Raw genomic sequence first — 115,343 nt, forward strand, 5'->3', positions numbered from 1 at the left:
GCTTCATCCGTTACGGTGATTGTAACAACCGTGCCCTCTGGCTCACCGGTTGCTGTGCCTGAAATAGTCGGTGTGGTGTCATTAGTATCACTCACCGGATCAATTATTACTGTGGGCGCTGCGGTATCAACCTCACCGGTGGTGGTGGCTGTGGTTTCATTGCCTGCAGAGTCAGTAACCGATACCTCAACGGTAAATTCACCTTCACTTAACTCATTAGGCACATCTACACTAAAGGTGCCATCGGCTTGCACTTCGGTCGTAATGGTTTGTGGGTTACCCGCTTCATCCGTTACGGTGATTGTAACAACCGTGCCCTCTGGCTCGCCTGTTGCTGTGCCTGAAATAGTCGGTGTGGTGTCATTAGTGTCACCCACTGGGTTTACCGATAAGGTTGGTGCCGTGGTATCTATAACGCCAGTGGTTGTAGCTGAGGCTTCATTACCCGCTGCATCTATGGCTGTTGCCGTTATTGTGAACTCTCCCTCAGCTACAGGGGCTGTAGCTCCTACTTGCCAAGATCCATCCTCTACAACGACTGCTATCAGGGTTTGCGAGTCACCATTTGAGTCTGTTACTAATACAGTGATCGAGCTACCAGGCTCAACATCCGTTGTGGTACCACTAAATACAGGGGTTGAATCGCTAGAGTCAGTAAAATCATTTACACTGATAGTAGGTGCAGTTAAATCTATAGTGCCCGTTTGTGAGTCTTGCGCACTATTACCTGCACTATCACTTACATTTGCCACCACACTAAACTCACCCTCAGCTAATGCTTGTGGGACATCTATACTCCATGTGCCATCACCATTTATAGCCGTTATAAATTGCTGCTCAGCCCCTGCACTATCTGTAACAATCACAGTAACCACACTACCCGCTGCTAAACCTTGTGTGGAGCCGCTTATAGTAGGCGTTGTATCGTTTGTATCATCAATATTAGCTATAGTTACGGTAGGTGCGGTTAGATCTATGGTGCCAGTAACCGTTGCTGTACTGCTATTACCAGCTTCGTCACTTACACTAGCAGTAACTGTAAAGTCACCTTCGCTAAGCTCATTAAGTATATCGGCGCTATAGCTTCCATCCGCATTAGTTACTGCAGTAATCGTTTGCTGATTTCCGTCACTATCGGTTATTAATAAAGTGACCTCAGTACCTTGAGGAACATCTACTACGCTACCTGTAACACTCGGTGTTGTATCATTGGTGTCTGCAATTGGGTTAATAGTAATTGCCGGATCAGTTAAATCAATTTCACCTACTTCAGTAGCTGAGGCTGTGTTGCCAGCTGCATCGGTTACTGTTGCAACCACCGTAAATTGACCTTCTACCAACTCATCGGTTGCTTCGATTGACCATGTACCATCAGCATTTGTTGTAACTTGCACCGTTTCTGTTGCGCCGTCACTGCCTGTAAAGGTCACTGTAACCACCGCCCCTGCATCAACATCTTGCGTAGTACCGCTAATTGTTGGCGTAGTATCATTTGTATCAATAATAAAATTAATACTTACGGTCAAATCTACATTACCAACCGTACTTGCTTGTGCCTCATTGCCCGCATCGTCTATAACAGCTGCAACGACAGTAAAATCCCCTTCAGGCAGAGGTTCAGTAACTTGAGCGCTCCAAGAACCATCCTCTTGAGTGACGGCTAAAAGGTTAAACGTACTGCCATCACTTGCAGTAATAGTTAGGGTTATAGTGGTACCAGCAGGCACGTTACCAGTATTACCACTTAAAAATGGCGTGGTATCGTTTGTATCGGCAATAGAATCAATTTGAATAGAAATAGGGGCAAATGTAACTTCACCACTTGTTTGTGCTGATGCTTCATTACCTGCAGGGTCACTCACTGTTGCGGTAACATTAAAATCTCCGCCAGGAATAGCGTTAGGCGATTCAACACTCCACGTGCCATCAGCCTCAAGCGTGGTTGTTAAGGTTTGTACATTACCATCGCTATCGGTTACTAAAACCGTAATTACAGAGCCCTCTGGTGCTCCTTCAACACGTCCTACAAAAGTAGGCGTTGTATCATTAGTGTCTGCAATAGCTGTAACTGTTATCTCAGGGCTAGTTAAGTCAACTAGCCCTTGCTCTACAGCTTGTGCTTCATTACCCGCAGTGTCAGTTACGGTTGCATTAACTTCAAACTCACCTTGCGCTAAAGGGGTAGAAACACTTACAGACCAGCTGCCGTCATCGTTTGTTTGCGTTAACAGCGTTTGAGTTTGGCCATTAATATCGGTAATAACTACGCTAATCACAGAGCCTGCCGGCACATCCTGCGCAGAACCTGTAATAACAGGGGTTGTGTCTTGTGTATCGGCAATTGCGTCAATTTCCACGATGGGCGCTGTTAAGTCTATAGTACCGGCATCACTAGCAAGTGCTTGGTTACCAACGCTATCACTCACTTGCGCATCAACAGTAAAGTTACCCTCAGGTAATGCCACACCGACATCTACAGACCAGCTACCATCTTCATTGGTAATAGCTGTTAAAAGCTGTACTTCACCTGTACTATCGGTCACTGTTATTGTTACTTCAGTTCCCTGCGGTACACCCGTTGTAGTACCCGTTAATGGCGGAGTCGCATTATTAGTTTCGTCCGCTACTGTAACTGTAATTTCTGGCGCAGTTAAATCTACACTCGCAACGGCTTGATCAATTGCCTGGTTTCCAGCAGCATCAACAGCCACAGCGTTAACATTAAACTCCCCTTCCGCTAAAGGCGATGTAGTTGTAATACTCCAGTTACCTTGTGCATCAATTTGAGTAACAATCGTTTGTTGTGTCCCAGTGCTATCAGTAAGAGTTACCGAAACGTTATCGCCGGTATTCAGACCCGCTACTGACCCCGTAACCGTCACAGTTTGAGATGCAGAGTCTGCAACAGGATCAATATTAATGACTGGGGCGGTGGTATCTATTTCAATAGAAATAGCATCGTTAAACGCATTACCATCAGGGTCTGTTGCCTCTACAACAACGCTAACAGGCCCATCAGCTATAGGGTTAGGTAATGTAATTTCAAACGTGCCGTCAGGGCCAATAACTGCGCTTACTACTTGGGAGTTACCATTTTCATCTGTCACAGTAATGTTGACAGTTTCACCCACTAAATTTTCACTAGTACCGCTAATGGTCGGCTGAGAAGAGTTTGTTAACCCCACCTCATTTAATGATATTGATGCAGTATCATCAGGTACAACCCCATCAGTGGTATCTCTGATATTTACCGCCTCTGTAGAATTAGGATCAAAGCTTGAATCAAACGCGACACTGTTAGGATTAACTCCCTCAGAAATACGCGTCAGCTGAACAAATGAGCTTCCTCCACCCGAGCCCGCGCCACCAGCACCACCTGCGGCCGTTGCTTCTAAATTATCGAGAATATCGCCATCACCCTCTAACGCATCTAAAAAATCAGTCACATCAGAGTTAGCCGCCGTTTGCCCCTCGTTATTATCATTTTGTTCTAAGCTTGCAATAGCCGCATCTAAGCTTTCGTCAAACACGGTAGTTTCGCTGCTATCGCGGGTTTCTTGGGCTAATAAATCAGGGGTAATTTTTACGTTTTGATTAGCAGGAATGGACAGGGTTTCTCCTTGCACATCAATGGTTAGCGATGAATTATCGGCGGTAACCACCAAATCACCAACAGTAATAGTATCGCCCACTTCAAGTGGCTTAATTGTGCCATCTTCTAAAACAACACCAGCAGACCCTTTTAAGTCTATTACTAATAATTGATTAGATTCCATTTCACTTACCTCAAACATAAGAATTAAAAACTATTAATTAAAATGTAGAACAGCAAAACGTATTAGGTACTGTACTCAAGTACAGTTTTTAAAAAATATTAAAAATAAAAAAGTGGTAGATAATAATTTTTATGCTAGCCGAAACGATTATTTGCGAAATATGCATTTATTGACTAAACCATAGGGTAGGTATTGATGGCCTAAGTAACCCCTAAGAGGAAGAAATGATTACAAAAAATACTTTACTAAAGCAAAAAGGAAAGCTGCTTATAGGCTTAACGCTAAGTGCGCTTGGCGCAACGAATATAGTGCACGCCGATGACAGCTCCGTAGCACCCCTTACATACGTTACCAGTAAAGCAATTGAAAATAATCCAGAGGTACAGCAAGCGTGGCACACATTTAAGTCATCAATTTATGGCGTAGATGCAGCACGCTCGGGCTACTTGCCCAGCGTTGACGTTTCTGCCAGCGCAGGCTATGAACGCCGAAACTACGGTACTGAAGACGAATACAACCGCAACACAGCAGAACTAAGCGTTACTCAAATGCTTTACGACGGATTTAGAACATCTAACACCGTTGAAAGGTTTGAGCGTATTCAGCTCATTCGGTATTTTGAATTACTCTCACAAACAGAGCAAACAGCGTTAGATGCATCTATTGCATTTTTAGACGTACAAAAATTTAAAGAGCTTGTGACGCTCGCTGAAGAAAATCTGCAAGAACACGAGTCTGTATACCAACAAATTGAACAAAGTGTAGGAGCTGGTGTTGCCCGAGCAGCTGATTTAGAGCAAATTAGTGGGCGCTTATCGCTAGCACAATCTAATGTATTAACCGAGTACGCTAACCTGCACGATGTAACAGCACGTTATTTAAGAGTGGTTGGCGAGCTGCCCGTAAACGATATAAAACAAGCTAAGTTAGATGAGCAAAATGTGCCCATCTCTATTAATCAGGCACTTGATATAGCCTACAAAAATAGCCCTGCCTTTTACGTATCGCTTTATAATATAGAGGCACAAGAAGCCAATGCCCGAGCACAAAAGGCAGCCTTTCATCCAAACGTAGACCTATCAGCCCGTTACGGTACACAAGACAGGGATGAGCTAGGCCTAAACGAGACCAGAACCGAAGCCCGTGTTGGTATAGACATAACCTATAACTTGTATAACGGTGGCCTAGATAGCGCCAACCTTGAACAAGCATACCAAGATGTAAATATTGCCAAGTATCAACGCGATCAAGCTTGTGTTGATATTCGTCAAAGCCTACAAATTGCCTATCATAATGTGAGCAATATAGAGCAAAAGCTACCTACACTAGAAAGCTATAAAAATTCTTCAAACAGAGTAAAAATAGCTTATCGAGACCAATTTGATATTGGCCAGCGCACCTTACTTGACGTACTTGACGCAGAAAATGAAGCGTTTCAATCTAACCGCTCTTATATCGTTGCTCAATACGATAGACAAACAGCCATTTTAACTATGCTTAACGAGATGGGTAAACTACTACCTGCGCTAAATGTCATGTCTGACAAATACCCAACATTAACAGAGTTAACAGACGATCCAATTGTGCATAACGCACAAAATATATGCCCTAGTTACGATGTAGCTGCTACGTTTAAACGCAAAGCTTTTTTACAAAAGAAAGCCGAGCAGGATAACGCCTACATGAGCGTTACAGCGATGCCTAGATATTTAGAGATACCCGCAGAAACCCCTAGTTTTGCAGATGACGATAATGATGGCGTTCCTAATGAGCAAGACACTTGTCCAAGCACACCAGCGGGAACAAATGTAGATTTATCTGGGTGTACTTTATATGACCAAACAACTGATTCTGTCGAAATAGGTATTCCCTTTTCAGCTGACTCTAGCCAAGTGCGCTCAGAGTACATGCAGGAAGTAGAAAAGCTTGCTGAGTTTTTAAAAAACAACCCAGATAAAAAAGTAGAAATCCAAGGCCATGCCTCATTAGACGGTGATAAAAAATACAACCGTAAACTTTCTGAGCAACGCGCATTTGCCGTTGCACAATTACTTATTGAGCAATTTGGTATAGCACCTAATCGTGTTAAATCGTTTGGTTATGGTATTGACCAGCCTCGCATTAATGAAATTTCAGTGCGTGCTAATGCGGCAAACCGCCGTATCGAGGCGGTGATTACCGATAGTTAAGGGGTACCAAAAAACAAATTTAAAATGTTTTACATAACATTGGATGGTATATGGAATTAAATGATGTACTTGATCATGGTGGCGCACTCGTTGATTGCCTAGCAGTATTGTGCCGCTTTCATGATAAAGATTTTTCGAGGGAGGCCCTATTAAACGGCCTCCCATTAACAGATGGAAATTTAACACCTTCAGGGTTTGCTCGCGCAGCAAAACGCGTGGGCTTTAAATCAAAAGTAGTAAACAAACCTCTCAACCAGATTAATACAGCTTTACTACCTGCCATTATTATTTTAAATAATAATCAAGCCTGTGTAGTAACCGCTATTGATCACAAAAACAATACAGCGCAGGTTATTTATCCTGAGCTAACTGAGTCTGTTGTAGAAGAAAGCCTTGATCAGTTAATTGAAAAATCAACAGGTTTAATTATTTATACTCACCCAGAGTTTATGTTTGATGAACGCTCGCCAGTGCTCGAAAAGCTCTCTAAAGACGGGTGGTTTTGGGGCGTCATAAAAGAATGCCGTTCATTGTACAAAGACGTCATTATATCGGCGATTGCATTAGGCGTCCTCTCTGTTGCCATGCCCTTATTCGTAATGAATGTATATGACCGGGTAGTCCCTAATCACGCTACCGAAACCCTTTGGGTTTTAGCCATAGGTATTTTAATAGCGCTGACCGCCGACTTTGTATTGCGCTTAGTGCGTAGCTACTTTGTTGAGCTTGCGGCAAGTCGTATTGATGTAAAAGTGTCGGCAGTTATTATGGAGCGTGTACTAGGTATGAAGCTTAAAAATAGGCCTTCATCAGCTGGGTCATTTGCTAGTAACATACAATCGTTTGAAGCCGTACGTAACTTTTTTAGCTCAATAACCTTGGTTGCGCTGGTTGATTTACCCTTTGTTGCAATATACCTCATTGTTATTGCAATAATAGGTGTACCACTAAGCTTACCCATTATTGCAGGTGCCCTAATACTTTTAAGTTATGGTATAGCGGCACATAGAAAACTAGAAGCGCTTTCAGAGCAAACCATGAAAGCAAGCTCAATGCGCAACTCTATACTTGTAGAAAGCTTAACCAATATTGAAGATGTAAAAAGTTTTCACAGTGAATGTAAAACCCAATCGACATGGGAAAAGTCGACTATTTATATTGCTCAGGTTAATGCACAAAGTCGCTTAATCTCAAGTTCAATCTCCAATAGTGCAGCATGGATACAGCAATGCGTTGGCGTGATCATTATGATCATAGGTGTTCATCTCGTTATAGAGGGCGAGCTCACTCAAGGGGGGTTAATCGCCGCTTACTTACTTTCATCGCGGGCAATGGGGCCACTTGGTCAATGTGCCGCCGTACTTGCGCAATATCATCATGCCGCCATCGCTATGCAATCACTTAACGAAATAATGGAAAAAGACGTTGAGCGCCCGCCAAATAAACATTGGTTAAGCCATCCTGTATTAAACGGAGACATAGAATTTAAAAACGTATGTTTTAAATATGAAGACGACGCAGGCGAAGCACTTAGTAATATTAGTTTTAAAATTAAAGCAGGCGAAAAAGTCGCTATTTTGGGGCGCAATGGCTCGGGTAAAAGCACCCTCGAAAAACTTATTCTAGGCCTTTACGACCCAACCGCAGGCTCCGTAATGGTTGATAACAATAATATACAACAAATAGACCCCGCAGAACTTCGCCATAACATAGGGTATGTGCCACAAAATATAGCGCTGTTTTTTGGTAGCTTAAAAGACAACCTCACTATTAGTGCGTGGCACGCTAAAGATGAACAAATTATTAGTGCATGCGAAAAAAGCCAGTTATTCGAGTTAATAAACTCTCACCCAGATGGGTTTGACCTGCAAGTTGGTGAGCAAGGTCGCCTGCTATCTGGCGGCCAAAAACAAGCTATAGGTATAGCGCGTGCTCTAATAAATGACCCGCCTATAATGCTGTTAGATGAGCCTACCTCATCGCTTGATCACAATAGTGAAAATAAAATTATTCAAAACTTAAAAACCGCCACTCAAGATAAAACTTTAATTGTAGTCACTCACCGATCATCTTTACTTACACTAGCTGATCGCATCATCGTACTCGATAACGGAAAAATAGTTGCCGATGGACCTAAACAAACAGTCATCGCGGCACTAAATAATCAAACCGTGGAGCAAGCATCATGAGTGACAATAAAAAGCCACTAGAGCAGCGCTCTTTTGAATCGGTAAGTAAAGCCATAGAAGCCCGTAAAAAAGGTAAGCCATCAATCTTCAATCGCTTATTTAAAGGTTGGCTTTCGCCTCCTGAATCGCAAGATTGGGTGGTCGATGCACAATGGGAAAAAATGCAGCAAGAGCCTGCCAGCGCACGTTTTTTATTATATCTCATTTGCATTGCATTTATTTTGCTTACAGTTTGGGCAGGCTTTGCACCCCTTGATGAGGTAGCCCGTGGTGAAGGCCGCGTTATCCCATCAAATAAATTACAGCTAGTGCAATCTTACGATGGCGGCATGGTAGAAAAAATAAATATTAGAGAAGGACAAATTGTTGAAGAAGGTGACGTATTAATAAAAATTGACCCCACGCGGTTTATTTCAAGCTTTAGAGAAAACCAATCTAAAGTGCAATCACTCACCGCTAAAGTAGCCAGATTACAGGCACTTACCAGAAAAGAAGAGCTTGTTTTTCCTGATGAGCTGGTTAAGCAGGTTCCCGAGGCGGTCGCGCATGAGCGCTCAATATATTTAAGCAACCGCCAAGAACTAGAGCAACAAGTGGCAATTCATAAACGCCAGCTTGAACAACGCAGACAAGATCATATTGAGGCAAAAGCTGCTTTGCAACAGCATACAAGCGCTTTAAGGCTAACTAACAGAGAGCTGCAAGTGACCCGTCCATTGCTAAAAACAGGCGCAGTGTCTGATATAGACATCATTAGGTTAGAGCGTGAAATAGTTGATTTAAATGGCGAAATTAACCGCACTAAAGCCGTTATCAACCGCAGCTTATCGGCTATCAACGAAGCTAAAAACAAAGTTACCGAAGTTGAGCTGGCAATGATCAACCGCTGGAACAACGAGCTTTCAGAGGCACTGCTGCGTTTAGAGTCAATAAAAGAAACCGAATCAGGGCTTGCCGACAAAGTAGCTCAAACTGAAATTAAATCGCCTGTTAAAGGCACGGTACAACGTTTATTGGTTAATACCGTAGGGGGCATTTTACAACCCGGCAGCGACGTTTTAGAAATAGTTCCTTTGGATGATCAACTTATTGTTGAGGCAAAAATACCGCCAAAAGATATAGCCTTTTTACGCCCAGGGCAGCCCGCTATGATTAAATTTAGCGCCTACGATTTCGCAGTATATGGCGGACTAGAAGCCGAGGTTCTGCATATAAGTGCAGATACAATTACCGACGATAGAGAAAATACGTTTTATTTAGTGCAATTAAAAACCACTAAAAATAACTTTTCAGAAGAGTTGACTATAATTCCAGGTATGACCACACAAGTGGATATTATCACTGGTAAAAAAACCGTCTTGGAATATTTACTTAAGCCCGTACTCAGAGCTACATCGCAAGCAATGACAGAACGCTAAACTGAATTTATTGGAGTAAATGAATGCGTCAAAGTATATTTATTACACAACCAGAACTAGAATCAAGCCACTGGCGAAGTGCGTTTGCAGGTTGTGTAATATGCACCAAAGAACCAAAGCAAATTAATACCTCGAGTATTATATGGATCTTGGCGGGCACTTCGGGATGGCTTGAACTAGTAAAAAAATACGCACAAAAACGCTTACCGGTTATTGTAATGACCACAAACTTAGAAATAGAGGAGCTTAGAGCAGCCCTGCAAGCCGGAGCAAGAGGCTATGTAGAAGCACTTGCATCTAAAGTAATATTGCAACAAGTGCTTGAAACTATATGCTCAGGCGGCCTGTGGTTACCTGGGCAACTGCTGTCTAATATTGTTGGGGCACTAAGCCAGCAGCAAATAAATTACACCCATGCGTGCGATATCCAAAGCTTAACTAAACGCGAGCGCCAAGTGGTTGATATAGTTATAACAGGGGCCACCAATAAACAAGCCGCTGAGGCACTTAATATTACAGAGCGCACAATTAAAGAACATATGAGTTCAATTTTCACTAAGCTAAAAGTACGCGACCGAATACAGCTTATGTTAGCGGTAAAAGGTAACTGATCACGGCAGATAGGTTAATATTTTTAGTATTTAACTATTTGTTGCCAATATTCACCGCTCTTTTATGATTAAAGAGTCGCTTTACGACTCTTTAATCACACCATCAAAACCCAGGTTCACTAAGGTATCAATATCGTCTTGGCTTGTTACGCCCTGCGCTATGACCTTAATACCAATTGAGTGAGCCAACGTACACACACCACGTAAGAAGGTTTGGTTGTCTTGGCTGTAACTAATGTTATGCGCGTAAATGCTGTCTATTTTAAGCATTTCTAAACCAAACTCTTGAATGTTCTTAATCTTAGTAAACTCAGGCCCCACACGTTTTAGCGCTACTTTGGCGCCCATACAGCGCACCTGCTCGCAAAATTCCTTAAATATATCTTTTTCGTTTACGACAATGTTTTCGCGTATATCAAAACATATATTTTTTGCCAAATCAGGAAAGGCAGACACATAGGTTAATACCGAAGCAAGCGCGGTATCATCCATTAATGTTTGCGCCGAAAGTTCTACAGCAATTAATTCATTAGGCGGCGCTTCACCATACTGTTTAACAATTTGCTTAATTAAGCTCCAATCCAAACGCGCTAATAGGTTTAAGCGGTTAGCCCATTGATAGTAATAGCTAGATTTATAATGTTGGCCGCCAAACTCTAAACTTAAGCTAAGTTGATGCTGCAACAAAGTGTCATTAAAGCCCATAATTTCTAAACAATTTAACTGAATAGTTTTTTGCTCAAGTGCGTCTTCAATAGCCTTTTTCCAGCCAGTAGAATCATCAAAAATTTCACTCTTTTGTTTATTATCAATGACTTTTGCTTGCACCCCAGGTTTGTTACCTGCTGTTTTTAATAAACCATCTACGCGGCGTAATAAATCAAAGCGTGTGTCGTTTTTTTCTATGTAGGTACAGCTATGTACAATAGCCAAATCAATGTTTTTGTATTCATCAACAATCGATTTATGTAGTACGGTTATTTGCTCGCTAAGCGCCTGTATATCGTCAGTATCACTAAACAACACGGTAAAATCGGTATGCGATATACGGGCAATATAGTTCTCTGAAAAGTGTGCTTGATTAGATTCTAAAAACTGCGTAAGCACCTGAGAAAAACGGCGTAAAAAGTTAACCATTTCTACACGGCTCACCGATTCACTTATTTTATCTAGATTAACGACCCTAAATAAAAACAAAGCACCATGGGCATGATCTTTCACTTTTTGTAAATGGGCTTCTAATGTGGCACTAAAATATTCTCGGTTGGCAAGCCCTGTAAGCTCATCGTGCTGCGCTTTAAATCGCAGTTCTTCTAAGCGTTTATTGTCTTCTTTTATTATGCGGCTAAAGCGGGTAGATAATAAATTCATCGACTGCACAAGGCGTGCAAATTCAAAGGTTTTTGGCACTTTTGATTTAATAAAGCGCTTATCGCCAAAGGCATTAGCTTGATACACCACATCATCAAGTGGCGTTAAAATTTTACGTAGTAAATACGCACTTATTGCACAGGCAAAAAAAGCAACCACTAAAAAACTAAAAAACAATTTAAGCGCGCTTTCCCACAGTGCTTGCTCAGCATATTGGCTGTGGCTTTCAACAAACAAAGTACCAAATTGCTGCCAACCGTTATTAACTTGCCCAACACCAGGTTGTACATTAAGACCATATATCGCCCTAAACCAAGCCGGTGCAGTATTTTCCAACGTATCAGTAAATACGCGCTTTACAATAACCTCACCATTAGGGTCTTGCAGCTCTATACGTTTGTAGTGGCCGGTATCAAACGTGGCTGACACTAAAAGTTCAAGCTCTACAGGGTCTTTTTCAAGCTGGCTGATCATCAGCGCTAAGGAGCTAGCATTATCAACATTTTTTAAATACAGTTGGGTAGAGAAGTAGTTTTTAGCTGAGTTAGTACTTATTAACACACTACTTATAAATCCCACAAAAATCACCACTAGCAAGGCGATCCACAGCTCTTGCCTAAGAGTGATTTTTCTTTTTTTGAAAAACTTAAATAAAGAAAATGACGCCATTACCACATAACCCCTTCTTGTGATGTCTGCTCCAAAATTTTACGCCAGCGCGATAGCCTTGCTGTTGGGCTGGCTACACTTTTCGTCGAGTTATTTGCCCATAAACCTTGGCTGTTAAAACTAAATACAGGGCTTAAATCAACACGCTTTGCAGCAGGTAGCACTTTTGTTATTAAACTATCTAAAATAAGCGGCTGAGCATTAGGCGTAGCAAAGTAACCTAACACCATGTGTGCTTGTGTTTTGTTTGTACCGGCAAGCTTCGCTTTTACGTATATAAGCCTAAGTTTGTCGTCGCTCACACCTAAGGCACGTAAGCTAATATATTTTGCAATGGCATAATCTTCGCAATCGCCTAAGCCACGCCCAAGCGTTTCTAATGGCGTAGCCCAATAGTCATTTTGCTTCCAAAGTTGTATATCGGTTTGGTAACGCAGATTACGAGCAAAAAAGTTGTTTACTATAAGTATTTGCTGTTGTTCTGGTTTATTTTGTGTTTGTACCAACATTCTTTGCCAATTGCGTGCAACAGTCACTCGTGCAGGGCCATACTTTTGCCCCATTAATTCTATAAAGGTATTAAATTGAATAGTTAAACGACTCGCAAACACGCCGCTTGAGAGTAAAAAAAATAGCAGTAGATAGCGCAAATTGCTCTTGCACCAAAAAAATAATTTATTGCAGGAAAAAGTGGGCCTAAGTGTCATTCACAACCCAGCAAAAGAAAAATTAAAAACATACACCAAACGCTACACTACTTGTTCAAATATTATTCGTAACAACAGCATAGCACTCAATATAAAAGGATGAGATATTTTGTATGTGTTTTTTTATGAGATTTAAATTTTAGCGAGACAATATAAGTTTTGCTCAATACATTAACTCACGTAATTATTCGTCGTAGCGTTTATAGTTGATTTATTAAATCAAAGATTTACAAAAAAACGCGTTAAACTTTCCCGCAAATAGTAAAGTTATGCGTATATTCCACACGGTTAACGCTAAGCCAGCTACTGAGTTAGCAACTTGGTATCGCTTTATAACTTAAAGTAGTGGTCAATTACCTAATAGTAGGTCACTTTTTTAACTTCACGCGGCTTAATTTCGCCTATGTATAAGTCATGCACGCGCTTCATGTTTAGCTCAAGCTCCGTCACGTACACATCGTCAACTGAGTAGGTTTTAATTATTTGTGCCCCTTTAATTATGCCCTGTACTTTACTTTCCATGTAATCGTTTTGAGCAATTGCACCTGCTACAGACGTGCCCGCTGTGATTTTTTGCCCATAAACTTGTTCAGTCAGTTCGCGGTATGCCTCAAGCTTAGAGGCTTTAATTGCCATTAATTGCTTTTGTGATTTATTAGCGCCTTGCTGCAAGCTAATAGGTGCATAACCCACCGCTTTAAGAATGGGATAATTATTTGGCTCTACATATGTGTACTCAACATGTTTATCAAACACATTGCTACAGCCGGCAAGGCCAAGGCTTGCTAAAGTAAGTAATATAATTGCACGCATTTATTTGCACCCTTTAAACTAATTACAAAAATAAATGCAGGTTTAATGCCATTAATTGCCTACAAGCTAACATAGAGTATTAATATTGGTGCACTCCTTGCTTAGTTAAAGCGTAATTAACTAATTTGATGTGGAGTACCAGTATGAACACGTTTTTATCGTCACTATTTGCAGGTGTCACTAGCGCTGCTTTATTAACGTTTTCTGCCAGTACTTACGCACAATGGTTTGAATCTACCGGCCATGCACAAATACAAAATGGCGACATTAGCAGCGCTAAATCAGCCGCGATAAAAGATGCAATTACACAGGCATTAGTATTTTCTGGCGCACGGGTTAGCTCAGTGCAAACCTTGGTAGACGGCGTATTGACGCAAGATCAACTTAAAATTAGTAGCCACGGCGAAATCCAAAAAATAGAGCTGGTGAGCGAGCAACGCCAAAACGAGCAGTTTGCCATTACCCTTAGGCTTGATGTATTTGCTCAAACAGAGCAATGCCCACAAAGTAACTTTAATAAATTTGTTGCTGTAACCCAAAGCCAGCTTGTTCATCGAGAGCACGCCTTAATGGGTCAAATATTTGACGTAAATAAAGCCATTAGTAAAAAGTTATTTAGTGCTTTGCAAAGCACAAAAATGAGCGCCCTACCCGTTGCTTACTACAACAAAGCCATTAATGTAGATAATTACTTTAATCAGCAACACGACTATTCAAATGCACAGCTAGAAGAGCTTTCAGCCAGAAGCAACGCGCAATATGTTTTATTAAGCCAAATAACCAATTTAGCGCCAAGCGATAAACTCAATAACGACTACGCCTTTTGGCAAGACGAAACCTACCAGCGCAGCTATGCTATTGAGTTTATGTTGTTTGATGGCACTACGTACGAGCAATTATGGCAAAACAGCTATCATACCCAAGCGGTATGGCCATTCGAAAAAACAGCCATAGTTGATGTAAATAGTGATAGGTTTTGGCAATCACCTTTTGGGCAAAGTATTAATGATATAAATCAAACGGCCAGTTACGATATACAAGCAGCTATGGCGTGTTTTCCTACTAAGGGAAAAATAATGCACATGGAAAACAATAAATTGGTGATAAACCTAGGCAAAGATCATGGCCTTAAAAAAGGCCAACTATTAACCATAGCGCACCATAACTACTTAACTGATGCACAAGGCAATACTATGCCGCATACCATTACCACACTTAACACCCTTGTGGTTGAGCAGCTGTATAAACAAAGCGCAATTGCTGTAAGCCTTAACGATAATCCTTTGCCTGGGGTACAAATAAACGATGTGGTAGAAATTGTAAGCCAAGACGGTAAATAGGGCGTGTAAACCTTTGGTGATTGAATTTGCAGCCGTGTGTTTGGTTTTTAGGCAAGGCAGAGCCTATGAAGTGTGGTTATTCCCCATAAATAGGCGATAACGTAGCATAAAGACCAAACATGCGCTGCCCAACGGGTTCTTTTTAGGGACGATTAACTCCTTGTTGTTCGCTTTTTACTTAGCCCACTAGGTTACAAACCTCACGCCGCGATTTAATCGCCCCTAGATTGAACAAATTTCAATCCACAAAGGTCAACACGCCCTGAGCGCTCGCTTTAAATTTGGGTGCTCTGCCAACCATTGCGCTAATTGCTCAACGCCTGCTAAATGCGGATAATGTTTTCTGCAAGCAAATACCACATTACGTTGTTGATTAGGAAAAATAGGTAAATAACTAACCCCAACACGTTGTGTACATGCAAGCCTAGGTACAAATGTCACCCCATCATTTATAGCCACCAGCGCCAGTAAGGTTTCTAAACTATTGCCCTGATATTGGTTTGACACATCCACCCCCGCAGAAAAACAAAACTTTTGGGCTTGATCTTTAAAGCAATGGCCATCACTTAACATTAATAGGTTGCAACTTTGCAGGTCGCTCAGTGCTACTTTTTCACGGTTAGATAACGGGTTATCGGTTGAAACAGCAACCACAAAATCTTCTTTGTATACGTTAACTGTATGGTAGTTTTTAAGCTCTGGAACGTCAGCTAGAATTGCAAAGTCGAGCTCGCCGTTGTCAAGCGCCTCTAACATAGTTGCTGTTTGCATTTCTATAAACGAAAAGTGGCTATCGCTAAACGCCGCTTTCATAGAGGTTAGTAAAGCGCTAAGTAAATACGGTGCAATAGTAGGAATAATGCCAATTCTTAGCTTACCTTGCAGCGGCCCGTTTGAAGTAGCTGCCAGCTCTTTTAAGATTTCTGTTTGTTCTAAAATAACGTTTATTTGTGTCAACAAACGTTCACCTTGCGCTGTTAATGTAACTTGCTTCGTTGAGCGGTCAAATAAAACAACACCAAGCTCTTGCTCAAGCTTTTTTACTTGCCCACTTAATGTAGGCTGGCTAACAAAGCACGCATCGGCCGCTTTGCGAAAATGCTTATGGTGCGCTATTGCTTTTACATACTCTAAATCTTTTAAGTTCAAATTCATCTCCACCTGATAGGCTACACCTATTAGTTTAATACAAATAAACGATTGGAACTATATTTAAATTCTCGCCATAATGGCTCCAACAAATCAAGAGGAACAAACTATGTTAAAGAATATTGAAGGTCAAACAATCCCAAGCGTTACATTTGCAACACGTCAAAACGACGAATGGAAATCAGTAACCACAGATGAAATTTTTACAGGCAGAACCGTTGTTGTGTTTTCACTACCGGGCGCGTTTACCCCAACCTGTTCATCAACTCACTTACCACGCTACAACGAGTTAGCTGGTGTTCTTAAGCAAAATGGCGTTGATGAAATTGTATGTGTATCAGTAAACGATACATTTGTAATGAACGCATGGGCAGAGCATCAAGAAGCGCAAAACATCACATTATTACCTGATGGCAACGGCGAATTTACTGACGGTATGGGCATGTTAGTCGATAAAAACGACTTAGGCTTTGGTAAGCGCAGCTGGAGATACTCTATGCTAGTGAAAGATGGCGTTATCGACAAAATGTTCATTGAGCCAGATTTACCAGGCGACCCGTTTGAAGTTTCTGATGCAGACACAATGCTTGACTACATCAACCCAAAACAAACCAAGCCAGAGCCAGTTACCGTATTTTCTAAGCCTGGTTGCCCTTTCTGTAAAAAAGCAAAAGAGCTACTAACAGAAAAAGGCTACGCATTTGAAGAAGTAGTTATGGGTGCAGGTGCAACATTAACAAGCCTTAAAGCAATTTCTGGCCGTGATACCGTTCCACAAATATTTATTGGTGGACAACACATTGGCGGCTCAGACGAGTTAGAAAAATACTTTGCTTAATCAAGTAAAAAATAGCAGGGGCGTAAAAGCCCCTCTATATCAATCTCATCGCTCAGATTGAAAATAATAAAGGATACCACTATGAAAGAATTGCAAACCGATGTTGTTGTTATAGGTGCAGGTACTGCAGGCTTAAGCGCATACCGTAACGCAAAACAATTCACCCCTAACGTTTTAATGATTGAATCAGGCCCCTACGGTACTACCTGTGCACGCGTTGGTTGTATGCCAAGTAAATTACTGATTGCCGCAGCCGAAGCCGCGCATTCAATTGAAATGGCACCTGCATTTGGTGTACATAGCTCAAAGCCACGAATAGACGGCAAAGCAGTTATGGCACGTGTTAAAAGCGAACGAGACCGCTTTGCAGGATTCGTAGTAGAAGCCGTAGATGACATACCTGATGAAGATAAAATTCGGGGTTACGCTAAATTTTTAGACGCCAACCGCGTACAAATTGACGATGACATCATTATAACCGCTAAACGTTTTGTTATTGCTACGGGTTCGCGCCCATCATACCCTGGCGTGTTTAATAACTTTGGCGACAAACTAATTATTAACGATGATGTATTTGACTGGGATGACCTACCAGAATCAGTAGCCGTATTTGGCCCAGGTGTAATAGGCCTAGAAATTGGCCAAGCACTGAGCCGCTTAGGCGTAAACGTAAAATTATTTGGTGTTGGCGGCGCGATTGGTCCACTTACCGACCCAGTAGTAAAAGACTATGCAAACACTGTTTTTGCTGAAGAATTTTTTGTAGATACCGACTCAAACGTATCTGACATGATGCAAGTTGGCGATAAAGCCCAGCTTACTTACACCGATAAAGACGGTGCTAAACACACCGAGCAATTTGACTACGTACTTGCAGCCACAGGTCGAGTACCCAACGTAGACAAACTAGGGTTAGAGAATACCGGCATAGAGCTTGATGAGCGCGGTGTACCACACGCAGACCCGCATACAATGCAATGTGGTAACTCAAATATATTTATAGCAGGCGATGCCAGTAATATGATCCCTCTGCTACACGAGGCATCTGATCAAGGCACTATTGCCGGCCAAAATGCTGGGCGCTTCCCCGATGTACGCATTGGCCTTCGCCGCGCTAAAATTGCCGCCGTATTTAGTGACCCGCAAATAGCAATGGTTGGCGAAAGTTATTCGCAAATTACAGAGCGCTTAGGTGAATGTGGTTGCTTTGAAGTAGGCGAAGTGAGTTTTGAAAACCAAGGCCGCAGCCGAGTAATGCTTAAAAATAAAGGCCACATGCGCGTTTACGCAGAGCAAGGCACAGGCTTATTTTTAGGTGCAGAATTTATTGGCCCACAAGCCGAACACCTTGCTCATTTATTAGCTTGGGCTGTGCAAAACAAAATGACCGTACCAGAAATGCTGGACATGCCATTTTACCACCCAGTAATTGAAGAAGGTTTACGTACTGCCCTTCGCGATTTAAATGCCAGACTTAAATTTGGTCCAGATATTATTAACAGCTGTATGGAATGTGGACCAGGCGCTTAAGTCCTATACAGCAACAAAACAAATACATACTTGCTAACAAAAAGCCAAAACAGTCGTTTTGGCTTTTTTATGTGCTTTTTTAACCCTCATACCAACTGTATTAAATTATGCGTTACTTGTAGCCACAGATAAATAAAGTAATAACAACGCATTAATTTTGATATGTACCTGTTCTACTTAAAAATTTACAACGCCGCTTACGCTTTATTTAGCACGCTAGAATGACTAAATATTTAATTAGATTGCTATAACCTCTCAAAAATCATTTTAGCTGTTACACTTATTTGATAACTCAATCACAACAAGATGGAAAAGCTATGCCCAATAACAAATTTAGACTAGTCACCCGCAGCGATTTTGACGGCTTGGTATGTGCCGTACTGCTAAAAGACTTAGACCTAATTGATGACATTTTATTTGTACACCCAAAAGACATGCAAGATGGCAAAATAGACATAACTGCAAACGACATTACCACTAACCTACCCTACGTTGCAGGGTGCCACATTGCATTTGACCATCACTTAAGCGAAACCGTACGTAACGCTAGCGATATTAAAAACCACGTAATTGACCCTAAAGCCCCTTCTGCTGCACGCGTTGTTTATGATTATTATGGCGGCGCAGAAAAATTTCCAAATATCAGCACAGACATGATGGACGCGGTAGATAAAGGCGATGCCGCGCAGTTCTCAAAAGACGAAATACTCAACCCAACAGACTGGGTATTAATGAACTTTATCATGGATGCACGCACAGGCCTTGGCCGCTTCCGCGAGTTTAAAATTTCAAACTACCAATTAATGATGAAACTCATCGATGCCTGTAAAGATCAAAGCATCGAAGAGATTTTAAAAATGGAAGATGTAGCTGAACGCGTTGCGCTATATAACGAGCATAACGAAAAGGCCAAAGCGCAAATAGCACAATGTGCAACCGTGCATAAAAACCTCGTGGTACTAGATTTAACCCAAGAAGAAACCATTTACGCCACCAATCGCTTTGTTATTTACGCCCTATACCCCGACTGCAATATATCAATTCACAAAATGTGGGGCCTTAAAAAACAAAACGTAGTGTTTGCCATAGGTAAATCAATCACCAACCGCAGCTCAAACACCAATGTGGGCGAGTTATGCCTTAAATACGGCGGTGGCGGCCACTTAAACGCCGGCACCTGCCAAGTAGAAACCAGCAAAGCCGAAGCGGTACTGGGTGAGCTGATTGATAAGATTACCAGTGATGGTTAATTTTAGCTTTTAGCTTTTAGCTTTTAGCTTTTAGCTTTTAGCTTTTAGCTTTTAGCTTTTAGCTTTTAGCTTTTAGCTGTCAAAATTGTAAAGCGAGTAGATTTATATTTACTCGCTTTTTTGTTTTTAGTTAAAAAATACTTAGGCATTAAAATTACTTTTTCGCTAACGTTTTAACTCAGTATTTATTGGTATCTTAGGTTTTTAAGGGCGGCTTTGAGCGAATAGCTAACGGTCGTCCTAACTCATTTTTGGACAAAAACAATTTAGAGCCTAAGGACCGCTCAGTTGAATTAGTTGCTTTTAAATTATGTTAATGCTGTTTCTTCTTCAGTCTCTTGTTTTAGAAAATCTTGTTTAGTTTTTCTAATTCGATCAATTTCATTTAACTTCTCGAAACACAGACCATCCTCTTCTAATCTAATAATTTTATTGACGAAAGCTGTCACTGTGTCTTGATCCCAGTTTTCAAAATCTATTTGTTGTAGATCAAACCACGTTGCTATTTGTTGGTTAGTTACGATATTTTCAAACAAGGCTAAGATAACTTCACTGGTCAGCGATTTTTGCAGTGCTACGTAAGTATCACAGTTTGCTACGATACATTCTGCCTCTTTAAATGAAGTACTGGGCATACCAATTAACTTATTTAATACCCTAGACAAAACAGAAGTCGATGCCTTAGGCATTATAGAAATTAAAGTATTTACCCAAGTTTTATTAGAAAAGCTCTCCATATCGTTATTAGACAACTCAGAAAAAAACTGTTTAAGCGAATCGTTTAATGTCGCACATTTAATAAATGATTTATTATTTTTAGAGTACCATTCCTCTACTATTAATCTAATTGTATTACTTGGTTCTTGAATTTGTTTCATCCACCAATCAACATCTGCTTTTCCGCCATTATCAATTAACTGTAAAAACTTCTCTCGCCAAGAGTTAGTTATTTCAATATTCATAACATCCTTTAAGAAAGATTCATTGATATTCTCTAGATTATTTAAAGTGAATTTATAGCGATGAATCCAACCTCCGAGAAAATTGACTATCTCATTCGACGTAGAATTAATAGCTTTTAGAGTGTCATATTTGGCAATAACCTTATCAATACTAAGCCGGAATACACGTCTATTAACAACTAGTTGACCTATAGCCTTGTACGCATACTCTCTTAATTCTTGATGTTCTAACGCGGTTAAGAGCATGTCGAAATCACAGGAAACGACAAGACAATTTGCCAATTCTTTGTGAAACTCATCATTAAGTTCAATATAAGGTTTATAGTTACCAATGTACTGTGGAGTATTATGGTAGATCATATTTGAGAACGCTTGGGCTAACCACTTAGCTTGGTTTTTCTTTTCAATCTTAGCAAGCCCTTGATGATAGTAATTGAATTGATTCGTGGCGTACCATGCTTTATTGTATAAATTTGATTCTAATATGCTTGTTCCATCATTAAAGGAGTCAACAGTTGGCATTGATGAATAAAGGTCGCTCAATCTAACCTCCCCCTCAAGCCATCCTAATCTAAAACGACTTGAGATTGCTTCTAACAATTCTTTGTCTATTTCCTCTGCCTTGCTGGCGACAGAGAATAAACTCTGAATATCCTTTTCTACCAGTTCACTAACACCTATATTCCAGTTTGGAAATTTTTCTCGATTAGGCCACAAATAGTCAATGAACATGTTTGCGTTAAAAACATTAACTGCATCTGGAATGTCTTCTAAGAGCTGTGAACACCCGTAAAGTACTTCAAGGGTTTTGTTTATATCGTCGAGCTTAAGAGCTTTACTAGGTGTTTCATTAATTGAATTATAATAACGTTCAATTCTAGACGTACTCACTTTAACATCTAAATTTATCAACTGTTGAGTTGAGGAAACTAATATATCGATGTCCTCGATATCCATAGTATCCTGTTCTATCGCAGAATTTATGTGAGGATACCACTTATCAACCCAAGCTTCATATTTTTCATCTTCTTCCTCTTTCATCAATAACATCAATGAAATAAATTTATCAGTTCCCGCGTCATCTATTAAATCTAATAGTATTTTGTCGTAAGCATAAATACTTTGTTTAGCCACGAATGGTTCTATATCCGTATTATCTAATGCTCTTCTTAGTGGGCTAGTAAGTATCTCGCTTTCAGCAACATTATAACTAGACAAATAATGTATTGAGACTAGTTCTTTAGACCACAATTCGAAATCAATATTACGCTCAATTATTCTCTTACTTTCTTTTAGTTTCTCTTGAATGTCTGAATTTGTTGATTCTGAGGCCAACACTTCAGTTGAAGATACCCCAGAGTTTTGAACTGATAACTGATAATAAAATGCTGTTATTACACTAATGCGTTCACTATGTGTTGCTAAAATACTAACTACTGAATTTATCAGCTTCTTCATATAGCGAGGGGTGACTTGGGTATTAAAAGCATAAGTCCAGAGATCTATGAGCGTCAGAATTCCTTTTAACTCTTCATTTTTAACGGTAATACCTGTCTCTGCAATCATATCAGAACAACTGCTTTTCCAATCTGCTGATAGTATTGGAGCAACCCTAAATGATATTGGTATTCTTTTTGAGATAAACTCCATTCCTTCGGTTTCATCCGAGGATAATGAAGATGCGACATGTGTAATTGAATAAGGAATTAATAATTGTATTTTAGTTTGGGCTATAGAAGTAAATACTTCAATATCACTCCACACTTCTCTCAATTTTTCTTTAGTTACACGGTCCAAGTTATCCAGAACTAAAATAAATCTTTTTTCATCTGGGATCTCAGAAACAAAGGACTCCAATGCTTGCTGTAACTCATAGGCACCTACTTCTTTGTTAATTTCAATAGTTTCTGAAATAGTGTCATTGCTATTTCTTTTAAAAATATCACCAGTTGTAGGTGGCTTTCCAAAAAGCCAAAGAATCTTTTTTCGTTTTTGCGCACATCTTACAATATGCCAAGGAAACCAAACCAAGATTACGGAAAGTAAAGATAGACCACTGAAGCTAAAGTTCTCATTTGCAACTTCATAATTATCTATAATTATTTGAAGTATAAAAATAAGAAAATTACCAAGCCCTGTTAAAGCGTCTGGCAATAGTCTTATACCCACTAATAAAGAAATCGTAAACCAAACGATCCAGATATTAATATTGCTTTTAATGTTGGACGTATATTCAAAATGATTACCTAAAGCAACATTTTTAGCCTTTTCAACTTTAGCCTTACCTTCTTTTGAGGAGATAGCCCCTTCTACAGCCAAATAAAGTTTCTCTATTAAAGCTTTTTTAGTTGCACCGTGCTGAAATTTCTCGACATCAAATTCAACGAACTCGTATTGCTCTTCGCAACTCATATCTTTAATGAGTTCTAGCACAGTACTTTTACCAGATCCTAAATTTCCTTCAACACCAACAACATTAATACCGTTATCATCTTTCAAAGATCTAAAAACAGCATTAGCTGTTCTACTATGGCTACCACTATCAAACAAGTCTTTTTTAGAAGGCTTTTCTATTAGAAACTTGTAGGTGTTATTATTTTTTTCATTATCCATATGAGGTATAACCTAAGAGTTTGTGAATTAATCATATTTTTATGCGAAAAACAGCTCTGAATAAGCTAGCACGGGTAGAGCCACATGTCATTTAACTTGTAGTAAAGCTGAAGTATTACTGAATATCAAAGTATTAGTATAAACCTTAGTGGCATAGTGATTTTGGCCAATTATTTAGAGTATTTATGCTAACTCATTAAGGGGCAGAAACGAGTTAATTATGAACGACTGCTCATGGCACTCTCCAGCCACTCGGCAACATAAAATATTGATAATAATTGGTAAGGTATTTTACTGTGTCGGATGGCGCTTCGCTTATCCGACCTACGCAGGCACAAAAGAGTTACAAATATTGCATTAGGTTTTTGGTTGGTAGCCCCTGCAGGAATCGAACCTGCAACTGCCCCTTAGGAGGGGGCCGTTATATCCATTTAACTAAGAGGCCGCACCGAGCTTACAGCTTACAGCTTACAGCTTACAGCTTACAGCTTACAGCTTACAGCTTACAGCTTACAGCTTACAAAAATTATAACGGCATCTTGTTTTTCATATCAAGCTAAAATTAACTTAATTGCTTGATAAATATATATCTTCTTTGTTTAACACGTACAGTGGTATGAGTTTACGGCTGCTTGCCACAATATGTTTACTGTGAACATTTATAACGCGGGTGTTTACTGCTACGCCATTTGGGCGGTAAATTAACGTACCTGCTAATACATAGTTAGCCATGCTGCTTTCGCTTAGCTTTTCTATATCGCGAGATAACACAAAGTCGCCTCTATTTGATACATCAATGTTGTCCATGGTTTTAAAATCGACCACGCCGTAGCCAAACTTTTGCAGCTGATGAATAAACGTCTCTGCTAATTGATTACCCAACTGATTACTTTTATTAAGCGATGCGTCTAAATCGACAATGGTGGTAACCGCTATGTTGATGCTGTTGTTATCGGGCGCTTCGGCTTCAAGCGTATCAACTAAATCCAGCGCCATTTGCTCTACATAGTTTGCCAATGTTTTGTGATGTTTAAGCGGTGTAAACTGCCTTGCTGTGTCGTACTCACTTTGCTGCTGCACAGATTGGTTAGCATACACTGGCGTTGGTTGGTTACTTTGCGTTACCACGGTGTAATCTGAGCGCGTGTTAATGTTTTCGTTGTGCTCATTATTTTGCGTTATTGAACAACCAGTTAATGCTAACGTTGCCGTTAGCCCCGCTATAGCAGATAGTTTATAAAACATGGTCAACCTCACTCGCTGGCTTGTTTAAGCATAATTCCGTCGGTGCGATAGCTACTGTTTAGCGCATCAACCACTGATTGCGGTATAAAGCCTTGCGCACTGCCCACTACCGCTTTACTTTTAATACCCACTATTCGTGCATTTACCAGTACGCCACCTTGGTGGCTCACAAGTGTTCCTGCTAATACGTAATTAAAGTTTTGATCTTGGTTTAACTCTAGGTAGTCGCGGCTAAATACAAAGTCGCCTGCGGGGGTTACGCGCATATAATCGGTGGTTTTAAAATCGATAACCGGTACTCCAAAACTATGCAGCTCGTGCATAAAGCTTTCGGCTATTTGGTTACCTAACAGGCTTCCATCACTGTAGTCATCATCTAAAAATACAAAGCTAGAAACGGCAAGTGGCGTTTTGTCGTTTACGTATTGCAGGTTTTCGACCATGTCTTGCATTATACCGCGCACATAATGGTTTATATTTTTGCGTTTTGCAGGGGCACTTTTAGTGTAGTTGCTTTGCTTGTTTAAATTAGACTGAAATAACGCGTCATTTGCTACAGGTGCTTTTACCGCACGTTGCTCTGAAACAAGCTGGGCTGCATTGTCTTGCTCAACCTGCTCCGGCTCTGAATGTAGCGAATTTAGCATTTGCGAACAGCCAAAGCCTAATGGCAAACATAGGGTAATTAATAGGTTTCTCATGGTGTGCTCCTGATTAATATTCGCTGCGGTACAAAGAGCCGTCGCGCTGCTGAATTTTTTCACTTCCCCACATTACATTTATAGGGATCTCTGTGCTGCCTGCCGACAATACTTGCTTATTTTCAATATTAACGAGTCGTGCATTAACTATATACGCATGCTGTTGGCGTGTTACAGTGCCGGTGATGACTAAGTCAATATTTTGGCGATTGCGTAGTTTACTTAAGTCGCGGCTTAATATGCTGTCTGCGTTTTGCGCTAATATAAGGTTATTACCAAGGCGGTACTCAACAGTATGATAGCCAAGCTGGGTAAATTGCGTTAATAGACTTTCTTGAATTTGTAAGCTCAAACCCGAGGCCTGCCCTGCTGCTAGCTTAGTATCTAAAGCATCGGCATAAAAAAAGCTACTCACACCAATGCGCGCATTGGCATTTAAAGCGCCATTTATATGATTAAGCTGCGAGGTTAGATTGGCTACATACTCGTTTACAGTATAGGGTGCCATTGCTGCTTTTGGCGCGTCAGTAGGTACACTCGGCTCAGGCGGTGGAACCAAATTGCAAGCAGTTAAATTTAACAATACTAAAGGCAGTAAAAGGCGCATAGTTGCCGTCCTCTTTAAAACATATCGAGGATAAAGCAATTATTATGCCTAATTAACTTTGAGGCGTTTTGACATAATAGGTTACAAAGCAGTTATTAATTTTTATTAATGACTTACATGCATCTTCAGCTGCGTTTTTTGTTTTAAACGCACCAAGCTTTAACCTATAAAATGTGTGCTGCTCAATGAGTACTTGTTCGGTATTAACTTCAAGCATATTTGGCACCGATTGATATTGTTTTACAGCCGCTTCAAGTACCGCTTTATTTTTATAAGCCCCTACTTGAACTGCAAACAGCGCATTTGGATTTACAACAGCTAAGTGGTTAGTTGGCTGTGTTTGCTCAAGTTCTGGCTGGGTATTTAGTTGTTTTAATTTATCGACTGTGCGCTGTAATTCACTTTCTAGCTTTAACAGTCTTTCTAATTGAGGCTGGGTTTGTTGCCACTGCTGCGCAGACTCTTTTAGTACAGCTAAATCATCCTTTTTAATAAACACCGCCTGCTTTTGATCTGTTGCTAGTGCGTGAGCACTGTTTGCTAATGCAGAGCCTAAAACTAATGTAGCTAAAAAGTCCTTGTAGTGCAGCATAAGTATGTTGTTAATTTGGGTAAGAGTGGGCGCTATTTTAACAGCCAATCAACGCTTAGCAAGTCAGGGCTATCGAGCTATCAGCTTTACAGTTTAATTGGCTTGTCGGTATAGTTACTTACAATGCAGTCAAGCTTATACATTTTAAATACTTCACAGTCGGCTTTGGCATTTTTAAGGCTTTTATAAGAGCCAAGCTTTAAGCGATAAAAGGTTTTATCATTTATTTTTGCGGTTTCTACGTTGGTTAATATTTTATCCCTAAATAGTGGTGCTGCTTTAGTATTCAGCTCTTGCCAAGCCTTGGCTACATCTTGCTTAGAGTCGACCGAAGCAACTTGTAATGCAAATACATGTTTAGGTGTATTAAGCTTTATTGTTTGCTTTAGATTATTGTTAGCGGCTTTATACCTTTGCTGGCGACGTGGCTTGTTACTGACTATACGCGAAGGTGTACGAGCATAGCGGCTGCTGTAGGCAGGGCTTGCATTAGATTGTGCAATCGCCTTAGAGTTTATTATATCTATATGATTAACGAGGTAAGTAATTTCTTTTTCAAGCTTTAAAATGCGCTCTATACCGGCGCGTGCTTGTTGCCATTGCATGGCGGCATCTTTTAATTGGGCCAGCTCCAGTGCCGTTATCGATACGTAATCGGGCGCGGTGTTAGGTATTTCATTATCAATAGCAGGTTGAGCAGTAGGCGTAATAGAGCACGCCGAGCCAAACGTAAGCGTAAAAAGGCATACAAAAAAGTGTTTATAATATTTTTTTAATTTAAGCATGTACCCGTTATCCTGAAAGCAGTGCCTGTGCACTTACATTTCAGTTAAACATTCTCACAAGAAAGCGTTTAACTTAGCAATTTAAACAATGAGCGATTTTTGCTCCTGCACGCTAATTGACCTACATAGGTAATAATTAACGTGTCCCTTCCGTGAGTTTGGCTTTTAATACAACTTTAATGCCAATTAACATAAACTTTACAATATAAATTACGTTATGTAGCTATATAACGCAAGTCAAATTCAGAACATAAATAAGCGTAGACCATTTTTACAACTAGCATGTTTAATTAACCTGAGCTCTACTTAAGAGATTAACTAACATATTGAATTAGGCTGGTATTTAAATTTACTCTATCTAGCCTGAAATTTTTAGTGAAAACAAGGCAAAATTACGTCTCAATAAGGGGCCTATTGCAAGTAAATTCAACGTAGTTAACGCTATAATAACGGCTCAAGATAGATTAATTACTTAGCGTACAGATTAGCTAGTATGCAAAATTGTAAAAGCACTATTTAAAAGCTTAGCATTTGTGTTTTTTTATAAAAAAAGGCGCCTTTAGGCGCCTTGGTCGGTGATTTAATAAAACCTAAATTAACGATTTAATAAATGTTTTTAAATCATCTGCAAACTCGTCGCGGCGCAGGGCAAACTCTATCGTTGCTTTTAAGTAGCCTATTTTGCTGCCACAATCATGGCTACGGCCTTTCATTGCGTAAGCGTCTACTTTTTCTTGCTCCATTAGCATGGCAATTGCGTCTGTAAGTTGAATTTCGTTACCAGCCCCTTGCGGCGTTTTAGCAAGCAGTGGCCAGATGTTTTCGCTTAATACATAGCGCCCTACTACCGATAAGTTTGAAGGTGCTTCATCGACTGGTGGTTTTTCTACCATGTTAATAATTGGCGAGCTTTCACCTTGGTGTAGCTCTACGTCACCTAAATCAACAACACCAAATTTGTCTACTTCGTCCATGGGTACTGGCTCAACCATAATTTGGCTGTGCTTAGTTTGTTCAAAACGGGCGATCATCTCTGCTAGGTTGTCTTTTTTAAGATCGCTCTCTACGTCATCAACAATCACATCTGGCAAAATAACCACAAAGGGTTCGTTGCCAATAATTGGCGCAGCACAATTAATTGCATGACCTAAACCTTTGGCTTCCCCTTGGCGCACGTGAATAATGGTCACATCTTTAGGGCAAATTGCCTGTACTTCGGCAAGTAATTGCCGCTTTACACGTTTTTCAAGCGTGGCTTCTAGCTCAAAGCTGGTATCAAAATGATTTTCGATAGAGTTTTTACTTGAGTGCGTTACAAGTACAATTTCTTTAACGCCTGCGGCTACCGCTTCATTTACTACATATTGAATAAGCGGACGGTCTACCACTGGAAGCATCTCTTTAGGGATGGCTTTTGTGGCAGGTAACATACGCGTTCCGAGGCCTGCTACTGGGATCACTGCTTTCATCTTGTTCTCCTTAATCTTATTATACTGAAAACGGATATTGGATTGGTTCGTGGCATTGATAGCCTACTACTTCAAAATCGTCTCGTGTTACCCATGTTTCTATATCTTCTAGTGATTTTATGTTTGGGTTAATATTTAATTGCGGTGAATCGAACGGCTCACGTTTTAACTGTACATCGCGCATCAACGGTAACTGGTTTTCGTAAATATGCGCATTAGCAATTTTATGATACGCCTTGCCTGCTTTATGGCCGGTAATTTGTGCAACCAAGGCCAGTAATACAAAACACTGAATTTGATTAAAATTAAGGCCTAGCGGCACATCGCAACTGCGCTGATATGATGTTAAATACAGCGTGTCACCAAGCAGCGAAAACGTATGTGTGTGCATACATGGGCGCAAACAACCAAGCTCAAACTCACCAGGATTATAAAAGGTAATTATTTCACCTCTGTCATCAATGCCGTTTTTTAAGTTATTTACTACTTTAGCAAGCTGATCGAGCGTTGAGCCATCTGGGCGTTGCCAATTACGTCCTTGCACACCATAAACGCGGCCCATGTCGTCCTCGCCTTTGCGGTTAGGGTTATTTAGCCATGCGTTATTATCGTTTGCGTTTGCATCCCAGGTTTTACAACCTATATCGCGAAATTGCGCTGCGCTATCGTACCCGCGTAAGTAACCTAAAAGCTCTGCTATAGCGGCTTTGTAATAACTTTTACGCGTGGTGATCATAGGAAATTTATTATTACCTACATCGTATTCTAAGTCGGCATTAATAACAGTTAGGCAGCGCGTGCCTGTGCGTTTATTTTCTACCCATACACCTTCGTCAACGATGCGCTGACATAAATTCAAATATTGTTTCATGTTATGTTTTACTATGCCTTTGCTGCTGTTACAGGTTGCGGTTTTTTATATGCCCAAATTAATAGCCCAAGGCCACCAATAATCATAGGCAACGAGAGTATTTGCCCCATTGAGATAAAGTCGGCAAATAGGCCAAGCTGCGCATCAGGTTGGCGGAAATATTCAATACAAAATCTAAATACGCCATACCCTAATAAAAATACACCGGCTACACTGCCTGCAGGGCGAGGCTTTTTAATAAACCATAATAAAATTAAAAACAGGACTAACCCTTCAAAAAAGGCTTCGTATAACTGCGATGGGTGACGCGCAAGCGGCCCACCCGTTGGAAATACCATGGCCCATGGCACATCGCTTACGCGGCCCCATAATTCGCCATTTATAAAGTTACCAATACGCCCTGCTAATAAACCCACTGGTACAAGCGGCACGACAAAGTCACCCACTGCAAACAGTGATTTTTTACGGGTTTTAGCAAATAGAATAATAGCGGTAATAACCCCTAAAGTTCCGCCGTGGAACGACATTCCGCCTTGGTCAATTCTAAATAAATAGAATGGATTTTCTAAAAAGTAGCTAAACTGATAAAACAATACATAGCCAATTCTGCCACCTAAAATAACCCCAAGCATGCCGTAAAAAAGCAAGTCACTTACTTGCTCTTTAGTCCAACCAGAGTTAGGTTTTGCGGCTTGACGATTAGCAAACCACATTGCAAACGCAAAACCAATTAAATACATTAAACCGTACCAACGTACGCTTAGCGGTCCAACAGAAAAAATGATTGGATCGATTTGAGGAAACTCAAGTGCCATAAATAAACCTTTAGCTAAAAACCATTTTAAGTGCGATGAGCACAAGCAACACCGCGAAAATTTTCTTTATTATAGTAACAGGTAAATAATGAGTTGCTTTAGCCCCTAAGGGCGCCACAAACCACGATGTTATTACAATACCAAATAATGCAGGTAAGTATACAAACCCTGCGAACCCGTGGGCTAAATCAGTTACGTTCCAACCTGCGCTTATATAACCAATAGAGCCAAATAACGCGATAACAATGCCGCATGCTGATGCGCACCCTATCGCTTTTTTTATATCAACCGAGAAGTAGTTAAGCATAGGGGCAATAAGCGCGCCGCCGCCAATACCTATTAAACCAGAAAGCGCCCCCATAAGGGCAGAAATGCTCCCTAAAATTGGCCCTTTTGGTAACGGTTTTTCATTAAGCGATTTACTGCGTGATGCCAATACCATTCTGCCTGCAATAAACACAACACTCACAGCAAACACGCTGCGTAACGCTTGTTCTGGTATTAAACTGGCGGCAAAGCCACTTATTAAAGCGCCTAGGCCTACACCCGACATTACCCAAGGCGCAATTTGCCACGGTACATTATCATTTTTATGATGAGCCAATACTGAAGAAGTAGACGTGAATAAAATAGAGGCAAGCGATGTTGCAATAGAAATAACCAAAACGTGATCAGGTGAAGTAACATTAAACATCAGCAATAAACTACTTAAAACAGGCACAATAATTAAACCGCCGCCTATCCCTAATAGCCCCGCTAAAAAGCCAACTACACAGCCAAGTAGCGCACAACTGGCCACGAGTAAAGCTAAGTCATACATAGTGTTCTCAAATACCTTTTCGTGCGCCTATATTAAAGGATTATTACGTTAATAGCATCTTTAAGCGCTGCATTATTTAGCGGTGTAGAATAGATCGCCTAATTGGTGCTCAATCATAAAATTGCGCGTTAGACGCAGTACCTGTTTAGCGTTCGACTGCATTAGGCACTCTGCAAGTAACTGCTGCATATCGTTAATGTTTAAGCGTCTTAAAATCCACTTTACTTTAGTCAATGACGACATGTTCATACTTAAACGCCTATAGCCCATGGCAATAAGTAAAATTGCGCCCTCTGGCTCGCCGCCCAGCTCGCCACATAAACTAAAAGGTAAGCTGTGTTTGCTGCATTCATTAGCCACTTTATTTAATACCCTTAACACACCGGGATGATATGGGTTAAATAACTGAGCTACCCTCGCATTTGCTCTATCTACAGCAAGTAAGTATTGCGTTAAATCGTTACTGCCTACTGAGCAAAAGTCGACCTTTTTAGCCCACTCGTCGAGCATAAATATACTGGAGGGTACTTCAAGCATAATACCCACTTGTGGGCGCTCCAAGTTTTGCTCTGGGCACTTTTCGCTTAATTCAAAATAAGCTTGTTCAAATAACGCGAGCGCTTCGTCTACTTCTTCTGAGCCACTGATCATTGGTAGCATTATTTTTAAATTACCTAAGCCCATATTTGCTTTTAACATGGCTTTGAGTTGATCTAAAAACAGTTCTGGATGGTCAAGGCTTATGCGTATACCACGCCAACCTAAAAAGGGATTTTCTTCGGTGATATTAAAGTAATCTAAAACTTTGTCGCCACCAATGTCGAGCGTTCGCATAACCACTGGCGCTGGGTGATAACTTTTTAGTACCTCCCTATACCAGTTTTCTTGCTCGGCCTGTGAAGGAAATTGTCCCTTTTGCATAAACCATGCTTCGGTACGATAAAGCCCTACCCCATCGCAAATATGTGTACTGCTTTGTTCAGTATTAAGCTCAAGCCCTGCATTGAGCATTAAATTGATTTGCTCACCATCTAAAGTAACCGACTGTGCACTTTGCTCTGCTAAAAAGCGGTTATTGAGTAATTTATCTTGGTGCTTTAACTGTGCGTATTCATCGAGTAACACTTGCGAAGGAGAAATATATAAACGCCCAGAAAAGGCATCTAAAATCATTGGTTTACCATCAAATTGCAATAAGGGTAAATCTTCAATACCCCAAATAGCTGGTATTCCCATAGCGCGGGTTAATATAGAGGCATGGCTATTGGCTGAGCCATTTACACTCACTACACCTGCTAAATGCCCGTTGGGTACTTCAGCTAGCATGGCGGGCGTTAAGGTATTCGCAATTAATATAGTATTCGGCGGATAATCTTTTACTGCGTGCTCAGTGTTTACAAGATGGTGCAATACTCTTAGTCCAATGTCTTTTACATCAACGGCCCGCTCTTTAATGTAAGGGTCTTGCATGGCATTAAACTGTGAAATAAGCCGCTCAATAACAATTTTTAAGGCGCTTTTTGCACACCAGCCCTCTTGTAACTGTACCTCAACGTTGTGGCCTAAACTTTTGGCATCAAGTAATTGTTGGTATACATCAAATACCGCGAGTGCTTCACGGGGTATTGAGTCACTCAAAGTCATAGACAGGGTATTAAATTCTTTGCGGGTGGCAGCAACGGCTTGTGTAAATAAACGTTTCTGCTCAGCACTATCAGAGTCTTTTTTAAGCTCTATAGATTTAAAATCAAGCTTAGGGAGCACCACAAAGGCTTGGCCAATTCCTATGCCCGGCGCACTCGACACCCCTTTTAGCACTGAGGTTTGATGTGATGATTCGTCTTGGCGTAAAAGCTCTTTTATTTCAGCATGCGCAAGTTGCGAGGCTAGCTGCGCCGAAAGCGTAATTAAAAACGACTCTTCGTCTTGGCTAAAAACCCGCGCCATTTTTTGTTGTACAACAATAACGCCCAATACCTTTTTTTGATGCACAACAGGTACAGACAAAAAGGCATTGTAACCTTCTTCGTTTACTTCGGGGGAGAGCTTAAAACGTGGGTGAGATTTTGCAAAAGCAATATTAATAGGCTCTTCACGCTGAGCAACTAAACCAACAAGTCCTTCGGTAAAACCAATTCTAAACTTACCTACGGCATCAGGGTTTAGGCCTTCGGTTGCCATAAGTACAAAGTTATCTTGACTGTAGTCGGCAAAATAAATAGAGCAGCACTGGGTTTTCATGGCTTCTTTCACCATTTTCACAAAGCACACTAGGGCACTGTCTAAGTTCGCTTGTTGCGACACAGACTCAGCAATAGTTCTTAGTGTTGCCAGCATTACCTGCTCCTTATTTTATAATTATACTACTACCTTTTGTGTCGCCACTGCTCTTTATGATGTTCTCTTTTATTAAAAGGCATTGCAAACGGTGCAAACTCTTTCATCACCCGTCTGTATACATCGCGCTTAAACGACACCACTTGCCTCACTGGATACCAATAGCTTACCCAGCGCCAATCATCAAATTCGGGATGATGAGTTTTAAGCAAATTTACATCTTCATCTTTGCAACGCAGTTTTAATAAAAACCATTTTTGTTTTTGCCCAATACACACCGGACTTGAGTCGCGGCGAATTAATCGTTTGGGTAATTTATAGCGTAACCAATGTTTTGAGCTTGCGACTATTTCTACGTCTTCTGGTCGCAAACCTACTTCTTCGTGTAATTCACGGTACATAGTTTGTTCGGGTGTTTCTCCGTCATCAACACCACCTTGGGGAAATTGCCAAGAGTGTTGACCGTAACGTCTAGCCCAAAAAACTTGCCCCTGATTATTGCAAATTACAATTCCGACATTGGCACGAAAACCTTCGGCATCAATCACCTTAGTGCCTCATTTGTAAGTCGATTTTTAATGATTGTTCCACATTAGCTGCAATTCGGCAAACACTATTATCCCCAAAGTCACCACGCCCTAGTTACAAGTTTACTATTTACACTGTGCATAACAACTTAATGATAAATTAGCACCTGATGAGTCTAGGGCTAAAATAACCCCTAAATCATGTAACTTTTAGCAAAAAAAACTAAGCTATGCCTTGATTAATATGTTTTGTACTATTTACTCACAGCTTGTGAATAACTTTTAATAAACACGGCTATTTTGCAAACAAGTCCACAATAGAAGATCTAAAAACTCGCTTTCTCCACAGATTCTGTGGATAAACATGTTTATATTGTTGTATTTATCCCATATAGAATTTGCCAACTTAATTAAAACTGAATAAGTTAAGAAAAAATATTAAAGCTGGTCAGTCACTTACAGTTAAATTGTGACTTTTTGGCGTGAGCAAAATTACGCCAAACACAGCACGTATAAAAAACAACCAAAAGCAAAGATATCCACCTAAGTAGGCTTTTGCTATCATGGCGCTGTTAATTATTCAAGGTAAACCAATAGCATGCGACCAACTAGACCCCATTCAATTAATGACTTAATGCAACGCGTAAACGCTATTGCCGGATTAACATTAGGGCAATTGGCATCGCAATACCGTTTTAAAACCCCTGACGACCTATTACGCGAAAAAGGCTGGACTGGGCAACTTATTGAATACGTGTTAGGCGCTACTGCAGGCTCCAAACCCCTCCCCGACTTTGAAGATTTAGGGATAGAGCTAAAAACACTCCCCATTTCTTACAAAGGTAAGCCACTAGAGACTACGTTTGTATCGGTAACACCTTTAATAAACGTCACCGGTATGACATGGCATACAAGCGCTGTGCGTAAAAAGCTAAATCATGTTTTATGGTTACCCATACTAAGTGAGCGAGATATAGCCCCATTTGACAGAACGATAGGTAGCGGCTTTTTGTGGCAACCAACACCTGAGCAAGATGCCTTATTACAACGAGACTGGGAAGAACAAATGGAATTAATAGCACTTGGGCGAGTAGATGAAATATCAGGTCATTTAGGGGATGCGATTCAAATAAGGCCTAAGGCGGCAAACAGCAAAGTGGTTACTGATGCTATTGGACCAAATGGTCAAATTATAAAAACCCTACCGCGTGGTTTTTATTTAAAAACCAGTTTTACAGGTGAGATTTTAAAGCAGCAGTTTCAGCTTTAATTACACGTAATTATTAAACGCTTCAGGTGTGCTCGTTTTTACTAAATAGGCACCTTAGAAGGTTCACTCAGGTCTCCTACTAGAAAAGTAACTGGCATAAAAAATCCCCGCCTGGGCGAGGATTTTATAATCTTAAATTAAAGAGCAGTAATTACTGACCTTTAACTTCTTTAAGACCGTTGTAAGGTGCTTTTGAGCCTAGCGCTTCTTCAATGCGAAGAAGTTGGTTGTATTTTGCAACACGGTCAGAACGGCTCAGTGAACCCGTTTTAATTTGACCTGCAGCAGTACCTACCGCTAAATCAGCAATTGTTGCATCTTCTGTTTCGCCGGAGCGGTGAGAAATAACAACAGTAAAGCCTGCATCTTTAGCCATTTTGATTGCTGCTAACGTTTCAGTTAATGAACCAATTTGGTTAAATTTGATTAGGATTGAGTTAGCAATACCGTTGTCGATACCACGTTTTAAAATCTTAGTGTTCGTTACGAATAAATCATCACCTACTAGCTGGATTTTATCACCCAGTAGCTTAGTTTGGTGTGCAAAGCCATCCCAATCAGACTCATCTAAGCCATCTTCAATTGAAACAATTGGGTATTGCTCAGTTAGCTCTTTTAAGAAATAGTTAAATTCTTCTGAAGTGAATTTTTTACCTTCACCTTTAAGGTCGTAAATGTTTGCTTCTTTGTCGTAAAACTCTGATGCAGCACAGTCCATAGCCAGTGTAATATCTTTACCTAGCTCATAACCTGCGTTTGCAACAGCAGTTTTAATAGCAGCAAGAGCGGCTTCGTTTGACTCAAGGTTTGGTGCAAAACCACCTTCATCACCTACCGCTGTAGAATGACCGTCTGCTTTTAATACTTTAGCAAGGCTGTGGAATACTTCAGCGCCCATACGTAGGCCTTCGCGGAAGTTTGCAGCGCCAACAGGTTGGATCATAAATTCTTGAATATCTACAGAGTTATCTGCGTGCTCACCACCATTGATGATGTTCATCATAGGCAGCGGCATTGAGTAAACACCTGGTGTACCGTTTAAGTCTGCGATGTGCTCGTAAAGCTCAACTTTTTTAAATTGTGCAGCGGCTTTTGCAGTCGCTAGTGACACTGCTAAGATAGCATTTGCACCTAGTTTTTCTTTATTTTCAGTGCCATCTAAATCTAGCATTACTTTATCTACAGCACTTTGCTCTAATGCATTTTGGCCTTTTAGCGCATCCGCAATTTCGTTGTTAATAAAACCAACTGCGTTTAATACACCTTTACCTAAGTAACGGGCTTTGTCACCATCACGTAGCTCTAGCGCTTCGCGAGTACCTGTTGATGCACCTGAAGGAGCGGCAGCTCGGCCCCAAGAACCATCAGCTAAATATACATCAGCTTCAACAGTCGGGTTACCACGCGAGTCCATAATTTCGCGACCAATTACTTTTACGATTTCTGACATCTTGATTCCTCTATATTCCCAAAATGGTGAGTTCAGCTAACTTTACTACGTTTTATATCTTTTAGTCAGCCCTTTAGACAAAAAAGCCGTGCAATATGCACGGCTTTTTTTAATTACGAAGACGTTTTTTGATGAGTATGAGCGGCTGCTACAAACCCTTCAAATAACGGATGACCATCGCGTGGTGTTGACGTAAATTCCGGGTGGAATTGCGCAGCAATAAACCATGGGTGATCTTTGTTTTCGATGATTTCGACTAGTTTTTTATCTTCTGATAAACCAGTAAAGCTTAAGCCAGCTTGCTCTAATTGCTCTACAAAGTTGTTGTTTACTTCGTAGCGATGACGGTGGCGTTCAACAATTTCTGTATTGCCATACACTTCATGCACCTTAGAACCCGGCGTTAAATGACATTTTTGTGCGCCTAGACGCATTGTGCCACCTAAGTCAGATTTTTCATCACGTACTTCAATATTACCTTCAGCATCTAGCCACTCTGTAATTAAGCCCACAACAGGTGCTTTTGAGTTAATATTAAACTCAGTTGAGTTAGCATCGGTTAAACCAGCAACGTTACGTGCGTATTCAATAAGGGCTACTTGCATACCTAAACAAATGCCTAGGTAAGGTACTTTGTTTTCACGGGCATACTTAGCCGCTAAAATTTTACCTTCAACACCACGGCCACCAAAACCACCTGGTACTAAAATAGCATCTAGATGAGAAAGCAATTCAACCCCTTTGCTTTCTAAGTCTTGCGAGTCAACGTATTCAATATTAATAGTTAAGCGGTTCTTAAGACCTGCATGTTTTAGCGCTTCGTTAACTGATTTGTATGCATCTGGTAGTTCAATGTACTTACCAACCATACCAATCGTTACTTCGCCAGTTGGGTTAGACTCTTGATAAAGCACCTGTTCCCATTCAACTAAATCAGCTTCTGGTGCGTCAAGGTGGAAACGACGACACACAAAGTTATCCAGCTCTTGTGACTTTAATAACGCAGGAATTTTGTAAATGCTATCTACGTCAGGAAGCGAAATAACCGCTTTTTCTTCAACATTAGTGAACAATGCAATTTTTGCACGTTCGTTGTTAGGCAATTTACGGTCTGAGCGACAGATAAGAATATCAGGCTGAATACCTACAGAGCGTAACTCTTTAACTGAGTGCTGTGTTGGCTTTGTTTTAACTTCGCCTGCAGGGCCTAAGAATGGCACTAGCGTTAGGTGAATAAATAGCGCTCGTTCGCGGCCAATTTCAGTACCTAACTGACGAATTGCTTCAATAAACGGTTGTGATTCAATATCGCCTACTGTGCCACCAATTTCTACAATCGCAATGTCATGACCTTCAGCACCGTCGTATACACGTTGCTTAATGTCGTTTGTGATGTGTGGAATAACCTGAATGGTTGCACCTAAGTATTCACCACGGCGCTCACGGCGTAACACGTCTTCGTATACACGCCCTTGTGTGAAGTTGTTGCGGCTGGTCATTTTGGTGCGAATAAAACGCTCGTAGTGACCTAAATCAAGATCCGTTTCGGCGCCGTCTTCTGTAACGTATACTTCACCGTGTTGAATTGGGCTCATTGTGCCTGGGTCAACGTTTATGTAAGGATCCAGCTTTAAAATGGTAACATCTAAACCGCGGGCCTCTAAAATAGCTGCCAATGACGCTGCTGCAATACCTTTACCCAACGAAGAAACCACCCCGCCAGTAACGAAGATAAATTTTGTACTCATGCGAACCCTAGAATATCAGGAATTAAAAGGAATATAACACCCGAGAAAGAGACTCTGGGTATATCATCAAGACGGGGCGAAATTATACCAAAACAGCGTTGAGCAATCCAGCTAAAAATAGCGTTTACCCGCACAAAAAATGTTCTTTGATTAACATTAGTTTGTGCTGAGCTCATCTCATTTCACTTTTTTAATGGCTTCCCATGCTTCTTCCATTTCATCAAGCGTTGCGCTCTCTAAACTTTTTCCTTTTGCAATTAAATAACCTTGCACTTTTTCAAAGCGCGCCGAGAACTTATCGTTGGCTTGTCTGAGTAACTGCTCCGGGTCGCGTTTAACATGGCGAGCCACATTGACCGTAGCAAATAATAAGTCGCCTATTTCTTCTGCGGTGTGATCAGATAAAGGGTCGTGCTCAAGCGCTTCTTTTACTTCAAGTACTTCCTCGCTTACTTTATCAAGTGCACCATGATAATTAGGCCAGTCAAAACCAAGTGCGGCGACCCGCTGCTGAATTTTTTTAGCTTTAGCTAAGCTTGGCATATTAGTGGGTATATCTTGCCAAAGCGAGGCGTTGCTCGGCTGTACTTTTGCTGCACGCTCTTGTGCTTTAATTGCTTGCCATTGCGTTGCTAATTGCTCGTCGGTTAACGCTTGCTTAGTGTTAAAAACATGAGGGTGACGGCGGGTAAGTTTACTATTTAGCTCACTAACCACGTCGTTAAAATCAAATAATTCCTGCTCTTTGGCAAGTTGGGCGTAAAACACTATTTGAAACAGTAAGTCACCGAGCTCATTTTTAAGATCGTTTAAATTACCCGATTCAATACAATCTGCAACTTCATAAGCTTCTTCTAATGTATGCGGCACAATAGATTTAAAGTCTTGTTTTAAATCCCAAGGGCACCCGTCCTCAGGATCGCGAAGTGTTTGCATTATATGTAAAAGCTGCTCGAGTGCGTTGGTATCAGCCACTTTATTGGTTTCGTTTGGCACTGTGCACACCTTCAATTTGATGCAACTTAGATAATACCCGGTTTGTGCCCGATAGGTCGTGCACTTCTATTTGCATAGTAAATACTGCCAACTGATCGGCCCCAACGGTATTGACGTTCATGTTGATCACATTTACTTTTTCATTAGCCAGTACAGAGCTAATATCGCGGATTAAACCTGAGCGATCGCTTGCTTCAATTTTTATACTCAGCGCATAAGAGCCATTTATTTCATCTGACCAACTCACCGATATAACGCGCTCTGGGTGCTGCTCTTTTAAGTTGTTAAATGCATCGCAATCTTCGCGGTGCACGCCTATGCCTCGGCCTTGTGTAATATAACCAATTATTTTATCGCCAGGGACTGGGCGACAACATTTTGCAACGTGGCTCATTAGGCTGCCAACGCCGTCCACCACAATACCGTTTTTATCGCCTGTTACTTTACTAGGCGCTTTAAAACGAATAACGGGCTCTTCTTCGGTACGGTCGCTTACAAAGTTGAGCATTTGATTTAAACGGACATCGCCTGCGCCTATGGCAACCATTAAGTCATCTAACTCTTTAAAGTTAAAGCGCTTAATAGCGGGGTCTAAATCTTTATAGGTTAAATCTAGCTTTTGCAGTTCGTTATCAAGAATCTCTTTACCGGCGCTTAAATTTTTATCACGGTCGAGCTGTTTAAACCAATGATGGATTTTAGCCCGCGCACGCGACGATTTAATATAGCCAAGCGATGGGTTTAGCCAATCGCGGCTTGGATTAGGCTGCTTTTGTGTGAGTATTTCGACCTGATCGCCCGTAGATAACTGGTGCGTAAACGGCACTATTTTGCCAAATACTTTCGCTCCTATGCAGCGATGCCCTACATTTGAGTGAATGTAATAAGCAAAATCCAGCGGTGTAGCACCAACAGGTAAATCAATAATGTCGCCACTTGGGGTAAATATATAAACGCGGTCTTCTACAACTTGGTTTTTCAGCTCTTCGGCTAAGTCGCCTCCATCGACCACTTCTTCTTGCCATTGCAGTAATTTACGCAACCAGCTAATTTTTTGCTCATAACCTGAGCCACGCCCTGGTAAGGCGCCTTCTTTGTACATCCAGTGCGCGGCTACACCTAGCTCAGCATCTTGATGCATTTCGCTGGTACGTATTTGTATTTCAACGGTTTTTCCTTCAGGGCCAAATACCACAGTATGAATTGACTGATAGCCGTTTTGTTTAGGTGTAGCCACGTAGTCGTCAAACTCTTTATTTAAGTGACGCCAATTAGTGTGCACAATACCTAGGGCGCCGTAACAATCTTGCAGGCGCTCAACCACTATTCGCATCGCCCGAATATCAAACAGCTGATCAAACTCGTAGTTTTTTTGCTGCATTTTTTTATAAATGCTGTAAATGTGCTTAGGGCGGCCATACACTTGCGCCTCAATACCGGCTTCGCTTAGGCGCGCTTTAACTTGCTCAACCATATCTTCCATATAGGCTTCACGGGCAAGGCGTTTGTCATCAAGTTGCTTAGCAATGCTTTTATAAGTGTCGGGGTGTAAATACCTAAACGATAAATCTTCAAGTTCCCACTTAAGCTGCCCTATACCTAACCTGTTTGCTAACGGGGCAAAAATATCGGCGGTTTCTTTAGCAGCAATAACACGCTCTTCTTCATCGCCATTTTTTACATTACGTAAATGGCACACTTGCTCGGCAAGTTTAATTACAACCGCGCGCACATCTTCAACCATAGTAAGTAACATTTTACGAATGTTATCTACCTGCATTGTTCCTTTACCTTGGTGAGATAAAGTACTAATAGCCGCCATTTGTGCAACCCCCGTTAGAAGCATGGCTACATTTTTGCCAAGTTGTGCTTCTACGGTTTCAAGATCTACTAAGTCATTTAAGTAATAATGCGTGAGGTACGCAGTTGCGAGAGATTCTGCATCTAAATTAAGCTCGGCTAAAATCTCGACCATTTCAATAGCCGTGTTTTGCCGTGCTTGGTTGTCACATGTAACACACAATGCTTGCGCTTTGTTTAGTAGCGTTATTTTATCTTGCGATAACGCTAACTGTTTTAGGCTAGTAGCAAAGTCACCTGTGTCGTCCTGCTGATGTGATTGACGTGTAGCGACCATAAAACGCTTTACCTCCGTTGAAATAACGCCATTGTTTCTATGTGTCCTGTATGCGGAAACATATTCATTAGCCCAATTTTAGTAACTTCAAAACCTGCTTGCGAAATAATTGCACTGTCACGGGCTAAAGTAACAGGATCGCAAGAAACGTATAAAATGGTTTTAAACTGCTTTAAAGAAAGTTGCTCTAAAACAGCCATAGCACCGGTACGAGAAGGGTCTAATACTAATACGTCTAGCGCCTTATTAAACCATTGTGCTGTTTCAATTTTTTGCGTTAAATCAAAACAATGAAAGTGCGCATTAGTAATAGAGTTAGTGTGCGCATTTTGTGTCGCCATTGCAACCGCCGATGCAACCCCTTCTACGCCAATAACCGATTTAGCATGCTGAGCAAGCACTAATGAAAAGTTACCAATCCCACAAAATAAATCCAATACCTGCTCGTTTCCTTGCAAGTTAAGCCAATTTACCGACTGCGTTAACATTGCTTGGTTAACTTCATCATTTACTTGAATAAAATTACCAAGGCCAAACTCGAACTTTAAATTAAATTTTTCTAAAAAATAATAAGGTGTAGGTAAATGAGTTTGCTCTATAACATCGCTGCTGTCTTGCCAAGTAATTAACCATTGCTGTGAATTTGCCGCCTCTTGTACATAGCGTTTGGCTTCATCTGCTATCGCTTTAGTATGACGAATAACAATAAAGTTCCCAGCTTCGTTTTGGCATAACTGTAAATGACTTATACTGTGTAGCGCTTTATATTGATTAATAAGCGTTTCAAAAATACTAAATACGTTAGTAAATGCCTTACTAAGCACATCACATTGCTCAATACTAATCACATTTTTAGAGCTAAGCGCACGATACCCAACTCGCATTTTTTTAGCGGCTTTATCATACATTACAGCAATTCGGGCGCTGCGCCTGTAATGAGTGGGCTTACTTAATAAAGGCGCTTGCCAATTTAACTCGCTTAATTTGGCAAACTTTTTAAATAATTGCGTCACTGCAGTCTGCTTTTCAACCACTTGCTGATTTATTTCTAGGTGCTGTAACTGACACCCACCACAGTGATTATAATGCGGGCAAAATGGTTGCGTGCGTGCATCGCTTGGATTAATAACCTTAACCAACTTAGCACTACTGTACTTAGCTTTATCTTCTATTAGGCTTGCCGTTACTTTCTCATTCGTTAAAGCGCCGCTTACAAAGCACACTTTATTATTGTGTTTGGCAACACCCCGCCCCTGATGATCCATGGCCGTAATATTAAGTGTGAGTGTTTGCTGTTTAAGTGGTTTTTTCTTTGCTTTAAAAATTTGCGCCATGCGGCATTACCTTAAATTTTGTATTACGTATAAGCAAATCAGATGCTTTGAGAATAGCCGATGAACCGTATATACTCGGTGCATACTAATAATGATAATAACGCTTCCATTATGACCAAATTAGGCTTACGTGATTCTGTTTTAACCTTAACCTTGATCCCCACAGTGATCATTGGTTTGTTACTTGGCGGCTATTTTACAATAAATCGTTACATTGAGCTTGATGAAATTTTATATCAACAAGGCAGCTCAATATCTGAGCCTTTAGCAATTGCATTAGAGCAACCTTTACTAGAAAAAAATAAAAAGCTGCTCAATCGTCTTATTAGTTACACACACAATAAGCACTCTCCTACCATTAAGTCGATTGCTATTTTTGATACTAACAATCAGCTTATTATGACCAGTAACTATCATCGCTCATTTGATGAACTGACCCAAAAAGCACAAATTGAAAACCTCAATACAACAAAAATTAATAAGACTGAAGAATTAATCACCTTTTACACCCCTATTTTTAATCACTCCGCGCCGGTATCAAAATGGGATATTAATGATTTTCAAACCCCGCTTGGCACCGTTATTTTGCAACTAAATAAAGACCAAGCCATTATAGGCCAGCAACGAGCAGTGTTAATTAGCGGCATTGTTATTTTATTTTCAATAGTATTGGCTTCTATTTTAGCCCTTAAGCTTAGCCGAATGTTCATGAACCCGCTTAATAAGTTGGTACTTGCTACCGACAAGTTAGTAGAGGGCAAAAGAGACACAGGTTTAAACGACACCATGATGGGAGAATTTGAACTGTTGCGTGAAGGGCTTAATACCATTGCCCACACTATGGTTATGCAAAAAGACGAAATGCAGAAAAATATTGATCAGGCCACCAGTGATTACCGCGAAACCCTAGAGCAATACGAAACTTCAAATATTCAGCTAACCATGGCCAAAAAAGAGGCGCAAGATGCGAACCGCGTTAAGTCAGACTTTTTAGCCAAAATGAGTCACGAGCTACGCACCCCGCTTAATGGGGTTATTGGCTTTACGCGGCAGTTGTATAAAACACCTTTAAATAAACATCAAAAAGACTACCTCGATACCATAGAGCTTTCTGCCAACAGCTTATTGACGATTATTAGCGATATTTTAGATTTTTCTAAGCTTGAAGCGGGCGCCATGGAGCTTGAATCCATCCAGTTTCAACTGCGCGATAGCGTAAACGAAGTGATGACATTATTAGCGCCTTCGGCGCATGAAAAACAACTTGAGCTATCTATATATATTAACCCGCAGGTACCTGATGATTTAACGGGTGACCCAACACGTCTTAAACAAGTCCTTATTAACTTGTTAAGTAATGCCATTAAGTTTACCGAAAAAGGCTCAATAAAAGTTGATATAAGCTACCGTTTATTAGATGAAGACCGTGCCTCTATTTTAGTCTCAGTAACCGACACTGGCGTGGGTATACCAATGGACAAACAAGATGCACTATTTACCGCATTTGGCCAGGCTGATTCATCCATTACTCGAAAGTTTGGCGGCACAGGTTTAGGCTTAATCATTACTAAACACATTGTTGAGGCTATGAATGGCCGAATAACGCTAAATTCAGCTCCTGGAAGCGGCACCTGTTTTACCTTTAATGGTGTGTTTAGGTTGCCTGATCATACCTTCAGTAACGACCTACCTTCTAAGTCTCTTATTGGTAAACGCATATTATACTTAGAGCCGCACGAGCATACGCATCACTCAGTACTTTCTGTATTAAACGAATGGGAAGCGGTTGTAACGGCCTGCTTTAATGAGGCCGCATTTTTAGATGCTATCAAGCATAAAATGCTTAAATACGATATTTGTATTATTGGTGATATGGCATCGGTAGATGATATGCAGCGCCTTAAAGGCTATGTGAATATGGTTCGCGAGTCGTGCGATTATTTATACCTTATGCTTAATACTGTATCGCATAATATGCGCGAGGCATTTATTGGCAGCGGCGCCGATGCCTGTTTAAGCAAGCCGCTCAATCATCGTAAATTATGTGAAGTACTCGCTGCACCTTATCGACTTGATCACCCAACCTTAAATATTGAGCCAAGCGATCAAACCTTATTGCCATTAAAAGTACTGGTGGTAGATGATAACGATGCAAACTTAAAACTTATTTGCACTTTATTAAAAGAACAGGTTGAATTTATAGACACGGCCTACAATGGCTCTCAAGCCTACAGCTTAAGTAAAAGCCACAAGTACGATGTTATTTTTATGGATATACAAATGCCAATAATGGATGGCATTACCGCCTGTAAACTGATTAAGGAGTCGTCTTTAAACGAAGACACGCCTATTATTGCGGTAACCGCGCATGCACTGCACAGTGAAAAAGAGCAGCTATTAAAAGATGGCTTTAAAGGCTATTTAACTAAGCCTATCGATGAAGATATGCTCAGCCAAATTATTTGCGATCATAGTCCGCAATCGCCTGTAACCCGCGACAAAATTAAAAGTGTAACGCCACAAAGCCCAGCTCCATTTGAAAGTAACTGCTTAGATTGGTCGCTTGCGCTACAGCGCGCTGGCGGCAAAGGTGAGCTGGCGATGGAAATGCTTAATATGCTGTTACATAGTGTGCCAGAGACGCTCTCGCAGCTTAACGAGGCTATTGAGCAAAACGATTGCCAAACAGTATTAAGTGTTATTCATAAGTTCCATGGCGCGTGCTGTTATACCGGGGTGCCTAAGCTTAAATCTCTGGCAGAAACCATAGAAACCTCACTTAAGAGTGACTGCGTGCTCGATAACGTTGAGCCTGAATTATTTGAGCTGCAGGATGAGCTGGAAAATCTCATGGCAGATGCACGTGTTACTGAGCATCAACGCTAAAAAACACATAATAAAAAAGCGCAGTAAATGCGCTTTTAATAGGTTTTAATATTACGGCTTTACTTAGTTAAGTATTGCTATTAAATGCTGTCACCATAGAGTTAAATTTATAACCTTGCCTCTATCATTAGGCGTTTCATGTCGCGTACTGCTTTTTCAAGGCCATCAATAGCTGCACGCGCAATAATAGCGTGACCAATGTTAAGCTCATAAATTTCAGGCATTGCAGCAATCGGCTTTACGTTATGATAATGGAGACCATGGCCTGCATTTACAATTAAGCCTAAGCTCGCTGCGTATTTTACACCCTCTCGTATGTGCTCAAGCTCTTTATGTAACTCTTCATCATTAGTGGCATCTGCATAGGCGCCGGTGTGAATTTCTACATACGGTGCGCCACACGCTTTAGCAGCATCTAACTGTGCTTTATCAGCATCAATAAATAATGACACTTTAATACCCGCATTAGTCAATGTTTTAGTGGCTGCTTTAATTTTATCTACGTTAGCGGCCACATCTAAGCCGCCTTCGGTCGTTAGCTCTTCACGTTTTTCAGGCACTAAACATACATATTCAGGCTTTACTTCAAGCGCAATGTTAATCATCTCATCGGTAACTGCGGTTTCAAGATTCATACGTGTTTGAATCGTTTTAGCCATTACGTATACATCACGGTCTTGAATATGGCGGCGGTCTTCACGCAAGTGAATAGTAATACCATCGGCACCGGCGTGCTCTGCCACACTGGCCGCATGTGCTGGGTCTGGGTATGATGTACCACGCGCTTGGCGAAGCGTTGCAATATGATCAACGTTTACACCTAAAAGAATGTCTTTCATTTTATTACCTGTAAAATATGTTTATTGAGAGGCCATAAATAATTCACGGCTTTTTAATGGTTTATTACCCAGTAAAGGTTTTAGTAAATAACGACTTAATTGTTTTGCCATATAAAGTACATCGCTTTGACTAAAGTCATGATTGGCAATCGCTTTAAGCTGCGAACCGCTAAACCCAGAGCGCGTATCTTGTTGCACCAAAAAACCCAGCTCAGGGAAATAACTATACGTTTGCTTTTCATCAATTGGCTCACCACTGGCATCAAAGCTAAAGTCAACACCATAACCTAAAAGCTCTAATAGCTGAAACTCGTATGAGCGCAGCACTGACTGTAAATCAACATCGCTATTTAAGTTCTCTAGGTGAGTTTTGTAAAGCTCGAACACGTGTTCAAGTGGCTCGTTTACCGGCACAATGCGGTTAGTCAGCTCATTTAAATAAAAGCCACAGTAAAGCTTATCCTTGGTTAAATATAAAGGATTGCCATGCAGCTCAAATTTATTAATGTATTTTAAATCGTACTTGCCACTGTAGTGAACAAGCAGTGCCTGAAAAGGCTGTAATTGTGCTTTGTGTTTAGTGGCCTGGCGACCACTAATTCGCGCCAGCATTCTAAGTTGGCCGACGCCTTCTACCAGCATATCGAGCATTACTTGGGAGTCGCTATAAGGACGCCGATGTAATAGGTACGCTGTGTAAAAGTCGCTATCCATATTAGTTGGTTAAATGCAGGTTAATCTTCGCCATAACCTAAGCTTCTTAAGGCACGTTCATCATCGGCCCAACCCGATTTAACTTTAACCCAAAGCTCTAAAAATACTTTGTTATCGAGCATTTCTTCAAGGTCTTTACGGGCTTCACGGCCTATCACTTTAAGCTTTTCGCCTTTGTTACCTATAACCATTCGTTTTTGGGTTTCACGCTCAACAAGAATTAACCCGTTGATATGCCACACACCGTTTTCTTGCCATTTAAACTGCTCAATTTCTACAGTAACAGAATACGGCAGCTCTTCACCCATAAAGCGCATGAGCTTTTCGCGAATCACTTCTGCTGCCATAAAGCGCATTGAGCGGTCAGTGACATAGTCATCAGGAAAGTAAAACTCACACGGCGGTAAGCGTTTAGTCACTTCGGCTTTAATTAAGTCAACGTTTTTACCTTGCGTTGCCGACACCGGCATAATGCCCACAAAATCAAATTTATCGCCAAGCATTTTCATATGCGGTAATACTAAGTCGCGGTCTTTAACTTGGTCTATTTTATTAATAACAAGTAAAACAGGCTTACCACTTTGCGATACTTTATTAAGCACCATTTCGTCATCGGCATTCCAGTGAGTGCCCTCAACAACAAAAATAATTAGCTCTACATCACCAATTGAGCTCGAAGCAGCACGGTTCATTAAGCGGTTAATAGCGCGCTTTTCTTCAACGTGTAAGCCCGGCGTATCAATATAAACAGCTTGATGCTGCCCTTCAGTATGAATCCCCATAATACGATGGCGCGTTGTTTGTGGCTTGCGCGAGGTTATACTTACTTTTTGCTCAATGATTTCATTAAGCAATGTTGATTTACCTACATTAGGGCGGCCAACAATGGCAACCATGCCACAAAACGTATCAACGTCACCTTCATGAGGCTGTATTAAGGTATCAAGATTCATTTTTTAGTATCTTCAATGCTTTTTCGGCAGCTTTTTGTTCGGCTTTACGGCGCGAGCTACCAATAGAAATAATGCTATCCATACCTTCAACTATACATTCAACCGTGAACGTTTGATTGTGCGCTTGACCTTTAGTATCAACAACAGTATAGCCTGGTAAAGATAACTTACGGGCTTGTAGGTACTCTTGCAGCAGGGTCTTAGGATCTTTTTGATTAAGCCCTGGTGAAATAGCATCAAGTCGAGATTCGTACCACGCTAAAATCAGCTCGCCACAACGCTCTATATTTGAGTCTAAAAATACAGCACCAATAATAGCTTCTACGGCATCAGCCAAGGTTGATTCACGACGAAAACCACCGCTTTTAAGCTCGCCGGGGCCTAAGCGTAAATAATCGCCTAAACCGAACTCGAGACCAAATTCAGCCAATGTTTGGCCACGCACAAGCGTAGAGCGCATACGGCTTAAATCACCTTCACGCGCTTTTGGAAATTTGTCGTACAAAGCATTGGCAATAACAAAGCTCAAAATTGAATCGCCTAAAAACTCTAAACGTTCGTTATGTTGACCTTTATGACTGCGGTGTGTCATTGCTTGCTCAAGTAAACCTTGATCAGCAAATTCGTAGCCAATTCGTTTATATAATTCTGTTACATTTTTTTTCATTGTTACTGAATATTACCTAGGCGTTCAAAACGAACACCAGTTGGAACCCATCCTGGTAAAACATCATCTGGGCCATTCTCAAATTCAAAACTCATCCATATAAAGACAGCTTTACCCACCAAGTTTTCTTTTGGTACAAAGCCCCAAAAGCGACTATCTTGGCTGTTGTCGCGGTTATCACCCATCATAAAATAATGATCAGCGGGTACGGTCCATTCATCAGAAGGAGTACCTGGTTGCTGATAGTAACGCCCTTTACGTTCAGGTGCGCGTGGGTTGATTAAAATGTCATGCTTGAGTGTCGTTAAATCTTCATTTACACGCGCAAGCGACATTTGGCCTTGTTTAAACTCATTATCGTTAATTAATTTAAAATCAATTTTATTAAACTCATTGCAAAGTAGGTCACCTTGCTGGGTCTCACCTTCTTTACAATTAGGTTGAATATACAAACGTTTATCACGATAAACAATTTTATCGCCCGGTAAACCAATAGCACGTTTTATATAATCTACTCGCTCATCTAATGGGTATTTAAAAACAACAATATCGCCACGTTCAGGCTCGCCTACATCTACAAGCTGGCTTCGCCATACCGGGTCTTTAATCCCGTATGAGTACTTTTGCACTAAAATAAAGTCGCCCACTAATAGGGTTGGCATCATTGAACCTGATGGTATTTGAAAAGGCTCAAAAATAAACGACCTAAAAATAGTAATAGCTGCAATCATCGGAAAAATCGATTTTGCAGTTTCTGTAATAGCCGGCTCAGGTGCAATTAACGCCGCTGTTTCTTCATCAAGCTGGCCACCGGCAGATGTTTGGGCAAGCGCTAATCGCTCTTGCCTTTTTGGCGCATACATTAGGTGGTCAATTAACCATATTAAACCTGAGCCTAATGTTAATAACACCAATAAAACTGAGAAATAACCAGCCATCTATAATCCTTTGTTTTTATTTACCAACTTTCAAAATAGCTAGAAACGCTTCTTGCGGTACTTCTACGTTACCCAATTGCTTCATTCGTTTTTTACCATCTTTTTGCTTTTGCAATAGCTTTTTCTTACGGCTCACGTCACCACCGTAACACTTAGCGATTACATTTTTACGTAATTGCTTAACCGTGGTACGCGCAATAACATGTTGTCCTATTGCAGCTTGAATCGCAATATCAAACATTTGACGCGGAATAAGCTCTTTAAGCGCATCAGCAAGCTGACGACCACGCGATTGAGCACTATCTCTGTGTACAATAATAGCGAGTGCATCAACGCGTTCGCCATTAATAAGTATATCAACACGCACCATGTCTGATGTTTGAAAGTGCTTAAAGTTGTAATCAAGCGATGCAAAACCACGACTGGTTGACTTTAATTTATCAAAAAAGTCCATAACCACTTCAGCCATAGGTAGCTCATAAGTTACAGCGACCTGCTTGCCGTGATAACTCATTTTAGTTTGAACACCACGCTTTTCGATACACAGCGTTATTACGCTACCTAAAAACTCTTGAGGCACAAGTATATTAGCTTCTACTACCGGCTCACGTATTTCTACAATATCATTAACCGCCGGTAAGTCAGACGGGTTGTCGATTTGACGCGTACCTTCTTTAGTAACTACTTCGTAGATTACAGTAGGCGCGGTGGTAATTAAGTCAATATCGTATTCACGCTCTAGACGTTCTTGAATAATTTCCATGTGTAGCATACCTAAAAAGCCACAACGGAAACCAAAACCAAGTGCGGTTGAGTTTTCTGGTTCAAAAAACAACGATGCATCATTTAAGCTTAGTTTATTTAGTGCATCACGAAACGACTCGTAATCATCTGAGGCGATTGGGAACATGCCAGCATAGACCTGCGGCTTAATTTTTTGAAAGCCTGGTAAACGCTCTGGTGCCGCATTTTTTTGATGTGTGATGGTATCCCCGACTGGAGCACCGTGTATTTCTTTAATACCAGCAATAACAAACCCTACTTCGCCAGTACGTAAAATACCTGTGTTGGTTTGTTTAGGGGTAAAGATCCCCACGTGATCAGCTATATGAACTTGCTCGTTTGACATTATTTTTATTTTGTCGCCAGCACGTAGTTCACCATGCTTAATACGTACTAGTGATACAACACCTTGGTATGGGTCAAACCATGAGTCAATAATAAGCGCTTGTAAAGGTTCATCTTTCTCACCTACCGGTGGCGGGATGTCTTTAACAATCATTTCAAGTACTTCTGCAATACCCACACCGGTTTTTGCACTACATTGCACGGCATCTAGGGCATCTATACCAATAATATCTTCAATTTCTTCCGCTACTCGAAGTGGATCGGCTTGTGGTAAATCTATTTTATTTAATACAGGGATTACTTCTAAATCCATTTCAATGGCGGTGTAGCAGTTTGCCAGCGTTTGAGCTTCAACACCTTGTCCGGCATCTACTACTAAAAGCGCACCTTCACATGCCGCTAACGAGCGAGAAACTTCGTAAGTAAAGTCAACGTGCCCTGGTGTATCGATAAAGTTAAGTTGATAGGTTTCGCCATCTTTAGCAGTGTAGTTAAGTGTTACGCTTTGCGCCTTAATGGTAATACCACGCTCACGCTCGATGTCCATTGAATCTAACACTTGCTTTTGCATTTCGCGGTCTGTTAAGCCACCACAAACCTGGATCAAACGATCTGAAAGGGTCGATTTACCATGGTCGATATGGGCGATGATCGAAAAATTACGGATATGCTTCATAAACTGGATTCTAAACTTCTATTTTAATAGGCTAAGTACGAACACCTGAGTGACTTGAAAATACTTATTGAGCAAAAGTGCAATATAAATGGCTAAATACGCATTGTATAACCAAATTATTAATTGCCTTTTTACCCTGTATTTCCAAGTTACTCTGGTATAAAACGGCAATTTTACATTTAATTGGCCTTAATCACCATCTATTTGCGTTAAAGGAAGGCTAATTGGATGAATTTTTATCACTTTTACATCGTGTCTTAATGTTTTTACTTTGCTTTTAGCTAAAAAATAACCACCTACTCCACCCAAAGCGGCGAATAAAATTTGCCATCCCTGCGCTAAAAGTAGTAATTCGGCACTAACAAATGCCAACGCTAAGCCTAAGAATAAAGGCAGCATATATACAGCAAAGGCATGTTTTACTAAATGCGAATCATCTAATGAGAGCGTGACTTTTTGGCCTACTTCAACAGGGGTATCAAATTGATATGGAAAGGTTTTTTTATCACTACCAAAAAGTTTGGCAAAAACTTGTGAGCCACAGCGTCCATTACACCCTTCGCAGGCCTTTTTTTGCTGGGCTTCTAAGTGAGCAGTGGAGCCTTCTAGGGCTACCACTGTAAGTGTTTGTTCAATCATAACAACCCTTACGAATTGTTTATAATGCGCGAGTCACCGACTCTGCAATTGCTTTGGCGGTTTGGCTTGGCACATTACCAACAACAGATACATCAAAGTTTCCGCCATTATGCACATAAATTGTCGTTGCGCCAGATGTTAATGATCCACTTAAGCGACGACCCGGTAAGGGGCGCTGTACAAAAACAGATATTTCAACAAACCCATCTGAATATAAATAATAATCGGTAAGCTCGTTGTTTAAATCAAGCTTATGACGATCTGATTTTAGTAATTTAAAACCACTAGGCAACCAGCCAATGTGCCAGTTTGTGGCACTGCTTTTTTCACCTTCCAATGCGTTACCAGGTAACGGCGTTGGGAAATTACGATTTAGGACTTCTAAAATCATCGGAGCCGGCTGCTCTGTTACACTAATATGGGTTAACTGCAGCTGCTCTAGGGCTTCGCCTTGGTGGTTAACATAAGCGGCTTTTAACAACAGTGACGACTCAGTATCAAGCCAAATCCAATAGTTATATTTGTGTTCATCTTTTGATTCTATTCTCACTAGTTGCGCAGCTCGCCCTGCAATACGACCTTTGCCGCCTAGTACAAAATCGTATTGGGCACTTAGCGCTTCAATATCTTTAAATAGTACCTCCGGTATTGGCCCTGCAATAGAATCTGTATTGATAGAGTATGGCTGAGATTGCGGTTCAAAGTAGGTAACTTGGTCGTTAATTCTAACCATTTCTAAGCCCGCGCCATTAAGTAAACTTAAATGTTCAAGCTCTGTTTCACCTTGCTTTGCATGAACCCAGCGGTAGGGTTCCATTGCTTTACCCTTTACCACCACAAAGGAGGCGTCAAAATTACGGGTATGCACAGCGTTTGCCATGTTAAGTAGTAAATCTTTGGCGGGGTTTGTGTCGTTAGCAAAAACAGTAAAGCTTACTACTAACGACAGAACAAAAGTAATTACTTTCATTTAATTAGTTTTTTTCCTCTTGCGCTTTGTCGCTATTTTGCGCTGTTTGCAAAGAGTGTGCAACACGTGCTTGACGTTGATGCTCTAAAACTAACGCGCCAATGCGTTGTTGCTGTAATTCGCGTAAACCTTGCTCAGCATTTTCAAGAGCAGGTTCTGATGAATAGCTCACCGGTGATGCCATACCAGTTAACGGGGTAGTTTGTAACAGCGGAATTTCGCTTTCTTGCTCGCCCGCCCCTTGTGGTAAGGTATTTACGCCAACAATGGCAAACATAGCTACGCTTGCAGCAATAGCAAGTTGTGCCACCGGCCTGCGCCAGTTAAACGCCACAACTTTATTATCTTGCTGCGCTTCACTTTGCTCGGTATCTGGAGCGTTCTTTACTGTTGATTGAGTGAAATCGGCATACACAGGCTCACTTTCAAGTGCTAAAGCTATGTTTTCGCTTATATCGATGTGTATGTCGTTGTTATTTTTTTGAGCACGCATCGCATCACCAATTAGCGCATATCGACCAAACGTAGCAACATCTTCATCAGAAATTTTACCCTCTGCAAGGTGTTGTTCGCCGTCAAGTAATGCTGATAACGTTTCGCTATCCAACTTGTTAACGTGTGCTTTTGTCATACTAAGACTCGCCTATTAATGGGTTTAATTTATTATCTATTGCTTCTCGGGCTCTAAAAATACGCGAACGTACTGTCCCAACAGGGCAATCCATTACCACGGCTATTTCTTCATAGCTCATCCCTTCGATTTCTCTTAGGGTAATCGCGGTTTTAAGGTCTTCAGGCAAACTATCAATCGTATTAAAAATAACAGCGCGTACTTCGTCGCTTAACAGTAAGTTCTCAGGCGATGCGTTAGAACGCATCGAATCCGCGCCGTCATAAAACTCGGCATCTTCAGCGTCTATATCGTTTGCTGGCGGTTTACGGCCCTGAGCTACTAAATAATTTTTAGCACAATTAACGGCAATACGGTATAACCACGTATAAAAGGCACTATCACCTCTAAAGTTTGGAAGTGCACGGTAGGCCTTAATAAATGCCTCTTGTGCTACATCTGCAATATCGCCTTGGTTAGACACATAACGTGAAATCAACCCTGCAATTTTGTTCTGATACTTCTTTACTAATAGGTTGAAGGCGTTTTTATCTCCTTGCTGGACCCTTTTTACAAGCGCTAAATCTAATTCCTGCTCGCTCATTCGAGCCGGTACTCCTCTGTTTGATTCTTGCTGGTTATTCATAGTGTCGCCATTGTTCACAAATACTCTGACCTCTTTATGAATAAAAAGTTCTGCTTAATATTCTTTTTTTATAAAATAGTCTTAAATAACGCCGCTAAGCCATTAAAATCACTACATAGTAATATGACAAATATGATACAACTACATTATTAAAAACAAATATTGCTCTAATTTGAGCATTGTAACCGCAAAGTACCTCTGACATGAACCAAAATAAACATCATATTGCTGATGTCGCTATTATCGGTAGCGGCGCGGCCGGCTTATCGCTTGCATTGTCTTTAGCTAACTATTGTAATGTTACTGTGATCAGTAAAGGGGCCCTCACCGAAGGCTCGACACTGTATGCACAAGGCGGGATTGCCGCAGTATTTGATAAAAAAAACGACAGCATAGAATCGCATGTTGAAGACACTCTCGATGCCGGCGGCGGTTTATGTGACCGAGAAGCGGTGCATTATACAGCAAGTAATGCGCACCAGTGTCTACAATGGCTCATTGAGCAAGGCGTTCCTTTTGATATGGAGTTTGATAGTAAAGGAAAAGAGCGCTTCCATTTAACCCGCGAAGGCGGACACAGCCATCGTCGTATTTTACATGCAGCCGATGCCACTGGTAAGGCTGTACAAACCACGTTGATTAGCCAAGTTAAAGCGCATAAAAACATTACCCTACTCGAGCAATATAATGCCATCGATTTGATTAGTGATAAAAGCTTAGGTAAACCAGGTTCGCATATTCATGGCATGTACGTGTGGAATAAAAAAGCAAAAAAAGTAGAAACTATCTCCGCTAAGTTTGTAGCGCTCGCTACAGGGGGAGCAAGCAAGGTGTATTTATACACTTCAAACCCTGATGTATCTAGCGGTGACGGTATTGCCATGGCATGGCGTGCAGGTTGTAGAGTAGCCAATATGGAATTTAATCAATTTCATCCCACCAGCCTTTATCACCCTGAACTGCAAAACTTTTTAATTACCGAAGCCATGCGTGGCGAAGGTGCGTATTTAAAGCGCCCCGACGGCACCCGCTTTATGAAAGACTTTGATGATAGAGAAGAGCTTGCTCCGCGCGACATAGTGGCTCGGGCTATCGACTTTGAAATGAAACGTTTAGGTGCAAATTGTGTGTACCTAGATATTAGCCACAAAGATAAAGACTTTATCATTGAGCACTTCCCGACTATTTACGCAAAATGTTTAAGTGTAGGGCTGGATATAACCAAAGAGGCTATTCCGGTTGTACCTGCTGCGCATTACACCTGTGGCGGTGTAATGAGTGACTTTAACGGTAAAACTGATTTAGATAACTTATACGCTGTAGGCGAAGTTGCCTACACGGGTTTGCACGGTGCAAACCGTATGGCGAGCAATTCACTATTAGAGTGCATTGTATTTGCCCATGCTGCTGCGAAAGATATTTTAAGTAAGCTCGATAAGGCGCCTGAACCTCTTGCACTTCCAAGCTGGGATGAAAGCCGAGTCAGTAATTCTGATGAAGAAATTGTTATTACCCATAATTGGCACGAGCTGCGATTATTTATGTGGGATTACGTAGGTATTGTGCGCTCAACTAAACGCCTAGAGCGAGCACTACATCGTGTTGAATTATTGCAGCAAGAGATACATGATTATTACGCAAACTTTAGAGTCAGTAATAACTTATTGGAGCTTCGTAATTTAGTGCAAGTAGCCGAACTTATTATTAGAAGCGCAATGCAACGTAAAGAAAGTCGAGGCTTACACTATACAATTGACTACCCTGAGCAAAATGAAAACCCAACACCTACTATTTTGACTCCTCCTCGCCATTAATAGCAATCAAAGCTGCGCGCTTTAACCGCGCGTAGCTTTGATTGTTCACACTATTGGCTGAGATAATTAACCACTGACGTTTATTAAAGCCTTTAATATGTAGCCATACACTGGTATTTAATATGATAGTTTTTGGGGTGATTTGCCCTTGAATCTTTACGTTTTCGTTTTCAAAGCGTATTTGTTTATGCTCTAAAATAATAACGCCACTATCTGGGTGAATTGCGAGTATTTTTTGCCATACCCAGCAAAGTGCAATTGCATTTAGAGTTAAACAGACAACAATGCTAAAAAAAGAGCTCAAGTAAAGCCCTATTACAACACTCAATAAGCAGAAAAACAGCACCACAGGCCGATGTTCTGCTTTGTTATTTACTACTGTAAACCTATACACGTACTCGGTCTAAAATTAGCGATACCATAGTATTAAGCTCAGCATCTTTACATTCTTCATGGCCCATAAACCATGCAAATAAATCAGGGTCTTCTTGGGTTAGCAAACGCTGAAATACAGCCTGTTGCTGTGCATTTAATGAATCATATGCCTGCTCGACAAATGGCATAAACAAAACATCTAACTCTAACATGCCGCGGCGACAAGCCCAGCGTATACGTGCTTTACTATGAATTTCAGTCATTTTAAACCTCATACTTAATTGCCCTGAGTTTAACAAATACCTGCATAATTAGCAGCTATTAATCATTGGCCAAATAATAAAAACTGCCCAGCTTCGTTGCTGTACCCTTGGTTATAACTACGTTATTATGTCTACTCATTTGTATTGCACAGAAGGTTTTTATGTCGAGCGTTTATGCATGTCCGTTATCTCACCAGCTTATTAGCCTAACCGGTGCGGATAAATTGTCTTATCTTCACGGACAAATTACTCAAGATCTCAATAAACTATCTAACAGCAATTATTTATGGGCTGGCCACTGCAGTGCCAAAGGCAAGCTGTGGGGTGTGTTTAAATTATTTTCCCATCAAGATAGTTATTACCTAGCAGGCTCACAGCCTGAGGTAGAGCAATCGCTTATCGAGCTAAAAAAATACGCTGTGTTTGCCAAAGTAGATATAGATATCTCTACGAATAGACTAATTGGGTTGATCAGTGACGATTTAGCCCCAGTGCTTGAAAAGCTCGATATTCGTTTTTCTGACGAGCAAACAGCCTGTGACTTTCCAAGCGGTAAAGCACTAAAATTAGCGCCAAATCGCGTTTTATTAATGGTTGATAGCCAATTTAGTATGCCAGATGATGTGTCTACTTTAGATAACTGCGCGCTATGGCAAGAGGCCGCTATAAAAGCGGGCGAGCCACAGTTAAATAGTGACGCCATTGGCGAATACGTACCACAGATGGTGAATCTTCAGGCGATTAACGGCATTAGTTTTAAAAAAGGCTGTTACACCGGCCAAGAAACCGTTGCCCGTATGAAGTACCTAGGTAAAAACAAACGCGCTATGTATATTGTTACAGGTAAAAGTGATGGCCTACTTGAAGAGCCAGAGCTTGAAACCCAAGTGGGCGAGAACTGGCGCCGCGCTGGTAAACTAATTGCCCAAAGCTATAACGAAAATAGCCAAACCTTATTTGGCCTTGTTGTGCTGCCAAACGATACACCAAGTACACACGCACTTCGTGCAAAGCACACCCCTCAGGTAGAGCTAAACATTCTGCCTCTACCTTACTCTCTTGAAGATGAATAAATAGGAATGACTATGATCGTTGCACCAAACACAGTAGTAAAAATGCATTATTCAGTACTGGATAACGATGGCAATACCATTGATAACTCTTTTGATGGCGAGCCACTGGTTTTTATTATTGGCACAGGCTACTTAATCCCAGGGCTTGAAAATGCACTCCAAGGCAAGCAAGCCGGTGATACATTAAATGTAAAAGTAGAACCTGAAGAAGGTTACGGCGAACGTCACGATAACCTAATGCAAGCGGTGCCTAAGTCAATGTTTGATGGCATGGAGATTGAAGTAGGTATGCAATTTAGAGCGTCAACTGATGATGGTGATCAATCTGTAATGATTATCGAGATTCAAGATGAAGACGTTATAGTTGATGGCAACCACCCGCTTTCGGGTATTACTCTTAATTTTGATGTAGAAATTTTAGAGGTGCGCGAAGCAACTGAAGAAGAGCTTGCGCACGGCCACGTGCACGGTGAAGGCGGTTGTGGTCACGATCACTAATCATAGTGCCGTTGATAAAAAAGCGCCTAAGGCGCTTTTTTTTATAACATATTGTTGTAGGTCGCGGTTTTTATTGGCGCCGGTTCCTCTAAAGGCGTTTCATTAGGTGTTATTTTACCCTCAAGCGCACGTAATAAGCCTTGCTGATCGTTTGTTCCCACTCGGTAATTAGTACCGTCTTTTAAGGTTAGCTGCACTGCACTAAAGCCTGATACAGAATACACCCACCCATCATGTGTAATACGAATACCAATACCGTGGCGGTAGGAGTTTTGCACCGCTGTAGCCTCTACTATGTCTGCAAGCGCTAATCGTTGCCCCGCAACGCCAGGACCAAAAGCCCAACTAATTGTTTGCTCGTCAACTTTTACAGTTAAACCATGAAACAAAAAGCCAACTAAAACGAGTACACCGGCAAATACCATTAATGGCACATCTGCACCCATTAAGTTCCAAGCTAAGGCTACAAACCCGCCTATCCATGCTAAAACAAAAAATATAAACACCGCATATTGTTTATGCTGATACATAACGCTCTCTTTATTATTAAAAACTGTACACCAACGTGGCGCTTAATTCTGAGTCGTATTTAAGATTATCGTCTTCTGGTTTTGAGTTATAACGATACATGTAGGCAAACTTTAACGATACCGCGCCTATGACTTGACTAATCAAAGCGGTTTCTGACTTCAAACGTGAATTTAACCCCGATAAAGACTGTTCAATACTCACATCTTGATTAAAGCGCGTACGCTTTGATACCAAACGTTCCCACTGCATTGCAATACGTACTAAATAACCGGTTTTGTTTTCATCTTCTTCACTTACTTCTGACTCATCATCAGCCACTGAGCGATATAGACCGGGGCCAATATCAATATCTACTTTATTTTTTACACCTTGATATACTCTGGCACCATAACCAGTAGCGACTGTACTTTTGTATTCTAGACCGCTAAATTTATCTTCTTCGTAGTCACCGTAAATAAAAAATGAAGAATTTTTAACCCCCACCTTGTAGTTACCCTGGGCTGAGACAAAAATACGATCTGCTGTTACGTCTGTTTGCCCTGTGTCGTCATTTTCATCGCGTTTATATAAAGTGTCTAATTTAAACTGATTGCGCCAGTTTTCGAAGTCTTGGTATAAATTTCCTCTAAATTTAAAACTAGTGGAGTTAGTATTACCTTTACTTAAAATCAAGCCAAATTCAGTATCGCCATAAAGCATTTCGCCTTTATGCAGCTCGTGAATTTCTTCATCAGAGAGTTGTCCATATTCATGAAAGTCTTCAAATGGGTCAACAGCCCAACAACGGCTGCACATTATTAAAAACACGAATAGTAAATACTTATGCACGGTAAACTCTCTGGCACATACAAACAAAACTGCTTACTCAGCGTGCTCTGTTTCTTTCCACAAAATATGACAAAACGGCGCGTCTTTATCACGGCTAATTAAAATTTTTGCAAACAACACATCTTCGTTTTCAAACTCTAACCCCACTAACACCTGTACAAATAACTCCGGCTCTATTTCAAGTGCTACAAAGTCTTGCCATTGCGCATCAGGTTCGCCCTCTTCAATAAACCCAAGTTCTTCTCGGTATTCGTTAAAGTCTTCAACATCTTGCTCGCTAAGATTATTTGGCGCCAGCTCTAAAAAAATATCGTACGCTTGATGGGTAACTTCTTCTTCGCTGTATAAACGTGGGCCTGACATGGGTAAAACCTCAATGCATTTTAAGTGCACACATAATACCAAAACTCATCTGTGATTTGAGAAAAAACACCAAAAAATAATGACTTTTTTGTTACCAGCTCATGTGTGGTTAAGCTTGAATAAGATTCAACGTACTTTGACTAAAAAAGTTAAAAATAATTCAATTTATTTTGTATTATAAAACAAACTGTTACTTTACTTAGCACTGCGTACGTCATAAGCTCAAACACACGCTAATAGGAGAGCGCAATGATAAAACTAGAAATACAACAAGGCATTGCTAACGTTACTCTAAGCCGCGCAGAAAAACAAAATGCACTTAGCTTTGATATGTTTATGCAATTAAACAACACAATTAAACGTATCAAAAAAGATAAGCGTGTTCGCGCTGTAGTGATAAAAGGTGACGGTGAGCATTTTTGCTCAGGGCTTGATGTTGCAGGCGTTATGGCTTCACCTTTGAATATTGTAAAGCTGCTATTCAAATGGTTGCCAGGCAATCAAAACCTAGCGCAAAAAGTGGTGCTGGGATGGCAATCTTTAAGCGTACCAGTTATTGCACAAATAAATGGAAATTGTTTAGGAGGTGGGCTACAAATAGCGCTAGGCGCCGATTACAGAATTGTTGATATTCAAGCAAAGCTGGCCATTATGGAAGCGCGCTGGGGATTATGCCCCGATATGGGTGCCAATGCAGTGCTAGCTGGTTTATTAAAACGTGACCAAGCGCTTTGGCTTGCAAGCCACGCAAACCCTATTAATGCGCAAAAAGCTTACGAGCTTGGATTAGTCACAGAGCTAACAAGTAATACAGAGCAAGCCACCCAACGTATGTTAAATACATTACTAGAGCGCTCCCCCGACACACTGGCCGCTATAAAGCGCGTTACTCAGCAAAGCTATGCAACAAACCAACGAAAAATATTAGCTAAAGAAACATTTAGCCAAGTTCGTTTGCTACTCAACCCCAACACAAAAAAAGCGATCGCCAAAACAAAAGGGAAAGCAGATATAAACTATGCAAACTCTAAACGCTGGTAAGACTAAGTTCGCATTTAAAAATGGGGTGGATTTGCTAACGTTAGCTTTTTTATATACTAATGAGCCATTATCATGAAGTACTTGCTTAGCAGTGCAATTATTTTACTGTGTTTAGGGTGTGCTAAATTAATAATGCATTTGATAGGTGGCAGCTTTCCTGCCCCCCTCCTTGGCATGGTTATCTTACTAAGTTTACTACTGTTAGGTGTAGTTAAAGAGCACCATATTAAGCCCTGCGCCTCCCCTATTTTGAATATTATGCCAATATTTTTTATACCTGCAGGCGTGGGCTTTATCGAGCACATAGCACTTATAAAACTGCATTGGCCGTATTTAGTGCTCGTTATTTTGCTCGTTCCTACCAGTACACTATTACTGGTAAGTAGCGTTGTTAGCTACAAAAAAGGGAAACATAACAATGACTGAACAGCACGTAACGCTTTGGTACTTAACGACCCCCGCTATTATTATGCTGTTTTTACTATTAAGAGCGTTTAATAAACGCTGGCAGCACAGTGTAGTGAAGTCGCTCACCAACCCGGTGTTTTTAAGTATTGCGATTATTGCCTTAGTGCTGGTTAATTTAAACTTACCTTATGCTGATTTTTTTGCTCACAGCCAACTACTTAGTTGGCTATTAGAGCCCGCTATAGTGGCCCTAGCCTTACCCTTATACCAGCAATTTATTCATGTCAGAAAAAATCTTCTTTTAATAGTAAGTACATGTAGCTTAGGTATTATTAACGCCACGGTTGTGGCCTTTATTTTAAGTATTTTATTTGATGTTCCTGCTAACTTAAGCGCATCCGTAGCTGCATTAAGTGTAACTACGCCTATCTCGTTAATAGTTACGGAGTCTTTAGGGGGGATTAGCTCACTTGCCGCCGCGTTAGTTATTTTTATTGGATTACTCGGTGCGCTCTTTGGCTTAATGCTCATTAAGTGGGTGGGTGTTTATAATCACCAAGCTCAAGGTGTAGCAATGGGAACCGCTTGCCATGCTATAGGCACCGCGGCAGCTCTTGCTGAACACCCAAAAATAGGCGCACTTTCCTCAGTTGCTATGGCCTTAAGTGCACTACTAACGGCAATTATCGTCCCTGTGCTATATCCATTTTTAATCAACACTTTGCTATAGTTAGCAAAAATAATTACGCAATATAAAGAGCCCACTATGATCAGTTCTGAAATAGAACAATTTGAAAAATACTACACCATGCTCACTGAGTATTTGGTTACCTACAGCATGCAAATTGTGGGCGCCATTCTTATACTTATATTAGGTTTGTGGGTTGCAAAAAAACTCTCAAACCTAGTCGCAAAATTGATGGCTCGTCACAATGTAGATGTCACACTTACCAGTTTTGTGAGTAACGTGGTAAAAGTATTACTTATTGTGATGGTCATCGTTATAGCGCTTGGCAAAATAGGCATTAGTGTTACCCCCTTTGTAGCGGCTATAGGTGCCGCCTCTCTAGGTGCGGGTTTAGCCTTACAAGGAATGCTTTCAAACTATGGCGCAGGCCTTGCTATTATTGCCACGCGCCCCTTTGTGGTAGGCGATACCATTGAAGTAAAAGGGGTCAGCGGCCAAGTAAAAACAATTGAGCTGGGTTACACCATTTTAATTGATGAAGAGAAAGTAGAGATCACGATTCCTAATAAGCACATAGTGGGTGAAATTATTCATAACTCCTTTAGCTACTCGTTAGTTAAAGGAGAAATAGACATAGCCTACACTGCATGCGCTGATACCGCTGTTAGCCTTATTGAAGAAGTGTTAAAGGCCCATGACCAGGTCGCTCAAAATCCCCTATCACAAGTGGGTATAGAACGCTTTGCCGATAGCGGCGTTACCATTAGTTATCGCTATTGGGTACCTACAACCAAAATTATAGAAACCAAACTAGCTATTAATGCTGGTGTTTATAAAGCCATTAATGGCGCTGAGATAGAAATACCGTTCCCGCAACGCGTAGTGACTATTAATAACAACGCGCATTTGTAATAACAAACAAAGCCGCTTAATGCGGCTTTGTTGTTTTATAGCTTAAAGCAGTAATAAACTGCCTAACCCTAAAAAGGTCACAAACCCGACTATATCGGTCACAGTGGTTAATATTACCGAACCAGAAAGCGCAGGGTCTATTTTCATTTTGTCTAAAATAGACGGTATAACAACCCCAGCTAACGACGCAGCAACTAAGTTGAGCAATATCGCAATGGTAATTGTAATGCTAAGCATGGTGTCGCTAAACCAAGCAAAAGTTAACCCGCCAATCACTAAGGCCCACACCAAACCATTTACAGCGCCTACCCGTAGCTCCTTTTTTAAAAGTGCATTGCGGTTAGAGTCGGTGACTTGCCCAAGCGCTAAACCGCGCACTATTACTGTTAACGTTTGACTACCCGCAATTCCGCCCATAGAGGCCACCACAGGCATAAGCACCGCCAAGGCCACAACTTGCTCTATTGTTGCGCCAAACAAACCTATAAACCACGATGCTAAAAACGCCGTCGCTAAATTTATACCCAACCAAATTCCGCGGTTTTTAGCACTCTTTTTGACACTCGCAAACAGGTCTTCGTCTTCACGTAAACCACCGGCTTTTGCCGCGGCTTCATCGGCAATTTCTTGGCGTAATTCGTATGCCGCGCTAATGGTTAAACGCCCTACCAATTTATTATCACTATTAACCACCGGCATCGCCATTTTTTCACTGTGAATAACCACTTCTGCCGCTTCGTATAAATCATCATCTGCATGTAATGATGAAAAGTCATAGTTTGCCAGCGCCAATAGGTTATCGCCTTCATCGGCTTTTATTAAATCATTTATTGCAAGTTCACCTATTAGGCTGCCTTGGCGGCTAACTAAATACACCACTTCGCTGTATTGCGGCAACCCTTTTTGCAGTAGTTTTTTAACACCTGCTATTGTTGCTTTTTCGGTTATTTTTAAAAAGTCGAAACCAGCCCAGTGGCCTAATTGCTCAGGCGAATACTGTTGAGCAAGATCGTATTGTTTGGTTTGTGCTTCATCGAGTTGCTTTTTTGCATAATCAACAAAGCGCTCAGGGATAACCTCTTCAAGCTCAAGTAACTCCTCAACATTTACTTCATCTAATAACGCGTACGCCTCGCTATCATCTAAGGTTTGTAGTAACCATAAACAGCTGTCATCACTGAGGGTGACAAATATTTCGTGTTGCGTGTCTTTATCTAATAGTTGCCAAATTTCTAGGCGCTGCTCTTTGGGTATGGCTTCAAAAAGTAGTGATAAATGCTCAGTAGATAAATTAAGCTGTGCATCGGCTAAAAGCTGGCTTTTTTGTGCGTGTGTTTCGCATTGTAATAAATCGTTTATTAGCTGCGGTAGTTGGTCGACTGGATACTCAATCATCTTGAAACCTTAAATTTAAAAATGCACATTGCTTATAGTTTACTTGAACAATAAAAAATTGCAGAAAAAACCTAAACTTATTAAAGCACTTTAAGCTTTAGCATTTGAAACTGCACTCATTTTTTTGCGCATTGTAGGGGCAAAAACACCCGCGATACTACTGTTTATTTTAAAAATTAAAAAAGAAGTAATTGGCCTTATTTTTAGCCAAAAAAAAGCCCATAACGCTAAGCGGTTACGGGCAAAGTTACACAATGAAAAAAGAGGAATTAAAATCTATCGGTTAAGTTACGTATTAGGTCAGAGTCCACAAACTGCGTGACCATTGCAGCACCCCATGCATATGCACGTTGTATTGGGTAGCCTTTGAATATCCATCGCTTACGAACATGGTTAAAACGCTGCAAATACTGCTGCTTAGCACGCGGCAAAGGTGTACTACTTAGCTTATCCCACGCTTTGTATACGCCCGACATGTCGCAGCCGCGCATAAAACGCTGCAACCAACGCGCAAAGCGCGAAAAGCTAATGGTTGACTGAAAATCAATGATATAAGGCTTGCCATCGCTACCACATAATATATTGCCCATATTACGTAAATCTAAATGCACAATGCCTAGGCGGTGCATTTTTGCAACTTGGCGTTCAAGCTCAATAAAAAACTCAACAGGCAACGTCTTACCCTGCTGTATTAAGCTGCTAAGCGGCGTGCCTTCTATGTAGTCATACGCCACCGCTATCGGAGATAAACGGCTAAACCGATTAGCTACTGCATCAAGCTGTGCTAAGCGGCTCAACCCTTTAAATTCTTGATTTACAGAAAGCTTGGCAAAGGTTTTACGGATAAACCACGGGCTTTGGCTAAAGTCTTTTACTATTAAGTCAAACGTATCATCTTTGTACCTGTATACAATTGCGTTCGCAAAACGCCCTTTATGAACAACACTTAAATACTGTTGCATAAATACATGTTCAGGAAACTGCTGCTGTAATTGTGATAACAACTTATTTTCAATCATAACAAACCTAACAAGATGATAACTTTAATTGCCTAGGCAACTATATTAACAAGATTGGATTTGCCGCACAATGAGAACTAGTACTTAGCAGGCTAAGTTTTTATTGAAACAGTATCGCTAAAATGTTGATAATCTATTCGGTCGGTGAGTCTAAATTGGTTATTGCTTTAAATAATAAATCTATAACTTGCTGTTTTTCATCTTCAGAGAATCCATTAAGCGCTTTAGCATATACCTCATTTACCAAAGGCATTATTTGCGGGTACAAGGCTTTGCCTTTTTCACTTAAACCTAAAATGGTAGAGCGCTTATCGAACTCGCACTGAGTTTTTGCTATAAGATCTTTTTCTTCTAGGCGCTTTAGCAAGCGGCTCATAGCCCCTTTATCGTAAACCATATGCTCACACAGCCCAGCTAATGTATTTGCCGAGCCTTTTGCTAATAATACCACCACAATATATTGGGCCGACGTTAAACCCATTGACTGAAGCTGTGTATCAATATGGCTAGAAAGCTTTGAACGTAAAAACGAAATTACTCGCCCTAAATCTTGCTCAGGTATTAATTGTGCTCGGTTACAGCTATTTATCGAAGGCATACTTTGTTGCATATAAGGGTTACTCAGTTTATTTAAAATGCGTGTAATAGACTACACATAATTAATAAAATTCCCTAGGGTTAGCGTACTTTCAATAATAAAAGCCGCAACGTAAGTCGCGGCTATTAGTAATTTAAACAATACCGTTTAAAACTTTAAACCTTAAACTGCCCTATTAATTGCCCTAAGCTCTCGCCGCGCCCAGCTAAATCTCGACTAACCTCAGAAGTGGCTTTACTTGCTTGAGTTAGTTCATTGACAATTTCTTGAATGGCAAACACATTACGGTTTATCTCTTCTGTCACTGAGCTTTGCTCTGTTGCAGCGGTCGCAATTTGCGTACTCATATCGTTTATGCTGGTAACCGACGTAGTCACGGCACCTAAACTTTGCGATATATCGCGCGATGACTCAACTGAGCGATTACAACTTGCTTGGCTCGCCTGCATGGCATCTACCGCGGCGCCCACTAAGTTATGTAACTCACTTAGCATTTCACTAATTTCATGGGTGCTAAGTTGTGTACGACTCGCTAAGCTTCTTACCTCATCAGCCACCACGGCAAAACCCCGACCTTGTTCACCGGCACGTGCTGCTTCTATGGCCGCGTTAAGGGCAAGCAAATTAGTTTGCTCGGCAATGCCACCTATTACACTAAGTACACTGTCAATTTTTTTAGATTGCTCACTTAAAGAGTTTACCTGATCAGCAGCGAGGTTAATTTCGCCCATAAGGTTAGAAACTTCACTAAGTGATATATCTACGCACTCTTGCGCTTTTGCCACTTCTAGTGTTGCTGTCTGAGTAGACTCAGCAACTTGCGTGGTATTTTTAGCTACTTCGTGAGAAGTGGCCGCCATTTCGGTAATCGCTGTGGCCACCAAATCCGTTTCGTGGTTATGATTAAGTAGTTTATTTTCAAACAGTTTTGTTTGCGAATTAATATTGCTTGAAGCGTTCTTCACATCATTAGTAACATCAGCCACATTACTTATAATGCTTTGCAGCTTGCTAACAAACACATTAAACGATTCGCCCAACTGCCCTATTTCATCATGCGTATGTATAGCTAGGCGTTTTGTTAAGTCGCCTTCACCTTTAGCAATATCATCTAAGCTTTGGCCCATTATTTGGATAGGTTTAACCATAGCGTTAGACGCTAAAAGTGCGCCCACAACGCTAACTACAACCCAAAATAAGGCAATTAATAACAAGGTGGTGATTTTCTCTTGAGTATGCGATTGCATAGTCTGTTTATAATTTGCAAGCTCTGTTTGTATATCATCCATATAGGCACCGGTGCCAATCATCCAATCGGTACCTGGTATCATCACGGCATACCCTATTTTCTCTACCAGTCCATTGGTATTTGGCTTTTGAAAATGGTAATTAAATGCCCCGCCACCTTTACGTGCTTGCTCTAATAATCCAATAATTATTTTTTTACCATTTGGGTCTGTCATCCCTATTTTATTTTGCCCTTCAATAGCACTTCCTAACAGGGCATGGAACACGCTAACGCCGCGTGTGTCGTAAATAAAAAAGTAACCGTCGTCACCAAAAGTAAGCTCCCTAAGGACATTTTTAACACTTTGTGTAGATCCGTTATCCAACTGATGGCGTACCAACTTGCTTGCGATTTCCACTTCAGTGGCAAGTAGCGTGTGTTTGTCTTTAATGAGTTTAGACTTAATTGTTTCAAAATTTTGTTGCTGGTTTTGCGATTCTAAATAGTACGAGCTGGCCATTAAGCTAATTAATAACAAGCTCAACGGTAAAATAGCCAGTAACAAAAGTTTATTTCTCAAGCTTAAGTTACTCATTAAATCTCCACAAATAAGTTATACACGTTAACACTGTCTGCTTTGCAGCAATCAACGTAATAAAGTAAGCATTCAATATGTCACTATTTATACCAATTTATAAATAGCATAGGGGTTTGCCAAGGGCTGGCAAGGTGGGCGCATTATAATTAGATTACAGCGCTTTAGATATATAGTATCACTCGACATTAGTCGTAATTTTAATCGAAAATACTGTGCAGTAACGCGTTTTTATTACCTTTTATTTAGTTAACACTTAAGCAATAGAGCCGGTCTTCACCTCACATTAAGGTAGCCAGGCATTTTTATTTAACATATAATCATCACAATTCTAATAATAAATACTTATACGAAAAACGGAACAATGTTCAACGTTAACTTAGGCTGTGGTTTTTAAAAAATAATGAAGTATTTCTTATATCTAACGTTGTTAATTTGTTTAAACGTGTGCGCTCAACCTGCCAGCAAGAGTATTGCTTTTTACTATTCATCGCCCATGCCACTGGCTGAAATGACCTTTTATTCACGGGTTGTTGTGCAACCACAAAATATCACTAAACACGAGCTGAATTGGCTAAAAGAGCGTGATATTAGTGTATATGCTTATCTGAGTGTAGGAGAATCGTATACTGAGAATGAATCTTCAGTAGCTCAAAACCCACATTGGGATAGCCACATTGCTGATTTAACCGCTGAGCATTGGCAACAACACTTGCAAAAACAAGCGAATCAGTTAAAGCAACGCGGCTTTAACGGTTTGTTTTTAGACACGCTCGACAGCTACCAATTATTAAAACCCGATTACGATAAAGCAGCTCAACAAGCGGGCCTTGTTGATATAATTAAAGGTTTGTCGAGTACGTTTAACAAACACTTAATCCTCAACAGAGGATTTGAGTTATTGCCTAAGCTTAATAATTACGCATCTGATTTAGTTGCCGAAGGACTCTTTAGCCACTTTAACCCAGTCGATAACAGTTACAAACTCACCACTGTGGATGATCAAAACTGGTTAAATGCACAGCTTAACAAAGCACAAAAACTTGGCTTTAATGTGCAGGTTATTGACTATGCAAGACCGCAAGCTCGCCTTGCAATGGCAAAACAAATTAGCGATCAAGGCTATGCACCTTGGGTTACTGATGGACACCTTCAAACTTGGGGGACATCAAGCATCCAGCCTGTGCCTAGGCGTATACTCATTCCGTATAACAGTAATGTAAAGCCACTGATATACACCACTGTCCATTTAAAACTTGCCACAATGATTGAGTATTTAGGCTACATCCCCGATTACATTGATGTAGCAAATACGCCTTTACCTAAAGTAGATACTAGCCTCCATGCTGGCATTATCTCGTGGACAACGAGCGATCAGTTTTATGATGCTCAAGTTATTGAGTGGCTCGAAGGTAACTTGGGGGTGGTACCACAACTGATTCTCGGCGAGCTTCCACCCTCTAATAAATTATTACAAAGTTTAGGGGTAGAAACCCTTAACACTCCCTCAAATGGGCCTTATAAGCTTGCAACGATGGTACCTTGGCTAAAGGGTGAATCTTCCAGCGCGCCCGCTATTGTAAAACCGTATTTATTAACACTTACTACGAACGCGCAATCATTAATATCAATACACGCTGACGATGGCACCACGCTAACTCAGGCCAGCAAAACAAAGTACGGTGCACTCATTGCGGCCCCCTGGCTAATAGATACATTACCTATGGAGGGCAGCAACTGGGTTGTAGACCCAGTTGCTTTATTAACTGATGCGATGGGACTTGCACCAATACTTGCCCCTGATACCACCACATTAAGTGGCCGGCGGATGCTGACACTGCATATTGATGGCGACGGTTTCACGAGCATTGCGCACTTTGCAGGTAAGCCTTATGCTGCAGAAATAATCCGTGATGAATTTATAAAAAAATATAAGCTGCCATTAACCTCTTCAATTATTCAAGCTGATATTGAACCTAATGGATTGCATAGCGCTGACAGCCCAAAGCTTGAAAAAATAGCCAAAGAAATATTTGCGCTTCCCTATGTTGAGGTTGCATCACACACCTACAGCCACCCCTATTTTTGGACAGCCTTATCTGGCAGAAAAGAAATAGATAAAGACGATACCGACTACGGGTTTCATTTAGATGTTCCCGGCTATGACGCCATAGACTTAAACAAAGAAATAACTGGTTCAATAAATTACATTAATGAGCGACTCGCACCAAAAAACAAAAAAACCGTAATGATGCTATGGTCGGGTGATGCGACCCCTGGGCCTAAAGCGCTTGAGCTTGCACGAAATGCGGGAGTAATTAACGTAAATGGAGGAAATACCGACGTCAATGCTGATAACCCAAGCTTGTCGCATATTTCGCCTATTGGCCGCCCTGAGCGAGATTTGCTGTATCAAATATACGCCCCTATTTTAAACGAAAATGTTTACACTAACTTATGGCATGGCCCTTACTATGGCTTTAAGCGTTTAGTAGAGACATTTGAAATAACCGAGAAGCCATACAGGTTAAAACCTTACACAATTTACTTTCATTTTTACTCTGGCGAGGTGCCGGCGGGGCTTGACGCGCTGCATTACAATGTGGATTATGTATTAGCCAGAGAAAACACCCCTGTGCATTTGAGCCAATATGCACGTATCGCCAAAGATTTTTATTTCTCTGCGCTTGCTAAAAATGCGCGTGGCGAATGGCTCTTTAGCTCTAAATATATAAAAACGCTACGCTTGCCTGCTATTTTTGATGTACCTAACATGACTAACAGCCACGGTATTTTAGGGGTAACGGCGAAAGGCAATTATATTCACGTGGGCGATGAAATAGCCACAATCAACTTTGATCATACAACCCCTGATAACCAACCTTATTTGCTTTCTGCCAATGTAGCGTTTAGTCATTGGCAGGTAAACGGCCCTGTCAGCTTTAAAGCGTGGATTGAAGCTAAAATTGAGCTAAGAAATGCCCAAAACTGTCAGTTTATCTCTCATATGGGTGAGCGTTACAGTGGAAAAAGGTTTGGTAATAAAACGCAGTTTACATTACCTGCTGGCGAATTTTATGGCTATTTAAACTGCGCAACAAGGGCTCAATGATGAATAATAAAAAACGCCCTCACTTAGTGTCTGTTAAAACTATTTTAATTATTTTAGCCGTAAGCTGCTTTTCTCTTTACGCGCTGTTCCCACACACCCTCTTTTTTGAAGACGACTCATTATCGCAAGATTATACCTTTGAAAAAACCTACTTAAATGCCGCGTTAAGTACAGACCCCTATAATGAAAAACTACGTGCAAAAAAAATAGCCATTCATATTGGTTTAAATGAATATTCACAAGCAACTAGCGAGCTTAAAAAGCTTCCTAAAAGTGATAAAAAAACTGAGCTAGAAATTAAACTTTTATACGCACTATGGGTTGATAGCGGTGCTAAAAAAGATGACCGTTTTGAAGAATTAACTCTTAAATTGTCGGCATTCACACATTGGGATGAACAATTATTAGAAATAGCCAAAGCAACAGGGCTTAATACAAGCGTAGCCCAATACTATGAGCGATACGCTCAGCCATTACTAGCCGCTGATTTTTGGTTAAGCGCTGGAGAGCCAGCCAAGGCCTTGGCCATTTATAAAACCCATATAAATGCTGATGTAGCTCAAAAAGCAATTGAAACTGCGCTTGGCGCTAACAACCCAAAGCAAGCCTACCGATGGTGGAAAAAATACGGTGATACCGCAAATTCTGAGCGTACATTATATTATGCAAGCCTAGCAGGTGATGATGCAGCCGCCTTGAAAGCGGTTGAAATATTACTAAAAGCACAACCTAATAACAGCGAGTATTTAACCAAAGCCATGCATTTACGCTTAGCTAATGGCGATGCACCAGGGGCTGAGCAATTAATCGCAAAGTTATTACGTAAGACCCCAAATAATAAAGCGCTTAGGCTTTTAAACTGGAAAATTATGCGCTGGCAAAACAAACCAAAGCAAGCGCTTAAAGAATTTAAATGGTTAATGGCTCACAAAGCCGTTGATGTGGCTATGCTGACCGATAGTATTAATGACGCCAACGCTCTTTACTTGTACCAAGACGCTAACGACATTTACGAATATAAAGCCCAGAACAGGCAACTTAAAGGCAATGGCTTTGCAAATTGGATGCAAACCAACGAATTTATTGGTAATGCAAAACAAGAGCTTAACCATATTGAGCGCTATGAACAAATAAACGGTAAAACACCACTTTCTCAATTTTGGAAAGCCAAGGTGTTACACGATACCGGTAATTTAGCTGGATTAAGAGCCTTGTGGCCTCACTACGCAGGGCCAAAAAACGAAGAAGATTTACTCTGGCTTGCAAGAGCACATTGGTTGAATGATGACTTTACAACTGCTTTGACCATTCTAAAGCAAAAAGCGCACAGTAACGATGATGAGTTTTGGAGTGCACGTGTTGATATGGCTATGCGTGTGAACGATAAACAAGAAGAGTTGTACGCCTTAGAGCAATTAAAAAACATCACCCCTTTGAGTGTAGGTGATATGCTGCATTATCAGCAGTTAAAATTTGCCGACAACCCACAAGGTTTATTAAATTACCTATGGCAGCAAGCGCCATTGACCGATAGACAATTAATTCAAATCACCTTATTAAGTACGCAAATTGGCGATGAAAAATATGTTACACGTATTCATCAGGCACTTGAAAAGCAGCGTTATAATAAAGCGCTTTACCCAGCCTGGTTAATCTTATCAAACTGGTACCAAAACCAAAGTGACTTAAACTACGCGTACACAACACTTAACCGTGCAGCAAAACTAAGCGAATACAATCCCGATGTGGTACTGGCACAAGGCTGGCTTGCATTACAAATGCACGACACCATTATGATTAAGCGTATTTTAGCTAACTACTCAAGCAATGAGCCCAACCGAGATTGGGCACAATTACTGGCGAGTTTATCTATTCATCAAAAAGCCTTTAATAGTGCTTACTTTTATCTGCGCCAGTTAGCTATTAGTAATCCTCGGGATTTAACCACTTTAGTAAATTTAGCCGATGTGATGAACCAATTAGGCTACTACGCTAACGCCAGCGAACTTAAACATTATTTATTAAACCATTTACCAAAAGACAAATACGCATACCGCGGTTTAATGATCCAGTGGGCAGGTGCTATGGCCGTGCCCCACTTACGCCAATTTAGTAGCTTAGATGACATAGCGCCTGAGGCTATAAACAACGCAACCGCTAACTGGTGGTTAGCAAGACGGGCAGCACAAAAGCTTGAGCCATGGCAAAAGCTACAATTAGCTATGAGCAACGGCGAATTTAATAAAGTGAAGGCGCTGGTAAATACACAAACGTTAGGCAAAGTAGATGAACTCAGCGCTTTATTATATTTAAAGCAACCTTATGCAACTATGCAGCATTGGTATGAGGAGTTAACACAAGAGCCAACACTAGCCGAAACGTCTTTATTACGTAATGCCCGCACCAGCTACTTTAGAGCATTAGAGATTAATCTATCGCCCGAGGCAGGTCTAAACACTAGCCAATACGATGTAAATGTTTATTTTCCGTATGCTAAAGGGCAATGGAAACTAAGTATTAGTAATCAGCAAAATCTAAATAACAACGGGTTACTGTTTGCCATTGAAGATAAAATGACGTGGGGCCGCTGGTACTTTGATGCAAAAGTAGACTCGCATCAGGGCAAATTAATGAGCCGCCAAGGCCTGAGCCTAGATACGCGTTACCAATGGGACTCGCGCACGCAGGTAGGTGTAAAACTTGAGCACAATGTTGAAAACCGTCAGTCAGAAACCTTGCTTAGCTTTGCTAAATTAAATAAAACCACGGCTTATATTAATTACGCCATTGATGGTCGCCAAAACGTGCAGCTCTCGGCAGCTGCAATGGCGTTTAAACGCCGCAGCGATAGCTCAACGCTTGTAAAAGGCCAAGAATACAACGCCCGCTATCAATACACTATTTTAAAAGACCGCCCTATTTGGAATACCTATTTTAGTGCGCAATGGCAAGACTTTGAGCGCACACTCGCCCCTTTAGGTGTAGACCAAAGAGCACGACCGCAACTTATTGATATACAACCATTTAGGCGCTTTGCTCTGGGTACCTCGCTTTCGTCAAACACAAACTTAGCTCCGCCATACTTAGGCGAAAGTCCCTCATGGTTATTTGACATCAGTACGGGTTATCAAACGTTAAATGATACCCTTGATGTGTCAGTATCAAGTGGAGCAGGCTGGTCTGTGCTAGGGGATGACTTATTTAAATTACAACTGGGTTATCAAAGTAGTAATAAAGTGGGCAACTCAGATACACAATTACAATTGGGCTATTACGTACATTTTTAATGTTAGGAGAGAATATGTTTCGTTTAATCATACCGTGTTTGGTATTAGTGCTCAGCGCATGTACCACCAGCCGTGTGGCTGATGATGTAGAGCTGGGACCATCAACTACCGTGGCGTTACTGCCTTTGGTAAATCATGCGCAAACCCCACTAGCTGGTGAACGTGCAGAAGATATACTGGCTAGTATTTGGCAGCAAAATAAGCTACCAAAGTTATTACGTGCACCGCGAAATAATAACAAGGAGCTTCCGCCGCTTGATGACCAATACCGCCTTGATAAAGCTATGCAGTGGCTAAACACGCAGCAAACAGACTATGTATTATCAGGCAGCATTGAAGAATGGCGTTATAAAGCAGGCCTCGATGGTGAGCCTGTAGTAGCACTAACACTCAGCTTAACGGCTACAGGTCAAACAACACCACTTTGGACCGGTACTATCGCCAAAAGTGGCTGGGGACGCGATAGTATTGCCGCCACAGCACAAGATGTTATTGCCGATTTAATTTCGTACATTGAGGTTAGTGAGTGAAAACACATTTTTTTCGACCAAGAGAGGTTCCTGAGCTACAAATTTGGGCTGAGGTAATTATATTTACCACGCTTGCAATTGTACTGCCGGTTATATTTAACGCCGCAGACCCCTTTTGGACGGAAAATGGGTTTTCGTGGCCAGTCCTAGGGCCGCTGTTAGTGGCTCTACGCTACGGTTTTTCAAAAGGTTTTATAAGTATATTATGTTTATTAGCTGGGCAGTTATTGTTAAGTGAAAGCCAGGTATTAGCGCAACCTAGCGAGTTTAATATCAACGCTATGATTGGTTATTTAATTGTTATTATGATTGCTGGCGAATTCAGAGATGTATGGGAGCGCACCAATCAACAGCAAAGCATTGAACTTGAATATGTCACTAACCGATTAGAGACCTTTACCCGCCAATATCATTTAATAAACTCATCCCATGACCGGATTGAGCAAATGCTGGCAGGTCATACTCTTAGCCTTCGCGAATCACTTCAAGCGGTTCGGGCCGTTATCGGGCAACTAACACAAAGACGCTTAGACAGTGCAGCAACAAGCATTTTAAACTTATTTGTTGAGTATGGCTCACTCGAAAAAGCCGCACTTTATAAAGTAGAAAACAACGCCATAATAGAGCCGCCCTTAGCAAGTATAGGTGCTATGGGGGAGCTAAAGCTGGACGACCCACTTATAAAAGCTATGTTTGAAGAGCGCGAATTGGTTTCGGTAAAAGAGATTAAAAATACGTTTAGCCAATACCACATTGCTATCCCACTGGTTGATATTAATAACACCATTTATGGGGTTATTTTAGTACAAAACATTCAATTTTTTGCGCTCAAAAACACCACTCTCACCTTGCTTGCGGTTATGGCCGGTAATATCGGTGATTTACTTCGCCATGAAATAACCAACCCGGTAATGACCCCAGAAGAAACGCCTTATTTTGTAAGGCAGCTACGCAGAGCAAACAAAGAAGCTAAACGCTATAACATTCCCTCGCAGCTGCTTAAACTAAAAGCAGTGCAAACAAGTGAGGAGTCGCGTCAGTTGTTAGAGTATTTAAGTGAGGCTCGTCGGGGACTAGATATTTACCTTTACGACAGTGAGAACCACACTCTGTTATTGCTTATGCCAATGGCAAATGAACTGGATAAAAGCGGATTTATATCGCGCATTAACACATGGTGTATTGAACACTTTGGCAAAACCATTGAGCAACTGCATATTAAAATAGAAGAACAAATGGCCTTACCAATAAGTAGCGAACACATCGCTAAGCTAGTTGCACCTCATGATTAAAATTATTGCTGCCGCTTTTATTGGCTGTTTATGTGAATACTTTGCGTTTGCGCATATTTTAGATGCGCCTAACTGGCTATTGATTGTTTTATTGCATGGCATTGCTAGCCTGTGCTTTACCTTTGTTAGCCATGCTTTTATGCCTAACAAATATAAAACCACCTTAAAAAGTGGCTCAGCGCTGTTATTTTTGCTGCTGTTTACCTTGCCAGTGTTTGGTATTTTAGGGGTGGTATTTGCCATTACTTTTGCCCTTAGTAAACCGCTTAAAAACAGCGACGTTGATATTGTAGAGCACAAGGTTCCTGCCCTGCCTTTTGAAGCAAGAAGTGTTTCAGCAACGCCTATTTACTCAATGGGTGGATTAAAAGCTATTTTAAAACACGCCAGTGAGCCCAATAAACGCCTAAGTGCAGTAATGGCTGCTCGGCACATGAGCGATGCCCAGGCTATTCCTATTCTCAAACTGGCCTTAAAAGACTTAGAAGATGATATTCGCTTACTTGCCTATTCAACTTTAGATAGCAAAGAAACAAAACTGAACGAAAAAATAAGCCAGTGCCAGCAAGACATAGCCAATACTACTCAGCAACCCAAATTAAGCAATCTGCAGCGCCAACAAGCAGAGCTTTATTGGGAGCTTAGTTACTTAGGGTTAGCACAAGGCGCACTAAAGAAATACGTACTAGAGAAAGCAGAAACACTGACTTTAACAAGTATAGAGTTTGATCCTCAACCAGCAAGCTATGTGTTTTTAGGGCGTATTCAGCTAGCGCTGGGTAAATTAAATGATGCACAACAAAACTTAAATCTAGCCACTCAATTGGGCATGGCCAGACGCCACGTATTGCCTTATAAAGCCGAAGTTGCCTTTGGATTACATAATTACACTGACTGTCAGCGCTATCTCGAAGAATTAGCGCTACAGCCCAAGGGTTCTGAGTTACGCCATTTACAGGAGTATTGGCATGAGTGAAAAAAAAGCTGACATTCTACTCTTACTTGAAGGCACTTACCCCTATGTTAGGGGCGGCGTATCAAGCTGGGTGCACCAGATAATAGAAGGGCTACCCCATTATAACTTTGAACTTGTGTTTGTCGGTGGCGCACCCGAACACTACAGCGATATTCAATACACGTTACCAAGTAATGTGACAAAACTGCACGAACATTATTTAGTTACGCCCCATAATGCAAAAATAAGCGCTAAACATGGCGTTAAATATAAAAAAGAGCTGTTCGATTTTTGGCAGCAACTGCAAAGCTATTTCCGTGACTGTAAAGATCCTATCCCCACAGAGTTAGTCAAGTTTGCCTTTGAAAACCTAGCTAAAAAAAGTGGCATAAACGAAACCGATTTTTTATATAGCGAATCGTCGTGGCAAGTGCTGGCAAACTATTATTTAACCTATTGCGATGAATCCTCATTTATCGACTTTTTTTGGTCGTACAGAAATTTATATAAACCGCTGTTTAAAATAGCCGAAATAGCTCGCTCCCTCCCTGATGTTAAACTGATTCATTCTATTTCGACAGGTTATGCGGGCATATTAGGCGCAGGTGCAAGCGTTATACACAACACGCCATTTTTGCTTACCGAGCACGGTATTTACACTAAAGAACGTAAAATAGATTTAATACAAGCTAGCTGGATAAAAGAGTCTGAGCAAAGTCTCGGTAAAAACCTAAATACTGAAATGGGCTTTATTCGCCGAATGTGGATCAGCTTCTTTGAGCAAATTGGCCGCACTACTTATCATCAGGCAGACAAAATCATTTCTCTGTATGAGGGTAACAGACAACGACAAATTAAAGATGGCGCCAGTGAAAGCAAAGCCTCGGTAGTCCCTAATGGTATAAAAACAAAACGCTTTGTTGATGCACTTAACGCAAGACCTAAATCGGTCCCGAGGGTGGTTGGGTTAATTGGCCGTGTAGTGCCAATTAAAGATATTAAAACCTTTATCCGTGCCATTAAAGAGGTCCAAGCCAACATGCCAGACATAGAAGGCTGGATCATAGGCCCTTTTGAGGAAGACCCACAGTATTACAAAGAGTGTCAGTTACTGGTAAGCAGCCTAGATTTGAGCAAAAACATTACGTTTACCGGCATGCAAAACATTGCAGAAATACTCCCCAAATTAGGTCTTGTGGCGTTGACTTCAATTTCTGAAGCACAGCCTCTGGTATTGCTTGAAGCAATGGCTGCAGGCGTACCTGTGCTTGCAAGTGACGTAGGATCGTGCCGAGAAATAATAGAAGGAGGAAGCGAAGAAGACAAGGCGCTTGGTAAGGCTGGCGAAGTAGTGTCTATTGCTTCACCTAGCGAGACCGCACAGCAAATAAACACGATATTACAAAACGATCAAACATGGTATCAGTACCAACAAAGCGGCCTCAAACGTGTTAAAACATACTACGACGAGAGCCACATGTTTGCCCGTTACGATAAACTTTACAAGGATACAATCGCATGGCCGGAATAGGTTTTGAGATACGTAAAATTCTCAAAAAAAATACCCTACTCTCTGTTTTTGAAGCCTACGGTTACGCAGGATTAATAGGCTCGGGGCCTTGGCTACTTTCTATTATAGCGCTCATGCTCATTGGTATTTTAAGCTTGGGTGTTGTACTGCCTAAAGTATTAATTGTTCAATTTTTAACGCTCATTACCTACATGATGGCAGCGTCTCTTATATTAACTGGCGGACTACAGCTGTTATTAACACGCTTTGTTGCCGATCTGTTTTTTCAAAAAAAGGATGAGCAAGTACTGCCTAACTTACTGGGGGCACAACTAGTAACAACAGTTGCGGCCTTGCTTATTGGTTTAGCCGTTTGGCCAATACTACCGTTGCCCGTAGTCACTAAAATAATCATATTGGGGGCATTTGTAAGCTTATGTAACCAATGGCTTGGCGCTATATTTTTATCAGGAATGAAAGAATACCGGCTTATTTTAGTGACCATGTTAAGCGGTTACAGCTTTATGGTGTTACTGGCATTTTTACTGCGCGACTGGCAAATAGACGGGTTGTTTTTTGCGTTTTTTGCCGGTGAAGCGCTACTGTTTTTTAGCTTTTTGTTTATGATTATTCGCCGCTACCCCGGCGGTGAACTTATTAGTTTTGATTTTTTAAACAATAAAAAAGTGTATTACAGTCTCTTTTTTTGTGGGCTCTTTTACAATGTAGGCGTGTGGGCCGATAAAATTATTTTTTGGTATACCCCCGCTACCTCTATTCAAATTATTGGCACATTAAGAGCAAGCCCTATTTACGACTTGCCTATATTCTTAGCCTATTTAACCATTATTCCAGGCATGGCGGTATTTTTAGTCAGAATGGAAACCGACTTTGTAGAACAGTACGACCGTTTTTATACCGCCATTAGAGGAGGCTCATCACTTGAAGAAATTTTTTACCTAAAAGATAAAATGGTGCAAACAGCGCAAGGCGGCCTTTACGATATATTTAAAATCCAAGGTATAACCGTTGCGTGCTTATTATTGTGGGGCGAACAAATACTGAGCTTTATTGGTATAGACCCTAACTACAAAACACTGTTGTTTATTGATGTGGTGGGTGTAGGTGTACAGGTAATATTTTTATCTATTTTAAATATTTTATTTTATCTAGATAAGCGTGCCACCGTATTATTTTTATCTGGGCTGTTTTTGTTTATCAATATTGTATTTACGATTGCCTCAATTGCATTAGGGCCACAGTTTTATGGTTACGGTTTTGCGCTCTCGACTATAATTACTTCGGTCGTTGGCCTGTATTGGCTATCAAAACAATTTGAAGAGCTTGAGTACGAAACTTTTATGCTACAGTAGATTACCAGTACCATTATTGGTAACTTACAATAATAAAGCTAACGATAAATAAAAAGGACTTAACTTTAATGAAAAAAGGAATTACTACGCGCTTTAATATCTTTGCGAGTATAGCTTTGTGGGCTATTAGTTTGTTGTGTACGTTAATGACATTTGATGTAGGAAATACATATCAAACGAATAGCCTTATTGATATTTATATACACTCGTTCACAGTAAAAATGGCGCTACTACTAGCAATGTGGATTATAAGCGCCTGTATTTTGTCAGCACTGTTTAAAGAAATTTGGAACCGTTTAATTTCTGATATTTTCAACCTGCGCTTAATCCATTTTAACGAGTCTTATACCTTAAGTGTTTTAATAACATGGCTGGTATTGATTTAAAGCTTTGCACTTAAATTGTGAGTAAGCTATAAAACGTGATCAACATTTAGCAATACTTATTTTGCTAACGTAATAACTGACCACTAAACATATATTATTTACTCACCCAGCGCGCTTTAAAACCCCGTGTATCAACATGTATAAATGCGCCGCGGTGCGACTTAGGCCCGTAAACACCTAAACCGCCTAATAAGCCTTTGAATGACTCTCGCTTAGCAAGCGACTCCACTATACCAGCCATCGCTTGTGCATCGCCAATAGAGTGCTTACCGTCGTTGTTTATGTCATCCATACGGTAGTCGCCATCGTTATCAATAAATATATCGGCAGCGTCGCCAAATACATGGCGGCTAAGCTTTACGTTACCAATGGCTTTGTTGTAATAAGGGGTGCGGTAACCGCTCATTACCACCATATTTTTAACTGGTATGTTTTCTAAAATCAGCTCTTTGCGTATTTTTTCAAGTTTAAGTAACAACTTGTTTTGTAAAAATAAGTATTTAGGGTGTTTACTTCGTTGCTTACTCACAAATTCTTTAAGAGAAAAATGCGGTGATATTTTTGTATTTTCGTTCTCAGGTGTCACCTTTACAAAGCCATCGGGTACTATGTAATGCTCACTGTCTTTAATTTGCGAAGGTTTTGGGTAATGGCCAATATGGTAATATTTAAGCTTTCCACCTTGTACTTCACCTGCAGGCACTTTTACAAACACATTAATTGTCATGCGCTGCTTTTTATCGGGGGATTCAATAATGACCTGTGTTAAACCTGGCTTTTTAGGTGCCCGCCACTGCCACCGATTTGTATCAGTTAAGGTGGCGTTGCTGTCGTCATTTATAAACGAATAGCTGCGTTTTGATTGTGCGTAAAGTACTTCAAATTCAACCGCTTCATTAGGCATCACAAAAACAGAAAACACCGAATAAGGCATTACTATGTCGTTAATTTTTAGGCTAAATTCTGCATCTTCAAAATTTGATTTATTTTGAATATTAACGCTCGGGTGCGCTTTTTTCACGGGCTCTGCAGCATAACCACCTAGGCTTACGCAAAGCGCTAGTACACACCCTAAAATACATGGAATAAACGGCATAAATCCCCTCATAATCTATTTTATTAATGCAGCAATAACTGATTGCTCTTCGTCATTAAGTAATGCTTTTGTGTCGTGCTGATAAATATCATCTCTAAAATTAACGAGCATGTCCTCATCAACCCAGGCCGTCCAATACACTAAATGAATAGGTAACGGCTCATCTAAATAAAACGTTTGCGTGGTGTCGTTTACCCTAGCTTCATCCATTTGTTTTAATGTGTGAGTTTCACCTTGGTGCTTGATTATTTCACGCGCTAAAGAAAATGGCTTTTCGACTCGAATACAGCCATGCGATAACGCACGCTGTGTTTGCCCAAAGCGTTGCTTTGCTGGGGTATCGTGAACATAAATGGCTTCAGGATTTGGAAACAGATACTTCACTTCGCCAAGGGGGTTTTCATCCCCGGCACGCTTAACTAAAAAATGATCAAACTGATAGGGTTTAATAGCCTGCCAATCGATATTGCTGGGGTTTACTGTTTTAGAGTCTAGGTAACTATTTTTTCTTACTTCGATATTATTTTTAGCAAGGTAGTGAGGATCTCTTGCCACCTTTGGCGCTATTTCTTTGGTTGCAATAGAGGTAGGTATGCGCCACTCGGGATTTACAACAAACTTTTCGATTTCGTCACTAAAGGCTGGTGTTTTCCAACTTGGTTTGCCGACGATGACGTTATTTTGTAGTTTTACCTCGCCCGCTTTTACATACCGTAATGTGTACTCAGGTATGTTTACATAAACATATTGTTCATCGCTTGAGCCGGCAAAGTTAGTAATACGATAAAGATTTAGCTTTAACTTATTTAGCTTCACCTTTGCAGGTACATTTAATTTAGCAACAGTGCGTTTGCCAACGCGCCCATCAACCTTTAAGCCATGGCGGCGCTGAAATTGCTTTACGGCCTGTTCAATTTGTTGATCAAAAGTACACTCCGCATCGGTACATGCATTATTTTTTAAATCACGCTCCTGGTATAAACGCTCTGCAAGCAAGTTTACCTCTTTACCTGTACTGCCTAATTCAAGCAGTTCACTTATTTGCAGCGGAATAAAACCACCATTGCTGACAATTTCTTTATACCAGTTGATTGCTTTTTCAGTACGTTCTATTAGTTGTGCTGCATTTTGATCAAAGTAGTAGTTTTGGTTACTTTTAAGGTGCTGCTGCGAGCTATAGGTGATTAATGAAGAGCCTGCTAATGCAGTACTTTCAAGCTCAGAGGCGGCCAAAGCAGGTAAAGAGCTTATGCAAGCTCCCCCTATAAAAGCGGTGCTTAATGTGATGCTTTTTACCTTTTTAGACACCTGGTTTGAAAATAACCCCTTCATTGTGTACCTCCTCGCTAAATATCGTTGATAAATGCTTTTGTACTTACTGCTAATCAGTAACAAGAAGGTGCAACGCCAGTGCCAAACTTAAATATAACTTTAATCAATTGATATTAAATAAGTTTTAATATATTCCATTTTTAATACAAGCAGGTTTAGTGTATCGCATTGTGTAATTAATTTGCTGTAGTGTGTAAAGTTGCCACAGCAATTAATCCTTTAAAAAGGCTAAAAAACCACGTTCATAGCGGCTTAAATATTTTGTTTTTCGTGGTAAAGATAATGACTCTCGCCACGCAGTTTGGGTTTGCTCATCCTCTTTACACAAGGCAATTAAATCAGGATGAACATACGATTTACGGGCAATAGCTGGCGTGTTACCTAGCTGTTCAGACACGCTCTCGAGCATACTTTTTAAGCTAAGTGCACCTTTTGCTTTTACTAGTTGCTTAAAGGCAATAACACTGGCTCGCCAAGTTCTAAAGTGCTTAGCGCTAAAGTCCTCGCCCATTATTTGTTGAATATACTGGTTAATTTCACTAGAGGTTACGTTTGTGCGCTCTCCATCGCTAATATATTGAAACAAATGCTGGCCGGGCAAATCTTGAAGATCTTTAATTACATGACTAAGCACTCTGTCGGTTATGTTTACCTCGCGCTCTTTGCCCGATTTAGCCCGATACCGTAGCTGTATATTTTTACCCGTCAGCTTGGCATGGCGTGTACGCAATGTGGTGGCGCCAAAGCTTTTGTTCTGCTTTACATTTCGCTCATTCCCAACTCTCAAAGCGCCTAGGTCCATAAGTCTAACTACCGCAGCCAGGGTTCGCTCTACACTGAGCTCATCTCCTTGTAAATCGTTTTCTAAACGGGCACGTAAAAGGGGGAGCTTGTTGCCAAATATACCGCATGATTGATATTTTTTAGCCTCCTGCTGGGCTCTAAACTCAGGGTGATAACGATACTGCTTGCGACCTTTGCTATCAAACCCGGTAGCTAAAATATGGCCATTTTCTTCAGGGCAAAACCAGACATTTTTATAAGCGGGCGGAAACGCTAACGCATTTAAACGATCAATCACTTTTTGCTCGTTAATTTGCTTGCCTATAGGGTCAAAGTACAGCCACGTTTTGTTTTTGCGCTTACGAGTTATACCGGGTAAATTATCATCTACGTAAATCAGTTTCATTTGCGCTCCAAGCAACTTAAACCATTTTTAACAAATGTATCACTGTAAAATAACCTTAAACTGAACGACGTAATTGATATATAATCAAAAATTCAATAATAATATAGAAAAAGCTCGCGTTTAATTGCCTGGTTCAGCATATAAACAGCACCTTGTGGCTCAGTTTAGCCATGCTTAAATCTGGTCAAAATACACGCAAACAATAATAACCTCCCCTTCAAAAATGTGCTGTTTAAAAGGAGCATACAATGGCATTTGATTATGGTTCTATTGATCTAGGATTAAAAAACCCCTTTAAACTAGAGGGTAAAGTAACTGCAGCAAGAGGTCTTGTTGAGTCAATTACAGGCATCAGTTTACTTGTTATAGCTGCAAGCTCGGTGAAAGAAGATACCACCGCAGGCTGGGTTTTAATGCTGTTTGGCATGTTCATTTTAGCGCTGGGTATTCGCTCTTTATCAACAGGTATTTATGCTACCTTAAAATACTTTGTTGGCAGGAATCACCCCACTTCGCTTGCGTACAACTTTAGTAAGTCAGAAAGCTCTACAGCGCAGGAAGAAAAAAATGAGGTTGCCTATAATGCTCAATCACTTGAAGAAATGCTGGTTGGTCGTAAAAACAGTACTTTTAAAGAACCAAACGGCTTTTTATCTCGTTTGTTACACAGCTTAATCCCCAAACTATTATTTTTACCTTATCCTATACGCAATGTCGCACAGCGGTTATTTGGCTCGTGGGTGAGTACGCTTGTTGCACTCGTTGCTTATGGGCTTGTTGCCTTTGTTTCGTTGTCGGGCTTTACCGGCGAAGCCGGCGAATTAGCCTTTCCGGTTTACAGTGCTATTTTGATGTTTTATGTGCTTTTTTCTTGGCGTTCGAGTAGCAAGCCGATTTCTCGCAATGCTGAAAGAAACATTGAAGCGCTGGGAGGCGGGACATTAGCTAAAATTATTTCGTTGTCGTTTATTTTGCCTATTGTTATTGGTCTGTCTATGTCGTGGTTGATGCAAGAGCAGCATATCAGCAAGCAAGAAATAGACACATGGCTGGCGCAGCTGCCAAACTTACATGCTGGCTTGTACCTGATTGCTATTATTATATTAGCAACGTTAAGCTGCACACTTGTATTTACAATGGTTAAAGCACGCTTAAATACTGTAACCCCTAGCGCAGAAGTATCAGAATTACGTGAAAACTGGCAAGAGTCTGTTCACCCTGATGAAGTATTTATAAACCTTGATAACCTTGTTATGGCAAATAGGCGCTACAAAGAAGTGCCAAATAGAGTTTACCGCGAGTTAGACCCAAAACTGCAAGAGCAAATTGAAGGCAAAGGCGGTTTTAGAGGCGAAATGATTCAAGAGGTACAACCTAAACTTCACACTGTGGAGCTTGGAAAAAACTTTACCCTCGCAAGATTAGTTTCACTCATAAGTGCTAATTTACTTTATATTGTGGCGTTAGTATTAACGGTATTGTTAGCCTATTCATTAATAGATATTTATTACTATATAGATAGCGCTAACATTAACAATCTACAACAAGCGTTTAATAATCAAAATGTTACACAGTTTAGTAGCTTACTAATGAGCAGTGTTCATATTTTAATAATAGCAGTGATAATTAAAGCTTTTGCGCGCTTACTGGCTAACTGCGCACACTTATTTTTTGCTGAAATGCAGTTTGAATCATTACTTGTGTACTTTAAGTGCGAAGGCACATTTACTGAGTCAAAAATTTCAACAGGAACCGGTATTCACGATAGCACTCGCTCTGAAAACACCTTAGTGCGTAGCAGTATAACGCCTTGGGTCATTGTCTCTCGTGTTATTTCGAGCACATTTGCAGCTACTGGCATGAAAAACCTTGAGCACCCTCGCCATATTATGGAAATGCATAAAGACGAAGGTCAATTACAAGCGATTAAAAATGATGTGATAGCCTTTCTAAAAGACCGCGAATCAATCGCTTCAATTACCAGTGAACGCGATTTAGGCAATGCATCACAAATACATCAACTAAACCAACAGACCCGTGCAATCCCTACTCAGCAAGCTATAACGAAAGAGGATGAAGAGGCTGCAGGCTATTTAAGGCAAGAAGAAAACTCAACGCCAGAGCCCAAAGCTTAACAATCGCTTTGTTATATTTGTAAGCGCTAACCGGCCTCGCGGTTTTTAGCCTAACCAACAAGGTTACAAACCGCGCACCACCTACTAACTGTTTAACCCTTTTTGTAAACACCACCTTGTTAAAAATTGGGTGTGTATGTGCCATGCTGTTAACGTATTTTTAATTGTTTTTCACTTTATTGAATCATTTATACCTATTTGACTAATTAATTCTAAATTTACGCATAAACTCCTTGCTTTATGCGCTAAAAACCAAATAATGAAGCAATTATAATCTGGGTAAGAATGAGGAAAATGAGCTATATACTAACCACCCAATGTGACGATGATGTAGGCCTAATTGCCAAAATTACTGGGCTTTGCCACGCGCACAATTTAAATATTACACGTAATAACGAGTTTGTAGATAAAGACGCCAAACGTTTTTTTATGCGCACTGAGCTAACGGGCGAACCACAAAACGACTTTTTATCGCAATTACGCGCATTATTACCTGAGGGTGCACAACTTGCTCTGCATGATGATACAAAAACTAAAGTGGTGCTGCTTGCAACAAAAGAAGCGCATTGTTTAGGGACTGTACTACTCAAGCAATTTGAGCAAGCGTTAAATATTGAAGTATTGGCTGTAATCGCCAATTACCCAGATTTAGAACCACTAGCAAAAGGCTTTAATGTGCCTTTTCATGTTGTCTCACACGTGGGCCTAAGCCGTGCAGAGCATGATAAAAAAGTAGGTGATTTAATTGCCTCTTATAACCCAGACATTATTGGCTTGGCAAAATACATGCGCATACTAAGCCCAGAATTTGTGGGCCGGTTTGAGAACAAAATTATTAATATTCACCACTCATTTTTACCGGCCTTTATTGGCGCTAAACCGTATCATCAAGCATTTGAGCGCGGCGTAAAAATTATTGGTGCCACAGCTCACTTTGTAAATAATGAGCTAGATGAGGGCCCTATTATTTTACAAGACGTCACTAGCGTAACGCACGCTAACACCGCTGAAATGATGGCTAAAATGGGTAAAGACGTAGAAAAGACTGTATTTAGCAAAGCGCTTCAGCTTGCCTCTGAACACAAGCTATTTATTAACGGTAATAAAACCGTGGTATTTAGCTAATACCAATCCGCATAATTAAGTGATCTATTTTGAGGATAGATAAACGTGTTGATAGCAAGGCAAAAAATTCGCTATTTAGTTGCTCTCGGCAATTGCTCCTGCATTGCTCTACCTTCTGCATCCATGCAGTCGTAAATGAGAATTTTTTAACGCAGATAGTGACACGTTTAACCCCTGAAAATGATTAAGTATTATTGCGGATTTGTATAAAACCCCTTTTACATACTATAAAGCCAGCAAAAGGGCTCTTCCCTTTTGCTGGCTTTTTTATGCCAATTAACGTGTTAAGGCGTATAGTAAATAGGTGATTCAGGCCCTACTGGCAGCCCTAAAGCAAATACCCATACGTAAAATAAAATAACCCAGCCAATAAAAAACACGATGCTGTATGGCAGCATAGTGGCTACTAACGTTCCTATGCCCATGTCTTTTTTATATTTAACCGCCACCGCTAAAATAAGTCCAAAGTAGCTCATCATTGGGGTGATTAAGTTAGTTACAGAGTCACCAATACGATAAGCCGCTTGAATAGTTTCTGGCGCGTAACCAATAAGCATAAGCATAGGCACAAAAATAGGTGCTGTAATCGCCCACTGCGCCGATGATGAGCCTAAACTCAAGTTCACCAATGCACACATTAATATAAACAATACAAATACTTCTGGACCAGTTAGGTTTAAGGCCTGTAACAGGGCTGCACCGTTAATTGCCAAAATAGTGCCTAAATTAGTCCATTTAAAAAAGGCCACAAACTGTGCGGCAAAGAACACTAAAACAATATATAAACCCATTGAGCTCATGCTTTTACTCATTGCGTTAATAATGTCTTTATCGTTTTTCATACTGCCAACAACACGCCCGTAAACAAAGCCTGGCACACTAAATGTGACAAATATTATGGCAACTATGCCTTTTAAAAATGGTGAGCCTGCTACCTGGCCTGTTTCTGGATGGCGTAAAATGCCATCGGCGGGAATAATCGTCCAAGCAAATAGAGATAGCACTACTAATAGCGCGACGCCCGCCCACTTTAAACCGGTTTTTTCAAGCGCGGTAAGTGTATCAATATTGTTTTGTGATAAGTCGATGCTGGCTTCATCTGGGTTGTATTTACCTAAACGTGGCTCAACTATTTTTTCGGTAACCAGTGTACCAAGGGCGGCTATAAGTAATACCGATATCATCATGAAATACCAGTTAGCCTCAGCCCCAACCTCGTAATTTGGGTCAATCATTTGTGCGGCAGGTGTTGTGATACCCGCTAATAGTGGGTCTATTGTACCGAGTAGTAAATTAGCGCTATAACCACCAGACACACCAGCAAATGCAGCCGCTAAGCCAGCTAAAGGGTGGCGCCCTAAACTATGAAATATCATCGCTGCAAGCGGTATTAAAACCACATAACCAAGCTCTGAAGCCGTGTTAGACATAATGGCTGCAAACACCACCATAAAGGTAACTAAGCGCTTTGACGCGCCCATAACCATGCCTCGCATCGCAGCAGAGAGTAAACCTGAGTGCTCAGCAACACTTACCCCAAGTAGTGCCACTAGTACGGTGCCTAAGGGCGCAAAACCGGTAAAATTAGTAACCAGGCCTGCCATAATACGCTGTAGCCCCTCAGCACTGAGTAAGCTAACGACCTCAATCACGCCATCAGGTGCACGCCCTGCTGCGCCAACAGGCCTTGGGTCAATGGCGCTTAATCCGAACCAATCTGCTATACCACTTATCAACACAATTGAAACTGCAAATATCGCAAATAAAGTAATGGGATGCGGAAGCATATTTCCTAAAAACTCAACGGTTGCTAAGAAGCGATTAAACAAGCCGTTATTGTCTTTAGGTTGATTATTAGGTGAGTGTGTGGAGTCTGTCATACTTAGCTCTATAAATTACAAAATTGCGCTAACCTAGCATTGTTTGCAAAAGAGATCATGTATAAAAGGTAAATGACGTGTACATTTTAAGTGTAAAATTAAGTTGTGTAGAGACGAGCAGGCTTTTTAATTAAACGTTTTACAAGCTAGGGCGATTTAATAGCTGAAAATAAAACGCCCTCACTTTTATATTATATTTATGCTTGCTCTATTGGCTCTAACTGTAGTTTAGCGGCAATTAAAACAGCCTGTGTACGGTTATAGACCCCAAGCTTTCTAAAAATAGCAGTAATGTGTGCTTTTACGGTTGCCTCTGAAATATGCAATTCGTAAGCTATTTGTTTGTTTAGTAACCCTTCATGCAGGTATTGCAATACACGGTATTGCTGCGGCGTGAGCGAGGCGACTTGTGCGGCAATTTCTCTGTCCTCTCCTTCTATTTCAGCTACTTTATTTTTTAATTCGTTTGGTAGCCACGTATCGCCTTCAAGTATTTGGTTAATAGCATTGGCAATATCATCTGAAGACGATGACTTAGGAATAAAACCCATTGCACCATAACCCATTACCTTAGAGACTATGTTGATGTCTTCACTCCCTGAGACAACCGCTATGGGTAAACTTGGGTAGTCTTCGCGAATGCGGATCAGGCCATATAAATCACCATTGCCTGGCATGTGTAAATCTAGCAGTAATATATCAAGATCTTCTTGTTCGCTGAGTACTTGCAATGTGCTGTCAAAATCTGATGATTCAAATACCTCTAAATCGTCAAACTTAGCACTTAATGCTCCCTTTAGTGCCTCACGAAATAACGGATGATCATCCGCTATTAAAAACTGACTCATGGTTCGCTCCTAATAAATTCGGCCGCCAATAAGGTATAACATACTTACTGACAGCCGATATACTACGTTTAGAATCAACTTGTAATCAAGTTTTTAACGCGCATTTAACGATTTAATCGGTTTTCTATGAGCTCATCTACCACGGTTGGGTCTGCAAGGGTTGATGTATCCCCTAGCTGTTGATGCTCATTTGCGGCTATTTTACGTAAAATTCGACGCATAATCTTACCTGAACGCGTTTTCGGTAAACCCGGCGACCATTGAATCATATCAGGGGAGGCAATCGGGCTTAGTTCTTTACGTACCCAATTACGCACTTGCGTTGTGAGCTCGTCACTGACAGTAACGCCTTCGTTTGGCGTAATGTAAACATAAATACCTTGGCCTTTAATATCATGCGGGTAACCTACTACTGCAGCCTCTGCTACTGCTTCGTGGGCTACCAGCGCGCTTTCTATTTCAGCGGTGCCTAAGCGATGCCCTGATACATTAAGCACATCGTCTACTCGCCCTGTGATCCAGTAATAGCCATCTTCATCACGACGACAACCGTCACCTGTAAAATAAACACCAGGGTAAGCACTAAAATAGGTTTGTTCAAAGCGTTCGTGATCGCCATAAACAGTACGCGCTTGTGATGGCCAGCTATCTAATATAACTAAATTACCGTCAACCGCACCTTCAAGCGTATTTCCCTCTGCATCAAATAACGCGGGTGCAATACCAAAAAATGGATGGGTTGCTGAGCCAGGTTTTGTTTGGGTTGCACCCGGCAGTGGGGTGATCATAATGCCGCCTGTTTCAGTTTGCCACCACGTATCTACAATTGGGCAACTAGCGTTACCAATATTTTCGTAATACCAAGCCCATGCTTCTGGGTTGATAGGTTCACCCACCGAGCCTAAAATACGTAAGCTTTCACGCTTTGAAGACGCGGTTGGCTCATCACCTTTGGCCATTAACGCACGAATAGCCGTTGGTGCAGTGTATAAAATGGTGACGCCGTGCTTATCAATCACCTCACCCATACGCCCTGCTGTTGGATAGGTAGGCACCCCTTCAAATACTACTTGTGTACAACCATTAACCAATGGACCATAAGCAATATAGCTGTGCCCTGTGATCCAACCCACATCGGCGCTACACCAATATACGTCATCCTCTTGTAAATCAAACACGTACTCGTGGGTCATTGATGAGTAAACTAAGTAACCACCTGTAGTATGCACAACCCCTTTTGGTTGACCGGTAGAGCCCGACGTATACAAAATAAAGAGTGGATCTTCTGCATTCATGGGCTCTGGTTCGCACTGCGCAGGTAAATCAGCAACGAGATCGTGCCACCAAATGTCATGCTCGTTCCAATCAACTTCGCCACCGGTTAGCTGGTGTACAACAACATGTTCAATTGTTGTAACAGATTCTTGGGCTACCGCCTCATCTACATTAGCTTTTAATGGTACACAATTGCCCGCTCTGCGCCCTTCATCAGATGTGATCACCACTTTAGCGCCTGAGTCTTTAATACGGTCAGCAATAGCTGAAGGAGAAAAACCACCAAATACAACCGAGTGTATGGCGCCAATACGCGCACAAGCTTGCATGGCGTAAATTGCCTGCGGTGTCATTGGCATGTAAATAGCTACTCGATCACCTTTTTGTACGTCTAGTTTTTTTAAACCGTTGGCAAAGCGCGCCACTTCATCATGTAATTGTTGGTAGGTAATGTTTTCACTTTGGTTTGGGTTGTCCCCCTCCCAAATAAGCGCCACTTTATCAGCTTTGGTTTTTAAATGGCGATCAATACAATTGTAAGAAGCATTTAAAACGCCGTCTTCATACCATTTAATATCTATATGGCCTTTATCAAATGAGGTGTTTTTAACTTTGGTATAAGGAGTAAACCAATCTAAGCGCTGGCCATGTTCACGCCAAAACCCTTGTGGGTCATCAATCGACTGTTTGTAGAGTGTTTTATATTTATCGTTATCAACTAACGTCGTTTTTTCAATATGTGCAGGAACAGGATAGATACTTTGTGACATCTCAGTCTCCATTTTAATAACTTGCCATGAATTAAGGATTACTCAGCAGTACTTTATTAAGTATTAGACCTTAGTTGTACAACCCTTCTAATTGCCGTTTTGTGGTTTATAATCACGCGGCTCATGACTTTTTTACATAGAAATACAATATGTTAAATATAAGTAAGTGGTCACTAAATTACTCTTAAACCTTCGTCTTATAGACCAATAGGTAATTGAGTAAATTTTGCACATATTTAAAAGTGGTTTCGAGCATTAAAATAATGTGACCATGCTACTCAAACCTTTATTTAACGGATGAATTCATAGCGTGAAGCAAAATAAGTAAAAGTTTTGTTCGTAAGTAATACCAGTAGCAAGTAATACATTTGAACGTATAAAAAGCAACAAACAACAAGTAGCCTTTAAAGGACACCACAATGAAATTTACCCCATTAAAAACTCTTGCAGCGAGCGCTGTGTTATGTGCCTTAACAAGCACAGCTTGTGCGGCAACTGCAGCTAAAGTAGGCAACACAGAATTTACTTACGGCGGATACATTAAGCTTGATACTATGTGGAGTGACTACTCTGCAGGAGCCCCTTCTGGTTCAAGTGTAGGGCGTGACTTCTATGTACCAAGCACAGTGCCCGTAGGCGATGATGCTGATTCAGATGCTGTATTTGATATGCATGCACGTGAGTCACGCTTTAACTTTGGTACTTCCACATTAATGGATAACGGTAAAACAGTTAAAACTAAAATTGAGCTAGACTTTTTAGCTTCTGCCCCTGGCGGTAACGAGCGTGTATCAAATTCTTATGCTCCACGTATTCGTCATGCATTTGTAACTTACGACGGTTGGTTATTTGGCCAAACATGGTCAAACTTTCAAAACGTAGGTGCACTTGCTGAAACGCTTGATTTTGTCGGCCCAGCCGAGGGCACTGTTTTTGTTCGCCAAACACAAATTAAATACACAACAGGCGCATGGTCGTTCTCTTTAGAGAACCCAGAGAGCACTATTACCACTCAAGGTGGCGCGCGTGTAGAAACAGACGATGCATCACTTCCTGATTTTACTGCACGTTACACACATAACGCCGACTGGGGTAACTTTGTAGTTGCAGCACTTGCTCGCCAACTTACTTATAAAGTAGGCGATGTGGACGCTGATGAAACTTCATTTGGTATTAGCGCTTCGGGCCGTGTAAATTTTGGTGAAGACTACCTTAAATTTATGCTTACTCAAGGTAAAGGCCTTGGCCGTTACGTGGGCTTAAATGTAGCACACGGTGCAGTACTTGATGGTGATGAGTTAGATGCAATTGACTCAACCTCGGGCTTTGTTGCTTATCAGCATAAGTGGACAAGCCAGTGGCGCTCAACTTTCTTATATTCTTTCTTTAGTGCTGATAACAACACTGATTTATTAACCATTTCGGGTGACCCTGTTGAATCAAGTCAAAGCTTCAGTGCAAACATTTTATACTCACCCGTTAAACGTTTGACATTTGGTGCTGAGTTTAAGCATGCCGAGCGTGAAACTGAAAGTGGTATTGACGGAGATTTAGACCGTTTACAGTTTTCTGTTAAGTACAACTTTTAATTAAGCATATTAATAACACCAAAGCGGCTTAGGCCGCTTTTTTTAGTCTTTGAAAAAAGACTGAACCAGCGCTATTTACTATTAACCAGCGTAAACTGTACTTTAGCAACGTTTACATCAGTTGTAGTAGAGTGATTAGCTGTTAAATCGTCTGCTAACGTGAGGCATTAAAAATGTTTAGTAGCAAATTTTAAAGTAACTAATTGACTAACATATTAAATCGTCTAAATAACGATTTAGCTAAAAGCTCAGTAGAACTTGTAATTCAATCCCCTATCCCACTTAATATAATTGTTGCCTTAACATCAAACTAAGTAGCTATTAAGGCGCTAAAATTCCCAAACTATCAATAATTTCTGGTAAGCCCTAATTATTTTGTTTATATAACAACCTTGTTATTGAAAATCACTCTCATTTAGATTATGTTATGCACTTCTTTTTTGAACCTATTGGAAAAACACATGTCGTCCCAACAAATTTTGCGTTTATCTAAGCTTAGCCTTATTACTTCACTTGTTTTATCTGGTCATGCATTTGCACAAGAAACTACAACAAATACAGATGATTCATTAGAAAAAATAGCGGTATACGGCCAGCATCATAAAAACTACATCACTGAAGATGCGCAATCTGCTACAAAACTAGGCCTAACAATCAAAGAAACTCCTCAAAGTATTTCTGTTGTTTCTCGCGCTTTAATGGATGATTTTTCACTAGATGATATTAACTCAGTGCTAGAAAGCACGCCTGGCGTAACTGTAGAGCAAATAGAAACAGACCGTACTTATTTTAAAGCCCGCGGCTTTGAAATCACAAACTTTCAGGTTGATGGTTTAGGTATCCCACAAAGTTCAGGCTCTATTCAAGGCACTTTAGATACTTCTATTTACGACCGTGTAGAAATTGTACGAGGCGCAAACGGCCTAATGACAGGTGCAGGTAACCCTTCTGCCACTGTAAATATGGTGCTAAAAAAACCAACCTACATAACACAAGCTCACGCATCTTTATCTTACGGCTCATGGGATAACAAGCGCTTAGAGCTCGATTATTCTACACCGATTAATGATGATCACGCTGTGCGTGCAGTTTTCACAAAGCAAAAATCTGAGTCATACCTTGATCGTTACGAAACAGATAAAACAATTGGTTACCTTGCCTACGAAGGTAAGTTAACTGACGATACAACGTTAAGCATCAACTATGTTAACCAACAAAAAGATGCCGACAGCCCTCTTTGGGGAGCATTGCCTCTTTACTATACCGATGGCACAGCAACAGATTACGACGTATCTACAAGCACTGCAGCTGATTGGTCATACTGGGATAATAGCGCAGAGCAAGTCTACGTAACACTTGAGCAAAACTTATCTGCTACATGGGTTGCAACGGCACGTTATGCACACATAGAAAATGAGCAAGACTCAGAGCTATTTTACGTATATGGCACACCCGATAGCGAAACTGGCCTTGGTTTAACAGGTTACGCAAGCCGTTACGACTACGAAGACAAGCACGATTTGTTTGATTTATACGCCAGCGGTAAATTTGATTTATTTGGCCAAGAGCACGACCTATCATTTGGTGTTAGCCAAGCAAAAATGGATTACAATGAGCAGTCACTTTATGATTACACCACGGGTAATGGCTTCCCAGCAATGCCTTCGCTTGACACGTGGGATGGTGTAATACCTGAAGCAACCCTTGCTGATGGTTTAAACGGCAGTGAGATAGAAAACAAACAGCAATCTGCCTATATATCTACTCGCATAAAATTAAGCGCACCGTTAAGTGTACTTGCGGGTGTACGTTACACAGATTGGGAAACATCAGGAACAGCTTATGGTGTTGAGCAAACCCGTGACGATAGTGAAGTTATTCCATATGTTGGAGCTGTATACGATTTCAATGAATCACTTTCAGCTTATGCAAGTTACACTGAAACGTTCGTACCGCAAAAAGAGCTAGATATTAATGCTGAGCAATTGGCGCCTATTACAGGTAAAAGTAGCGAAATTGGTTTAAAAGCACAGCTTTTAGATGACCAAGTATTTGTCACCTTTGCCTACTTTGATGCAAAGCAAGAAAACCTAGCCGTTGCATTACCTGATTCATTACCAGGCGATACTCGTTATTATGGTGCTGATGGTATCAACAGTGATGGGTTTGAAATAGAACTAAGTGGTAAAGTAACCGACGATTTAAGTGCAAGCATCAGCTTTAGTAATTTAAGTATTGAAGGTGATGATTTAGTTGAAGATTACACACCAGAGAACCAGTTAAAACTTGCTGCAACTTATCAAGTTCCGTTTGTTGAAGGCTTAACATTTGGTGCTAACTACCGCTGGCAAGATTCTGTTAGCCGCGTACAAGTTGAAGATGCAACCGGTGCCGCCCTTGTAACCACTAATCAAGATGCTTACGGTATTCTTGATCTGATGGCTAACTACAAAATCACAGAAAACGTAGGTGTTACTTTTAACGTAAATAACACCACAGACGAAAAGTACCTACACAGCCTTTACTGGGCTCAAGGTTACTACGGTGCCCCGCGTAATTACGCGCTATCAGTAAACTGGCAGCTATAATACCCTCTATGATATGAGGCACTTTTAAAGCACAGCTTTTAAATTTAACGGCACTTTTTAGTGCCGTTTTTTTAAAGTTACAATACAAAAAGGCGCTAACCATTGCTGGTTAGCGCCTTTTAAAGCTCGGGTCAAATCAAGCTTAGAGAACATTTAACACTTAAAGATCAGGCTCATCACCTAGTACGTCTTCGCCATCTTCTGGCTCAACGGTTGCTTTTAATAGCAACATATCGCGTAATTTACCTTCAATCTCATCAGCAATTTCTGGGTTTTCTTTCAAAAACTTAATAGAGTTTGATTTACCTTGGCCTACTTTATTGCCATTGTAGCTGTACCAAGCACCTGCTTTTTCAACAATTTTATGCTTAACACCTAAATCAATTAACTCACCTTGTTTAGAAATACCTTCACCATACATAATGATGAACTCAGCTTGCTTAAATGGTGGTGCAACCTTGTTTTTAACCACTTTAACACGGGTTTCGTTACCAACTACCTCATCGCCTTCTTTTACAGAGCCAATACGGCGAATATCAATACGAACTGACGCGTAAAACTTAAGTGCATTACCACCAGTTGTGGTTTCAGGGTTACCAAACATTACACCAATTTTCATACGAATTTGGTTAATGAAAATACATAGCGTATTTGAGCGTTTAATATTACCTGTAAGCTTACGTAATGCTTGCGACATTAAACGTGCTTGTAAGCCCATGTGCGAATCACCCATATCGCCTTCAATTTCAGCTTTCGGTGTAAGTGCAGCAACAGAATCGACAATAACAACATCTACAGCACTTGAACGTACTAACATGTCACAAATCTCAAGAGCTTGCTCGCCGGTATCTGGCTGAGAAACTAATAGCTCATCAATGTTAACACCTAACTTTTGCGCGTATACCGGATCTAGAGCATGCTCAGCATCAACAAAGGCACATGTTTTGCCCTCTTTTTGTGCTTGTGCGATAACTTGCAAAGTAAGCGTTGTTTTACCAGATGACTCAGGGCCATACACTTCAACAATACGCCCCATAGGCAAACCACCTATGCCTAAAGCAATATCAATCCCAAGTGAGCCTGTAGATACAGCATCTATGTTTAGGGCTTTGTTATCGCCCAACTTCATAATTGAGCCTTTACCAAATTGACGCTCAATTTGTGATAGTGCAGCGTCCAGCGCTTTTTGTTTATTATCGTTCATTCTGTTCTCCAAATCCGGCTAATGCGAACAAGTATACTGTATGAAATCACAGTATCAAGTTAAATTTATAACTTTATCTTATCGATAGTGCTTTTTAATGCAAATTCAATAGCTTGCATTCTAACTTGTGCTCTATCTCCCTTAAATATTTGCTTAAACGTAAATTGTTCATTGGCAATTTGTATGCAAAACCACACAAAGCCTACCGGTTTATTAGGCATTGCTCCGCCTGGCCCTGCGATACCCGAAATAGCAATTGCAATATCAGCTTTGGCAGCGCTTGCGGCACCAAAAGCCATCTCTTTTACGGTTTGCTCACTTACGGCACCAAATTGCTCAAGCGTAGTATTAGCCACATTAAGCAGCTCATGCTTAGCTTCATTACTATAAGTAACAAATGCGCGGCCCAAATAAGCAGAGCTGCCAGGTGTATCTGTCAGCGCATAACTCACCCCACCACCAGTACATGATTCAGCGGTAGTGATCCATAAGCGTTTATCCGTTAAAATAACGCCCAATTGCGCAGCAAGTGTTTTAATCTCTTGATGTAATTCCATATTCAGCCTTTGGGTAAATACATGTCGTTTGATCTTTATGCACCGCACACTATAAAACAACAAACCCCTATGATGCAGCAGTATCTAAAAATTAAATCTGAGCATCGCGATATTTTATTGTTTTATCGTATGGGGGATTTTTATGAACTCTTTTTTGACGATGCTAAACGCGCGGCCCAATTACTTGATATTTCGCAAACGCATCGTGGTAAAGCCGGTGGCGATCCTATCCCTATGGCGGGTGTTCCTTATCACGCAGTAGAAAACTATTTAGCACGTTTAGTGCAAATGGGCGAATCAGTCGCTATATGTGAGCAAGTTGGTGACCCCGCAACCAGTAAAGGGCCTGTTGAGCGCAAAGTAGTGCGTATTGTAACACCAGGCACTATTTCAGATGAGGCGCTTTTACAAGAGCGACAAGACAACCTGCTTACCAGCGTATGGCAAAATAAAAAAGGCCTGTATGGTATTGCCTACCTTGATATAAATTCAGGGCGTTTCAATATAGTTGAAGTGAACACCGACGAAGCGTTTACTTCAACCCTACAGCGTTTAGCTCCTGCTGAGCTTTTATACTGTGAAAGCTTTGAAAGCACACATTTAATTGAACATATAAAAGGGGCACGCCGACGCCCTGAATGGGAGTTTGACTTAGATACCGCTCAACACTTACTGTGCGAGCAGTTTGGCACCAAAGATTTAGTAGGCTTTGGTGTAGATAAAGCGCATGCTGCTTTGGTCGCTGCGGGTTGTTTAATGCAATACGTAAAAGATACACAACGTATTGCCCTACCTCACATTCGTGCTATTACACTTGAGCATAATGAGCATGCCGTTATATTAGATGCTGCAACACGCAAAAATTTAGAGTTAACTGTTAATTTATCAGGTGGCTTTGAAAACACCTTAGCTCAGGTACTCGATAAGACTGCCACAGCCATGGGATCACGTTTACTTAAACGCCGTATTCATACACCTGTGCGCAATAAAAATGAACTTAACTCACGTTTAAATGCTATTAGCGCTATTTTAGATGCGCAGTTATATGGCGAGCTACACGACTCATTAAAAGAAATGGGTGATATTGAACGCGTAATAGCACGTCTTGCTTTATGCACCGCACGCCCGCGCGATTTAACTCGGCTACGCAATGCCTTACAAGCACTCGCACCACTGCACGCATTATTAAACGATGCTAATGATGAGCGTATCGCCAGCATTGTTCGCCATTCTCCAGAGCTACCTGAACTACAAGCTTTACTTGAGCGCGCTGTAATTGATAACCCACCAGTACTCATTCGCGATGGGGGCGTTATTGCACCAGGCTACAACAGCGAGCTCGATGAATGGCGAAACTTGAGTAAAGGCGCTACTGATATACTTGAGCAACTAGAGCTTAGAGAGCGCGAGCGCACGGGGATCAGCACATTAAAAATTGGCTATAACAAGGTACATGGCTTTTTTATCGAAGTAAGTCGTGCTAATTCGCACTTAGTACCTGCTGATTATATTCGCCGCCAAACGCTTAAAAATAATGAGCGCTATATAATACCTGAACTAAAAGAGCATGAAGATAAAGTACTAGGCAGCCAATCAAAAGCGCTCGCACTTGAAAAACAGTTATACGAAGAGCTATTTGAATTTATAGCACCGCATATTGAACAGCTGCAAATGATGGCTAGTGCATTGGCCGATTTAGATGTACTCAATAACCTAGCAGAGCGAGCACAAACGCTTAATTATGCAAAACCACAACTATGCGATGATGATAATATAAGTATTAAGCAAGGTCGCCACCCTGTGGTTGAGCAAGTAATGAAAGAACCTTTTATTGCTAACCCTGTGGAGCTAAATAGCCAGCGTAAAATGTTGATTATTACTGGTCCTAACATGGGTGGTAAATCAACCTATATGCGTCAAACAGCACTTATCGTATTGATGGCGCATATTGGCTGTTATGTCCCTGCTGATAGTGCAAAAATTGGTAATATTGACCGAATATTTACTCGCATTGGCGCAAGCGACGACTTAGCCTCTGGTCGCTCTACTTTTATGGTAGAGATGACAGAAACCGCCACAATATTAAATAATGCAACTGCGCAATCTTTAGTATTAATGGATGAAATAGGCAGAGGCACCAGTACCTACGATGGCTTATCACTTGCTTATGCAACCGCTGATCATCTGGCACAAAAAATATCTGCTAAAACATTATTTGCTACGCATTATTTTGAATTAACAGAACTTGCAGAGCAAAAAGCGGGGTTAGTGAATGTGCACTTAGATGCCATAGAGCACAACGACACCATTGCATTTATGCATACTGTACTTGATGGTGCAGCAAGTAAAAGCTTTGGGCTACAGGTTGCAGCGCTTGCTGGTGTGCCAAAGGCCGTAATAGCTCAAGCAAAGCAAAAGCTTAAAATGCTCGAAAACCACCAAAGCGTGACTGCTCCAAATTCAGAGCAGCAAGCGTTTTCTTTTGCTAATGAGTTACCTGCGCCACAGCCATCAGAGGTTGAGGAGCAACTCAGTGCCATTGACCCTGATAATCTATCGCCGCGTCAAGCACACGAATTACTTTATAAATTAAAAGCGCTGCTTTAAATTTAATTTGGCATAAAAAAAGCTGAAGGTTTTATCCTTCAGCCTTTAAACACATAGACAGTCTAAGTATGAGTTACGAGAACTGGTCAAACAAACTTTCTGTGCTTAACCCCTCTTGTTGTAAAATATCTTTTAAACGACGTAATGCTTCTACCTGAATTTGTCTTACGCGCTCTCGCGTTAAGCCAATTTCACGGCCAACATCTTCAAGTGTTGATGGCTCGTAGCCTAGTAAACCAAAGCGGCGCGCTAATACTTCACGTTGTTTAGGGTTTAACTCACCTAACCAATCAACAATATGTTTGTTAATATCGTTGTTTTGTACTTCACCTTCAGGACCTGCGCTTTTTTCATCGGCAATGATATCTAAAAGAGCGCTGTCGTTTTCACCACCAATTGGCATATCAACTGAGGCTATTTTTTCGTTTAAGCGTAGCATTTTAGTTACGTCTTCTACGGGTCTACCTAGGCACTCAGCAATTTCTTCAGCGGTAGGCTCATGGTCTAGCTTTTGAGTTAGCTCACGTGCTGTACGCAAGTAAACATTTAATTCTTTAACTACATGGATTGGTAATCGAATAGTGCGCGTTTGATTCATAATAGCGCGTTCGATTGTTTGGCGTATCCACCAAGTTGCATAAGTTGAAAATCTAAACCCGCGTTCAGGGTCAAACTTTTCAACAGCGCGAATTAAACCTAGGTTACCTTCTTCAATTAAATCTAAAAGTGCTAAACCTCGGTTATTATAACGGCGGGCAATTTTTACAACTAAACGTAGATTACTTTCAATCATACGCTTGCGAGATGCTTCACATCCACGTAGTGATTTGCGGGCAAAAAAGACTTCTTCTTCAGCGCTAAGCAGGGGAGAGAAACCAATTTCTCCTAAATATAGTTGGGTCGCATCGAGGTTTTTAGTTACTTCCTCTTTTGCAAATATCTCTTCTTCGTTCTCTACCTCTTCAAGTAGGGCTGCAGTTTCCTCTACTGCGGTGTCATCAAATTTTTCGTCGGTGGTGTTTTTGTCAAGTTTTGCTGCGTTAGCCATAAGCCTTCTCCCGAGCAATTATCAATACCTAGAAATTAGGGAAGGTATTTAGCAGGATTGACAGCTTGCCCACGGTAGCGAATTTCAAAACGAAGCGCAGTGACCGAAGATTCTGACTTGCCCATTTCTGCTATTTTTTGTCCTGCCTTAACTTTCTGCTTTTCTTTAACAAGTAGTTTCGAGTTGTGTGCATAAGCACTTAGGTAATCATCATTATGTTTCAAAATGATTAAATTACCGTATCCTCGAAGCGCATTACCCGCATACACCACCGTTCCTTGTGCTGCGGCTAAAACTGAAGCCCCTGTACGGCCAGTAATCTGTAAACCCTTGTAACCGTTTTCCTTATTAGAAAAGCGTTTAGTCACTTTGCCCTTTGCAGGCCAAAACCACTTTACTTTACTGCTCGACGAAGGTTTAGCATTACTAACTATTTCATTGGCTTGTTTTCGAACATACTCTCGTTGTTTCGGCTGATCAAGACTTTTCTTTAATTTTTTGTTACTTTTTTTCTGTGTTTTATTTTTAGTGCTTTTACTCTTATTTGAAGAGTTTTTAACAATACTATTTTTATCATTGGCGGTTAGGTCAATAACCTGGCCAGGGTAGATAACATAAGGTGATGGAATTAAATTGTTTTTTGCAAGCGCTCTAAAATCTTTTCCTGCGCTAAAGGCAATCGAATAAAGTGTGTCACCTTTTTGCACCCTGTATTTACCACCATAAATGTTAACAGCTTTTTGAAAATCGTTAACATTACTATTTAAACTACTTACTGGAGCTGGCGCGTTCCGAGATGAGCAACCATGGAGTAAAACTGCTGCAAATACAATTAAATAAAGTGAAAATCGTTTATTCAACAGGTTTTACTCCAAAACTATAAAAGTGTTATTTTTAGCAATTAACGTAGAAAAAAGTACGCTATTACTATTAATACAACTAAACCCCAGCCAAGTACTTCAACATATTGACGTAATTTTTGCTCCATTTTAACTCCGCCCCACTTCATTAAAGCAGAAACTAAGAAGAAACGCGCACCACGGCCAATTGCTGAAGCGATTAAAAATGGCAAAAAGGCCATCTGTAATACCCCTGCACCTATGGTAAATACCTTATAAGGTATCGGTGAAAACCCTGCTAAAAATACCACCCACACACCATACTCTTTAAACCACGTAAGCGCTGTTTCAAACTTTTCTTGCCAATGCATTTGCTCTATTAACGGCTGAACAACCGGCTCAAATAACCAGTACCCTAAAAAATAACCTACAATACCACCAAGCACTGAGGCAACCGTTGCAAAGCTTGCAAAACGCCACGCTTTACTTGGCTGTGCAAGCGACATAGGGGCAAGCATGACATCAGGGGGCACCGGAAAAAAAACCGACTCTGCAAAGCTCATGGCTGCTAAGTAGCGCTCAGCAAAACGGTGTTTTGCCCACACGAGGGCCATATCGTATAACTTAGTAAACAATTTCAACGTGAATTCCTATTCAATATCACCAGGGACGAGGGGGACAAACCGTACGGGTGCAATAACATGCTCTGTGAAGCCATTGCCTTGGCGAATAATCATGGTTAATTTTTGTTCTTGCTCTCCAATAGGGGCAAGCAATACACCACCATCAGCTAACTGCCCGAGCAAGTCCTGAGGCACTTTTGAAGCGGCGGCAGTAACTATAATACCATCAAACGGAGCTTGAGATTGCCAGCCTTGCCAACCATCTCCATGTTTCATGGTTACATTGTATAAATCAAGTTGATGTAAACGGCGTTTAGCTTGCCATTGCAGCGTCTTAATCCGCTCAACCGAAAATACTTTATTAAAACATTTGGCTAACACCGCGGTTTGATAACCAGAGCCTGTGCCAATTTCTAATACTTTGTCGCGCACACCCGCTAAATAAAGCAGCTCGGTCATGCGCGCCACAATATAAGGTTGCGAAATAGTTTGCCCTTGTCCTATAGGCAAGGCCGTGTTTTCATATGCTTTGTGCTTTAGCACATCATCAATAAAAGCATGGCGTGGTATATCGGCAATGGCTTTTAATACCTGTTTGTCTTCTACCCCTTCTTGCTCTAAAAGCTTAGAAAGCGCATTAGCACTGCGCGAGTAATTAGCCAGCACGGTTTATCTCCATTTCAGCCAACCACTGTCCTACCGCTTCAATACTCTCTTTTGCTGTCATATCTACACTTAATGGCGTTACTGATGCAAAGCCATTATTAATAGCGTAAAAATCAGTACCCTCACCTGCATCACTTTCAATACCAAGCGAACCATACCAAAAAATATCGCGCCCCCATGGGTCTGTTTGTTTGGTCATGGTTTCCGCTTTATGACGAGCACCTAATCGTGTTACTTGTACGCCTTTTAATTCACTTAAAGGAACATCAGGTACATTAACATTGATAATTTGATCTTTAGGCAGTGGGTGCGAGGCAAGCCCTTTAATTATGTTTACGGTTACAGCAGCTGCGGTCTCAAAATGCTCACCATGGTGCGAGCAAAGTGATACAGCAATTGCTGGTAAACCCAAATGGCGCCCTTCAGTTGCCGCTGCAACAGTACCAGAATAAAGCGTGTCATCGCCCAAGTTAGCACCGTGGTTAATACCTGCCACTACTAAATCTGGGGTTTCATCAACTAACTGATTAACCCCTAGATGTACACAATCCGTCGGCGTGCCATTAACAGATATAAAACCGTTTTCAAGGGTGGTTGAACGTAATGGGTTGATGAGCGTTAACGAGTTACTGGCGCCACTACAGTTGCGGTCTGGAGCGACAAGAGTTACATCGGCAATTTGCGTAAGGGCTTGGTATAAAACCGCAATCCCTTTGGCATTTACACCATCGTCGTTACTAAGCAGTATCTTCATTTTGACTGTCCTTTTCTTTTCGCTCATTAGGGCTTGCATCGGTGTAATCCACCAGCTCACGTAAAAGAGCGGTAGCAAAACACCCTTTAGGCAATCCAAAGCTTAATTTTAAAGTCGTTTCGTCTAGTGTTTCTATGGTTAAATTTTGCGGAATGAGGCGCAGCATACGGCGCTCATTTTTAAGGCCTAATTCGCCTAAGCCTTCACACCATGCTTGGTACGGTTTTAACCATATTTTTTCTTGTTCAGTTAAACCTTTTTCACTTTTTCCCACCATAGGGGCCGACATCATAATATCGCCAGAGGCTAAACGTGCTATGTTTTCATCGCTTATTGCATCTTCAAAAAATGCGTTACTACCGCTGAGCATAAATACTTCACGGTGCATGGTTTTGGCTAAGCCATGCTCTTTAACACGCAAGCTCACTATTTGATTGAATACATGAGAACGGGCGGCGGAAATAATAATACCGCGCAGTTTTTTATCGCGAATACGCTCCCCGGCAAACATTTTTTCGGCCATTACTAAATTATGCCCATCGCGACCAAATCGTTGCTCGCCAAAGTAGTTAGGCACACCAGCACGCACGGCATTAATACGACATAATATATCAAGCGGCTCGGTAACATTACGAAGGGTAATAGTGAATCGGTTTCCTTTATGGCAACCAGTGCGTAACTTGCGCTCGTGGCGCTGTTGCGAAACCACAAAAATGCTGTCGCTATTTAGCTCGCTAAAATCAATATGCTTTTTAATGGGCACTTTTACGCTAAACCATTGGCTACACACGCCGTGGCGGTCTTTCATGCCGGCATAGCTTACTTCACGCGGCGACACTCCAGCCTTTTGTGCAATTAACTTAGCAACGTATTGCGTGTTTTCGCCTTTTTTTACCACTTGCAAGCATACATGCTCACCACTGCCGGTAAACTCTATACCGAGGTCTTCATCAACCATAAAATCTTCAGCAATGGTTTTAAAGTCGGCTTTAGAAAGCGGTGCGCCGTATAAATAGTTTAAATCGCTCATGCGTTGGTGTTACTCGTAAGCGCTTTATTCATAATAACCACCGCATGGCTAGAAATACCTTCTTTACGCCCTTCAAACCCAAGCTTTTCGGTGGTGGTGGCTTTAACGTTAATTTGGCTAAGTTCGCAATTTAAATCGCTCGCTAAATTAGTGCGCATAGCGTGGATGTGCGGCAGCATTTTTGGCGCCTGTGCAACAATAGTGACATCGCCGTTACCCAATACATAACCTTGTTCTTTGGCAAGGCCTACAACATGGCGAAGTAAAATACGGCTGTCGATATTTTCATACTCGCTCGCCGTATCCGGAAAATGCTTACCAATATCGCCCATCGCCAACGCGCCTAAAATAGCATCGCATAATGCATGAATAGCAACATCGCCATCAGAGTGTGCTAAAAAACCCTGCGGGTAATCTATTTTTTCGCCGCAAATTGTTATTGGGCCTTCGCCGCCAAATTTATGTACGTCAAAACCATGGCCAATTCGAATCATAATGCTTGCTCGTTTTGTTGTTTGTTTAATAAAAACCCCGCCAGATCTAAATCCTCTGGCGTGGTTATTTTAATATTATCGCTGCGCCCTGAAATTAGTTTAACGGGCTTGCTTGCCCACTCAATGGCACTGGCTTCATCGGTAATTGTTACGCCCTCACCAAGCGCATGCTGCAACGCATTTTTTAGCTCGTCATATTTAAAAAACTGTGGCGTAAGGGCTTGCCATAAATCATTACGAGGCACGGTTTGCTCACTATGCGTGCTACCGCGTTTGATGGTGTCTTTCACTTTGCTTGCTAAAATACCGCCTTCGTCGTCGGCTATACAATGCGCTATTAAGGTTTCAATATCGTTAATAGTGACAAGTGGGCGGGCCGCGTCGTGCACCAACACCCATTCAGGAGGGTTATTTTCTAAAAATAATAAGCTATTAAGCACTGAATCAGCACGCTCTTGTCCGCCGTTAGCGCGCAAGATGCGAGAGTCTATACATGGAAGCGTGTCAAAATAAGGGTCTGTTTGGCTCACGGCGACCACTATTTGGCTTAAACTTTGAAGCTGCGAAAGCTTACAAAGCGTATGTTCTAAAATAGTTTTTCCTGCCAATTTAATATACTGCTTAGGTGCGCTGTGCTGCATTCTGCTACCCACGCCGGCAGCAGGGACGATGGCAGCAATTGTAGTATTAATTTTCATGTTGTTTACCCGGTAAAACACGTATAAATGTTTCATCCGGTTTAATCATTCCTAATTCGTTACGAGCGCGCTCTTCTATGCCTTCTTGGCCAAGTTTTAAATCTTCTATGTCGGCGGTAAGTACTTTATTGCGCTTAATTAGTTTTTCGTTTGTTTGTTGATGAGAAACAACGGCCGCTTTTAAACGCGTATAATCTTGCACACCGTTATGACCAAACCAAAGTCGGTATTGTATAAACAGTGCTAAGCACAACAGGCCAAGCTGAAACAACCGCATTTAACACTCCCTATTCGTTTTTTAAATAAAATTAGGCTCGTGGACGTTTTATATTACGCCAATTAATATTACCCGCTAATAGCATTTCTCGCAGTGAAAGTAGCCTAGGTGCGCAGCGTTTTGAAAATTGCCACTGATGCCCACAACACGCGGCTGTTAAACTCATTTTACTGGGTTTTACCAACTGCGCATTTGCATGCTCTAGACCCTTGCCAAAAAAATCGAACCAACCTAGTTCGTTGCAATGCAGTTTATTGTCGCTTACTTGATCTATGCTGTCTATTCTTAGCTTCACTTGGTCATGGCTATTTAATAACACCGGCACTATTAGCCCCACTTTGGCATATTCTTTATAAAAAAGTTCATTTGCTTGAGCGTTAACTTCTGGTGGCGTTGGCTTTTGTTTTTCAAGCCATGAGCCATTTTGTGAGTCGAGCGTAAACGGCGAACTCCCATTGGCAACCAACGTCGCCGCCCGCTCTATGTAATACGGTAAGCTTTTAAGTTGGCGGCGTAGTTTATCGGCATTAGGCTCAGCAACTAGGCGCTGCACCTCTCGCTGATAAAACGCATTGCACAATTGTGCATACAGCACTTTTTGCGCATCACTTTGCCATATTTCTTGCTGCTGCGCGGCAAGTGGCTGACTCTTCGCTACCAATAGTTATACTCAAAAAACAATTAGGTAGCTGTTTTATAGCACAATAACGGCTATTTTTTAAGCGCGCCTAGCAATTTAAGCGCTTGGCTTTTCACCTAACTTAGCAATGCCGCTTTCTAAAAATTGCACCACTGTATTGCGCTTTTTACCAATTAATAAACTGCCATCGGCTAAAAACATAAAGTTTTGCCAATTGCGTTTAAATACATCAAAAGTGGTTTCGATAACGTTATCGCGCGCCATACAAAAATAAACAGTGGTATTAGCCTGCCAATCTAAATGAGCCAATATGGCTTGTGGTAAGCTTTCATCGCCATTTTCCCAGGCCTCTTCCCAGTTTACTTCATCGCTAAAACTTTCTTCTTTACCGCACCAATCGGTTTTATCAAAAAAATCGGGGTGGTCGAACTCGCGACTCACCATAGTGCTCCAAAGCACCGCAGCACGTTCGCTGGTCATGGGTTTTATACGCGCAGCGTCTTCATCAGATACAGGGAGGTCTTTATGACGAAAAACCCAGGCCTTTTTGTGATCATCGAGAGAAATATAATTCATAATGTTGGTGTATTCTTTGGCATAATAAAAAGCAAACGCAATTATACAAGAGATCAAAACATGACTACAGCAATAAAACCGCTTTCCCTCAAACCTGGCATATATCAGCACTACAAAGGGCCGCAATACAAAGTATTTTACGTAGCTAAACACAGTGAAACCGACGAGCAACTAGTTATATACCAAGCCCTGTATGGCGAGTACGGCATGTGGGCACGACCACTAAGTATGTTTACAGAAACCGTTGAAAAAGATGGCGAAACCATACCTCGTTTTGCATACCTTGGACCTGCAGATTAACTATGGCATTATAAACCACATTTAATACTGCTCAGACCAGATAAGGGTAACCCGTGCAATTTAATTCTACCGACAATTACATCGCAAGCAGCTCACTAAAACAGGCTGTAAATGCCGCCATTATGCTCGAAAAACCATTATTAATTAAAGGTGAACCAGGCACGGGTAAAACCATGCTGGCTGAGGAGCTTGCAAAAAGCTTAGATACCGAACTTATTCAGTGGCACATTAAATCAACCACCAAAGCGCAACAAGGTTTATACGAATACGACGCGGTATCGCGCCTGCGCGACAGCCAATTAGGTGACGAACGCGTACACAACATTGGCAACTACATTGTAAAAGGTAAATTGTGGCAAGCGTTTAACTATGCCGAGCTTAACGGCAAACGCCCTGTACTTTTAATTGATGAAATAGACAAAGCCGACATCGAGTTTCCAAACGATTTACTACTAGAGCTTGATAAGATGGAGTTTCATGTTTACGAAACTAACGAGCGCATTGTAGCGAAAGAGCGCCCTATTGTGATCATCACTTCAAACAATGAAAAAGAATTGCCAGATGCCTTTTTACGCCGTTGCTTTTTTCACTATATTGATTTTCCTAGCAGCGAGGAAATGCAGCAAATTGTTGATGTACACTACCCTAATGTTAAACAAGATTTAGTACGCCAAGCACTCGAAGTATTTTTTAACTTACGTGAAGCCAACGGCCTTAAAAAGAAGCCCTCTACCAGTGAGTTACTCGATTGGTTAAAGCTTTTAATGGCAGAAGACATAGACGCAAAAACACTACACGACAAAACCCAAAAAGGCGGCTTAATGCCAATGTTTGGCGCTTTACTTAAAAACGAGCAAGACATAAGCCTAATCGAAAAATTAGCCTTTATGAGCCGTCGCTAACATGCTAGTACAGTTTTTTTTCAAACTGCGTGAATACCGCTTACCGGTAAGCCTGCGCGAGCTGCTCGATTTAATTAACGCCTTAAAAAAAGGCGTTATATTTGCCAACGTAGACGCCTTTTACCATTTAGCCCGCACCATAATGGTAAAAGACGAAACCCATTTTGACAGGTTCGACAAAGCCTTTAGTGATTACTTTAGCGGTATTGCCGACCTTGATTTGCTCGAGAGTTTAAAGAAACAACACAACTTACCTGAAGATTGGCTACGCAAAGAGTTTGAAAAACACCTAAGCGATGAAGAAAAAGCCCAGCTAAAAGCCATGGGTGGGCTTGACGAGCTTATGAAAACCCTAAAAGAGCGTTTACAAGAGCAACAAAAACGCCACGCAGGTGGCAATAAATGGGTGGGCACTGGCGGCACATCGCCTTTTGGTGCCTACGGCTATAACCCAGAAGGCGTGCGTATAGGGCAAGACGGTAACCGCAATCGCCAAGCGGTAAAAGTGTGGGATAAACGCGAATACCGCAATTTAGACTCCGACAGAGAAATTGGCTCACGTACAATAAAGCTCGCCCTTAAAAAGCTGCGTAAATTTGCCCGCACTGGCGCAAGCGATACCCTTGATTTAAACGAGACTATTCGTGCAACCGCCAAACAAGGCGGCATGTTAGATGTAAAAATGGCACCCGAGCGCCACAATGCCGTAAAAGTATTAATGCTGTTTGATATTGGCGGCTCAATGGATGACTACATTCATACCTGCGAAGAGCTATTTAGCGCAGCCCACAGCGAGTTCAAACATTTAGAGTTTTACTACTTTCATAACTGTTTATACGAGCACGTTTGGCAAGACAACGCGCGCCGCCATTCAAACATCATCGACACCATGACGCTGATTAATAAATTTACCAGCGACTATAAAGTAATATTTGTTGGCGATGCCACTATGGGTCCTTACGAAATAGCCTACCCGGGCGGCTCGGTAGAGCATTACAACGAAGAGCCCGGCAGTGCTTGGTTGCAACGTATAACCAACCACTTTGATAAAGTCGCATGGCTCAATCCACAACCGGTTGAACACTGGCCGTACTATCAATCAATTGATTTTATAAAGCAGCTGATGGATAACAGAATGTACCCGCTGAGTTTGGATGGAATAAGTAGCGCAATAAAAGAGCTGAGTTAGATATTAATTTACCTCGGCTCAGCGCTAGCAGCGGAGCTTCAGGCGTGAATCCAGAACTTTGTTGGGTGGCGCCTTCGGCTTAACCAACCTACCTTTGACGTAGGTCGGATAAGTGGCGAAGCCACGCCATCCGACAACATATTATGAATGAACTAGAAACAAGCCGATGTACCGCGTTATTTATAGGTAGGGTCAGTATTAATTAAACAAACAGAATTCGAGATTAACTTTTTCTTTAGCTCGTGATTATCATTCTTAATTTCGGTGAGCTCTCCCACAACACTTTTATTTGTTTTATTTATGGTTGAATATAGCTTATCCGGTATATTTAAATCCGATTCAATTGACAGTATAGATAGAAAAATCGATACGACCGTAGATAAAATAGCTATCCAAATCGCAAATAAAGCTTTTCTATTTGCATCTTTTGCTGATTCCCTAGCTTCATTAAGCTCTACATACTCTAAAAATCTAAAGTGATCTTCTGCGCTTGCAAATAATTTAATATCCGACCCAGGTCTGGCTACCGAACTATAGAATGATGTGTGTGAGTGAAACAAAAGTGATTTATCATGAATTAACCGTTTTAACTGCTCCTGCTCTTTTTCACTTAGCAGGACAGCTTTACATAGCTGCTAGAAAGTAAACTCTTCTTGTAGTGTTGCCCACTTTAGCACACGTATTATAAAGTTAGTGTCATTCATTTTAGTCCCTTAGAATGATAGAAAAAAGAGTAGCTAGAGGCCTACAACTCAGCTATATGGTTCAATGTTTCAGGATGACGCTGCACAAGCTTTAACAATGTTATCGCTTGGCCATTCGGTGCGCTGCGCCCTTGTTCTTAGTTTTCGAGCGTTCTTGCTGAGGTATGTAAAATGTTTGCAAATACACCGCGCGACATATTAAATGTTTCTCTATTATTTACTATTTCATCGGGTGAGATAGCAAGATCGTTAATATCATTTACCGCATGAGTACGTAACGTAAGCTTTCCTTGTGAATGTGCTTTAGCATCATCAAGTGCTGTCGTTAATTCTGAAAATAAATCACGTTTGCTCATTGCGCCAGACTCTAAAAACTCAAGTTTTAGTTTTTAGAGTCTCTATTTTATTATTTATAGTTAAATTAAGAACTCTGCAGAGTCCTTTGATTTCCATTCAGCTTTTCTCATTACTGTAATTACAATGTTCTCATGATGCTCACCAGAATGGCTTTGAATCTTATTTACAGCGCACGGCATATTAATATGTGAGATTGTGCACCGAATATTAAATGTACTATTGTGCTTAAGATTTAAAATATTCTCTTTATGTCTCGCGGTTAAACGGTTGAATATACTGTTTAGTTCAGCAATCATAATCATTGGGGTGTTACGAGAGTCATTCATCCTGTCTTTGACAAAGTGTTTTGACATTTTAAATGACATATTGTGTTTACGGAGTATTTCATTGACCGAACTTTCTAATGCAGATATTTCAGCTTCAGTAATCATTTTATGCACCTCCAATGTGCTTATTATATAACTCCAATAATTTCGAATTCAGTTCAACATCAGTAAAAGCAACTACATTACCAACGGGCTTCGAATCTTCTAAGCTTCCTACTCTCACTTCAAAATTTTCATTATCAAAACTATCTATGAAAATATGACTTCCTTCTTTTTCATCATAAAATGATGCGAAGTTGTCTGTAATTGCCATATCAAATTTCATGGTTTCTTCCTTGTAGATTAAACATCAAATAATAAAACCTAATAGTATGCCGTTTCATAACATGCATATTAATATCTTTACCCGGCTAACTTATCAAATCACTTACTAACTTACTAACTTACTAACTTACTACAAAATAATAGCCACTTAACATTAATCTGTTGACTCTAAATAGCATTGATTACACAGTTAATGAACAACCGCATGTACCCGCTGAGTTTAAATGGAATAAGTAACGCGATAAAAGAGCTGAGTTAGATATTAATTTACCTCAGCTCAGCTCAGCGCTAGCATTGGAGCTTCAGGCGTGAACCTATAACGTTGTTGGGTGGCACCTTTGGCTTAACCAACCTACCTTTAACGTAGGTCGGATAAGTGGCGAAGCCACGCCATCAAAAAAAATGATGAATTAACTAGAAACAATCTGACTTACAGAGTTAATGGGAAATATAAAAAAATTGAGCAATATTTATTATTACCTGCTAATAAACTTACACATTCCTAGCCCTAAAACATCGCCATCGCGTTTTACATAACCATAATGTGTATAAAAGCTTTCTTTACCGTGAGCACTTAATAAACCTACTGTAGCGCCATTAGAACAAGTGCTGCTTAAGTAGTTTTCAATGTGGGTCATTACTAAACGACCAATACCTTGTTTTTGATAACTAGGCGCAACAATTATATCTTGAATATAAAAATACATTGCGCCATCACCAATCACTCTCCCAGTGCCTATCAACTTATAAGTGTCGTATACAGTGATCCAAAACAGTGAGTTTTCTATGCTTGCTTTTAATACTTCATCGTTAGGATTTTGCCACTTTACTTGTGTGCGTAAGTTAGCAAATTCATCCAGTGCTGGGGCTTTAAATTCAACTTTATAAACCATTATTATCCTTAATTACTTTTAAAGCGCCACCCAGCTGTGTGAATCAACGTCTTCAAATTTAGTAAGGGAGTGAAAGCTTCCTTACCAACTGTCAATTTAATCTATGCTGCTAGTTTCCACACTACAAACGCAACAGCAAAACCCACTAAATACACTAGCCCTAGCCACGTTAAGCTGCGTAGTAATACGCTGTGCTTAATAGTGGGTTCTGAGCGTACAAGGCTAAAGTTAAGCCATGCAAAAACGGGGGTGGTTACAAAGGCTAGTGTCATGGCAAAGGTAAGCATGGGGCCAAGGGCCGATTTAAAAAATAAAATAACGGCCATGCCTGCTAGTGCTTGCAGTACAAGCCAACTATTTAAACTGTGTTTAGATTGCTTAAAACCAAGTAATTTATGTGATTCGTTAAGAGTGCGTGCGTAGCCGTCAAGTACAGTAAGTGTTGTGCCAAACATACACAAAAAGGCAATAGCCGATACAAGCGGCCTTGCCCACTCGCCAATAGTCAGTGCGTACATATCAATAAGCTGCTTAGCAAAGGCAACACCGCCAAGCTCTATATTGCTGCTTTGCCCATATTGCACCAGCACTCCTAAGCTAAAAAATACTAATGCTAAGCACGCTGTTAACCAATACCCTACGTTAAAATCGAATAAACCTTGGCTTTTAGTCACTGTTTGCTGAGCTTGTTTTTCTTTAAGCCATAGCGAGCTAAGCGCTGATATTTCTATTGGTGCCGGCATCCAGCCCATTAACGCGACCATAAAGCTCAGCATAGCCAGCTCGTATGGTGAAGGACCCACATAGTCAGCGGGCGCCATTGGGCCATTACTAAACGCAATAACCAGCGCAATAACAGTAGCAAGCGTTAATAGCCCCATAATGCCTTTAGCAACGCTGTCGAGCGCTTTAAAGTGCCCTAACAATAATATAGCTAAGCACACACCGAGCAATATCCAACACAGCAGGGTTACCTCTATCACTACAGGCAATGCATAATGCAGTAAACTTGCTGTGAGCAGCAATACACCAGCAGTATTTACTATGGCAGCAAGTATGTTTAGCGCTATAAAACTATAAAAATAGACAGGGCCTTTATTTTTATAGCCTTCTACTAAGCTGTTTTTAGTTACTAATGTGTATTCCATACCAAAACGGAAAAATGGGTATTTTAATACGTTAACCGCCAATATAAGCCAAAATAGTTGCCAGCCAAATAATGCGCCAGCTTGAGTGGATGCAACCAAATGGGAGCCACCTATTGCGGCGGTTGCCATTAAGATACCAGGGCCTAAGGCGCCCAATCGAGATTTCCAAGAAGTGTGTGTTTGCTGCATTAATTTCTCAATATGTGTGTGTTATATATACAAAAGATTAAGTTTTATAATTAAAAAACATAAAGAGAGAACAACTTACCTAAAATCAAGGCAATAAAAAAGAGCCATAAGGCTCTTTTTTATAGTACTTTGGGACTAAAGGTTATTTTAGCTCCATCTCTTGGATGATCTCATGCGCTATTTCTGGCGTTGTGCTTACAGGCTTTTCGTGTAAATTTGCTTTTATTTGCCCTTTTCGATGTTTTAGTGCTGCATCGAGTTTTTTAGCTGCGCTGGCAATCGCAGGGTACATAACTTCGTTT

General features: G+C 40.9%; 98 protein-coding genes, 1 tRNA gene and 1 pseudogene (1 of these 100 running past the window's edge). 33 read left to right on the forward strand and 67 right to left on the reverse strand.

Annotation, left to right across the window (positions count from 1 at the left end; genetic code table 11):
• Window positions 1-3,776 (reverse strand): retention module-containing protein (locus AN389_RS03575; RefSeq protein ID WP_055019274.1); only part of this gene is annotated, 3,776 nt, incomplete at its 3' end.
• Window positions 3,777-4,000: 224 nt separating this feature from the next.
• Here AN389_RS03575 and AN389_RS03580 point away from each other — a divergent pair.
• The 4 genes from AN389_RS03580 to AN389_RS03595 are packed head-to-tail and all read left to right on the forward strand — an operon-like array spanning window position 4,001 to window position 10,183.
• Window positions 4,001-5,965 (forward strand): TolC family outer membrane protein, encoded by a 1,965-nt coding sequence (locus AN389_RS03580; RefSeq protein ID WP_055019275.1) that lies wholly within the window; start codon window positions 4,001-4,003, stop codon window positions 5,963-5,965.
• Window positions 5,966-6,015: 50 nt separating this feature from the next.
• Complete coding sequence (locus AN389_RS03585) at window positions 6,016-8,154, forward strand: type I secretion system permease/ATPase (protein ID WP_055019276.1); 2,139 nt, start codon at window positions 6,016-6,018, stop codon at window positions 8,152-8,154.
• On the forward strand, window positions 8,151-9,572 hold the full coding sequence (locus tag AN389_RS03590; protein WP_055016713.1) for an HlyD family type I secretion periplasmic adaptor subunit: 1,422 nt from the start codon (window positions 8,151-8,153) through the stop codon (window positions 9,570-9,572). The genes AN389_RS03585 and AN389_RS03590 overlap by 4 nt, the downstream gene beginning before the upstream one ends.
• A 23-nt stretch (window positions 9,573-9,595) precedes the next feature.
• Entirely contained in the window at window positions 9,596-10,183 is a 588-nt protein-coding gene (locus tag AN389_RS03595) for a LuxR C-terminal-related transcriptional regulator (protein ID WP_055016714.1), read from the forward strand.
• 81 nt (window positions 10,184-10,264) lie between these two features.
• Here AN389_RS03595 and AN389_RS03600 read toward each other — a convergent pair whose 3' ends face one another.
• The 3 genes from AN389_RS03600 to AN389_RS03610 all read right to left on the reverse strand — a co-directional run bounded on the left by AN389_RS03600 (window position 10,265) and on the right by AN389_RS03610 (window position 13,743).
• A complete protein-coding gene (locus tag AN389_RS03600; RefSeq protein WP_055019277.1) occupies window positions 10,265-12,223 on the reverse strand; it encodes a LapD/MoxY N-terminal periplasmic domain-containing protein in 1,959 nt (652 codons plus the stop codon).
• Window positions 12,223-12,930 carry a transglutaminase-like cysteine peptidase gene (locus AN389_RS03605; protein ID WP_055016716.1) on the reverse strand — a complete coding sequence of 236 codons (708 nt, stop codon included), beginning with the start codon at window positions 12,928-12,930 and terminating at the stop codon, window positions 12,223-12,225. The genes AN389_RS03600 and AN389_RS03605 overlap by 1 nt, the downstream gene beginning before the upstream one ends.
• Window positions 12,931-13,287: 357 nt before the next feature.
• On the reverse strand, window positions 13,288-13,743 hold the full coding sequence (locus AN389_RS03610; protein WP_055016717.1) for an LPP20 family lipoprotein: 456 nt from the start codon (window positions 13,741-13,743) through the stop codon (window positions 13,288-13,290).
• Between the two features lie 143 nt (window positions 13,744-13,886).
• On the opposite strand from AN389_RS03610, the gene AN389_RS03615 reads away from it, so the two are divergent.
• A complete protein-coding gene (locus AN389_RS03615) occupies window positions 13,887-15,083 on the forward strand; it encodes a flagellar assembly protein FlgT (protein ID WP_055018863.1) in 1,197 nt (398 codons plus the stop codon).
• 252 nt (window positions 15,084-15,335) lie between these two features.
• Here AN389_RS03615 and AN389_RS03620 read toward each other — a convergent pair whose 3' ends face one another.
• Window positions 15,336-16,232: a LysR substrate-binding domain-containing protein gene (locus AN389_RS03620; protein WP_200911301.1), complete on the reverse strand. Its 897-nt coding sequence runs from the start codon at window positions 16,230-16,232 to the stop codon at window positions 15,336-15,338.
• A gap of 109 nt (window positions 16,233-16,341) precedes the next feature.
• Here AN389_RS03620 and AN389_RS03625 point away from each other — a divergent pair, with 109 nt between their 5' ends.
• The 3 genes from AN389_RS03625 to AN389_RS03635 all read left to right on the forward strand — a co-directional run bounded on the left by AN389_RS03625 (window position 16,342) and on the right by AN389_RS03635 (window position 19,850).
• Complete coding sequence (locus tag AN389_RS03625) at window positions 16,342-17,070, forward strand: glutathione peroxidase (RefSeq protein WP_055018861.1); 729 nt, start codon at window positions 16,342-16,344, stop codon at window positions 17,068-17,070.
• A gap of 81 nt (window positions 17,071-17,151) precedes the next feature.
• Window positions 17,152-18,600, forward strand: coding sequence for a dihydrolipoyl dehydrogenase (locus AN389_RS03630; RefSeq protein ID WP_055016721.1), 1,449 nt, complete (start codon window positions 17,152-17,154; stop codon window positions 18,598-18,600).
• A 317-nt stretch (window positions 18,601-18,917) separates the two neighbouring features.
• A complete protein-coding gene (locus tag AN389_RS03635; RefSeq protein WP_055019279.1) occupies window positions 18,918-19,850 on the forward strand; it encodes a hypothetical protein in 933 nt (310 codons plus the stop codon).
• Between the two features lie 308 nt (window positions 19,851-20,158).
• Here AN389_RS03635 and AN389_RS03640 read toward each other — a convergent pair whose 3' ends face one another.
• The 13 genes from AN389_RS03640 to rppH all read right to left on the reverse strand — a co-directional run bounded on the left by AN389_RS03640 (window position 20,159) and on the right by rppH (window position 34,215).
• Window positions 20,159-23,425, reverse strand: a complete 3,267-nt coding sequence (locus AN389_RS03640) for a P-loop NTPase fold protein (RefSeq protein ID WP_055019280.1) — start codon at window positions 23,423-23,425, stop codon at window positions 20,159-20,161.
• Window positions 23,426-23,795: 370 nt separating this feature from the next.
• Window positions 23,796-23,870: transfer RNA gene (locus AN389_RS03645), tRNA-Arg, on the reverse strand.
• A gap of 122 nt (window positions 23,871-23,992) precedes the next feature.
• Complete coding sequence (locus tag AN389_RS03650; protein WP_055019281.1) at window positions 23,993-24,670, reverse strand: FlgO family outer membrane protein; 678 nt, start codon at window positions 24,668-24,670, stop codon at window positions 23,993-23,995.
• An 8-nt stretch (window positions 24,671-24,678) separates the two neighbouring features.
• Window positions 24,679-25,371 carry a FlgO family outer membrane protein gene (locus AN389_RS03655; RefSeq protein ID WP_055017390.1) on the reverse strand — a complete coding sequence of 231 codons (693 nt, stop codon included), beginning with the start codon at window positions 25,369-25,371 and terminating at the stop codon, window positions 24,679-24,681.
• 13 nt (window positions 25,372-25,384) lie between these two features.
• Window positions 25,385-25,978, reverse strand: coding sequence for a FlgO family outer membrane protein (locus AN389_RS03660; protein ID WP_055019282.1), 594 nt, complete (start codon window positions 25,976-25,978; stop codon window positions 25,385-25,387).
• Window positions 25,979-26,030: 52 nt separating this feature from the next.
• Window positions 26,031-26,618 carry an SPOR domain-containing protein gene (locus tag AN389_RS03665; RefSeq protein WP_055017389.1) on the reverse strand — a complete coding sequence of 196 codons (588 nt, stop codon included), beginning with the start codon at window positions 26,616-26,618 and terminating at the stop codon, window positions 26,031-26,033.
• Between the two features lie 38 nt (window positions 26,619-26,656).
• Entirely contained in the window at window positions 26,657-27,355 is a 699-nt protein-coding gene (locus tag AN389_RS03670; RefSeq protein ID WP_055019283.1) for an SPOR domain-containing protein, read from the reverse strand.
• Window positions 27,356-27,945: 590 nt separating this feature from the next.
• Window positions 27,946-28,824: a UTP--glucose-1-phosphate uridylyltransferase GalU gene (galU, locus tag AN389_RS03675; RefSeq protein ID WP_055019284.1), complete on the reverse strand. Its 879-nt coding sequence runs from the start codon at window positions 28,822-28,824 to the stop codon at window positions 27,946-27,948.
• Between the two features lie 19 nt (window positions 28,825-28,843).
• Window positions 28,844-29,695 carry a thymidylate synthase gene (locus tag AN389_RS03680; RefSeq protein ID WP_055017386.1) on the reverse strand — a complete coding sequence of 284 codons (852 nt, stop codon included), beginning with the start codon at window positions 29,693-29,695 and terminating at the stop codon, window positions 28,844-28,846.
• Window positions 29,696-29,706: 11 nt separating this feature from the next.
• Window positions 29,707-30,510 (reverse strand): prolipoprotein diacylglyceryl transferase, encoded by an 804-nt coding sequence (gene lgt, locus AN389_RS03685; RefSeq protein ID WP_055017385.1) that lies wholly within the window; start codon window positions 30,508-30,510, stop codon window positions 29,707-29,709.
• A 10-nt stretch (window positions 30,511-30,520) separates the two neighbouring features.
• A complete protein-coding gene (locus tag AN389_RS03690; protein ID WP_055015356.1) occupies window positions 30,521-31,330 on the reverse strand; it encodes a sulfite exporter TauE/SafE family protein in 810 nt (269 codons plus the stop codon).
• Window positions 31,331-31,402: 72 nt separating this feature from the next.
• Window positions 31,403-33,667, reverse strand: coding sequence for a phosphoenolpyruvate--protein phosphotransferase (ptsP, locus tag AN389_RS03695; RefSeq protein WP_055015357.1), 2,265 nt, complete (start codon window positions 33,665-33,667; stop codon window positions 31,403-31,405).
• Window positions 33,668-33,696: 29 nt separating this feature from the next.
• Window positions 33,697-34,215, reverse strand: a complete 519-nt coding sequence (gene rppH / locus AN389_RS03700; RefSeq protein WP_004586239.1) for an RNA pyrophosphohydrolase — start codon at window positions 34,213-34,215, stop codon at window positions 33,697-33,699.
• A gap of 577 nt (window positions 34,216-34,792) precedes the next feature.
• Here rppH and mutH point away from each other — a divergent pair.
• Complete coding sequence (gene mutH, locus AN389_RS03705) at window positions 34,793-35,464, forward strand: DNA mismatch repair endonuclease MutH (RefSeq protein WP_055015358.1); 672 nt, start codon at window positions 34,793-34,795, stop codon at window positions 35,462-35,464.
• Window positions 35,465-35,615: 151 nt separating this feature from the next.
• On the opposite strand, the gene eno is transcribed toward mutH, so the two are convergent.
• From eno to rlmD, 5 genes are all read right to left on the reverse strand, one after another.
• Window positions 35,616-36,914: a phosphopyruvate hydratase gene (gene eno / locus AN389_RS03710; protein ID WP_055015359.1), complete on the reverse strand. Its 1,299-nt coding sequence runs from the start codon at window positions 36,912-36,914 to the stop codon at window positions 35,616-35,618.
• 113 nt (window positions 36,915-37,027) lie between these two features.
• Window positions 37,028-38,662, reverse strand: coding sequence for a CTP synthase (locus AN389_RS03715; protein WP_055015360.1), 1,635 nt, complete (start codon window positions 38,660-38,662; stop codon window positions 37,028-37,030).
• Window positions 38,663-38,839: 177 nt separating this feature from the next.
• Window positions 38,840-39,637 (reverse strand): nucleoside triphosphate pyrophosphohydrolase, encoded by a 798-nt coding sequence (mazG, locus tag AN389_RS03725; RefSeq protein ID WP_200909021.1) that lies wholly within the window; start codon window positions 39,635-39,637, stop codon window positions 38,840-38,842.
• A 1-nt stretch (window position 39,638) separates the two neighbouring features.
• Complete coding sequence (gene relA / locus AN389_RS03730) at window positions 39,639-41,795, reverse strand: GTP diphosphokinase (RefSeq protein WP_055015363.1); 2,157 nt, start codon at window positions 41,793-41,795, stop codon at window positions 39,639-39,641.
• Between the two features lie 8 nt (window positions 41,796-41,803).
• Complete coding sequence (gene rlmD, locus AN389_RS03735) at window positions 41,804-43,129, reverse strand: 23S rRNA (uracil(1939)-C(5))-methyltransferase RlmD (RefSeq protein ID WP_055019285.1); 1,326 nt, start codon at window positions 43,127-43,129, stop codon at window positions 41,804-41,806.
• 111 nt (window positions 43,130-43,240) lie between these two features.
• On the opposite strand from rlmD, the gene barA reads away from it, so the two are divergent.
• Window positions 43,241-46,015 (forward strand): two-component sensor histidine kinase BarA, encoded by a 2,775-nt coding sequence (gene barA / locus AN389_RS03740; RefSeq protein WP_055017394.1) that lies wholly within the window; start codon window positions 43,241-43,243, stop codon window positions 46,013-46,015.
• Between the two features lie 107 nt (window positions 46,016-46,122).
• Here barA and pdxJ read toward each other — a convergent pair whose 3' ends face one another.
• The 10 genes from pdxJ to rpoE all read right to left on the reverse strand — a co-directional run bounded on the left by pdxJ (window position 46,123) and on the right by rpoE (window position 54,753).
• Window positions 46,123-46,854, reverse strand: a complete 732-nt coding sequence (gene pdxJ / locus AN389_RS03745; RefSeq protein WP_055017382.1) for a pyridoxine 5'-phosphate synthase — start codon at window positions 46,852-46,854, stop codon at window positions 46,123-46,125.
• A 21-nt stretch (window positions 46,855-46,875) separates the two neighbouring features.
• Window positions 46,876-47,568 carry a DNA repair protein RecO gene (recO, locus tag AN389_RS03750; RefSeq protein ID WP_055019286.1) on the reverse strand — a complete coding sequence of 231 codons (693 nt, stop codon included), beginning with the start codon at window positions 47,566-47,568 and terminating at the stop codon, window positions 46,876-46,878.
• Window positions 47,569-47,588: 20 nt separating this feature from the next.
• Complete coding sequence (gene era / locus AN389_RS03755) at window positions 47,589-48,521, reverse strand: GTPase Era (RefSeq protein ID WP_055019287.1); 933 nt, start codon at window positions 48,519-48,521, stop codon at window positions 47,589-47,591.
• Complete coding sequence (gene rnc, locus AN389_RS03760) at window positions 48,511-49,188, reverse strand: ribonuclease III (protein ID WP_055019288.1); 678 nt, start codon at window positions 49,186-49,188, stop codon at window positions 48,511-48,513. Before rnc ends, era begins: the two co-directional genes overlap by 11 nt.
• A 2-nt stretch (window positions 49,189-49,190) precedes the next feature.
• On the reverse strand, window positions 49,191-50,126 hold the full coding sequence (gene lepB / locus AN389_RS03765) for a signal peptidase I (RefSeq protein ID WP_004586227.1): 936 nt from the start codon (window positions 50,124-50,126) through the stop codon (window positions 49,191-49,193).
• A 16-nt stretch (window positions 50,127-50,142) separates the two neighbouring features.
• Window positions 50,143-51,930, reverse strand: a complete 1,788-nt coding sequence (lepA, locus tag AN389_RS03770) for a translation elongation factor 4 (protein ID WP_055019289.1) — start codon at window positions 51,928-51,930, stop codon at window positions 50,143-50,145.
• Between the two features lie 189 nt (window positions 51,931-52,119).
• Window positions 52,120-52,569, reverse strand: coding sequence for a SoxR reducing system RseC family protein (locus AN389_RS03775; protein WP_055019290.1), 450 nt, complete (start codon window positions 52,567-52,569; stop codon window positions 52,120-52,122).
• A 19-nt stretch (window positions 52,570-52,588) separates the two neighbouring features.
• A complete protein-coding gene (locus AN389_RS03780; RefSeq protein ID WP_055017376.1) occupies window positions 52,589-53,539 on the reverse strand; it encodes a MucB/RseB C-terminal domain-containing protein in 951 nt (316 codons plus the stop codon).
• Window positions 53,540-53,543: 4 nt separating this feature from the next.
• Window positions 53,544-54,170: a sigma-E factor negative regulatory protein gene (locus AN389_RS03785; RefSeq protein ID WP_055017375.1), complete on the reverse strand. Its 627-nt coding sequence runs from the start codon at window positions 54,168-54,170 to the stop codon at window positions 53,544-53,546.
• A 1-nt stretch (window position 54,171) separates the two neighbouring features.
• Window positions 54,172-54,753 (reverse strand): RNA polymerase sigma factor RpoE, encoded by a 582-nt coding sequence (gene rpoE, locus AN389_RS03790; protein WP_004586222.1) that lies wholly within the window; start codon window positions 54,751-54,753, stop codon window positions 54,172-54,174.
• A gap of 245 nt (window positions 54,754-54,998) precedes the next feature.
• Between rpoE and nadB the strand changes: the two genes are divergently transcribed.
• The gene (gene nadB, locus AN389_RS03795) at window positions 54,999-56,609 is read left to right on the forward strand and encodes an L-aspartate oxidase (RefSeq protein WP_055015367.1); all 1,611 of its coding nucleotides are present in this window, start codon (window positions 54,999-55,001) and stop codon (window positions 56,607-56,609) included.
• On the opposite strand, the gene AN389_RS03800 is transcribed toward nadB, so the two are convergent.
• Window positions 56,584-56,958, reverse strand: coding sequence for a protein YgfX (locus tag AN389_RS03800; RefSeq protein ID WP_327077926.1), 375 nt, complete (start codon window positions 56,956-56,958; stop codon window positions 56,584-56,586). The two genes, nadB and AN389_RS03800, sit on opposite strands and share 26 nt — an antisense overlap.
• A gap of 37 nt (window positions 56,959-56,995) precedes the next feature.
• Window positions 56,996-57,247: a succinate dehydrogenase assembly factor 2 gene (locus AN389_RS03805; protein ID WP_004586219.1), complete on the reverse strand. Its 252-nt coding sequence runs from the start codon at window positions 57,245-57,247 to the stop codon at window positions 56,996-56,998.
• A gap of 161 nt (window positions 57,248-57,408) precedes the next feature.
• Between AN389_RS03805 and AN389_RS03810 the strand changes: the two genes are divergently transcribed.
• Both AN389_RS03810 and AN389_RS03815 read left to right on the forward strand, forming a co-directional pair.
• The gene (locus AN389_RS03810) at window positions 57,409-58,320 is read left to right on the forward strand and encodes a folate-binding protein YgfZ (protein WP_055019291.1); all 912 of its coding nucleotides are present in this window, start codon (window positions 57,409-57,411) and stop codon (window positions 58,318-58,320) included.
• Between the two features lie 12 nt (window positions 58,321-58,332).
• The gene (locus tag AN389_RS03815) at window positions 58,333-58,818 is read left to right on the forward strand and encodes a peptidylprolyl isomerase (protein WP_004586217.1); all 486 of its coding nucleotides are present in this window, start codon (window positions 58,333-58,335) and stop codon (window positions 58,816-58,818) included.
• Between the two features lie 41 nt (window positions 58,819-58,859).
• Here the strand turns inward: AN389_RS03815 and AN389_RS03820 are convergent, their stop codons facing one another.
• The 3 genes from AN389_RS03820 to AN389_RS03830 form a co-directional block, all read right to left on the reverse strand.
• Entirely contained in the window at window positions 58,860-59,348 is a 489-nt protein-coding gene (locus AN389_RS03820) for a hypothetical protein (RefSeq protein ID WP_055019292.1), read from the reverse strand.
• A gap of 16 nt (window positions 59,349-59,364) precedes the next feature.
• Window positions 59,365-60,144, reverse strand: coding sequence for a DUF481 domain-containing protein (locus AN389_RS03825; protein ID WP_146258063.1), 780 nt, complete (start codon window positions 60,142-60,144; stop codon window positions 59,365-59,367).
• Between the two features lie 66 nt (window positions 60,145-60,210).
• A complete protein-coding gene (locus tag AN389_RS03830; protein ID WP_055015370.1) occupies window positions 60,211-60,540 on the reverse strand; it encodes an HI1450 family dsDNA-mimic protein in 330 nt (109 codons plus the stop codon).
• A 249-nt stretch (window positions 60,541-60,789) separates the two neighbouring features.
• Between AN389_RS03830 and AN389_RS03835 the strand changes: the two genes are divergently transcribed.
• The 4 genes from AN389_RS03835 to AN389_RS03850 all read left to right on the forward strand — a co-directional run bounded on the left by AN389_RS03835 (window position 60,790) and on the right by AN389_RS03850 (window position 63,589).
• Window positions 60,790-61,581, forward strand: a complete 792-nt coding sequence (locus tag AN389_RS03835) for a crotonase/enoyl-CoA hydratase family protein (protein ID WP_055017374.1) — start codon at window positions 60,790-60,792, stop codon at window positions 61,579-61,581.
• A gap of 72 nt (window positions 61,582-61,653) precedes the next feature.
• Window positions 61,654-62,007 carry a CidA/LrgA family protein gene (locus tag AN389_RS03840; RefSeq protein WP_055019293.1) on the forward strand — a complete coding sequence of 118 codons (354 nt, stop codon included), beginning with the start codon at window positions 61,654-61,656 and terminating at the stop codon, window positions 62,005-62,007.
• Window positions 62,000-62,719, forward strand: coding sequence for an LrgB family protein (locus AN389_RS03845; RefSeq protein WP_055019294.1), 720 nt, complete (start codon window positions 62,000-62,002; stop codon window positions 62,717-62,719). The genes AN389_RS03840 and AN389_RS03845 overlap by 8 nt, the downstream gene beginning before the upstream one ends.
• A 36-nt stretch (window positions 62,720-62,755) precedes the next feature.
• A complete protein-coding gene (locus tag AN389_RS03850; RefSeq protein ID WP_055015374.1) occupies window positions 62,756-63,589 on the forward strand; it encodes a mechanosensitive ion channel family protein in 834 nt (277 codons plus the stop codon).
• Between the two features lie 42 nt (window positions 63,590-63,631).
• On the opposite strand, the gene AN389_RS03855 is transcribed toward AN389_RS03850, so the two are convergent.
• From AN389_RS03855 to AN389_RS03870, 4 genes are all read right to left on the reverse strand, one after another.
• A complete protein-coding gene (locus AN389_RS03855) occupies window positions 63,632-64,984 on the reverse strand; it encodes a magnesium transporter (RefSeq protein WP_055015375.1) in 1,353 nt (450 codons plus the stop codon).
• 269 nt (window positions 64,985-65,253) lie between these two features.
• Entirely contained in the window at window positions 65,254-66,003 is a 750-nt protein-coding gene (locus AN389_RS03860) for a serine/threonine protein kinase (RefSeq protein WP_055015376.1), read from the reverse strand.
• A gap of 133 nt (window positions 66,004-66,136) precedes the next feature.
• Window positions 66,137-66,613 carry a MarR family winged helix-turn-helix transcriptional regulator gene (locus AN389_RS03865; protein WP_055015377.1) on the reverse strand — a complete coding sequence of 159 codons (477 nt, stop codon included), beginning with the start codon at window positions 66,611-66,613 and terminating at the stop codon, window positions 66,137-66,139.
• A 143-nt stretch (window positions 66,614-66,756) separates the two neighbouring features.
• Window positions 66,757-68,424, reverse strand: coding sequence for a methyl-accepting chemotaxis protein (locus tag AN389_RS03870; protein ID WP_055015378.1), 1,668 nt, complete (start codon window positions 68,422-68,424; stop codon window positions 66,757-66,759).
• A gap of 403 nt (window positions 68,425-68,827) precedes the next feature.
• Between AN389_RS03870 and AN389_RS03875 the strand changes: the two genes are divergently transcribed.
• From AN389_RS03875 to AN389_RS03910, 8 genes are all read left to right on the forward strand, one after another.
• Window positions 68,828-71,536 (forward strand): endo alpha-1,4 polygalactosaminidase, encoded by a 2,709-nt coding sequence (locus AN389_RS03875; RefSeq protein WP_055017369.1) that lies wholly within the window; start codon window positions 68,828-68,830, stop codon window positions 71,534-71,536.
• Window positions 71,536-74,823, forward strand: coding sequence for a tetratricopeptide repeat protein (locus AN389_RS03880; protein ID WP_055019295.1), 3,288 nt, complete (start codon window positions 71,536-71,538; stop codon window positions 74,821-74,823). The genes AN389_RS03875 and AN389_RS03880 overlap by 1 nt, the downstream gene beginning before the upstream one ends.
• A 14-nt stretch (window positions 74,824-74,837) precedes the next feature.
• The gene (locus AN389_RS03885; RefSeq protein WP_055017367.1) at window positions 74,838-75,353 is read left to right on the forward strand and encodes a hypothetical protein; all 516 of its coding nucleotides are present in this window, start codon (window positions 74,838-74,840) and stop codon (window positions 75,351-75,353) included.
• Window positions 75,350-76,645 (forward strand): PelD GGDEF domain-containing protein, encoded by a 1,296-nt coding sequence (locus AN389_RS03890; RefSeq protein WP_055017366.1) that lies wholly within the window; start codon window positions 75,350-75,352, stop codon window positions 76,643-76,645. The genes AN389_RS03885 and AN389_RS03890 overlap by 4 nt, the downstream gene beginning before the upstream one ends.
• Entirely contained in the window at window positions 76,638-77,621 is a 984-nt protein-coding gene (locus AN389_RS03895) for a HEAT repeat domain-containing protein (protein WP_055015383.1), read from the forward strand. Before AN389_RS03890 ends, AN389_RS03895 begins: the two co-directional genes overlap by 8 nt.
• The gene (gene pelF, locus AN389_RS03900) at window positions 77,614-79,131 is read left to right on the forward strand and encodes a GT4 family glycosyltransferase PelF (protein WP_055019296.1); all 1,518 of its coding nucleotides are present in this window, start codon (window positions 77,614-77,616) and stop codon (window positions 79,129-79,131) included. Before AN389_RS03895 ends, pelF begins: the two co-directional genes overlap by 8 nt.
• Window positions 79,119-80,483: an exopolysaccharide Pel transporter PelG gene (pelG, locus tag AN389_RS03905; protein ID WP_055015385.1), complete on the forward strand. Its 1,365-nt coding sequence runs from the start codon at window positions 79,119-79,121 to the stop codon at window positions 80,481-80,483. Before pelF ends, pelG begins: the two co-directional genes overlap by 13 nt.
• 68 nt (window positions 80,484-80,551) lie before the next feature.
• Window positions 80,552-80,869 carry a hypothetical protein gene (locus tag AN389_RS03910; protein WP_055015386.1) on the forward strand — a complete coding sequence of 106 codons (318 nt, stop codon included), beginning with the start codon at window positions 80,552-80,554 and terminating at the stop codon, window positions 80,867-80,869.
• A 94-nt stretch (window positions 80,870-80,963) separates the two neighbouring features.
• On the opposite strand, the gene AN389_RS03915 is transcribed toward AN389_RS03910, so the two are convergent.
• The 3 genes from AN389_RS03915 to AN389_RS03925 all read right to left on the reverse strand — a co-directional run bounded on the left by AN389_RS03915 (window position 80,964) and on the right by AN389_RS03925 (window position 84,486).
• On the reverse strand, window positions 80,964-81,965 hold the full coding sequence (locus tag AN389_RS03915) for a D-Ala-D-Ala carboxypeptidase family metallohydrolase (RefSeq protein WP_055019297.1): 1,002 nt from the start codon (window positions 81,963-81,965) through the stop codon (window positions 80,964-80,966).
• A gap of 15 nt (window positions 81,966-81,980) precedes the next feature.
• Entirely contained in the window at window positions 81,981-83,297 is a 1,317-nt protein-coding gene (locus tag AN389_RS03920; RefSeq protein ID WP_055019298.1) for a murein L,D-transpeptidase, read from the reverse strand.
• A 211-nt stretch (window positions 83,298-83,508) separates the two neighbouring features.
• A complete protein-coding gene (locus AN389_RS03925) occupies window positions 83,509-84,486 on the reverse strand; it encodes a DNA topoisomerase IB (RefSeq protein ID WP_055017361.1) in 978 nt (325 codons plus the stop codon).
• A 248-nt stretch (window positions 84,487-84,734) separates the two neighbouring features.
• Between AN389_RS03925 and AN389_RS03930 the strand changes: the two genes are divergently transcribed.
• Entirely contained in the window at window positions 84,735-86,621 is a 1,887-nt protein-coding gene (locus AN389_RS03930) for a hypothetical protein (RefSeq protein WP_055015390.1), read from the forward strand.
• 294 nt (window positions 86,622-86,915) lie between these two features.
• Window positions 86,916-87,746: a formyltetrahydrofolate deformylase gene (purU, locus tag AN389_RS03935; RefSeq protein ID WP_055015391.1), complete on the forward strand. Its 831-nt coding sequence runs from the start codon at window positions 86,916-86,918 to the stop codon at window positions 87,744-87,746.
• Window positions 87,747-88,030: 284 nt separating this feature from the next.
• On the opposite strand, the gene AN389_RS03940 is transcribed toward purU, so the two are convergent.
• The 3 genes from AN389_RS03940 to acs all read right to left on the reverse strand — a co-directional run bounded on the left by AN389_RS03940 (window position 88,031) and on the right by acs (window position 92,519).
• Window positions 88,031-89,626 (reverse strand): AbgT family transporter, encoded by a 1,596-nt coding sequence (locus AN389_RS03940; protein ID WP_055019299.1) that lies wholly within the window; start codon window positions 89,624-89,626, stop codon window positions 88,031-88,033.
• 197 nt (window positions 89,627-89,823) lie between these two features.
• Window positions 89,824-90,474, reverse strand: a complete 651-nt coding sequence (locus AN389_RS03945) for a response regulator transcription factor (RefSeq protein WP_055015393.1) — start codon at window positions 90,472-90,474, stop codon at window positions 89,824-89,826.
• A 104-nt stretch (window positions 90,475-90,578) separates the two neighbouring features.
• On the reverse strand, window positions 90,579-92,519 hold the full coding sequence (gene acs, locus AN389_RS03950; protein ID WP_055019300.1) for an acetate--CoA ligase: 1,941 nt from the start codon (window positions 92,517-92,519) through the stop codon (window positions 90,579-90,581).
• Between the two features lie 419 nt (window positions 92,520-92,938).
• On the opposite strand from acs, the gene AN389_RS03955 reads away from it, so the two are divergent.
• Window positions 92,939-94,108: a DcaP family trimeric outer membrane transporter gene (locus AN389_RS03955; RefSeq protein ID WP_055015395.1), complete on the forward strand. Its 1,170-nt coding sequence runs from the start codon at window positions 92,939-92,941 to the stop codon at window positions 94,106-94,108.
• 461 nt (window positions 94,109-94,569) lie between these two features.
• Window positions 94,570-96,696, forward strand: coding sequence for a TonB-dependent siderophore receptor (locus AN389_RS03960; RefSeq protein WP_055015396.1), 2,127 nt, complete (start codon window positions 94,570-94,572; stop codon window positions 96,694-96,696).
• Between the two features lie 160 nt (window positions 96,697-96,856).
• Here AN389_RS03960 and recA read toward each other — a convergent pair whose 3' ends face one another.
• Both recA and AN389_RS03970 read right to left on the reverse strand, forming a co-directional pair.
• Window positions 96,857-97,900 (reverse strand): recombinase RecA, encoded by a 1,044-nt coding sequence (gene recA, locus AN389_RS03965; protein WP_055015397.1) that lies wholly within the window; start codon window positions 97,898-97,900, stop codon window positions 96,857-96,859.
• A gap of 65 nt (window positions 97,901-97,965) precedes the next feature.
• A complete protein-coding gene (locus AN389_RS03970; RefSeq protein ID WP_055015398.1) occupies window positions 97,966-98,457 on the reverse strand; it encodes a CinA family protein in 492 nt (163 codons plus the stop codon).
• 21 nt (window positions 98,458-98,478) lie between these two features.
• Between AN389_RS03970 and mutS the strand changes: the two genes are divergently transcribed.
• Complete coding sequence (mutS, locus tag AN389_RS03975) at window positions 98,479-101,064, forward strand: DNA mismatch repair protein MutS (RefSeq protein WP_055017359.1); 2,586 nt, start codon at window positions 98,479-98,481, stop codon at window positions 101,062-101,064.
• A 73-nt stretch (window positions 101,065-101,137) separates the two neighbouring features.
• On the opposite strand, the gene rpoS is transcribed toward mutS, so the two are convergent.
• The 11 genes from rpoS to AN389_RS04030 form a co-directional block, all read right to left on the reverse strand.
• Window positions 101,138-102,112, reverse strand: a complete 975-nt coding sequence (rpoS, locus tag AN389_RS03980) for an RNA polymerase sigma factor RpoS (RefSeq protein WP_055015400.1) — start codon at window positions 102,110-102,112, stop codon at window positions 101,138-101,140.
• Window positions 102,113-102,147: 35 nt separating this feature from the next.
• Entirely contained in the window at window positions 102,148-102,972 is an 825-nt protein-coding gene (locus tag AN389_RS03985) for a peptidoglycan DD-metalloendopeptidase family protein (RefSeq protein WP_055019301.1), read from the reverse strand.
• Between the two features lie 41 nt (window positions 102,973-103,013).
• Window positions 103,014-103,592: a YqaA family protein gene (locus AN389_RS03990; protein WP_055015402.1), complete on the reverse strand. Its 579-nt coding sequence runs from the start codon at window positions 103,590-103,592 to the stop codon at window positions 103,014-103,016.
• 9 nt (window positions 103,593-103,601) lie between these two features.
• Window positions 103,602-104,240 (reverse strand): protein-L-isoaspartate(D-aspartate) O-methyltransferase, encoded by a 639-nt coding sequence (locus AN389_RS03995; protein ID WP_055019302.1) that lies wholly within the window; start codon window positions 104,238-104,240, stop codon window positions 103,602-103,604.
• The gene (surE, locus tag AN389_RS04000; RefSeq protein WP_055017357.1) at window positions 104,230-104,994 is read right to left on the reverse strand and encodes a 5'/3'-nucleotidase SurE; all 765 of its coding nucleotides are present in this window, start codon (window positions 104,992-104,994) and stop codon (window positions 104,230-104,232) included. Before surE ends, AN389_RS03995 begins: the two co-directional genes overlap by 11 nt.
• Entirely contained in the window at window positions 104,978-106,024 is a 1,047-nt protein-coding gene (gene truD / locus AN389_RS04005; protein WP_055019303.1) for a tRNA pseudouridine(13) synthase TruD, read from the reverse strand. The genes surE and truD overlap by 17 nt, the downstream gene beginning before the upstream one ends.
• The gene (gene ispF / locus AN389_RS04010) at window positions 106,021-106,518 is read right to left on the reverse strand and encodes a 2-C-methyl-D-erythritol 2,4-cyclodiphosphate synthase (RefSeq protein ID WP_055015406.1); all 498 of its coding nucleotides are present in this window, start codon (window positions 106,516-106,518) and stop codon (window positions 106,021-106,023) included. Before ispF ends, truD begins: the two co-directional genes overlap by 4 nt.
• Window positions 106,515-107,216, reverse strand: a complete 702-nt coding sequence (gene ispD / locus AN389_RS04015; RefSeq protein ID WP_055015407.1) for a 2-C-methyl-D-erythritol 4-phosphate cytidylyltransferase — start codon at window positions 107,214-107,216, stop codon at window positions 106,515-106,517. The genes ispF and ispD overlap by 4 nt, the downstream gene beginning before the upstream one ends.
• Window positions 107,206-107,493 (reverse strand): cell division protein FtsB, encoded by a 288-nt coding sequence (gene ftsB / locus AN389_RS04020; RefSeq protein ID WP_055015408.1) that lies wholly within the window; start codon window positions 107,491-107,493, stop codon window positions 107,206-107,208. Before ftsB ends, ispD begins: the two co-directional genes overlap by 11 nt.
• A 31-nt stretch (window positions 107,494-107,524) precedes the next feature.
• A complete protein-coding gene (locus AN389_RS04025) occupies window positions 107,525-108,154 on the reverse strand; it encodes a hypothetical protein (RefSeq protein ID WP_055015409.1) in 630 nt (209 codons plus the stop codon).
• A 75-nt stretch (window positions 108,155-108,229) separates the two neighbouring features.
• On the reverse strand, window positions 108,230-108,709 hold the full coding sequence (locus tag AN389_RS04030) for a DUF2947 domain-containing protein (RefSeq protein WP_055015417.1): 480 nt from the start codon (window positions 108,707-108,709) through the stop codon (window positions 108,230-108,232).
• A gap of 60 nt (window positions 108,710-108,769) precedes the next feature.
• Between AN389_RS04030 and AN389_RS04035 the strand changes: the two genes are divergently transcribed.
• The 3 genes from AN389_RS04035 to AN389_RS04045 are packed head-to-tail and all read left to right on the forward strand — an operon-like array spanning window position 108,770 to window position 111,100.
• Window positions 108,770-109,009: a DUF1653 domain-containing protein gene (locus AN389_RS04035; protein WP_055019304.1), complete on the forward strand. Its 240-nt coding sequence runs from the start codon at window positions 108,770-108,772 to the stop codon at window positions 109,007-109,009.
• A gap of 53 nt (window positions 109,010-109,062) precedes the next feature.
• Window positions 109,063-109,911: a MoxR family ATPase gene (locus tag AN389_RS04040; RefSeq protein ID WP_055017353.1), complete on the forward strand. Its 849-nt coding sequence runs from the start codon at window positions 109,063-109,065 to the stop codon at window positions 109,909-109,911.
• Between the two features lies 1 nt (window position 109,912).
• Window positions 109,913-111,100 (forward strand): VWA domain-containing protein, encoded by a 1,188-nt coding sequence (locus AN389_RS04045; protein ID WP_055019305.1) that lies wholly within the window; start codon window positions 109,913-109,915, stop codon window positions 111,098-111,100.
• Window positions 111,101-111,845: 745 nt separating this feature from the next.
• On the opposite strand, the pseudogene AN389_RS04055 reads toward AN389_RS04045, so the two are convergent.
• The 6 genes and pseudogenes from AN389_RS04055 to hpf all read right to left on the reverse strand — a co-directional run.
• A pseudogene (locus AN389_RS04055) lies at window positions 111,846-112,160 on the reverse strand (helix-turn-helix domain-containing protein).
• A gap of 60 nt (window positions 112,161-112,220) precedes the next feature.
• Window positions 112,221-112,592 (reverse strand): hypothetical protein, encoded by a 372-nt coding sequence (locus AN389_RS04060; protein ID WP_055017350.1) that lies wholly within the window; start codon window positions 112,590-112,592, stop codon window positions 112,221-112,223.
• Between the two features lies 1 nt (window position 112,593).
• Window positions 112,594-112,812, reverse strand: coding sequence for a hypothetical protein (locus tag AN389_RS04065; protein WP_055017349.1), 219 nt, complete (start codon window positions 112,810-112,812; stop codon window positions 112,594-112,596).
• Window positions 112,813-113,287: 475 nt separating this feature from the next.
• A complete protein-coding gene (locus tag AN389_RS04070; protein ID WP_055019306.1) occupies window positions 113,288-113,704 on the reverse strand; it encodes a GNAT family N-acetyltransferase in 417 nt (138 codons plus the stop codon).
• Between the two features lie 101 nt (window positions 113,705-113,805).
• Window positions 113,806-115,041, reverse strand: a complete 1,236-nt coding sequence (locus tag AN389_RS04075) for an NRAMP family divalent metal transporter (protein WP_055017348.1) — start codon at window positions 115,039-115,041, stop codon at window positions 113,806-113,808.
• Window positions 115,042-115,183: 142 nt separating this feature from the next.
• Window positions 115,184-115,343 carry the end of a ribosome hibernation-promoting factor, HPF/YfiA family gene (hpf, locus tag AN389_RS04080; protein ID WP_024033129.1) on the reverse strand. It continues 197 nt past the right edge of the window, so the window shows 160 of its 357 coding nt (coding positions 198-357); the start codon falls outside the window, past its right edge — the gene reads right to left on this strand; it ends in the stop codon at window positions 115,184-115,186.

The sequence above is a fragment of the Pseudoalteromonas sp. P1-7a genome (assembly GCF_001401855.1).
Taxonomy (GTDB): Bacteria; Pseudomonadota; Gammaproteobacteria; order Enterobacterales; family Alteromonadaceae; genus Pseudoalteromonas.

Bases quoted from the DNA above. Each gene is read 5' to 3' on its own strand.
- AN389_RS03840 (WP_055019293.1), top strand. From the start codon at position 61,654: ATGAAGTACTTGCTTAGCAGTGCAATTATTTTACTGTGTTTAGGGTGT.
- AN389_RS03885 (WP_055017367.1), top strand. From the start codon at position 74,838: ATGTTTCGTTTAATCATACCGTGTTTGGTATTAGTGCTCAGCGCATGT.
- AN389_RS03940 (WP_055019299.1), bottom strand. From the start codon at position 89,626: ATGACAGACTCCACACACTCACCTAATAATCAACCTAAAGACAATAAC.
- AN389_RS03595 (WP_055016714.1), top strand. From the start codon at position 9,596: ATGCGTCAAAGTATATTTATTACACAACCAGAACTAGAATCAAGCCAC.
- pdxJ (WP_055017382.1), bottom strand. From the start codon at position 46,854: ATGAAAGACATTCTTTTAGGTGTAAACGTTGATCATATTGCAACGCTT.
- lepB (WP_004586227.1), bottom strand. From the start codon at position 50,126: ATGGCTGGTTATTTCTCAGTTTTATTGGTGTTATTAACATTAGGCTCA.
- AN389_RS03880 (WP_055019295.1), top strand. From the start codon at position 71,536: ATGAATAATAAAAAACGCCCTCACTTAGTGTCTGTTAAAACTATTTTA.
- AN389_RS03775 (WP_055019290.1), bottom strand. From the start codon at position 52,569: ATGATTGAACAAACACTTACAGTGGTAGCCCTAGAAGGCTCCACTGCT.
- AN389_RS03870 (WP_055015378.1), bottom strand. From the start codon at position 68,424: ATGAGTAACTTAAGCTTGAGAAATAAACTTTTGTTACTGGCTATTTTA.
- pelF (WP_055019296.1), top strand. From the start codon at position 77,614: ATGAGTGAAAAAAAAGCTGACATTCTACTCTTACTTGAAGGCACTTAC.
- AN389_RS04045 (WP_055019305.1), top strand. From the start codon at position 109,913: ATGCTAGTACAGTTTTTTTTCAAACTGCGTGAATACCGCTTACCGGTA.
- AN389_RS03780 (WP_055017376.1), bottom strand. From the start codon at position 53,539: ATGAAAGTAATTACTTTTGTTCTGTCGTTAGTAGTAAGCTTTACTGTT.
- AN389_RS03580 (WP_055019275.1), top strand. From the start codon at position 4,001: ATGATTACAAAAAATACTTTACTAAAGCAAAAAGGAAAGCTGCTTATA.
- AN389_RS04035 (WP_055019304.1), top strand. From the start codon at position 108,770: ATGACTACAGCAATAAAACCGCTTTCCCTCAAACCTGGCATATATCAG.
- relA (WP_055015363.1), bottom strand. From the start codon at position 41,795: ATGGTCGCTACACGTCAATCACATCAGCAGGACGACACAGGTGACTTT.
- AN389_RS03925 (WP_055017361.1), bottom strand. From the start codon at position 84,486: ATGAAACTGATTTACGTAGATGATAATTTACCCGGTATAACTCGTAAG.
- AN389_RS03895 (WP_055015383.1), top strand. From the start codon at position 76,638: ATGATTAAAATTATTGCTGCCGCTTTTATTGGCTGTTTATGTGAATAC.
- AN389_RS04060 (WP_055017350.1), bottom strand. From the start codon at position 112,592: ATGATTACTGAAGCTGAAATATCTGCATTAGAAAGTTCGGTCAATGAA.
- galU (WP_055019284.1), bottom strand. From the start codon at position 28,824: ATGAAAGCAGTGATCCCAGTAGCAGGCCTCGGAACGCGTATGTTACCT.
- AN389_RS03690 (WP_055015356.1), bottom strand. From the start codon at position 31,330: ATGTATGACTTAGCTTTACTCGTGGCCAGTTGTGCGCTACTTGGCTGT.
- AN389_RS03785 (WP_055017375.1), bottom strand. From the start codon at position 54,170: ATGACAAAAGCACACGTTAACAAGTTGGATAGCGAAACGTTATCAGCA.
- AN389_RS04075 (WP_055017348.1), bottom strand. From the start codon at position 115,041: ATGCAGCAAACACACACTTCTTGGAAATCTCGATTGGGCGCCTTAGGC.
- recO (WP_055019286.1), bottom strand. From the start codon at position 47,568: ATGGATAGCGACTTTTACACAGCGTACCTATTACATCGGCGTCCTTAT.
- AN389_RS04030 (WP_055015417.1), bottom strand. From the start codon at position 108,709: ATGAATTATATTTCTCTCGATGATCACAAAAAGGCCTGGGTTTTTCGT.
- AN389_RS03605 (WP_055016716.1), bottom strand. From the start codon at position 12,930: ATGACACTTAGGCCCACTTTTTCCTGCAATAAATTATTTTTTTGGTGC.
- acs (WP_055019300.1), bottom strand. From the start codon at position 92,519: ATGTCACAAAGTATCTATCCTGTTCCTGCACATATTGAAAAAACGACG.
- AN389_RS03600 (WP_055019277.1), bottom strand. From the start codon at position 12,223: ATGGCGTCATTTTCTTTATTTAAGTTTTTCAAAAAAAGAAAAATCACT.
- mutS (WP_055017359.1), top strand. From the start codon at position 98,479: ATGTCGTTTGATCTTTATGCACCGCACACTATAAAACAACAAACCCCT.
- AN389_RS03850 (WP_055015374.1), top strand. From the start codon at position 62,756: ATGATCAGTTCTGAAATAGAACAATTTGAAAAATACTACACCATGCTC.
- AN389_RS03835 (WP_055017374.1), top strand. From the start codon at position 60,790: ATGATAAAACTAGAAATACAACAAGGCATTGCTAACGTTACTCTAAGC.
- AN389_RS03655 (WP_055017390.1), bottom strand. From the start codon at position 25,371: ATGAGAAACCTATTAATTACCCTATGTTTGCCATTAGGCTTTGGCTGT.
- AN389_RS03680 (WP_055017386.1), bottom strand. From the start codon at position 29,695: ATGAAACAATATTTGAATTTATGTCAGCGCATCGTTGACGAAGGTGTA.
- AN389_RS03875 (WP_055017369.1), top strand. From the start codon at position 68,828: ATGAAGTATTTCTTATATCTAACGTTGTTAATTTGTTTAAACGTGTGC.
- AN389_RS03805 (WP_004586219.1), bottom strand. From the start codon at position 57,247: ATGACTGAAATTCATAGTAAAGCACGTATACGCTGGGCTTGTCGCCGC.
- AN389_RS03715 (WP_055015360.1), bottom strand. From the start codon at position 38,662: ATGAGTACAAAATTTATCTTCGTTACTGGCGGGGTGGTTTCTTCGTTG.
- AN389_RS04065 (WP_055017349.1), bottom strand. From the start codon at position 112,812: ATGAAATTTGATATGGCAATTACAGACAACTTCGCATCATTTTATGAT.
- AN389_RS03615 (WP_055018863.1), top strand. From the start codon at position 13,887: ATGAACACGTTTTTATCGTCACTATTTGCAGGTGTCACTAGCGCTGCT.
- pelG (WP_055015385.1), top strand. From the start codon at position 79,119: ATGGCCGGAATAGGTTTTGAGATACGTAAAATTCTCAAAAAAAATACC.
- AN389_RS03955 (WP_055015395.1), top strand. From the start codon at position 92,939: ATGAAATTTACCCCATTAAAAACTCTTGCAGCGAGCGCTGTGTTATGT.
- lgt (WP_055017385.1), bottom strand. From the start codon at position 30,510: ATGGCACTTGAGTTTCCTCAAATCGATCCAATCATTTTTTCTGTTGGA.
- barA (WP_055017394.1), top strand. From the start codon at position 43,241: ATGACCAAATTAGGCTTACGTGATTCTGTTTTAACCTTAACCTTGATC.
- AN389_RS03590 (WP_055016713.1), top strand. From the start codon at position 8,151: ATGAGTGACAATAAAAAGCCACTAGAGCAGCGCTCTTTTGAATCGGTA.
- rpoS (WP_055015400.1), bottom strand. From the start codon at position 102,112: ATGGCTAACGCAGCAAAACTTGACAAAAACACCACCGACGAAAAATTT.
- AN389_RS03640 (WP_055019280.1), bottom strand. From the start codon at position 23,425: ATGGATAATGAAAAAAATAATAACACCTACAAGTTTCTAATAGAAAAG.
- AN389_RS03910 (WP_055015386.1), top strand. From the start codon at position 80,552: ATGAAAAAAGGAATTACTACGCGCTTTAATATCTTTGCGAGTATAGCT.
- AN389_RS03635 (WP_055019279.1), top strand. From the start codon at position 18,918: ATGCCCAATAACAAATTTAGACTAGTCACCCGCAGCGATTTTGACGGC.
- AN389_RS03970 (WP_055015398.1), bottom strand. From the start codon at position 98,457: ATGGAATTACATCAAGAGATTAAAACACTTGCTGCGCAATTGGGCGTT.
- AN389_RS03650 (WP_055019281.1), bottom strand. From the start codon at position 24,670: ATGTTTTATAAACTATCTGCTATAGCGGGGCTAACGGCAACGTTAGCA.
- rlmD (WP_055019285.1), bottom strand. From the start codon at position 43,129: ATGGCGCAAATTTTTAAAGCAAAGAAAAAACCACTTAAACAGCAAACA.
- AN389_RS03670 (WP_055019283.1), bottom strand. From the start codon at position 27,355: ATGCTTAAATTAAAAAAATATTATAAACACTTTTTTGTATGCCTTTTT.
- truD (WP_055019303.1), bottom strand. From the start codon at position 106,024: ATGAGCGATTTAAACTATTTATACGGCGCACCGCTTTCTAAAGCCGAC.
- AN389_RS03915 (WP_055019297.1), bottom strand. From the start codon at position 81,965: ATGCCGTTTATTCCATGTATTTTAGGGTGTGTACTAGCGCTTTGCGTA.
- AN389_RS03660 (WP_055019282.1), bottom strand. From the start codon at position 25,978: ATGCGCCTTTTACTGCCTTTAGTATTGTTAAATTTAACTGCTTGCAAT.
- AN389_RS03945 (WP_055015393.1), bottom strand. From the start codon at position 90,474: ATGAGTCAGTTTTTAATAGCGGATGATCATCCGTTATTTCGTGAGGCA.
- AN389_RS03930 (WP_055015390.1), top strand. From the start codon at position 84,735: ATGGCATTTGATTATGGTTCTATTGATCTAGGATTAAAAAACCCCTTT.
- era (WP_055019287.1), bottom strand. From the start codon at position 48,521: ATGAATCTTGATACCTTAATACAGCCTCATGAAGGTGACGTTGATACG.
- surE (WP_055017357.1), bottom strand. From the start codon at position 104,994: ATGAAGATACTGCTTAGTAACGACGATGGTGTAAATGCCAAAGGGATT.
- ispF (WP_055015406.1), bottom strand. From the start codon at position 106,518: ATGATTCGAATTGGCCATGGTTTTGACGTACATAAATTTGGCGGCGAA.
- rpoE (WP_004586222.1), bottom strand. From the start codon at position 54,753: ATGAGCGAGCAGGAATTAGATTTAGCGCTTGTAAAAAGGGTCCAGCAA.
- nadB (WP_055015367.1), top strand. From the start codon at position 54,999: ATGAACCAAAATAAACATCATATTGCTGATGTCGCTATTATCGGTAGC.
- AN389_RS03845 (WP_055019294.1), top strand. From the start codon at position 62,000: ATGACTGAACAGCACGTAACGCTTTGGTACTTAACGACCCCCGCTATT.
- AN389_RS03920 (WP_055019298.1), bottom strand. From the start codon at position 83,297: ATGAAGGGGTTATTTTCAAACCAGGTGTCTAAAAAGGTAAAAAGCATC.
- purU (WP_055015391.1), top strand. From the start codon at position 86,916: ATGAGCTATATACTAACCACCCAATGTGACGATGATGTAGGCCTAATT.
- ptsP (WP_055015357.1), bottom strand. From the start codon at position 33,667: ATGCTGGCAACACTAAGAACTATTGCTGAGTCTGTGTCGCAACAAGCG.
- AN389_RS03820 (WP_055019292.1), bottom strand. From the start codon at position 59,348: ATGTATCAGCATAAACAATATGCGGTGTTTATATTTTTTGTTTTAGCA.
- lepA (WP_055019289.1), bottom strand. From the start codon at position 51,930: ATGAAGCATATCCGTAATTTTTCGATCATCGCCCATATCGACCATGGT.
- AN389_RS03825 (WP_146258063.1), bottom strand. From the start codon at position 60,144: ATGTGCAGCCGTTGTTGGGCTGTTGACCCATTTGAAGACTTTCATGAA.
- AN389_RS03585 (WP_055019276.1), top strand. From the start codon at position 6,016: ATGGAATTAAATGATGTACTTGATCATGGTGGCGCACTCGTTGATTGC.
- recA (WP_055015397.1), bottom strand. From the start codon at position 97,900: ATGAACGATAATAAACAAAAAGCGCTGGACGCTGCACTATCACAAATT.
- ftsB (WP_055015408.1), bottom strand. From the start codon at position 107,493: ATGCGGTTGTTTCAGCTTGGCCTGTTGTGCTTAGCACTGTTTATACAA.
- AN389_RS03610 (WP_055016717.1), bottom strand. From the start codon at position 13,743: ATGCGTGCAATTATATTACTTACTTTAGCAAGCCTTGGCCTTGCCGGC.
- AN389_RS03815 (WP_004586217.1), top strand. From the start codon at position 58,333: ATGATCGTTGCACCAAACACAGTAGTAAAAATGCATTATTCAGTACTG.
- AN389_RS03855 (WP_055015375.1), bottom strand. From the start codon at position 64,984: ATGATTGAGTATCCAGTCGACCAACTACCGCAGCTAATAAACGATTTA.
- ispD (WP_055015407.1), bottom strand. From the start codon at position 107,216: ATGAAAATTAATACTACAATTGCTGCCATCGTCCCTGCTGCCGGCGTG.
- AN389_RS03960 (WP_055015396.1), top strand. From the start codon at position 94,570: ATGTCGTCCCAACAAATTTTGCGTTTATCTAAGCTTAGCCTTATTACT.
- AN389_RS04070 (WP_055019306.1), bottom strand. From the start codon at position 113,704: ATGGTTTATAAAGTTGAATTTAAAGCCCCAGCACTGGATGAATTTGCT.
- mutH (WP_055015358.1), top strand. From the start codon at position 34,793: ATGCGACCAACTAGACCCCATTCAATTAATGACTTAATGCAACGCGTA.
- AN389_RS03830 (WP_055015370.1), bottom strand. From the start codon at position 60,540: ATGTCAGGCCCACGTTTATACAGCGAAGAAGAAGTTACCCATCAAGCG.
- AN389_RS03810 (WP_055019291.1), top strand. From the start codon at position 57,409: ATGTCGAGCGTTTATGCATGTCCGTTATCTCACCAGCTTATTAGCCTA.
- rnc (WP_055019288.1), bottom strand. From the start codon at position 49,188: ATGAAAAAAAATGTAACAGAATTATATAAACGAATTGGCTACGAATTT.
- AN389_RS03630 (WP_055016721.1), top strand. From the start codon at position 17,152: ATGAAAGAATTGCAAACCGATGTTGTTGTTATAGGTGCAGGTACTGCA.
- eno (WP_055015359.1), bottom strand. From the start codon at position 36,914: ATGTCAGAAATCGTAAAAGTAATTGGTCGCGAAATTATGGACTCGCGT.
- AN389_RS03860 (WP_055015376.1), bottom strand. From the start codon at position 66,003: ATGATTGAAAATAAGTTGTTATCACAATTACAGCAGCAGTTTCCTGAA.
- AN389_RS03865 (WP_055015377.1), bottom strand. From the start codon at position 66,613: ATGCAACAAAGTATGCCTTCGATAAATAGCTGTAACCGAGCACAATTA.
- AN389_RS03625 (WP_055018861.1), top strand. From the start codon at position 16,342: ATGTTAAAGAATATTGAAGGTCAAACAATCCCAAGCGTTACATTTGCA.